We start from the raw sequence: 109,447 nt of genomic DNA, 5'->3' as shown, positions 1-109,447 counted from the left end.
GTAAAAAATACACTAAAAGATATTTAAAAATATTTCTATAAATATCAATATGTTATTAATTAACGATTTCGAAAAGTGGCGGTTTTTGGCAAATATTCAGGATAACGATTACCCAAACCAGAACTAACAAAATTGACCAGATAAAACGCTAGTTTTTCAAGCTTGCAAGGCATCTCTGATTTAGCTTGCTGGTAAAGATGCTGGTAAATTGAATATTATTTTTTATAAATTATTGATTTATTTATATTTTTAATCATTATTCATTAGACGCCGCCTCCACCAAGATATTGTTTCATAAAAACCCAAGACGTACCAAGCCCCGCGAGTTTCAAGACTTCGTGGGGTTTTTTATGTCCCATGCAGTACCAGTAAAACCCACTACAGCGCAGAAAATCTGCAGTAAGAATCGCAGTAACTAGCAAAAATTACTGTTACTGCATTTTAAGTTACTGCAAGTTTGTCCAGCTGTTGTCAGCTCTGTTGGATACCGACTGGAATTTAGGTGGTATGCGTTACCAAACAGACGCTCAGAGTTACTCTGTCCTGACCCAAAGCAGCGCATAACATGTCATCAGGATAGGGCATCGTTCAACCGGACACCAATAGTCGTATCTTCGGGTTCACTCTAAATTCTGGAAGGGCCAATTTAAATGCAGATGTACTATTACCGTTGTGATTGCTCGTCTGGTTCCAAATACAGGCTCTTCAGGATTCTACAATCCTTGGCAGTTCGTGCGCTGCGGCATTGACCCCGCAACGCTCTCAACTGTCTTTCCAGTGATTTAAGTTGCGCGATTCGATCTGCCACATCACGGATGTGCTGATCGAGTAAAGCGTCTACCGCGCTGCAGTCTTCATCCGGCGTGTCTCGGAATTTGAGCAGCAGTCGAATATCTTCGAGTGTCATCTCCATTGATCGGCAATGGCGAATGAAATGAAGCCGCTCGATGTGTTCATGCGTGTATAAACGGTAGTTGCCGTCCGAGCGGGCCGGTTTCTGTAGCAAGCCCTCTCGCTCATAGTAACGGATAGTTACCACCCGACAACCGGTCATGCTGGCCAATTCGCCAATTTTCAATCTGTTGCACATAGGGGTAATCTCACCTCATCCGCATTTCGCATTTCGCATTTGACTCTATAGTAACTAGAGGGTTTTAAATGGGCAAGGATCAGGGCGGATTGCCGCCTTACATGCCAATATGAGGAAGAAAAATGACCAATTGTTGTGAAAATAAGAGTTGTGAGTTAACCGCTATGCGCCAGAGCCACAGTCGAGTACTGTGGATCGTACTGGTCATCAATACCGCGATGTTCTTCATCGAAGGCACGGCGGGGCTGCTGGCCAATTCAACCTCTTTGTTGGCCGATGCGCTGGATATGTTAGGCGATGCCTTGGTGTATGGCTTTAGTCTGTTCGTGCTGGAACGGTCGGCGCGATGGCAGGCCAGCGCCGCTCTTACCAAGGGTGTATTTATGTTGGCATTTGGGCTTGGCGTACTAGCGGAAGCCACCTACAAGGTGTTTGTTCCTATCATGCCCGGCGTCGAAACAATGGGGCTCATCGGTGGTTTGGCACTAGCTGCAAATCTTATATGTTTTATTCTGCTATACAGGCATCGCGCCGACAATCTCAACATGAGTTCGACCTGGCTATGCTCGCGCAACGACTTGATTGCGAATATTGGTGTCTTATTAGCTGCCGGAAGCAGCTATCTGTTGGCGTCGCGCTGGCCTGATATTGGCGTCGGCAGCCTCATCGCCATATTATTCCTGCACTCTGCCTTCAGCATACTGCGGCAGTCGTTACACGCGTTACGCACACCCGCGTAGTCGATTGTCGCAATCAAACGCATTGACAAAGGGGGCGTGACTCTTAGCGTACGATTTTTTCCGTTTTTCATCATTCCCACGCTCCAGCGTGGGAATGCAGAATGTGACGCTCCAGCGTCACGCAACGCTGGAGCGTTCCCGGGTGAATTCCAACGCCGGAGCGTGGGAACTATAAAACTATCAGGCTCCCAAACCCACCTCAGAGCTATTGCGGGAGTTTTGGGCCTTAGAACAGGAAGCCCTCAGCTTGCTGAAAAGTTTGGAGAATTAAGCCAATCGGTATAGGCTGATGGCAAGCCACGTTTTCATATTAAAAAGCGAATACCTTCAGGAAAAAGCCATGATTGATATTAACAATCTGCATTTACAATATTTAACTAACCAACAGGGCGAGCAAACTGCCGTTGTTTTACCCATTCAGGAATTTACTGAATTAATGGAAGATTTAGAAGACCTTATTGCCGTCGCTACCCGAAAAAATGAAATAACAACTTCTCATAAAGATTTTTTAACCGAGCTGGCTAACGATGGTCTTATATGACGTTCACTGGAAAGAGTCCGCCAAGAAAGAGTTAAAAAACCTGGATAAACAGATTATTAAACGCTTGCTAGAAAACATTACACAGCTGGCTGAAAATCCCCGCCCGTTGGCTTGTAAAAAACTACAAGGAGCGGATAACTTATATCGCGTTAGAGTTGGAGATTATCGGGTTGTGTACTCGATAGAGGATAAGGTTTTAATCATTGAGATTATCCGTATCGGACATCGCCGAAAAATTTACCAAAGCAAATTTGATTAACTTTGGAGTAGGGGATGAGTAATCAAGAGCAATCAACAGAAGAAACTGATGATGTAGCCATTCAGCAGTTTCCTGAGTATGACTATACCCAATGGCAAAAAACACTCTGGTCGGATGAAACGGTTGAATCATTATCGACCAAGGCACAACAAGCTTGGGACAATCAATAGCGATGATAGAAACGGATATTAATGCATGAATAGGGAAATGATGCGGGAAGCTGAATGGTTTGGAGAAATTCCAGCCACATGGAAAATTGAACGAATAAAAGACATCGTAGCCACCAAAATCACTGATGGCCCACACGAAGCGCCAACTTTTAGAGCCGTAGGATGTGCTGAACAGCGTGAAGCGCATCGATCGCGATTGATGCGCCTCCTGGCGTCGGCACATCCTACGGTTTGGAAGATTAAAGCATGACCGAAAACGAAGCGATGCGGGATAGCGGGGTTGAGTGGATTGGAGCAATTCCAGCCGCATGGCATATAGAAAGGATTAAGGATGTAATCCCATCAATACTAGGTGGAGCTACACCTAGTAGTTCAAATGGTGACTTCTGGGATGAGGGTGATATTAGCTGGATTACCCCTACTGACTTTCAGAAATACAAAAACATTGATGTCATTGATAATTCGATAAGAAAAATTACTTTTGCTGGTTTACAGTCTTGTTCCAGCACGTTGCTGCCACCTGGTACTGTAATTATGGCCAGCAGAGCAACTATTGGAATAGCTAAAATTTCGGGAATAGAACTTTGTACAAACCAAGGATTTATTTCTTTTGTTTGCAATCGCGGCATAAATAATAAGTTTTTCTTTTATTGCATTAATGCTTACCTTGGGCATTTGTTTGAAGGAATTTCAGTTGGAACAATATTTAAAGAAATAAGCAGAAATACTGTAAAACAACATATCGCATTTCCCTCGCTCAATATACAACAAACTATTGCGAGACAACTTGATGAACGCTGTGGCAGGCTGGATGCGATTATCGCCATCAAACAGCAGCAAATCAAAACCCTTGACTCCAAATATTATTAGCGAGACTGTTACTCGTGGCGTTCAATCATGTGAACTAAAAGAAACAGGTAATGTTTGGATGTCAGAAATCCCTGAACATTGGAAATTAGTAAACCTCAAAAGAGTTTCTAAAATTCAAACAGGCTTTACATTTGTCAAGCAGTACGAAGGGGCATTGATAGAAAGACCTTATCTTCGCGTTGCGAATGTTAAAGATGGTCATTTAAATTTAACTGATTTAACGACTATTGAAGTGCCTGTTTATGTTGCATCGCGCGTCGAGTTACGTGCTGGCGATGTTCTAATGACCGAAGGTGGCGATTTAGATAAGCTTGGGCGAGGAACAGTTTGGAATGAGGAAATACCCAATTGTTTGCATCAGAATCATGTTTTTGCTGTTCGCTGTTTTCAGCACAAACTGTTGCCAGCGTTTCTAGCGTATATGACTACCTCAAGATATGGGCGAGATTACTTTGAAGTAACGGGTAAACGTACCACTAACTTGGCAAGCACCAACTCGACAAAAGTGGGGCAATTCCCAATCCCTTTGCCGCCGTTATATGAGCAAAAAGGGATATGCGATTATTTGGAAAACAAGCTATCCGTCATTGCAAAAACTGCAGCCGGTATTGAAGCACAAATCGCCACCCTGGAAGCCTATAAAAAATCCCTGATTTACGAATGCGTCACTGGCAAAAAGCGTATTGCTCTCAACCAGCAAGCAGATGAAATAGCGCTGGCTTGATGCGGTAAAAAGGTTTACATTAATCACTATTATTATAGTTTTTGTAAACCCAAAAGGCCGGCCATGTTAGGCGAACGTCTACATCGCGCCCGGAAGGCAGCGGGTTTGGGGTTGCGGGCTTTAGCCGCACAAGCGGACTTGAGCCACACCACCATCAGCAAGTTTGAAAACGAACTGCAAACCCCGTCTTCCGCGCAATTGATCAAATTGTCGAAAATTTTGGGCGTGCGCACCGAATATTTCTTTCGCCCGCAAACCCTGACCATTGAAGGCATCGAATACCGCAAGAAAAGCAGTCTGTCGCAAAAAAGCTTGGCTAAAATCGAGGCGGACATCAGCGATCAGGCCGAACGTTGGCATGAATTACTAGGCTTGTATCCGCAATCGCCGATCCAGCCGTTTGCCTTGCCCGCCGGTTTACCGGAACGCATAGCCAATGCCGAACAAATCGAAAGCTTGGCAGAAACTGTGCGCGCAGCCTGGAAGCTGGGCTTAAATTGCATCCCCGACATGATCGACACCCTGGAATCGCAAGGCGTGATGGTGATCGGCAGCAGCGTGGACGAAAGCAAAAAGTTCGATGGTTTGGCGGGCATGATTAACAGCATGCCGCTAGTAGTGGTAGGCGCAAATTGGACCGGCGACCGCCAACGCTTTACCTTGGCGCATGAATTGGGGCATTTGCTGTTAAAAAGCCGCTTGGATGCTGCGTTGCTGGCCGACGAGGAAAAACTTTGTAACCGCTTTGCTGGCGCGTTTTTGCTGCCTAAGCCGACGCTGATCGAGCATTTAGGCGCTAAGCGCCAGCGGCTGGAAGTAAACGAGCTGTTTATGCTGAAACATGAATTCGGTTTAAGTATGCAGGGTGTTTTATTTCGCGCCTTGCAAACCGGCATTATTACGCATGCCGCGTTTCAATCACTGTTTTTGACATTCAGCAGCAAGGGTTGGCGCAGTTGCGAACCCGGTAAGCCTTATCCCGCCGAACAAACCATTCTATTTAAGCAGTTGGTTTACCGGGCACTGGCCGAAGACTATTTCAGCGAATCCAAAGCCGCCGAGCTATTGGGTTTGCCGGTAGCAAAATTTCATCAACAGCGGACGTTAGAAAGCCTTGAGCCGGTTACTCATTAGTGACGCCAATATTCTGATCGATCTGGAAGTGGGCGGTTTGATGCTGGAATTGTTCAAGCTGCCGTATCAGATTCAAGTGCCGGATATGTTGTTCGCCGATGAGCTGGAAGCCGATCATGGTTATTTGCTGGAACATGGCTTGCTGTTGGGTGAGTTAAGTTCGGCGTCCATGGCCGAGGTTGAAACCCTTGTCATCAAATATAAGCAACCCAGCCGCTATGATTGTTTTGCTTTAATGCTCGCCAAGCAAGAGCAATGCCCTCTGTTGACCGGGGATCAAAACATTAGGAATGCGGCTAAACTGAAAAATGTCGACGTTAAAGGCACACTTTGGATTATTGAAGCCATGATAGAGCATCAAATCATTAGTATTCAAACCGCAAGAGCGGCCTACCGAAACATGGAGCAGCAAGGCCGACGTTTGCCTTGGGTGTTAGCGGAAAAGCGGTTGGGCGACATGGAGGCTAAGCAATGAGCGGTGGAGGTCCGGAAGGCAAGTTCCAGCAACATGTGGTCGATTACTTAAACACTCGGCACGGTTACACGTTTTTGCAAGCCGAGGACATTACTGACAAGGAATTCTATATTGCGGAATCGTTGTTGTTGGCGTTTATCAAGAAAACGCAAGCCGAGACTTTTGCGCGCTTGCAGGTCAATTACGGTTCGGACAGTCAGGACGAAATCATCAAGGCATTACAAGCCGCATTGACCAGCCAACCGCTGTGGCTAGTCATCCGCAATGGTTTGAAGGTGCGCGGCGAGCATTTTCAACTGTTCTATCCCAAGCCACGTTCCGGTGAGAGTATTGCCAACCAGCATAGCCTGGAAAATCGGATTCAAATCAAGCCGGAGTTGGTGATTAAGTCAGGCAAACGGCCGGATTTGGTGCTGTTTCTGAATGGTTTGCCGATTGTGGTGATTGAGCTGAAACATGAGCAAAATCAAACCGTGCATGATGCCGTCAGCCAATTTAACAACCGCGATCACGACGATAGAATTTTCAGTCTGCCGTTTTTATATGTGGCGATGGACACAGCCGATATTAAAGTGGCAACCAATCCACGCCTGGAAAAAAACTTTCTTTGGTATAACGCCTGCCTGGTGAACGAGCCGCAAACTGAGGGCGAATACCCAGTTGAGTTCTTTTATCGGGATGTTTTAGCCAAGGAAAATCTGTTAAGAGCGCTAAGCTTTTATCTGGTGCATGTGCCGGAAAAATCCGATAAACCCGCTTACAGTCTATTCCCGCGTTATCATCAATCGCGCTTGGTGGATAAGTTAAGCGCGGATATTCAAGACCACTTTGCCGAGACTGAGCAAATCGGCAAAAAATATTTGGTGAATCATTCGGCAGGCTCCGGCAAGACATTGACTATCAGTTGGTTGGCCGAACGTTTACATAGCTTGTATAAAGCCGATAGCACTATCAAGCTGGTGGATATGGTGTTTGTGCTGACGGATCGCACCAACCTAGATAAGAATATCCGCGACGATTTAGATTGCTTTAGTCATTTGACCGAGCAGATGGAATACGCTGACAGCTCGAACGAGTTGAAGAAACTGATTCAACAGCGTAAGCCGATTATTGTTAGCACTATCCAAAAATTTCAGCGGATTTTCGATACGTTGAAAGCCGATGCCAGTTTAAAAGATGTACGGGTAGCGTTTCTGATCGATGAGGCCCATCGTTCGCAGGAAAACAAGAATGCGCGGGCTATTCGTCATCCTTTCAAAAGCGATTCGCAAGCATTGATCGAAGAGCCTGAAGACAATTTGGATAAAATTGATCGAGTGCTCAAGCTTCAGTCACCCAATCAATTATTCGTCGCCTTTACCGCCACGCCAACGGCGGCAACGGTCAAACTGTTTGGCGATGCGTTTGATACCTACAGCGAAGCCGAAGCCATTGCCGAAGGTTATATTATCGATGTGGCCGCGCAGATCATTTCTTATGAGACTTTATACAATCTACACAGCCCCTTAGTACCCAATAAGACCGAAGAGGAAAACGTTTATCCTAAAGGGATTGTCAGCAAGTTATTAAAGCAGGTGGCGTTTGAAGACGATGGCTTGATCCAATATAAAACCGAGGTAATGTTACGGGCATTTGAAGAACAGGTAAAACCGCTGATCGATGGTAAAGCCAAGGCCATGATTGTGGCTTCATCCAGAATTGCCGGTTTGAAGTATTACCAGTTGTTAAAGGCCAAAATTGCCGAAAAGCACCAAGCCAATCCGGAATAATACAATTACAAGGTGCTGTATGCCTTTTCTGACTTTACTCACCGAGATACTAACGAGGAAATTAGAGAGCATCAACTTAATGGGCTTAATCCTAACGAGCTGATTGAAGACCGCTTTAAGCAGGATGATTACCGGATTATGGTGGTCGCCAGTAAATTTCAGACCGGTTTTAATGAGCCCCTGCTCGCCGGCATGTTTTTAGATAAGCCGGTGATGGATAAGAATGCGGTGCAAACTCTGTCACGCTTGAACCGTTGTTATGAGGGTAAGAGTAAGGTCATTGTAATCGACTTTACCAACAACACGGCCAACATCCTAAAAGCCTTTAACAAGTGCCGGCAAGGCACGCCGTACCAAGCCACCGAGCCGGACCAACAAAAAGTCATTGTCCTGTATCAGGGCATTATCGACCAGGGTTTATTCACCGATAACGACGCTGATAATTTTATCGAGTTGTTAAAGCAAGGGCAGGATGCAGTTATCCAAACAGAGGTTAATCGTTGTCGGCAGCGGTTTTTGTTTAGGTTTGAAAGCTTGGACGAACGCAAGACCTATGTATATGAATTAGCGAAGTTGGTTAAAGCTTTTAATTTCTTGAGCAGTTTTTATAGCTACGACGAAGCGATCGAACAATTTGTATTGTTTGCTGAATTTATTCAGCCGCAATTGATCAAGCAGGGTTCTGAATCGGAGTTGATGAAGGAAATCAGCAAGGTTAAGCTGATAAAAGCCAATGTGAGTTATAAAGGCATTACCGAAAACCAGCCAGGAAATATTAAAGAACCTCGCAAGGGTAACGGCGGCAACCGGACGCCTGCGCCAGTTGTAAAGACCTCAGTACAAACCACTATTGATGAAATTCGAGATAAATATCCGATCAGCGATGAAGAAGCTTTGATCATTCGGCAGGTGTGCGAAGAAATACAAGCTGACGAAACGATCTTGCTGACTATTCAGCGAAACAAAGAGAGAATGCGGTATTTGCAGGATGTCTACAAACAAGAAATCCGTTCGTCTATCGAGCAGTCCTATACCGAGTTAGGCCATGACGAAGAGTTGTATAAGGACGAGTATGTTGATGATGGCGCTATTTTCGACATGATGGCGCATAGTGTGTTGAATTTTGGCTTGGGGCAAATGACTCAATAAGATTCATGTCCGCATCTGGAAACAAATTTACAAATGTTTTAGTGGGGTGAGCAATCAAATTGGGGGCATATTTGGGGGCATGTTAAATTCATATTTTCACTAAAGCCTGTTAAATATGTACTTGTGGCTAATTGTTATGTAGTCGCCGCCCCATGAATAGGTTTTAGAAGATACAAACTAAGCCTGAAACACCTTGATAATACAGAGTTTTCGGGCTTTTTTATGCCTATAGCATCCTATAAGAACCTATCAAATCGGGTCGACTAATCTGATGCGGTGGTGTGCGCTGAAACACAATGTCCTCTGGTCGATTTTCGATCGGTACAGGTGGTCAGTTTTCAATCGGCGCCAACAGGTGGCTTTGTTGGATGAAATCAACAGTATCCAAACTATCAACAGCCAGCATGAAGATAGGGTGGGTCGGGGGTATGAATACTTCCTGGGCAAGTTCGGCTGGCAGACGGTAGGCGAATTCGACATGCCTAAGAGCAACGTCAACTTGATTGCGGAAATGATTGTTACAAAGGCAAAATCTATGACCCTTGTTGCGGCTCGGGCTGAATGTCTAAACTTGAGTCAGAATTGACTGTTCACAGGAATTCGAGTAATTTTCCGAATAACGTAAAAAATCCGTTGCTTTCCCTATTCTCAGAATAATAATTTGTTAAATGATTTTAATTAAAACAATCGATACGCTATCTCATCAAGTCAGAATTAAATTCTTGCAGCTTTTAAATTATATATTTGTGCTATTCGCATTTGTCATGCCATTGCATAGAGATCTTGGAAAATTAACTATCATGCTTATGATGATAGCGTTTTTATTTAGTCTGGATGTAAAAAAATGCTATTCTGTTTTTATTGAAAATAGAGTTATACAGATATTAATGGTATTTATTGTTTACATATCAGTTTCAATATTATGGAGTGAAAATAAGCTCGCTGGGTTGGAGTTGGTTTATTTGATGTATAAGTATTTATTTTCGGTGATATTAATTGCCGTAATATCGCTGGATAAAAAATATATAGAGCATATTATTACTGCATTTTTATTTTCCATGTTTATTAATATGGTGGCTACGTATTACATGTTTTTTTATTCAGTTGAAGGTGTGTTTGGCCTTGAATTTACCGAACCTAATGGTTATTTTGATTACAGTATATTTGCCGCTTTTAGTATTTTTTTATGTTTATATCGTTTTTTTAGAGAAAATAATTCTTCTTTGAGAGTTTTTTATTTTATATTTATAAGTGCGATGATAGTAAATTTATTTATATCGCGCGGCAGAACTGGGCAGCTAGTATTTATGTTGTCGTCCTTTATAATGATATTGTTTTTTTATAAAGACAAAATAAAGCAAATCTTGTATTTATTGGCATTGATTTTTTTTATATTAATTTTGGCGTATGGTTTTAGTGAGCCATTTAATGGTAGAATTAATTTAGGAATAAGCGAGGTAAAGGAAGTTATTGAAAATGCAAACTATAAGTCAAGTATAGGTATGAGGCTGTATGTTTATAAATTATTGCCAGAATTCATAAGGGAAGATAATATATTATTCGGCTCAGGTATAGGAGATCTGAGAGATATTATGAGTCAAAAGTATGTTCAAGCATTTGGAGCATGGGACCAGCTTGGTCATATAAAGGGCCAAATTCATAATACTTTTATTGGTGTCTTTATTTCACTTGGTGTTGTCGGTTTATCTATATTTATATATTTTTTATATTCAATTTTCAAATTAGAATTACTGGATAATAAGCTAAAAATATTAAAATATTCTTTTATTTTCACCATGGTATTTACATGTTTTTCAGATAACTTATTGGATCAGAGATGGTTGTTAATGTTATTTGCATTGTTTTTTAGTATTCTTGTTATTTCGTCTAAGAAAAATGTAACTATTGAGCGAAATAAAGAGCAGGAGAGGTTTTCAGTTCATGAAGTATTGCCATTAAAATAGGCTATTTGATTGTTAATGTGAGTATCCGAAATAATTTATACGTTCAGACGGCTCACTAAAACTATCGGATGCGTTAGTTTTTACAGGAGCGCCAGCATTTTTCGATAAAGCAGGTATGGTGTCCCATCCGAATTTCAGCGCGAAAAACTAGCTGGCCATTATTGCCTTCGACAGCCTCGCTCCAATCTAACAAGGGAATCGGCGCTTCGCTCCACATGACTTGATGGAATGGTACCCACACTTTCTAACCGGCCGTGAACGATAAATTATTAATGGACAAAGAACGGCCTTGGGTTCAATTTTCGCCTCCCAATTTGAAAATTTAGGATAAAGTATTTCTTTTACTTTTAATCAGCCAGCGCGCAAGTATGCATGAATACTGCAAAGTTGCTTTGGTGTTTTTTCGTTTTTTCTAAACATGAATATTTTCGATCACCGACTTGATGATGCAAAACAATTAGCCTCACCCAATTGTGATGTTAGGTCTGATGCGGAAGACATTTCATTACTGGTTATTCACTGCATTAGTCTGCCGCCCGAGCAGTTTGGTGGGGATTATATCGATCAGCTTTTTTGCAACGCTTTAAATCCTGATGCGCATCCCTATTTTAAGGGGATTTATCAGCAAAAGGTCTCGGCACATTTATTGATTTGTCGTAATGGTGAGCTAGTGCAATATGTGCCTTTTGATCAGCGTGCCTGGCATGCGGGTGTTTCAGCGTATCAAGGTCGGCAGCGTTGTAATGATTTTTCGATTGGTATTGAGTTGGAAGGCTCGGTTAATCAGCCATACAGCGAGTTGCAATACCAGCAGTTGGCAGCTGTCACTAAGCTGTTACTAGCAAACTATCCAAAATTAAATCGTCAGCAGATTGTTGGACATAGCGATATCGCACCTGGGCGGAAAGATGATCCTGGTCCTTGGTTTAATTGGCAGAAATTTTACGATTTGCTGGTGTGATGTTGAGTCATTATCAGCTTTTGCGCAAATACTCTGCGGCCAGATAAAGTGCTGCAATCGAGCGGGCTTCACTGCATTCGCCGCTCATCATTAAGTCGTCGATTTTATGGATGCTCCAGGGCACCACTTCCAGCTCTTCGGGTTCGTCGCCAACTAATTTTTCCGGGTAAAGCTCTTCTGCAAGAATGATATCAATCACGTGTTCCAGATAAGCTGGTGCGATAGATAGCGTGTGCAGATGCTGCAGTCGTTGGGCGCCAAAACCGATTTCCTCTTTGAGTTCTCGGTTGGCCGCTGTGAGATTGTCTTCGCCAGGGTCGATTTTGCCTTTAGGCAAGCCGAGTTCATAGCGATGCAGGCCGGCGGCATATTCTCTGACCAGCAATACCGTGTCTTTATCCAGCATGGGTACCACTAATACGGCGCCGGAAGAACTGCCTCGAAGCAGGCGTTCATAATGCCGAAACTGACCATTACTAAATTCCAGTTCCAAAGATTCAATACGAAATTGACGAGTTTCGGCAATCACGGTCTGGCTGTTAATTGTGGGTGTTTTCCGATGCATGGCGCAATGAATGAGGTTGTTGATACCTGCATCGTAACAGAGCTGTGATGGCAAGGCTTCGGCTTTTTCGTTACTATCTTGATAGACGAAGGTATCCGATCAACTTCAAGGAAAACACTCATGCTCGACTGGACACACATCGAAACCGTATTGCTGGATATGGACGGCACCTTGTTGGATTTGAATTTTGACAATCATTTTTGGCAAGAGTTTGTGCCGCAACGATTTGCCGATTTACATCAACTTTCGCTGGCAGAAGCCAAAAGCCAATTACAGCCGCGTTTCAGGCTCATGGAAGGCCGTTTGGAATGGTATTGTCTGGATTACTGGAGCGAAGAGCTAAAGCTGAATATGGTGGGCTTGAAGCAGGAGCTGGCGGGCTTGATTGCTGTGCATCAGCATGTCACTGAGTTTCTGGATGCGCTACGAGGCAGTGGGCGGCGCCTGTTGCTGGTAACTAACGCGCATCGGGACAGTTTGAGCCTGAAAATGGAAAAGACTTGTTTACATCAGTTTTTTGACGACATTATTTCGTCGCACGATTATGGTATGGCCAAGGAGCAGCAGGGTTTTTGGCAAACCCTGCAAGACAAACACATTTTTGAAAAACACAGCACTTTGCTGGTAGATGATAGCTTGTCTGTGCTGCATTCGGCGCGAGTCTTTGGCATTGCCCATCTGGTGTCAATTAGCAAGCCAGACAGTCAGGCACCCGTCAGACAGATTACGGAGTTTCCGGCTGTGGAGGATTTTCGGGCGTTGATGCCGGGCTTGTATCCTGTCTTGGGCCTTTAAATTCCCTGGGTTTGCGATCAGAGCGCTGTGGTGGGCGTTTGGCATGCGGTACCACGCGTTCTCGGGGTTCGCGGCGTTGTGGTTTGATAACGTCCTCAACTAATAATTCGTGACTAATCGATGCTACCGGGATTTTTTCGCCAATATAGTCTTCAATGTCCGGCATCGAGTAGGCATATTCTTCGCAAATAAAGCTGATGGCTTCGCCACTGGCGCCAAAGCGGGCGGTACGGCCTATGCGATGAACATAATCTTCCACGTCTTGCGGCAAATCGTAGTTAAACACATGCGACACATCGGGAATATGCAAGCCTCGTGCAGCAACGTCGGTGGCGATGAGTAGCGTCACTCTGTTTTCCTGGAAATCATTTAGCAGGCGTTGACGCTTGTCTTGTGGCACATCGCCGCTGAGCATGGCGGTTTTGTGACCATTGGCTTGTAAATAGTCATCCAGTTGTTCGGCACAGCGCTTGGTGTTTACGAACACGATACTGCGTTGTGGCTGATGTCGTTTTAACAATCCTAGCAAGAGTGGGATTTTTTGATCGTTGGCCGGACAATAGGCGATCTGGTCGATAGCTTTGGAGGTGACTTCCTCTGATTCAATGCGGATTAGCACCGGGTTATTCATATGCTCATAAGCCAGTTCTGTGACTTTATAAGACAAAGTGGCAGAAAACAGCAGATTCAGGCGCTTTTCCGGTGGCGGCATGCGTCGCAGCAAAAACCGAATGTCTTTAATAAAGCCCAGATCGAACATGCGGTCGGCTTCGTCCATGACGGTGACTTGAATGTTATCCAGTGTGAAAGCACCTTGCCGATAAAAATCGATGATGCGACCTGGTGTGCCGATGATGATGTCGACATTGGTCTTGATTTTGTCTAGCTGTTTTTGATAATCGGTGCCGCCGTAAATCAAGGCTAGCTTTAGATCTAAATATTTGCCTAAAGCTAAGGCATCTTTGTGTATCTGGATGGCTAATTCCCGCGTTGGCGCCAAAATCAACGCACGCGGATTTTTGATTTTTTCGCTCTCGTCGTTGAGCAAACGCTGAAAAGTAGCTAATAAAAAACTAGCGGTCTTGCCAGTACCTGTTTGCGCTTGGCCGGCCACATCTTTATCACGTAATGCCAGCGGTAAGGATTTATCCTGAATTGGGGTGCAGTTAATGAATCCTGCTTCCTTCAGGCTTTTTATGATGGAGTCGGAAAGCTCCAAATTGCTAAAGCGTGTTTCCGTTAAATGTGTTTTTTTCATAGGCAGGTAGCATATCGTAAAAAACGCTTCCGTTGAAATCGATTGACAATTGTAGGCTGACAAATCTATAGTTTTGACTTTGTAAACTTTTGGAGATAGGCGTGAGCGACTTAGTCCTTCATGTATCAGATGCTGATTTTAACGATACCGTGCTAAAAGCTGCTGGTCCGGTTTTAGTCGATTACTGGGCTGAATGGTGCGGCCCTTGCAAAATGATTGCCCCTGTTCTGGATGAAGTTGCAGCTGAATATCAAGGCAAATTGACTATTGCTAAATTAAATATCGATGAAAATCCTAAAACCCCTCAGCATTACGGTGTACGCGGTATACCCACGCTGATGTTGTTTAAGGATGGTGAAGTTGAGGCCACTAAAGTAGGTGCGCTTACCAAATCGCAGTTAACTGCGTTTGTAGATAGCAATATTTAGTCTTATCGCTCCAAATTATCGGACTTGTCTCAAAACATTTTGACAAGTCCGGTTATTGCGCTAGAATTAACCGCGCTTAATTCGTTTTGCACCCTCAATAGCCTAACTTTACTCAATAATTACCTCTTCCATAAACGGTCTCATACCGTTTTGCTTTTCTTCATCCCCCACAACCCATATGAACCTTACCGAGTTAAAACTAAAACAAGTCAGTGAAATTATTTCTATCGCCGAGTCTCTAGGGCTTGAAAATATCGATAGAGCACGAAAGCAGGAATTAATCTTTTCCATTTTGAAAAAACAGGCAAAAAGCGGAGAGGATATATTTGGTGATGGGGTGCTGGAAATTTTGCAAGACGGTTTTGGTTTTTTACGCACCCCTGGGTGTTCATATTTGGCCGGTCCTGATGACATCTACGTATCGCCGAGTCAAATAAGACGTTTTGGTTTACGTACCGGCGATACTGTTAGTGGCAAGATTCGTCCGCCTAAGGAAGGTGAGCGATATTTTGCGATGCTGAAAGTTGAAAGTATCAATTTCGAATCACCGGAACACGCAAAAAATAAAATATCTTTTTCCAATCTCACCCCGCTATTTGCCAATAAACGCTTTGTACTCGAGCAAGGCAACGGCACTAGTGAAGACTTGACTGCCCGCATCATCGATCTGATTGCTCCCATAGGCAAAGGTCAGCGTGGCTTGATCGTTTCGCCGCCGAAAGCCGGTAAAACCATGATCATGCAGGCTATCGCCCATGCTATCGCCGAGAAAAATCCCGACTGTTATCTAATCGTATTGCTGATCGACGAGCGTCCGGAAGAGGTGACAGAAATGGAGCGCTGTGTTCGCGGTGAAGTGGTATCCAGCACTTTCGATGAGCCTGCGTCGCGCCATGTGCAGGTTGCCGATATGGTCATTGAAAAAGCAAGACGCCTGGTTGAGCATAAACACGATGTAATCATTCTGTTAGACTCCATTACCCGTTTGGCGCGTGCTTACAACATGGTGATGCCATCCTCTGGTAAATTACTCTCCGGCGGTGTCGATGCCAATGCGCTGGAAAAACCCAAGCGTTTTTTTGGTGCAGCCCGAAACATCGAAGAAGGCGGTAGCTTGACCATCATTGCTACAGCATTGGTCGAAACCGGCTCCAGGATGGATGAGGTGATTTATGAGGAATTCAAAGGCACAGGTAATATGGAATTGCACCTGGAGCGCAAAATCGCTGAAAAACGTATTTATCCCGCCATCAACATCAATCGTTCCGGTACGCGTCGCGAAGAATATCTGGTCGATCCCGATGAATTGCAAAAAACCTGGATACTACGCAAAATTTTACAACCTATGGATGAACTGGCCGCATCTGAGTTTTTGCTGGGAAAATTGAAAGATTTCAAAACCAATGCCGAGTTCTTTAATTCCATGAAGCGTTAACCGTTTAGTCTTAACGATTCCTCCCAAAGCCATCCGACTTAATTGCTCGGATGGCTTTTTTTTTGATCATATGAAAATTTAGTTTACAAGCAAGACGACCGGTCGTATAGTAATCACATGTCGAATTTAAAACCCAAGCAATTCAAAAAAGATAGATTACTCGATCAAGGGGTCAATCTTTTATTGGAAAAAGGCTATCACGCTACCGGCCTGAAAGAGATTTTGGATGCGGTGCAAATACCTAAGGGTTCGTTTTACGCTTATTTTGAGAGTAAGGAACGTTTTGCTGCTGAAGCCATCTATCACTATATTGAGCCTTTCATTCTACGTTTGACGGGGCATTTACAAAACCCAGAACGGGATGGTTTGGCAGCATTGAAAGCCTACTACAGCGAATTGATAGGCGAAGTAGTCATAAGTGGATTTAAAGGCGGCTGTTTATTGGGTAATCTGATGGGTGAGATTGGAGATACCAGCCCGTTGTGCCGCGATGCATTATTGAATGCGGTTGCACGCTATTGTGAATTGCAAAAAATCGCTTTAGAGCGCGGTCAGCAGCAAGGCACGGTGCGATTAGATCGTTCAGCCAAATCGATGGCGGATTTGATGTTGAATAGTTGGCAGGGTGCTTTGCTTAGAATGAAGGTCGAGCAATCAGTAGAACCACTTAAAGATGTCTGTAATGATTTATTGGACGATTATTTCAAGGCCTAAGGACAGGCTGTACTGAGGGAAATCAATATCAATGCGACTGCCTAATTGGCAGTTTTTTAACCTCGGTCGACTAGACGACCGGTCAATTATTAGGAGATGCTAAATGCCAAAATACATCATAGAACGCGATATTCCAGGAGCCGGAAAACTGACTCCAACCGAACTGCAAGGCATTGCACAAAAATCATGTTGTATTCTGCATGAGATGGGGCCAAGTATTCAGTGGTTGCATAGCTATGTCACTGGCGATAAGGTGTATTGCATCTACATTGCAGACAGCGAACAAGCGATCCGCGATCATGCCGAAAAAGGTGGTTTTCCAGCCAACCGTATCGAGCAAATTACATCCATCATCGACCCGACTACGGGCGATTAACTTGTAAGGGCGAATGAAATCGACCCTACATCACGACAAATCCAATCTCGGGGAGAGAACACATGAACTTTAAACTCAATACCTTCAGCGCCGTGCTACTGCTCGGCACCGCCAGCCTATCTAGCAATGCCGACGAAACCTGCGCATCACCCTATATGGCAAAAATCACCGGGCAGGAAGATTTTGTTTACATCTGGACTTTAGGTTCGGAAGGCGTTGGCGACGAACAGGACAAACTGGTCACCGTCGATGTCAATCCAAAATCAGCCAAATACGGCAAAGTGATCGGTAGTCTATCGGTTGGCGGCCGTAACGAGGCCCACCATGCCGACTTTACCGATGACCGCAAATTTCTCTGGACCGGCGGCCTGGATACCAACAAGATCTTTATCTTCGATGTGGCGACCGACCCGGCTAAACCAAAATTGACTAAAACCATCACTGACTTCGTCGCCAAAAGCGGCGGCGTGGTCGGCCCGCATAGCTTTCATGCCCTGCCGGGACGCATAATTATTACCGCCTTGTCGAACAACAAGGATCACGGTGGCCGTACTGCCATCGTCGAATATAGCAACGCCGGCGATTACATCGCCACCTATTGGCTGCCAACCGACAGCAACCTGCAAGGCGCCATCAAGTCCGGCAAATATGCAGACGGTTACAATTACGACATTCGAGTGTTGCCACGCAAAAACATGATGTTGACCTCCTCGTTTACCGGCTGGTCAAATTACATGATGGACTTCGGCAAAATGTTGAAGGACCCGGAAGCCATGAAGCGTTTCGGCAATACCATGGTGGTGTGGGATTTACATAGTCGTCAGCCGAAAAAGGTATTGGACGTACCGGGCGCACCGTTAGAAATTCGTTGCGCCTGGGGTGAGAATCATGATTATTGCTTTACTAGTACCGCATTGACCTCGAAAATCTGGTTAATCCACGAAGACGATAAAGGCGAATGGCAGGCTAAAGATGTGGCGGATATTGGTGATCCAAGCAAGATCCCACTGCCAGTGGACATTTCCATCTCCAGCGACGACAAATCGCTCTGGGTCAACACCTTCCTGGATGGCATGACTCGCCGCTTTGACATTAGCGATCCCTATCACCCTAAACAAGTATTCGAGCAAAAAATTGCTTCTCAGGTCAACATGGTATCGTCCAGCTGGGATGGCAAACGCTTGTATTACACCTCGTCTTTATTGGCCAACTGGGATAAAAAAGGCGTGGATAACGAACAGTTTTTCAAAGCCTATAACTGGGATGGCAAAAAGCTGACCGAGCAGTTCTCGATTGACTTTACCAAGGAGAAATTGGGTAGAGCGCATCAGATGCGGTTTGGGGCCTATTCTTTGTACGGTAAGGCCGCTAAATCGTAAGTTTTGTTTGAATCCATCGTCTGAAATGGGTTCTTTGACCGTTTAGGCTCCACTGGACAAAGTAGTAACTATGTCCAGTGGAGAGATGCGGCTTAATCAATCGATGTCACGAAAGTGACACCTTACTTTAAGGGTAAGCAGCCATCATGAAAGTCACTTATATACTCGGCCTAATTTGTGTTCTAAGCATATCTGCAATTCAGGCCCAAGAATCCAAACCGCTAGCGCCTGGCTACAGCAATTTACCCTTTCAACCTGCAAAGCCTGGCAGCTACAACTTACCCATCATCGGCCCTGCCGCCGATGGTGAAATCCTTACTAGCGAAAGCAAATCCAAACATCTGCATGAACTGATGGGTGACAAGCTGGTATTACTCAGTTTTATCTACGCTACCTGCAGCGATGTCAACGGCTGTCCGCTGGCGACGCAGGTTTTGCATAAAATCAGTCGGCAGTTACAGAAACAGCCGGAATTGGCCGACAAGTTGCGCCTTTTGACTTTAAGCTTTAATCCGATTCATGACACGCCGGAAATGATGCGTCACTACGGCGAAGGTTTTAAAACAGCCGGCTTCGATTGGCAATTTTTAACCACCCGCGACGAACAGGCTTTGCAACCGATAATGGCTAACTATCAGCAAAATGTGCAAAAAATCTACGATGAGAAAGGCCAATTTACCGGTACTTTTTCACATTTGCTCAGGGTGTATCTGATCGACACCGACAAAAAAATCCGCAATATTTATAGTGTGGATTTTCTCCATGCCGATACGGTAATCAACGACATAAAAACCTTGCTGGCCCCGCCTGTCCCGCAAGCCAGCCCGCAGTCTGTCACTAATGAAATGCTTTTTCAGGCCGGCGATAACAAAAAAAACTATCAGCAAAAAGATTATCAGACACATTCATTGGCGTTGGAGCAACGCAAAGGCAAGCCAGCCAACTTGATCGAATATGCAGTAAAACCACCACTGGGCTTAGCGAAACTACCGTTGCCTGAAGACAATACGCTGACCTCTGCCAAAGTCGCATTAGGCCGTAAACTTTTTTACGACCGCCGGTTATCGCTAAACAATACTTTTTCCTGTGCCATTTGCCATATCCCGGAACAGGGCTTCAGCAGTAATGAAATGCGCACGGCAGTCGGCATAGAAGGTCGTAGTGTACGCCGCAATACGCCATCTATATATAACGTTGGCTACGCGAAATTGTTGTTTCACGATGGACGCGAGAATAGTCTGGAGCAACAGGTTTGGGGGCCATTATTGGCACATAATGAAATGGCTAATCCATCCATCGGTTATGTAGTGGATAAGTTGAAAAACAGTGCGGATTATCGAGGCCTGTTCGAAAATGCTTTTAACAAAGGCCCAACTATGGAAACCATAGGCCAGGCATTGGCAAGCTATCAGCGAACTTTAAACTCCGCCGACTCAGCATTTGATCGCTGGCATTTTGCTAAGCAAAATAACGCAATCTCAGATGAGGCTAAACGGGGTTTTGAACTATTTACCGGTAAGGCTCGCTGTAGCAGTTGTCATAGCATAGGTGAAAAATCAGCGCTGTTTACCGATCAAAAACGCCATAACACGGGCATTGGCTTTAGGGATGCCATGCAAAAAACACCCGATAAGCAGCGTGTGCAATTAGCGCCAGGTGTGTTTGTGGATGTTGATAACGATAATCTGAAAGCTATCGCTGAAACCAAGCCTAACGATTTGGGCTACTACGAAATCAGCCAAAACCCGATCGACCGTTGGGCGTACAAAACCCCGTCCTTACGTAACGTGGCGTTGAGTGAACCGTATATGCATAACGGTTCACTATCGAGTCTAAAGGAGGTTGTGCAGTTTTATAATCAGGGCGGTATCGCCAATGAAAATTTGTCGCCGCTGATTCAGCCGCTGGGTTTGTCGGATGCGGAAGTCACTGATCTGGTGGCATTTTTAAAATCGCTCACTGGCAGCAATGTCGATGTTTTAGTGTCTGATGCGTTTGCTGCCCCGGTTGGCGATAGCCATTAAAATTTAATTCAAAGCAGCGTGTATGTCTACACGCTGTTTTGATATATCACCGACTGACAGCTATTTATCGGTGTTAATAAATTATTTCGCCAGCAGACCAGTTATATGTGGAATAAAACTTTTCTCATTGACGAAAGTGATGTCATACATTTTTGTCAAACCCAATACTTGTTCGTCGCTAATACCCAAAACCATCAATAAAAAATTTTCTTTACTAATATCCAGTCTGCTGCGCATTTTGCTGTACTTTTCGATAAAAGAACGAAATTCGCCGGACTTGCATTCGATAAATACCGGGATTCGGCTATTCAGCAGGAAAAATACATCGACTTCATACTTGTCGTCATTGGCGAATTGGATATTGAAATTTCTCAAACACGAGAATAGGCCTTTGCTTTCATAGCAATGCTTTAATAGCCGCATAAATACATACCATTCCAACCATTCGCCATTAAAGAAGCGCACGATAGCCGGAATAGTCTGTAACGTCAGGTGCACTCTTTTCTCATTTTTATTATAAAAATACTTGGCAACAAATGAGAAGTCATACAAGTTTCTACAAAACCTAGTAATGATTTTGATGTCATTCTGGCTATAGTTACTCAGGTTTAAAACCACAGAGCTATAGTTATTTCTTTGAGTCTTTCTGATTTTATCCAGAATATCTTGCAAAACGTTGATATTGTCACCGAGTTCGACAGCAACTTCATCATAAAACCCTTGAGTATCTATGGCTTCATGATTGACTTCAACCTGAATGTTTTTACGTTCAAACCAACTGATAATCGGTTTATATTGCATGCTGTTACTCATTACAGCCGTATTATGCAAATCCAGGTCTTCGATTTTGGTGAGGCGAGATTCCGCTGGGCCGGTCTCCAAATCAGAGCTACCGGATTGCTCTAAACTACGATACTTACTTAGTAGGACGCTGTATTTGTCTATCAGTTTTTTTGCAAATACAACGGTGTCATGAATAGCTGCTGCTTTTTCACAGACAGGACATTTCACCGTCTTGCCTATATGTTCGTTAGAAACTTCCCTTAAGTATGAGCAATTATTACAGCGAAGAATTGCCATGTAAAACCTTCCTGACTGAGCTTAAAAATTGAGTACGTGCGTAGGCTGGGCACATTACACCTGCTAGCCTCTGTTATTAGCGAATTGGTTCGAGTTTAGAAGCTTGCGTTAAGTGTAGTCATACCTTCAGCGAGTTCAATATTGTAAGCTGACTATTTAAGCCAAGGGTGGGCACGCTTTTTGTGCCCACGCGGATTAAAGCTATTATCTCCAAACGGTGGGCAGAAAAACATTGCCCACCCTACATGAAATATTGAAGCTGTGGGTCGATAACGATTATTCACTATCAATTCTACAAACAGATTAAGTAATATTCCAGCACAGTTGCAAATATGCCTCCCATTCAGATTTTAAGAATCAAAGCCAATCGGTTTTTTTTTCACTAATGGTGGCATCCGACAGCACTAGACGTAATCTCAGTCCGGCTGAACGCTATGCTTCTGTAAATTATTAACGTCTTTGCCATCCGGATGGGGTTTGTACATATTGACCAGATGGAGTTTGACCAATGACTTTTTGCGCGGTTAGCCGGGCAACTTCGTCCACCGGCACGCCATTTTTGGTGGCAATGCGTTGATATTCCGCCTGACGCTGAGCATTGATGCTGTTGACCAAGGCTTTTACATCGCCTGCTGCATTGGGGTTAACCAAGCCTAAATAGCCATTCATTTGTTCGCCCACCAGTCCGGCAGCTTTAACTTGCGCCAAATCGGCCGCGCTAGCCGGCAGAGCGGTTAACCAAAAGCTTATAAATAAAGATACCAAAATCAAGACATTATGTTTACTTTTCATGGGTTACTCCTTTAAAACAGGTCTTTATTACTGGTAATCAATTCGTCCACGTCTTTTTCAACCTTCAAGCGGATTTCGTGTTCGATTTTGACGTTCATGGTGATTTCTATCGGTTTTTCCGGTGCTTCCAGTCGGACAGTTGGTGAGCACCCTAACAGGAAGTAAGCGCTCCACAAGATGCCCGCAGCGTTTGCTACGCTCCATTTCATTGTTGTCTCCGCACCGCATTAGGCGGCATCGATTGATAAGCCCCATTCTGGGGTTTTTATTCAGGGTTTGCCGGCTTTTTTGAACTGCTCCATGATAGGCTGGGTAAAATCACCAGCCAAAATGCCTTTTTGCAAAAGCTCCGGCAGCTGACCGCTTAAGTTTAAATTAAAAGCCACAGGATACCCCGACAACACATTCGGGTTTTTGCCTTCCACCCGTAAACCCAGTTCATAACCGCCTGTACGGTTGTAATTAAAGGTGGCTTGCAACTTATGGTACAACATATTCCTTAAAGCTTTGAATGCGATGTTCTCATCATCCGCGACCGGGCCTTGATAACGCAACACGCCTGGATGCGTACCATTTAGGCTGCCGCCATGTACTTCAATACTATCCATGGATAATCTTAATGGCAGCTTACCGCTGATAGTACCGGTGCCCGATAATTCAGGAAAGTTTAGGCTATCCAATAATTGCGCCAAATCCAGCTTGCGCACGCCCAGCGTCAAATTAAAGGGCGGCTGATTGATGTTCACGCTATCCGGCAGAATCTCCAGTAGGCCACCAAATATGGGGAATGTCGCGCGTTCCAGCGTTAATATTTGATTTTTCTGCTTGGCTTTTACTTGCAGATTGTGGATTGTGGTTTCCTTGCCTAATTGAACTGTGGGAACATCGGCAGCCAAAACTAAGGATAAATTTGCAATATCATGCTTGATATCCAGACGGATATAGCCATCATTTATCCACACAGGTCCGGCTGATACATCTATCTGATACGCTTTTAAATAAGCCTCACTTTTTAACGGTGCAGATGGCTGCCAATTGATTCGATAGGTGCCCATGATATTACCGGCTGTAAATTGCCAGCTATTGACCGCATCAGGTAGCCATGACTTAATTAAACTTATAAATTCCGCAGCGGCCAAATCCAGATGTCCATCCAGTTTGATTTGGGTTTTGCCGCTGTTGAAAGCGATTTCAGTACTGCTTAGATATTCTTGATTACGCGTCAGCAGCAAGCGACCGTTTATATTTTCCAAATTGTCGCTTGATTTAGCGGTTAAATTCAGCTGCATAGCGGCGATATTAAAATTAGCCTGAGCAAAAGACGATGCAGCCAAATCAGTTCGTATCTGTGCTGGCAGTAAGCTGCTGCTGGTCAGCCACTGTAAAAAAGCACTGGCATCGGCATCCAGCGTGGCCTCAGAATGGCTTTGATTCAGTTGCTGAAAATTTAGGACAAAAGTCTTTTTGCCGCCGATTTGGGTTGCTGTCAGTTTGGCCTCATGAAAGTCAGGGCTGAGTTGAAGCTGAATTAATTGCTTGCCATCATCAAGCGTCAGCAGTTGCGGCTTTTCCGGGGCATAATCTGCTGTTAGATGACCGATAAAACTGACTAGCCCCCAAGGCGTGTCAACTGCAAGATCGAGATGGTCGATGCTTAGTTGCCTAAATGGTAATACGGGCACTGTTGAATTGGTTTTGTCGGTTTGAGCAAGTTTATCCGTTGGCAGATAGGCGAGTTTGATATTTGCTTTGTTTATATTGAGGGATTCAAGCTTGGCGGCGTTTAAATCGTAATGGGCTTTAATATCCCCCATATCGACAGATAGCAAGCCAAAAGGAGTCTGCAAATCAAATTGCAGGGTCGACAATTGGGCCTGCTTGAAACCAAGCCAGGCAACCGACAGCGATGGGGTTGATGCCGGCAAAATCTGCTGCAAGCTCCATTGCATAATCGCGGCACGCTGCCACCAAACACCCGCTCCCGTCAACAGCAAAAACAAACCAAAAACTGCAATGAAACGGTATATCTGGCCGCGTGCTTGGGTTTTTTGCTGTTTAGAAGCGGGTTGATTTGCGGACATAAATCGCCAACAGGCTGGCTAAGTAATTATAGCTTCACCACCTGACCAGTTGCTGCCGATTCCAGCGCAGCGACGATTACCTGGCAATTTTCTCGGGCATCGTCCAGGGACAATTGCGGTGCTTTATTATTAAGGATGCAATCGCTAAAGTGCTCGATTTCCAAATTAAAATGATTGGATGCCGGTAAACGTTCTTCTGCCTGCCGACCATCTTCCGTCCACCAGGAAATCACCGGCACATCGCCTGGCAATTGCCACACTACATGGCATTTTAGCCCACCCTGTGTACCAACGATTTCGTATTCGCAGCGGCGAGCCCGTTCAAAACTAAAATCAAATTGGGCGAATTTCCCGTCACCATAATCCAGAATGCCGCTGGTAGAAATATCGGCGCCGCTTTCCACATATTTGGCCATTGCTGTGACGGCTAACGGCGGTTGATCAAAAAACATGCGTAGCGAATGAATTGCATAACAACCAATATCCCACATGGCGCCACCGCCGTGATTAACATCATCGGCCAGACGATACATTCTGGCAGGACGCATCATAAAGGAAAAACTGGCGCGCACAGAACGGATGTCGCCTATCACGCCGGAGTTTAAAAGCTCTCTAACGCGGGTATGTTGCGGATGAAATCGGTACATAAAGCCTTCCATTACCGTGATTTTATGCTGGCGGGCGGCGGTTTCTATGGCATCGATGTCAGCTACCGTCAAAGCCATGGGTTTTTCGCATAACACATGTTTACCATGCGCGATGGCGCGTAATGCCCATTCAGCATGTTCGCCATTGGCCATGGGTAGATAAACAGCTTGCACATCGGGATTGGTCAATAATGCGTCCATATCATCATAGGCATGAATACCTGGATAACAGGGCGCGTATTTAGCCAGGGTTTCTGCTGCAGCCCCAGGGCGGCGACTGGCAATGGCAATCAGTTCTGAATTGGGTGCCTGCAAAATTGCCGGCAACAGACGTTCGTTGACGCGCGCGGCACCCAATATGCCCCAACGTAGTTTGGCTTGATGGTTCATGGCGGTAATCTCCTGGTTGTTTTAATTCTCGATGTTGGAGTTTGCAGGCTAGATTACGCTGAGTCAAACCTAAACAAGTTTAAGATGAGATGTGGAATTGGTTTTACATAGCCTAGCTGAATTTGTGAGGTTAATAATGTCAGTCTTTCTGACTGTCTTGCGGACAGGGTTACGGCTAACCCCAAAAACAATAAGCAAGTAAATGAAATTTGGCTATAATCAGTCATGATAGTTATTTTTAAAGTATCGCCGATGATGTTGATTTATCGCCACATTTTATATTTGCCGATGCTGCTTTTGGCTTTGATACTGTCAGGCTGCGCAACCAGCGAAAAAACGCCGCCTAGTGTGCGCTTACCGATGGGGTTGGGCAATATACGCGCCGTAAAAGATGTTTTGCAGCTGCAAGGGCAGCCATATGTTTGGGGTGGCCAGTCACCGCAAGAGGGTTTTGATTGCAGTGGCTTGGTGGTGTATGTCTATAACCGACAGGGTTTGAGGCTACCACGCACGGCGAGGTCACTGGCCGAGCAACTGCCCGAAGTCAGCATCGACCAACGCCAGCCCGGTGATTTACTGTTTTTTAATACCGACAGACCTTTTTCTCATGTGGGTATTTATGTCGGTAACGACCAATTTGTACATGCTCCCAGCGCTCGCACCGGACATGTATTGATGTCCAGCTTGCAACAGCCTTATTGGCGGGAACGCTTTATTGCCGTGCGTCGCCCATTACGTTCGCAGGCATTGTCACTGGATGCAATTGACAGACATTATTGCAGTCTGGGCTAGTTTATCTAAACCACTGTACAACAGCGGCTTGTTCTTGGCGGGTTTTAGGGCGTGCCGGCGCAGCTTTCCGATAACCAAAAGCCACTAAATAAGCCAGGCCCCAGGCATTTAAATCGATAGCCATTTCTGCGGCTAACACTTTTTGCAACCCTGCTTGTTCAAAGCCTTCAATCGGGCAGCTATCAATACCTATCATCGCGGCAGCAGTCATCATGTTAGCCAGGGCAAGATAGGTTTGTTTGCCACCCCAGTCTGTCATGGCTCGCTCGGATTCCAGTAAGGCAAAATCTTCTGCCTGGAATTTTTTTAAAATCGCCGTGCGAGCTAACGCAGCATCTTCCGGGAATTTTTGCACTTGCCGCATAAAGCTCTGTACATACTCGCTGTCGTAGCGCATAAAGCCTGTCTTACGGATTAGCGTTACGATGACATGGCTGGCGGTGGGTAGCTGTTTCTGTCCACCCCAAACGTGCGGCAACATTTTTTGCCGCAAAGTTGGATTTTGCACCACCAGAAATTTCCAAGGCTCCAGGCCGAACGAGCTGGGTGATAAGCGGGCAGTTTCCAGAATAAACTCAAAATCTGCATCGCTTATGCTGCGTTCGGCGTCAAACTCCTTGCAGGCATGCCGAAACAAAAAAGCATCGATGATAGCTTGTTTGCTGATACTCATGGCTTATAAGCTGTCGCCCACTTCAGTCTGATAAAACGGCCATTTTTTAACGTGCAAATACTTTCTGATGGGGGTTTTAATCACCGATACGCACAAGGCAATCGAGAACAAGCACCAGACGGCGCAATATTCATTAGGGTCGTTCGTGGTGACATCGGAAATCCAAGGCCCAATCAAATAATGGAAGCCCACGAAGCGCCAGGAGCCGTAAATAATAGGCAGATAAAACGCCGCCAAAATATATGAAAACGCATGTAAGCCCCAGTTAAAGCCAAACAACCATTCGACGGGTTGCGACATCAAGCCATTCAACGGCATCTGCCAGGCAATATGCCACTCGCCGGAAACTGAACAGGTTTGCGCACCACAAAAACCTTCCACACCCTGAACGCATTCGCCGGCCCAGGCAAACGGATACATTTTGATTAACATCGCTATCGAACTTATGGAACATAAGGCGTAGACGGTCGTGCGTATCTTTAATTTAACGCTTTCCGGGATGAAATACATTGCCACCATATTGACGAAAAATGGCTGGAAGGCAATGTGTAAATATCCCAGCATGGTCAACACCTGATTATTGGGGTTGTCGCACAAGTTGATATAAACATAAGTGAGAGCTTGTAATAACTCCATCAACGAAAAATACGTTAACGGAATCCACAGTTCTTTAGACTCGCCTTTATAAGCCACATACACGGCCGTTGTTAACCCCACGGCGGCTAATACACCGGACGCTTCTCCACTCCAACACATCGCAATACCCTCTGTAATTATTATGATTATTAATCTGGGTGATAAGCCCACAAAAGCGCGGAATTATCCCATAAAAAGCCGGGACTTTGACTGTGTTTTCCTGGGCTTAATACAAACCATCCGATTAAGCCGGTTTTGTGTCTGCGGATTCCACTTAAAGTGCATCGTTAATGATCATAAAGTTGCACATCGGTCATATGCAGAAGGCAAGTATTTCGGGAAGAGTGTGTTATTTTGGAAAGCTAGGGCGGTATCAAAAAGCTCGGTTTGTCCGGCTGGCGGATGGGTGGATTATTTGCTGGTCGATCAAAACCGTCTGAATTCATTGTTATCGCTGCAGAAACTCATTACCCTTTTAGGAATATCCGATGACCGAACCGAGTCCGAATGAAATTATGGCTGCCTACGCCGCCAATGCGGTTAATTTCGCCCAAAGCAATTTTCGCATATCACTTGATTTTACAGTTGAGAGCATGGAGCAAGTCGAAGCGCTAGCCAATCGGCTGTTTTATACTCGTCCCAAAGGCTTCATAGCAAAACTGTTTCGCAAAGAGCCATCGGAAAACGACGTGCAAGATGTTTGTAAAATGCTCGGCAGCTATATAGGCGAGGTATATCGCCAGAACAAGGGGGGCGAATGGCAAATCAACCATGATCAACAAGCTATCGGCTTACTGGACGGTGAAGCCTGGATTTTCCCGCTTGCCAAAGTACTCAAGCGGCTTACAAATGGAAAAAAGGATGACTTGACGGTGTATTTTTCTGAAATCAGTGAATAGCCCGCGTAGGGTGGATAAGCTTGCGTCATCCGCCGAATAAAATAAACTTATGCCATGCCAAACTATCGACGTAATCGTGTTCCGGGCGGAACCTATTTTTTCACGGTTAACTTGCTCGAACGGAAATCGACATTGCTGATCGGGCATATTGCCGAGTTGTGAGAAGCTGTGCGCATTGTTCGGAAAAAACAGCCGTTTCATATTGATGCCTGGGTGGTTTTACCCGATCACATGCATACGATTTGGACATTACCACCCGACGATGATCGGTATTCTGATCGATGGCGAGCAATTAAAAAGGCGTTTACTAAAGCAATTCCGAAAACCGAATATCGCTCTCAAGTTCGGATAGCCCGACGCGAGCGAGGGATATGGCAAAGGCGGTTTTGGGAGCACACGATTAACGACGAAAAGGATTATGCCGCCCATATGGATTACATTCATTACAATCCGGTCAAGCATGGCTGGGTACAAACGGTTAAAGAATGGCCTTATTCAAGTTTTCATCGCTTGGTCAAAATGGGTATTTATTCATCGAATTGGGTAGTTATGGATTTGGAATCGTTCGAAGCGGGCGAAAGGGAAAATTAATGGCTTTTGATCGGCGGATGGCGCTTCGCTTATCCGCCCTACGGCCCTACACGTGCTAATTCAAGCAATTATATAGGTAACTATATAATTGCTTGTTATCCTCTTCATACAAATTGAATATTTTTAGTTATGGCAGAAAAACTTACAAAATTTCATGATGCAGTTCAGTCATTGAAGCTATATCGTCGTGCGGAACTTCCGGGACAAGATGATGATGCTGAGGTAGTAAAAAAACTATATGTTGATCCTCTGCCAAATGATTACATTTTTGAAACTGTTTTAAGGCCTAATACAACATTTATTATTGGAAGGAAAGGTACTGGCAAATCAACAATTTTCCAAAGATTACAATACGAGATTAATAAGGACAAGAAAAAAACCTCTGCATATATAGATATTAAAACTATCTATGAGTCGTCGCAAGTTGATAATGCTCTATTTGAAAAAGTAGCTAGCCAAGATATATCGCTTCCAAAGAAGGAAATCGAAAGAGTACTTTTACTTAAGACTTTCATCGCCGCTTTAGTAAGCGAAATAAAAAACGAACTCATGAAGAGAACGCAAAGTTCATTCTGGGAAGCTGTTAAAGAAGTATTCTCAGGTAATCTGACTGAGCTTTTTGAAGATTTAGACGAGCTTATTGAAGAAATAAGCCAAGATTCTTTTATAAGTGTACTAGGTGTAAAGAAACTAGATGCAAAGTCGCAAGAGGAATCGTCATATGCCGACGAATTCAAAGCTTCAGGAATGGCAAAATTAGCAAACCCAGATTTAGAGGTAAGGGTTGAGGGAAAGAAATTAGATGCTGGTAAAGCAACATCTGAAATTAATTTTTCCGATATTCTTATCAAGGTGTTTAATGTGAAAGAACTGCTTGCAAAGTTGAAGGCAGTTCTTGCTACCTTAGGAGTGAGAAATCTATACATTTTAATAGATGATTTTTCTGAGTTGCCTGAGGATGCTATGGAGGTGGTTGTTAACTTGCTACTAGCTCCTCTTAACAACTGGTCAGAGGAGTTTATTAAATTCAAAGTCGCCGCTTATCCTGGTCGCATATATTATGGTGAGATTGATAAGACAAAAATAGATGAAGTTTATCTAGATATTTATAAGCTATACGGTACATCTGATGTTTCTAGCATGGAAGATAGCGCAATAGAATTTGTAAAAAGGTTAGTAGCGACTCGTATTAAAGTTTACAAGGCTGGAAAAATTGAAGATTATTTCGATACTGACTCTGGCGAGATTTGGCGGATACTTTTTTACGCTTCGATGGGAAACCCAAGAATAATTGGATATCTATTGCATTATTGTCATGAATCACATCTCTTATACGAAAAAAAGATTGGTGTAAGGGCGATTCAACAGGCATCACGAAAATATTATGAAGAGAAAATAGAAAGCTATTTTTCTATGTCAAAATTCCTTCATGAATCATTTGGTGAGAAGTCTTCAATTTATGGTCTTAAAGAGCTACTTGAAATATTAGTAACTAGGGCAAAAGAATTACGACAACATAGTTCAGCAGTCTTTGATGCAATAGATGGACGGCCTCCAACCAGTCATTTTCATGTGGTTGTATCTTTTGAAACTATTTTAAGAACTCTTGAGTTAAACTTTTTTCTTACAAAATACTATGAAATGAGTGATAGAGATGGAAGAAAAGTAACTGTATATGTATTGAATTACGGTTTGTGTCAAAAATATACAATTAATTTTGGAAGGCCGAGTGGAAAGCGGGAGTTTAGGCTCTACTTTGTAGAGCGTGTTTTTGATTATTCACCGCTTCTGCAAAAATATATGGCTAGTAATCAAGAAATTGTTTGTAATGGCTGTGGATATAAATATGCTCTGGAGGATCTTGAAGCAATAAAATGGAACAAGATGCGTTGTCGAGAATGTGATACAGGGACATGTGAAGTAGTTAATTTATCTAGAAAGTATGAGAAAGAGCTTAGAGATATAGATAAATCGTTACTGTTACCCGGAGCAGAGTTGGGGATTTTGCAAACTCTTCATCTTGAAAAGAATGAAATGTATGCCGTCGAGATTGCAAGTGAGTTGGACTGCTCTTATCAGTTAGTTGGGAAAAGAGGTAGATTCCTACATGATAAAGGGCTAGTAAATCGTGCCAAGAACAGTAATGGTCGCCGAGTTTTTGGGCTAACAAAGTTAGCTGAAGAATCGTATTTTTCGGAGGATGAAAATAGTGATCTAAATGTTCCAGACTAATAAAGAGCGGCGTTTGGTTTTTATAGCTGACTAAACCATAATCTTTGTAAATGGAGCAAGGCCGGTAGGAGCAGATTTTGTATATTCAATGAAGCCCTTAATAGAGATATATTCGATTCTTCCAGCCAGTCGGCATTGAGGGCATTACTGATAGTGTAATGCGCCGAATGATTAACGCCAACTTGTGGCGCAATACATCTGCGCCTATTGACGCCCTACTTTTGCAGCATGCGGCTTTGCGAATAACCCCACTCAACGCCTAATCTTGTAACCTGATTTAAACACCCACCAGACAAAGGTCAGGCAGACGATCAGAAAGCCGCATGTCATGCCTATGCTCATGACCACATCCACATCGGCAACGCCGTAGAAGCTCCAGCGAAAGGCGCTGATCAAATACACTACCGGATTGAATAGTGAGATTTTCTGCCATACCGGCGGCAGCATGTTGATCGAGTAGAAGGCGCCGCCGAGGAAGGTCAGCGGGGTGACGATCAACATCGGTATCACCTGTAGTTTCTGAAAACTATCCGCCCATAGGCCAATGATGAAACCGAACAAGCTAAAGGTTATGGCAGTCAGTAACAGAAAGCCCATCATCCACAGCGGATGCGCTATCTGATAGGGTACGAAAAAGCGCGCGGTGGCCAGAATCAGCAAACCCAACAGCACAGACTTGGTCGCCGCCGCCCCGACATAGCCAATCAGCACTTCAATCCAGGACACCGGGGCCGATAGCAGCTCGTAAATAGTGCCCGCCCATTTGGGCATGTAGATGCCAAACGAGGCGTTGGAGATGCTCTCGTTCAGTAAACTCAGCATCACCAAGCCGGGAATGATGAAAGCGCCATAACCGATACTGTCGATATCGCCCATCCGCGAACCAATGGCTTTGCCAAACACAATAAAATACAGCGAGGTAGTCAATACTGGAGCGGCGACGCTTTCCAATAGGGTGCGAAAGGTGCGGGCCATTTCAAAACGATAAATCGCCCGAATACCGTAAAAGTTCATGCCGCTGTCTCCTTTGGTCGGTGCACCAGGCTGACAAAAATATCTTCCAATGAGCTCTCTCTGGAACGCAAATCTTTGAATTCGATGTCTTGTTCGGCCAGGGCGCGCATTAACTCGGCTATACCGGTTTCTTCTTTCTGGGTATCAAAGCTATACACCAGTGCCTGACCATTGTCGGCCAGTTCCAACGACCAGGCGTTCAGGTTGGCCGGGATGCCGGTCATGGGTTGGCGCAGCGTCAGTGTCAGTTGCTTTTTGCCGAGCTTGCGCATCAACGCCTGTTTACCTTCCACCAGGATCAACTCGCCTTTGCTGATGACACCAATTCGGTCGGCCATTTCTTCAGCTTCTTCGATGTAATGCGTGGTCAGAATGATGGTAGTGCCTTGCGCGCGCAGTTCGCGAACCATGCGCCACATGTCGCGGCGCAACTCCACATCCACGCCGGCACTAGGTTCATCGAGGAATAGTATCGCCGGCTCATGCGCCAGCGCCTTGGCGATCAGTACTCGCCGTTTCATGCCACCTGAGAGTGCCATGATTTTCTGTTTGCGCTTGTCCCACAAGGACAGATCACGCAGCACTTTTTCCAGGTAAGCCGGATTGGGCGGTTTGCCGAATAAGCCGCGGCTGAATGTGACCGTGGCCCACACCGACTCAAAGGCATCGGTATGTAATTCCTGCGGGACCAAGCCAATAGTGGCCCTCGCCTTGCGGTAATCACGGACGATGTCGTGACCATCGGCGATGATGGCGCCGGAACTGGCATTGACAATGCCGCAGATGATGCTGATCAGGGTGGTCTTGCCGGCGCCGTTGGGGCCGAGCAAGGCGAAAATTTCACCTCGTCGGATGTCCAGGTTGATATTTTTCAACGCCTGGAAACCGCCGGCGTAAGTCTTGTTAACCCCACGCACGGACATAATGGGGGCGACATTATCGGCGGACAGGCTTGCCGTGGGCAGTGTGTTCATGGCTGAATATGATACATAGTAGCGTTTGGGTAGACTTTTATTGTCGAATTTGCAGGACAATCGTTACATGACTGCGGGTTTGCAGGCAAGATTATCCTCAGCTTGAATGGCGACGCCAGGGCCGTAGGATGCGGTAAACAACGTGCACCGCATCGTTCGCGATTGGTGCGGTTCGTAAACTCACCACACCCTACGCCTGCTTTGGCCTGGACATTTGCCATTGGCACTTTGGTTTCGTCTGGCTTTTTGGCCATTTTCAGTCGATTGGGTGCTGCGGAAGTGATGGCGCTTAGTTTTTCTAAAGGCCATGTACAGTCACTTTTTAGTAAAAACGGTGGCTGAAAAGTTTACTTCATGTCGCTGTATTTTCGCTTAGTATAAAAATCCCGCTAAGCCGGATAGCTTACGGGATTGTGTGTGTTTCCGGATGTCTTAGATATCTTCTTCGGATGATTTATCGTCATCCGCGGACATGTCGGAAATTTCTTTTAAACGAGCCACGGCTTTGAAGTTGATGCTGTTTTCAGGATATTGACCTTCGGCATTCATGCTGCCGGCTTCATGATTCATCAATAGGCTGAGCGCTTCGTCGACATTTGATACGGAGTAGATAGTGAACAGCCCCTGCTCCACCGCATCGATGACCTGTTGATTCAGCATTAAATTCGGTTTGTTGGAGCTGGGTATGATGACGGCTTGTTGGCCGGTTAAGCCACGCGCTTTACATAAACTAAAAAAGCCTTCAATTTTTTCGTTGACCCCACCTATGGCCTGTACTTCACCATATTGGTTGATAGAGCCTGTCATTGCGAAACCTTGTTTGATGGGTAGCCGGGTCAGTGCTGAAATCAGGCAGCACAACTCGGCCAGCGAGGCGCTGTCACCATCGATATGGCCATAGGATTGTTCCATGGCAATACTGGCGGAAATAGCCAGCGGAAATTGCTGGGCGTAGCAGTGTCCGAGATAGCCGCTCAAAATCATCACGCCTTTGGAATGTATCGGCTGACCCAGCTCCACTTCCCGTTCGATATCGACTATGCCTCGTGAGCCGGGGTGCACAGTGGTCGTGATCCGGGCTGGCGCGCCAAAGCTGCTGCCGCCTATGTCCATAACAGTCAGGCCGTTGACTTTGCCGATAGCCTCGCCGTCGGTGTCGATCAGGATGGTGCCCTCCAGCATTTCTTCTAAAATTGCTTCGGCGATGCGGCCGTTGCGTTGTTCGCGGGCGGACAGGGCTAGCTCGATTTCAGTTTTGTCAATGTTGGTGGCGCCAGTTTGGCTGGCCAGCAAATTGGCTTCTGCAATGATTTCCAGGCAGTTGTTGACGTGTGCCGACAATCGATTCTGGTTTTCAGCCAGCCGGCAGCTGTGTTCAATCAAGCGCAGTAATGCAGCATCGGTGAGTGGCTTGGCGCCAGCGTCACGTGTATGCATGATCATCAGTTGGGTGAATTGAGCGATATGATCCGGGGTACGTTTAATCTGGTCGTCAAAATCGGCCAGTACCCGAAACATCTCGTTAAATTCGCTATCCATTTCTTCCAATAGATAGTAAATATCGCGTGAGCCAACCAGAATCACTTTGACGTTAAGCGGTATGACTTCCGGTTTGAGGGTGATGGTGTTGATGCCCAGTTCGGAGTATGGCGATTCTATTTCGATGCGGCCTGCTTGTAGTGCGCGTTTCAAGCCTTCCCAGACAAAGGGGTAGGTAAGGATTTTTTCGGCGTCCAGTATCAGGTAGCCACCATTGGCGCGGTGCAAGGAGCCGGGGCAGATGCGGCGATAATTGGTAACCAGGGTGCCTTGATCGCTGACATACTCAATGCGGCCGAACAGATTTTGATAAATCGGATGCGGTTCGTAAATTACGGGCGCGCCATTGGCGTCATGCTTGCAGTCGAGCAGAATGTTGGGCAGGTATTGCTCAGTCAACACTAGACGTTTAGCGATACTTTCGCGACTTTCCTGGCTGCGGCTAGGCATCAGAAAATCCGTGATGGTATTGCTGAGGTTTTTCTCGACTTCCGCCAGATAAGTAATCACATCGTCAACGTTTTGGTACTGCTCGTTGAGGTCGGTAAACAAAGGTCCCAGGGCTTGTTTGATGGTGTCATTATCCAGTTGGCGCAATTCTTCCACCAAGGTGCGGCGCCATTGCGGTAATTCCAGCAGTACATTACCTAAATATTCTTCCAGCTCTTCTGTGTGTTTATGAAAGGCCTCTCGCTCAGCCTGCGGCAGCAAGGTGAATTGATCTTCGTCCAGCGCCTTGTCGTTGCGAATCGGCAGAAAAGTTATAGTGTCGCTGTCACGGTAAAGCGCTACGCTCATCTCGCGTGATTTGCCGTCAACCAGATCGATGGCGGCGTTATATTGTTGGTTGAAGCGACGCTCGATTGCCGTTTTTTTCTGCTGATAACTGGGGCTTTCGAATGCGGCTGGAAATGTGGCCAGAATATTGTCAATCAGCTTTTCAATCTCTTTGCTGAAATTGTGCCCTTCACCTGATGGTAGTTCGATAGCCACCGGTTCTCGTGGGTTGTCGAAATTATCGACATAGGCATACGATAATGGCGACTCTTGTTGCTCGGCATAAGTTGCCAGGTAATGGCTAACCATAGTTAAGCGACCGGTGCCGGGTTCGCCCATCACGAAAATGTTATAGCCGGGTGATTTCATGTCCACGCCAAATGCTAAGGCAGATTGGGCGCGCGACTGGCCGACTATGCCTTGATGTCTCGAGGCTTGGGCTGAGGTCAGTTCGCAAAGATCGATAGCAAGCTTTAGGGCTGAAGGCGGCAGTTTTAAATGTTCCAGCATAGGGGTATTTATTTTTTATCCGGCATTTTCAGTAGATGACGCATGCGCTCTACTTTGGTTGTTAAGTAACCGAGGTTGTCGAGATGTATATGCGTTTCGATGGGGATGCGATCGTTAACCTGGATACCCAGTTTGGTCATTTCATCGATTTTTTGCGGATTGTTGGTGATCAAAGCAATCGAATGCACTTGTAAACTATTCAAAATCAAAGCTGCAATATCGTATTCGCGCTCGTCGGCCAGATGGCCCAATTTGATGTTGGCATCGACGGTATCGAGGCCTTGGTCTTGCAGATTGTAAGCTTGCAGTTTTTTTAGCAAACCAATACCGCGGCCTTCCTGGCGCATATAAATCAATACGCCACAACCAGATTGATTGATCAAATCCAGCGCCATGTCCAATTGTTCGCCACAATCGCAGCGGCGTGAACCAAGTACGTCGCCGGTAAAGCATTCGGAATGAATGCGCACCGGTACGTGATCTTTGCCAGCGACTTCGCCTTTCACAAAAGCCACGTGTTCTTTATTGTCCAGGCTGTTGCTATAGTAGTGGAGGGTGAAATCACCGTGTTTGGTGGGGATTCGGGTTTGTACTTTATCTTCTATCGTTGCTTTCACAGAAATTGAAATCCTTAGTGCGCGGCTTAAATTGGAAAAAGCCTACGACTGCATGGATGCAGGAGGTAGGGCAACGCAGGGAGCGGTTGCCGAGAGCCTTTCTCAATCATCACGTCCGAAACGATTGAGAAAGGCTCAAGGCCTGAATGTTTAGCTTTACGTTGATATTTGCGTTTATCGGCAAAAACCAGCGCTTTATTGAAGTGGTGGGCGAATTTTGCCACCGGGTTTTTTAGGGCTAAGTTATCCAGGCCCTTGGCTTTGTTTTGTTTTCTCATGCTTTTTTCTCCATAAGCTATTAAAATAGCAAATTATCCCGAACCGTTTATTTGAACATAGATTGCCTGTGAAATTCCAGAAAGACTTTGATGTGATTGTAGTAGGTGGCGGTCATGCTGGCACTGAGGCGGCCTTAGCCGCGGCGCGAACCGGTGCGCAAACCTTGTTATTGACGCAAAACATCGAAACTTTAGGTCAAATGAGTTGCAATCCAGCTATCGGTGGTATTGGTAAAGGTCATCTGGTTAAAGAGATCGATGCCTTGGGCGGCATCATGGCGAAAGCGATTGATAAAGGCGGCATACAATTTCGCATTTTAAATGCCAGCAAAGGTCCTGCAGTGCGCGCGACGCGTGCTCAGGCGGATCGCATGCTATATAAGCAGGCGGTACGGACTGCCTTGGAAAACCAAGAAAATTTGGCTTTGTTCCAACAAACCGTGTCGGATTTACTGGTTGAAGGTGAGCGGGTTGTTGGGGTTAAAACCCAAATGGGGCTGGAATTTAATGCCAAAGCCGTTGTGTTGACTGCCGGTACTTTTTTGGCTGGCCGCATTCATATTGGTCTGGAAAATTATAGTGGTGGCCGCGCCGGTGACGCTGCATCGGTTGCCTTAGCGGAACGTTTACGGGAGTTACCGTTTCGCATTGACCGCTTGAAAACGGGTACTCCGCCACGTATTGACGGTCGCACTATCGACTATAGCAAATTACAAGAACAGCAAGGTGACACGCCGCTGCCGGTGTTTTCCTTTATGGGTAAGCGCGAGCAGCATCCGCGGCAAATTTGCTGTCATATTACGCGTACCAATAGCGAAACCCACGACATTATTCGGGCTAATTTGGATAGATCGCCGATGTACTCCGGTATCATTGAAGGTGTGGGGCCGCGCTATTGTCCCTCTATCGAAGATAAGGTCGTGCGTTTTGCCGAGCGTGATTCGCATCAAATTTTTGTTGAGCCGGAAGGTTTAACGACAAACGAAGTCTATCCCAATGGCATATCAACCAGTTTGCCATTTGATGTGCAATACCGCTTCATTCGTAGCATGCTTGGTTTTGAAAAGGCTGAAATTATTCGCCCCGGCTATGCCATCGAGTACGATTTTTTCGATCCGCGCGACTTGAAAACATCGCTAGAAACCAAGCATATGCAAGCCTTGTTTTTTGCAGGTCAGATCAATGGTACGACCGGTTACGAGGAAGCAGCCGCGCAAGGTTTGATCGCCGGATTAAACGCCGCACGGTTGGCGCAAGATTTAGAAAGTTGGTGTCCGGGTCGTGACGAAGCCTATATCGGTGTGATGATCGACGATTTAATTACTCAAGGTACCGCCGAACCTTACCGTATGTTCACCAGTCGAGCCGAATACCGTTTGCAATTGCGTGAAGACAATGCTGATTTGCGCTTAACGGAACAAGGTCGGGCGATGGGTCTGGTGGATGACGCGCGTTGGCAGCGTTATGAAGAAAAACGCGAAGCGATCGATAACTTGCAAGGCAAACTAGCCAAAAAATGGATTAGAGCGGAAACCGATGAAGCGGCACTGGCTGAGCAGTTGTGGGGTAAAAAACTGTTGAAGGAAGCCAGTTTGATGGAAATGCTGCGGCGTCCGGAAGTGGATGTCGACAATCTATTGCGTTTTAGCGATGAAACCGAAGTTGATGAGCAGGTGGCTGAACAGGTGGCGATACAGGCCAAATACGCAGGATATATCGACAGGCAGCAAACTGAAATCAATCGCACTCAGCGTTACGAGCATCTCAAGTTGCCAAATAATGTCGATTACAGCTTGGTATCAGGTTTGTCGAATGAAGTCAGCGAAAAACTGAAAAAGCAGCGCCCGGAAACGTTGGGACAGGCTTCACGCATTCCTGGCATCACGCCGGCGGCAATTTCTCTGCTGTTGGTGCATCTTAAAAAGAAAAGTGCTTGATGGATAGTTGTCGCGTTAAACTGCAGCAAGGCCTTGTTGCTTTAAATCTGCCGGTTGATGATGTTCAGCTGGAAATGCTACTAAGTTTTATCAAGCTGATTGAAAAATGGAACAAAGCTTATAATCTGACCGCAGTGCGTGATCCGCTGGAAATGGTCAGTCTGCATTTACTCGATAGTCTAGCCATTTTGCCGCATATCAAGTCACCACGAGTGGCCGATATTGGTACCGGTGCCGGTTTGCCGGGCATACCGCTGGCAATCTGTATGCCGGAATGTCATTTCACTTTAGTCGATTCCAATTCCAAGAAAACCCGCTTTGTACAGCAAGCGGCTTTGGAATTGCGCTTAAAAAACCTGGATGTAGTACATAGCCGAGTGGAGCTATTGAAGCCGCAAACGTTATTTTCGACGGTGATCTGTCGCGCATTTGCCAGTATGGGCGATATTCTTAACTTAACCGGGCATTTATTGGCTGACGATGGTCTGTTGTTGGCAATGAAAGGTCAAATGCCGGCAGAGGAATTGCAAGCATTAAGTTCGGATTACACTGTTGTACCCCTCGTGGTGCCAGGCATTGATGCTGAGCGCTGTTTAATTCGTTTGGAGAAAGCTCAACATGGCTAAGATTATCGCGATAACCAATCAAAAAGGTGGTGTAGGTAAAACCACAACCAGCGTTAATCTTTCGGCGGCTTTTGCAGCCACTAAGCGGAAAGTGTTGTTGGTTGACCTGGATCCACAAGGTAATGCAGCCATGGGTTGTGGTGTCAATAAAGATGAAATTGAATATTCCAGTTGCGAATTGCTACTGGAAGAAGTGCCTATTTCGGAAGTTATTATTAAAAATAAGCTGCTGGGTTTTGACTTGATTCCCGGTAATGCCGATCTCACCGCGGCCGAGGTGCAGTTAATGAGTGTGCAGCACCGGGAGCGGCGTTTGGCGGATGCGTTATTGCCCATCAAGGAGCAGTACGATTACATATTAATCGACTGTCCGCCTTCGTTGAACATGTTGACATTGAATGCGATGGTCGCTGCGAATAGTGTTTTGATTCCTATGCAGTGCGAATATTACGCGCTGGAAGGCTTGTCATCGTTGATGTCCACTTTGCGAAACATCCGCGATACGGTAAATCCGGGTTTGGTTTTAGAGGGTATATTAAGGACCATGGTGGATAATCGCAGTCGCTTGGGTAAGGATGTGTCGGATCAGTTGATCGAATATTTCGGCGATAAAGTGTTCCGTACCACCATTCCACGCAATATTCGCTTGGCCGAGGCACCCAGCCATGGTGTGCCGGTCATGACATATGACAAATCATCACGCGGCGCAGTGGCTTATATTGCTTTGGCCGGTGAAATGATCAGAAAAGCAAAAGCAGCAAAATAATGATACAGAAAAAACGTGGATTAGGCCGTGGGTTAAGTGAGTTGCTGGGAGAGGTTTCTAAGCCTGCGCAGGAAAAAACTCATGAGGTACAAACTTTGCCGATAGAATTTATGCAGCGAGGTAAATACCAGCCTCGCAAAGACATGGACCCGGAAAAGCTGAAAGAGTTATCTGATTCAATTGCTGCCCAAGGCATTATTCAGCCTATTATCGTGCGCAAGATAGCCCCGGATAAATACGAAATCATCGCCGGCGAGCGGCGCTGGCGTGCTGCTCAGTTGGCTGGTTTGATCGAAGTGCCCGTGCTGGTCAAGGATATTGATGATAAAGCGGTAATGGCCGTCGCATTGATCGAAAATATTCAACGGGAAGATTTAAATGCGCTGGAAGAAGCGGAAGCGCTGCATCGATTGCTGGACGAATTTGAATTAACTCATCAACAGATCGCAGAATCAGTTGGCAAATCACGCACTACCATCACTAATCTATTGCGACTGTTGGATTTGGCAAATGAGGTAAAGACCATGATGAGTCGTGGTCAACTGGAAATGGGGCATGCTCGCGCGTTGCTTGGATTGGAAGAGGCCAAGCAAATCGAGATCGCTCATAAAGCCATCAAGCAAAATCTCAGCGTTCGCGCTGTCGAAAAGTTGGTTCGAGAGCAAAACGAAGAAAAATCAGCCGTGATTAAAAAAATTGATCCGGATACCTTGCGGTTGCAGCGTGAATTAAGCGAAAAAACCGGGGCAAAAGTCGAAATCAATCATCAGGGCAACGGTAAAGGCAAGTTGGTGTTTAGTTACACGAGTCTGGAAGAGTTAGAAGGCATTATTAAGAAGATTAATTAGTAGTGGTCTGTGTGTTTTGTCGTTTGATGTCGCTAAATTGTTTGGCTTTGTAATGCTTGCTACAAGTGTTTTAATTAATAAATCAGTAAATACAATAAGATGTAACGGCATGGATTTTGCTGAACATTAAACGCTTTAGCTGTTGGGTGGTGGCAGTGGAACAAAATTGAATGTTCAGTTAGCAACCATATACAGCGAGCAATATAGTCGGTTGAAAGTGCTGTTGCCTTGCTTTAAGTCTGTGGGCTGGATATAATCGCCACGCTTAACTATCAAGGGGTTTAAACATGGCAGTTGAAAATCAGTTTTCTACTGTCGGTAAGATTTTGTCTGTGCAAGTGCTGGTTGCTGTAACGGTGGCACTAGGGTTTTTAGTGGTAGGCGGCCCGAAGAGCGCAACGGATGCGTTGGCTGGAAGTGGGGTCGCATTGGTGCCTAATCTATATTTTGCATACAAGATTTATCTTGCCAGAAACCAATCTGCGCAAGGCGTGTTAAATGCGTTTTATGCCGGTGAGTCGATCAAACTGATACTCACTGCGGCGCTTTTTGCCATGGCCCTGCAGATCCCTTCTGTTGATTTTTTAACATTGCTGACCGGTTTTGTTGCAGTGTTGTCTGTTTTTTGGTTCGCGCTATTTTATTGGCGCGATTAGTTTTTATTGCGAGGAAAAATGGCTAGTGAAGGTGGCGCTACAGGTTATATTGTCCATCACTTGACACCGTTGTCGGTGGGTGAGGGATTTTGGACGTTGCATCTGGATACTCTGTTTTTTTCAGCAGTATTGGGCGGTTTATTTATCTGGTTTTTTAAATCGGTTGCCGATAGAGTTACCTCGGGTGTGCCGGGTTTGGCTCAGAATTTCGTTGAGATGATAGTCGAATTTGTCGATACGCAGGTGAAAGATACGTTTCATGGTCGCAGTGAATTGATTGCACCTTTGGCACTGACTATTTTTTGCTGGGTGTTTTTATGGAATTCCATGGATATGCTGCCAGTCGATTTGCTGCCTATGATTGGTAGCTTGATGGGCATGGAATTTATGCGAGTCGTGCCCAGTACCGATTTAAACGGTACCTTCGCACTGTCCTTGAGCGTGTTCTTCCTGATTTTCTTTTACAGCATTAAAGTTAAGGGCATCTTTGGGTTTATCAAAGAAATGACCTGCACGCCTTTCGGCCCCTGGCTGATGCCGTTCAACCTGATGTTGAAGGTGGTTGAGGAGCTTGCGAAACCAATATCCTTGGCACTGCGGCTTTTCGGTAACCTTTATGCCGGCGAATTGGTGTTCATTCTGATTGCTTTATTGCCGCCAGCTTTACAGCCATTATTGGGCTTTCCGTGGGCAATATTTCACATTTTAGTTATTACATTACAGGCCTTCATATTCATGGTGCTAACCATTGTTTACTTAAGTCTGGCACATGAAGATCACTAAAATATAAGCTATTTTTTTTATTATTTGATTTAAATTTAGGAGACATTATGGAACTCGCATCATTAGTAGCCAACGTTCAAGGCTTCACCGTTATTGCAGTTGGTATTATTTTAGGCCTGGGTGCTATTGGTACCGCTATTGGTTTCGGCTTGTTGGGCGGAAAATTCTTAGAAGGTGCTGCGCGTCAACCTGAGTTGGTTCCAATGTTGCAGGTTAAAATGTTTATCGTTGCCGGTTTGCTTGACGCGGTATCAATGATTGGCGTTGGTATGGCATTATTCTTCACCTTCGCAAACCCATTCCTCTCAGCTGTTCAATCTGCTGCAGGTTGATTAAATAAGTCGATCTGTTCAGATAAGACAAAAGTCTTAAAAGCTACTGGCAACAATAGGCTGCAAGTAGTTAACAGATATAAATGACAACAGCATAACGAGGAAACCATCAATGAGTATCAATGCTACTCTGATCGGGCAAATGATCACGTTCACGCTTCTGGTTTGGTTGACCATGAAGTACATCTGGCCGCCTATCATTGCAGCGCTCGAAGAGCGTAAAGCGAAGATTGCGGATGGACTGGCTGCAGCCGAAAAAGGTCAGGAAGAGATCAAATTGGCTGAAAAGAAAGCCAAAAGCGTTTTAAAAGAAGCCAAAGAACAATCGGCTGAAATTATCAACTTGGCACAAAAACGTGCCAATGAAGTGGTAGAAGAATCCAAACTGCAAGCCAGAAAAGAAGGCGAGCGTTTACTGGATGCGGCAAAAGCTCAAATCGAGCAAGAGATGTTGCAAGCCAGAGAAAATTTACGTAAAGAAGTTTCTGCATTGGCATTGCGTGCGGCTGAACAGATTTTGAAAGAAGAAATCGACAAAGCCAAGCATCAGAGCCTTCTTGATAAAACAGCGGAACAATTAGGGTAAGCAATGACTGAATTAGCGACATTAGCAAGACCTTACGCTGAGGCAGCTTTCAAACGGGCAAAAGAGACCGGTAATACCGGAGCATGGTCTGAGTCGTTGCAATTTTTATCAGCAGTGGTTCAAGATGCGAGTATGACGGTTATCGTCGATAATCCGAGAATCAGTAAAGTAAAAGTTCAGCAATTAATATTGGACATTTGCCATGAAAAGATCGATGAAGAAGTTGGTAACTTACTGAAACTGTTGATCGAAAACGGTAAATTGAAGTTGTTGCCAACACTCTCTGCCTTGTATGAAGAATGCAAAGCTAATGACGAAGGCTATGTGAATGTCGAACTTTTCAGTGCCTATGCCTTAAATAAAACTGAACAGAGCAAATATGTCGCCATGCTGGAAAAGCATTTGCACAAAAAAGTTAATGCTGTGGTATCTGTCGATAAATCGTTGATAGGCGGCATACTTGCCAAAGCAGGCGATATAGTGATTGACGGTTCTGTCAGCGGCCAGCTTCAACAATTAGCCAAAAGGCTCTAAGAGCTAGATCGGGAAAATAAAATGCAATTAAATCCATCTGAAATAAGTGATCTGATTAAAAAGAAGATCGAGAATTTCGACGCCCAAATCGAGGCGCACTCGGAAGGTACTGTGGTCAGTGTGACTGACGGTATTGTTCGTGTACATGGTTTATCGGACGCGATGCAGGGCGAAATGCTGGAATTTCCTGGCGGCTCTTACGGCATGGCCTTAAACCTGGAAAGAGACTCTGTCGGCGTGGTAATGTTGGGTGCCTACCAACATATAAGCGAAGGCGACACCGTTAAATGCACAAGTAGAATATTAGAAGTCCCCGTCGGCGAAGCCTTGTTGGGTCGCGTGGTTGATGCGCTGGGTAATCCCATCGACGGCAAAGGCGCCATCGATACCGATTTATCAGCACCCATCGAAAAAATTGCCCCAGGCGTTATTGCCAGACAGTCCGTTGATCAGCCGGTACAAATCGGTTTGAAATCAATTGACTCCATGATTCCTGTTGGACGTGGTCAACGTGAGCTGATCATCGGTGACAGACAAACGGGTAAAACGGCCATTGCAATTGATGCCATCATCAATCAAAAAGGTACCGGCATTAAATGTATTTATGTCGCTATTGGCCAAAAACGTTCATCCATTGCCAACGTGGTTCGCAAACTGGAAGAACACGGCGCAATGGAACACACGATCATCGTTGTTGCATCAGCCTCTGAAGCGGCAGCTTTGCAATTTATTGCCCCTTACACCGGTTGTTCGATGGGTGAATACTTCCGCGATAAAGGCGAAGATGCGCTGATTATTTACGATGATTTGACCAAACAAGCTTGGGCTTATCGTCAGATTTCATTGTTGTTACGTCGTCCGCCAGGTCGTGAAGCGTATCCAGGGGATGTTTTTTATATCCATTCCCGTTTGTTGGAACGTGCAGCCCGCATTAATGCTGTCGAAGTGGAAAAACTCACCAATGGTAAAGTAAAAGGCAAAACAGGTTCATTGACCGCATTGCCAATTATCGAAACACAAGGTGGTGACGTATCTGCATTTGTACCGACTAACGTAATTTCTATTACTGATGGCCAGATTTTCTTGGAAACCGGTTTGTTCAACTCGGGTATCCGCCCTGCGGTGAATGCTGGTCTGTCTGTGTCACGAGTAGGTGGTGCAGCGCAAACCAAAATTATCAAAAAATTGGGTGGCGGTATTCGTCTGGATTTAGCACAGTATCGCGAATTAGCGGCGTTCGCCCAGTTTGCTTCGGATTTGGACGAAAGTACACGTAAACAGATCGAGCGTGGACAACGTGTTACCGAACTGATGAAACAACATCAATATGCGCCTATGTCAGTTGCAGAAATGGGTGTGTCTCTGTATGCGGCTAACAGTGGTTTTCTGGATGAGTTGGAAGTGAAAAAAGTGCTCGATTTTGAATCAGCGCTGCTATCTTTCATGAAAGCAGAAGAGCAAACACTGATGGCAAAAATCAATCAGACAGGCGACTTCAGCGATGAAATAAAAAATGGCATCCACAGTGCCATCGAACGTTTCATTAAAACAAGTAGCTGGTAAAAGGATAGTCGATGGCTGTTGGCAAAGAAATACGTACCAAGATCGCAAGTATTAAAAATACTCAAAAGATCACCCGCGCCATGGAAATGGTGGCCGCGAGTAAAATGCGTAAAACCAAAGACCGCATGCAGGCTACCCGTCCGTACTCGAAAAAAATTAGTCAGATTATCAAGCATCTGTCACATGCAAATCCCGAGTACAAACATCCGTACATGATAGCGCGTGAAGTTAAACGCGTAGGTATCATTGTTGTCAGTTCGGACAGAGGTTTATGCGGTGGCTTAAATGCTAATCTGTTTAGAACGGTTTTGACTCAGATGCAGCAATGGAATAGCCGTGGCATTGAAGTTGATTTGTGTACAGTCGGCGGCAAAGCTGCCAGCTTTTTTAGCAATATCAATGCTAATGTAATCGGTCAGGTTTCCAAGCTGGGGGATATACCTCATCAAATGGATATAATCGGCGTCATCAAAATCATGCTGGATGCTTATCAGAGCGGCACAGTGGATGAGCTACATGTGGTGAACAATGAGTTTGTCAACACCATGACGCAAAAGCCGATGATGACACAATTGTTACCGATAGTAGCTGGCGAGTTGGAAGAAGATTTACGCGGTCATTGGGATTATCTCTATGAGCCAGGTGCCAAAGAAGTTCTGGATCATTTACTGCAGCGCTACGTCGAATCAATCGTCTATCAAGGGTTGGTTGAAAACAATGCCTGCGAACAGGCAGCCCGTATGGTGGCCATGAAAAGTGCATCCGACAACGCTGGAAACATCATTAAAGAATTGCAACTTGTGTACAACAAAGCAAGACAAGCGGCAATCACGCAGGAAATTTCGGAAATTGTTGCCGGAGCTGCAGCTGTTTAACGCATTTCACAAGTTTAGATAGATTTTTAAAGAGGACGACACAATGAGTTTGGGTAAAATCGTTCAGATTATTGGAGCGGTCGTAGACGTGGAGTTTCCACGCGATAACCTGCCAAAAGTTTACGATGCGCTGAATGTTAAAGGCGGATTAGTGCTGGAAGTTCAACAGCAGTTAGGCGATGGCGTGGTTCGTACCATTGCCATGGGCACGACTGACGGTTTGAGCAGAGGCGTTGAGGTTACCAATACGGGTGATGCAATTAAAGTTCCTGTCGGTCAAGCGACATTGGGCCGCATTATGAACGTGCTGGGTGAAGCGATCGACGAAAAAGGTCCAATCGGCGAAAAAGAAAAATGGACGATACACCGTGATGCACCGTCCTATGCCGAGCAAGCACCCGCTAGCGAATTGTTGGAAACCGGCATCAAAGTGATCGACTTGGTATGCCCGTTTGCCAAAGGCGGTAAAGTCGGTTTGTTCGGTGGTGCCGGTGTTGGTAAAACCGTTAACATGATGGAATTGATCCGTAACATTGCTATCGAACATAGTGGTTTTTCCGTGTTTGCCGGTGTCGGTGAGCGTACTCGTGAAGGGAACGACTTCTACCACGAAATGACCGATTCCAACGTTATCGACAAGGTATCGTTAGTTTACGGCCAAATGAACGAGCCACCGGGCAACCGTTTACGCGTAGCGTTGACCGGTCTGACCATGGCTGAATTCTTCCGTGAAGAAGGCCGTGACGTACTGTTTTTCGTAGATAACATTTATCGATACACACTGGCCGGTACCGAAGTATCCGCGTTGTTGGGTCGTATGCCGTCTGCGGTGGGTTACCAACCTACATTGGCTGAAGAGATGGGGGTTCTGCAAGAGCGTATTACTTCCACTAAAACCGGTTCCATTACTTCTATCCAAGCGGTTTATGTACCGGCTGACGATTTAACCGATCCTTCACCTGCCACAACTTTCGCCCATTTGGACGCGACCGTAGTATTGTCTCGTCAAATCGCCGAGTTGGGTATTTACCCCGCTATTGATCCTTTGGATTCAACCAGTCGTCAGTTAGATCCTTTAGTCATCGGACAGGAACACTACGATACGGCTCGTTCGGTACAAGGTATTTTGCAACGCTACAAAGAACTACGCGATATTATCGCTATTCTGGGTATGGACGAATTGTCTGAAGAAGATAAATTGACCGTATCTCGGGCGCGTAAAATTCAACGTTTCCTGTCTCAGCCATTCTTTGTGGCGGAAGTGTTTACCGGTTCACCTGGAAAATATGTTTCACTGAAAGAAACAATTGCCGGTTTCAACGGCATTATTAACGGCGATTACGATAATTTGCCGGAACAAGCATTTTACATGGTCGGTACTATCGACGAAGCCATTGAAAAAGCCAAGGGCATGTAATTCCTCTAATTAGTGGAGATATAGGATATGGCCATGACTATTCAAGTTTGCATCGTTAGCGCGGAGGAAGAAGTCTACTCAGGTTTAGCTGAGATGCTTTTTGCACCCGCTGAGATGGGTGATGTGGGTATTGCCCCGCGTCACGCACCGTTAATCACCAAATTAAAACCGGGTGAAGTACGGGTAAAAATCAGTGCCAAGGAAAGCCAGGAGTTTTATGTCTCTGGTGGTTTGCTGGAAGTTCAGCCGCATTTGGTCACCATTTTGGCTGATACCGCAATTCGTGCGCATGACATTGATGAAGCCGAGGCATTACAAGCCAAAGCCCGTGCAGAGGAAATGTTAAGTGATAAATCCGGTAAAGTAGATTACGCTATAGCACAGGCTAAGCTTGCAGAAGCTGTGATGCAGCTAAGAACACTGGAAAGATTAAGAAAACGTGGTTCGTAAAATTTAACCCTCGTGTATACATAAGCCCGATAACGCCTGCGTCATCGGGCTTTTTTGTTTGAAGGAATAAGACATGTCGATAAAAACCATCATCCTGGCTGCAGGCCAGGGTACGCGTATGCGTTCATCCCGATCAAAAGTGTTGCATGAAATTGCCAATAAGGCGCTATTGCAGCATGTTTACGAAACGAGTTTATCGCTCGAAGATAATCAGGTATTCATTATCTATGGTCATGGCGGAGAAACTGTCAAACAAACTCTGTGTCAGCTCGATGCGACCTGGATAGAGCAAAGGCAGCAGCTAGGTACGGGCCATGCTGTGCAACAAGCAATTCACCACGTCGAAGATGCCGATACCGTGTTGATATTGTATGGTGACGTGCCCTTATTAAAAGCCCAAACCATTCAAACCCTGCTTAAAAAAGTAAGCGCCACATCATTAGCATTGTTGACAGTGACGCTGGATGATCCGACTGGATACGGACGTATCGTGCGTGATAAAGATCATGCTGTGATCAAAATTGTCGAGCAGAAAGACGCCAATGAAATGGAGTTGCAAATTAATGAAGGTAACACGGGTATTTTGGCTTGCAAAGGCAAGCAGTTGAAAAACTGGTTAGCACGCTTGAGCAATGACAATGCGCAAAATGAATATTATCTAACGGACATAATTGAGATGGCAGTGGATGATGGTTTGACGGTTGAAACGACTCAAGCAAGCAGTCAGGATGAAGTATTGGGTGTGAATAATCGCAGCCAATTAGCGCATCTGGAACGAGTGTATCAGTTTGAGCAAGCGCAGATGCTAATGGAAAAAGGCATCACATTACGTGATCCTAATCGCATCGATGTCAGAGGTGAATTCGCCGAATTGGGGCAGGATATCGACGTGGATATCAACGTGATTTTCGAAGGCATTAACCGCATTGGGTCATTTGTCAAAATCGGTCCGAACTGCTTGATCAAAAATGCCACACTGGCCGATGGCGTAGAAATATTGGCCAACAGCGTGATTGAAGATGCGGTTGTGGGTGCAGATAGTCGTATCGGCCCATTTGCCAGATTGAGACCGCAAACTGAATTGGCCGACCATGTGCATATCGGTAATTTTGTGGAAATCAAAAAAACTACGGTAGCCAGCGGCAGCAAAATTAATCATTTAAGTTACATCGGCGATAGTGAAGTGGGTAGCAAGGTCAATATCGGTGCCGGCACAATCACCTGTAACTACGATGGGGCCAACAAATTTAAGACTATCATTGAAGACGGTGCGTTTATCGGCTCCGACACGCAACTGGTGGCGCCGGTTACGATAGCCAAAAATGCCACAATTGGCGCAGGGTCTACAATCACCAGAGATACGCCTGCCGAGCAATTAACCTTGAGTCGAGTCAAGCAAATCAGTGTTGCTAGTTGGCAGCGCCCAGTTAAGGCAGAAACTGTTCCAGACAGTTCTCTGCACTCCCTACATCCCTGTAAGTCGGAGAAATAATATGTGTGGAATAGTAGCAGGCATCGCACAGCGTAACGTGGTACCCATTCTAATTGAAGGCTTGAAACGGCTGGAATATCGTGGCTATGATTCTGCCGGTTTGGCGGTCGTCAGCCAGGGTCAGATATTTAGAAAACGTGAATTGGGCAAAGTCAAAGGTCTGGAGGCTTTATTAGCCAGCGACCCTATCGCCGGTCAAATCGGTATTGCCCACACCCGATGGGCAACGCATGGTAAACCCAGTACCCAGAATGCCCATCCACATATCAGCAAAGATAAAGTGGCCGTGGTGCATAACGGCATCATCGAAAACCACGATCATTTGCGCGCCACATTAAAGCAAGCCGGCTATGTGTTTACTTCGGAAACCGATACCGAAGTCATCGTGCATAAAATTGCCCAGGAGTTACAGGCAACAGACGATTTATTGGCAGCTGTCAAAAGCACTATTGTTAGCTTACAAGGCGCTTATGCACTAGGTGTTGTGCATGCCGATCAACCTGACCTACTGATAGCTTGTCGCAAAGGTAGCCCGCTGGTGATTGGCATAGGCATTGGTGAGTATTTCATTGCTTCGGATATTGCCGCCCTGCTGCCGGTGACCCAGCGTTTCATCTTTCTTGAAGATGGTGACATTGCCGAATTGACCATTAACGGCGTCAGTATTCAGGATGAAAACGGCAAACGGGTAGTGCGTCCGGTTATCGAGAGTCAGTTAAAAGCCGATTCGGTCGACAAAGGTAAATATCGCCACTTCATGCTGAAAGAAATATACGAACAAGCCTGGGCGGTGTCTGAAACGCTGGAAGGCCGCTTCGTTAACAATCGATTACAGGACAATGCTTTCGGTCATAACGCTGCCGAAGTCTTCGACCAAATTAAATCCGTATTGATTTTAGCCTGTGGCACCAGCTATCACTCAGGTTTAGTTGCACGTTACTGGTTGGAAAAATACGCCCGGGTACCGTGCAGCATTGAAGTAGCCAGCGAATTCAGATATCGCAATCCGGTGATTTCGCCCGATACGCTGGTTGTCACCATTTCCCAGTCCGGTGAAACCGCAGATACCTTGGCCGCCTTGCAGGAAGCCAAGAAGCTCGGCGTGAAACATTCGCTCGTCATTTGTAATGTACCGGAAAGCTCTTTGGTACGTGAGTCAGACTTAGTCATGATGACCCGCGCCGGCCCGGAAATTGGCGTTGCCTCAACCAAAGCCTTCACCACGCAGTTGGTCGCCCTGCAAATGTTGTTGATTGCGGTTGGGCGTCGGTTTGAGTTGAGCCAGGAAATGGAAGACAAAATCGTCTCTGAATTATTTAGCTTGCCTGGCAACATCGAAAAGGTATTGAAGCTGGACGAAACTATTGAAGTGCTATCACAGCGCTTTGCCGATAAACATAATGCGTTGTTTTTAGGTCGTGGCACCCACTATCCTATCGCGATGGAAGGTGCGCTAAAGCTGAAGGAAATTTCCTATATTCACGCAGAAGCCTATCCAGCCGGTGAATTGAAACATGGTCCTTTGGCCTTGATTGATGCCGAAATGCCGGTTGTCACCGTGGCGCCCAATAACAATTTACTGGAAAAACTGAAATCCAATATTCAGGAAGTCAGTGCCCGTGGTGGTCAGTTGATTGTATTTATGGATGAAAGTTTGGCAGAATCCAGTGATGAAAACGTACAGATCATCAAAGTGCCCAGCGTCGCCAACATCATTTCGCCGATCATTTATACGATTCCGCTGCAGTTGTTGTCTTATCACGTGGCGGTATTGAAAGGCACCGATGTGGACCAGCCGCGCAACCTGGCAAAATCGGTGACGGTGGAATAAATTTGGCAATGAATATCTCGTTTGAAATCGTACCCAGAAGCCTGGAGGCTTTTGACCAGCAATATGCGTTTGTACAAAAGCTGGATGACGGCATTCACTTTATCAATGTACCGGATATCCAGCGCTTCGATACTCGCAGCTGGGAACTGGCCACCCGCATCGATCGCAGAAAATACCGTTTCATCCCGCATTTTCGCGCTATCGATTTCAAAATCGATAGCGGCGAGTTGTTTCGTATCATTGAAGACTATCAGTTAGATAGCGTGCTGTTAGTCACCGGTGATCCGCCGGAAGGCTTGAAGCGGGCTTTTTATAATACCGATGTGGTGGATTTGATTCGGGTGGTACGTCTACGTTTTCCCGCTTTAAATATCTATGCCGGCTTCGACCCGCATCGGCAAGGTTTACAGGATGAATGCGACTATATCCAACGTAAAGCCGATGCCGGTGCGCGGGGCTATTTCTCGCAGCCGTTTTACGACAAGCGTTTGATCGACATTTACGCCGAACACATGCAAGGCCTGGAAACGTTTATCGGCATCAGCCCGATTACCACCCAGGCCTCGATGAATTACTGGGAAGTTAAAAACAAGGTTAAGTTTCCGCTGAATTTTAGACCGGATTACGACTGGAATGTTAGCTTTGCCAATGACGTGATGGCTTCGGCAGCGGCCAATGGTTTGAATGTGTATTTTATGCCGATCCGGATTGATTTGGAGCGGTATTTTGGGGGGATTAGGTTGGGTGTGGCGTAGAATTTGATTGTCTTGTGGCGTTATGGGTTGGCGGTTTGTTTGGTGTGAATCTTGATATACTTTCAAGTGCGATATAGCGGAGAGCAAAAATGTCTACGATGATTACAGAAGTTTATGAAGCACTGAAAGAAGCTGGTGTCAGCGAGTCAAAAGCAATTAAAGCGGCTGAAGCTATTCAGCAACTTAGCAAGGAAGATCATCTGCATTTTTTTCAAGAGCAAATGCTCAAATATCAACTTTATGCGGAAGGGGAGTTCAAGCTTCTGAAATGGATGATTGGTTTTAACCTGGCGTTTACCATGGCGATGCTTTGGAAAGTGTTTGCTTGAATTTATGGTTATTGTGACGCTGGAGCGTCTGGGAATGCGAAGACAGGTAGGGTGGGCACGCGTTTTTGTGCCCACGCGGAATCTGTAAGGTTTTTTGTTTTTTGGAATGGATTGAAACATTTAGGCCGGGAATATAACCCCCGGCCTGCTTAGGAATTGCAGGGCAGCAAAGCCACCTTAGGAGTTGACAGCTTAGATTTTTCTTTTTCGAGCGAAACCTAAAACACCTAATCCTGAAGTAAATAGCCAAAAAGCAGTAGGTAGCGGAACCGGCGCAATTGCCCCAACATTGAATGAAGACAGGATTGCATATCCACTTTCACTTCTATAAGAGAGTTGGGTTTGATTGCTACAGCCCCATTCTTGAAGGTCTAAGCAAGCACTAATGTTTGATGATTTATAAAAATTAAATTGATTTCCGATCAAACTGAACAAAAAAGACGCCAACTGTTGTTCATCGTACACTACGAATTCAGGATCGGTGCCAAGAGACGCAGACCAGTCAAAATTTGCATAACTATTTTCTCTGGTGTGTTGATTTGAGAGGGTAGGTATTAATTCTGGCGGTAAATTACCCGTGTACACCTGGTTTGTTGAAGTGTAGCTAGTGGAAGAATCGGTAAATTGAACGCCATTTCTCATTTCACGATTTACAGCCTGTACTGTTTGTAACTGGGTAAAACTTTGATTGATGGTTCCATTGGAGACAAGGGTATCGGTACCCCAGGCATATAGATTCTGACCACCATTATTCAAAGCGGTTGTTACGGTTTCTGTATAGTTTGGCGTATTGTTGTAAGCCGTCGTGCTTGCGAAGTTTTGTAAAGTTGTTGAATCCAGGCTAATGCTATAGCTTGATTGAAGCGGGTTATTCCAAAAGTCACTGTACCCCGAACTACCACCTATTGATGTTGTGTAAGTAGTAAAGTTTAAGGAAATCATGTTGGCGTTTACATTGGGTGCTGCTAGTGTCATGCCGCATATAATTAATATTGGCAATATTTGAAGCTTTCTTTCCATGGGATTTCCTTAAAAATTGGGGTTTTATTGAATGAGCGCGGATTCTAACATTTACCATGAGTTATGCAATCATTTGTATGGTCATTCAACGTCGACTTACAAACAATAGATCATTCCCACGTTTCGCGTGGGAATGCAGCCTTAGACGCTCTGCGTCGACGTACAAACAATGATTCGCTATCGCGAGGCCTGATTTAATGCCGGTTCCCGCACCGGCGGGCGGGATACTTTCTTTTGTTTCGCCAAAAGAAAGTATCCAAAGAAAAGGCGACCCGGATGCCGCGTTGATCCTGCGCGCCGAAGGTTTTGAACGGGGTTTTCCGAAGGGGCTTCCCTGCCCCTACGAAAAACGTGATGCATCCCTGCATCACCCCTAGCGGGCTGATCCGTTCAAAACCTTCGGTGCTCGGCGCGGCATAACGGGATTAACCCCAGCATAGTTTGACATCGTTCCCACGTTTCGCGTGGGAATGCAGTCTTAGATGCTCTGCGTCGACATACAAATGATTTACTGTTGCGAGGCCTGATTAATACTGGTTTCCGCTCCGGTACTTTGCGCGGTTAAATGGCGTTAATCCGCTAGTTTTTGTTGTTCTCAAGTCACAAATAAATTAATCATTCTTAATAAAACAGGTTTATGGAAATTCAGCGGTTAAATAGTGATTTTGGAATTGCAGGCCAACTGGATATTTTTCCGGGCCAAGGTGGATTTCCGATGATTAAAATCAGCAATGGCAGTGCCAAGGCTTTAATTTCGGTATATGGCGGGCAAGTGTTGTCGTTTCAGCCGCATGATCAAGTTGAGGATGTGTTATTTCTTAGTCAGCAATCCGAGTATGTGGCTGGCAAGGCTATTCGCGGCGGGATTCCGGTGTGTTGGCCCTGGTTTGGGCCGGATCCTAAAGGCTTGCAGCGCCCCAATCATGGCTTCGTGCGAAATCAGTTTTGGCAGATCGCTAATACCGAAGCGATTAATGGTGCTGAGACTAAAGTCAGTTTAATGTTTAACGAAACTTTTAAACAGGAAAATACCTGGCGGCAGCCGTTTATGCTGATGCTGGATATTACCATCGGCACTAGCCTGCAATTAAAGCTGACGACGTTTAATACCGGCGATAAACCCTTCTCGATTACCCAGGCTTTTCATTGTTATTTTCGGGTCGGCGATATTAAGCGGGTGAAAGTGTTTGGGCTGGAGGATTGCGATTACTTTGATAAATTGGATCAAGGCAGTCAAAAGACCCAGCATGGCGCGGTTACCGTATCGAGAGAAGTGGACCAGATTTATATCGATGCAGTGAAAAAACTGCAGATTGTGGATCCGGTGCTTAAACGCCGCATTCATATCAGTTCCCCCAACACCAGCACCGCTGTGGTATGGAATCCCTGGTCGAAAACATCTATGAAAATGCCGGATTTAGCCAATCTGGATTATCAAAAATTTATTTGTGTTGAAGCCGGCAATATCGCCTTTGACCTGATTAAGATTCAACCGGGTAGCCAATTCAGCCTGGAAGCTAATTACAGTTTGTTGGCTGATTAGCCATGGATTCCGTAAGAATAACTTCCGGTTAGCCAAAAATATTAGATGAAATGATTTTTTTCCAGGATTATGCGGTTTAAGCGTCAGCCAACAAACTTGGAGTGCAAACCTAGGTTTGTACTCCATTTACTGACAGTGCTTAGCTAACGGCGGAATTCGCTGGAGAGGTTTCCGCCGGGTCACTTGGCCGCATCATTTAAAAAACAGTTCCCGCATTTTTTGGCCTGGTGATTCTGCGCGCATAAAGGCCTCGCCAACCAGGAAGCTAAAGATGCCGTTATCTTGCATTAATTGCACATCGGCCGGGGTATGGATGCCGCTTTCGGTAATGATGAGTTTGTCGGCCGGCAGGGTGTTTTTTAACGCCAGCGTGGTTTGCAAAGATACTTCAAAGGTACGCAGATTACGGTTGTTGATGCCTATCATCGGCGTGTCTAATTTCAATGCTCGCTCCAGTTCGGCAGCATCGTGCACTTCTACTAAAACATCCATGCCTAATCCGCTGGCGGTGTCCGCCAGTTCTTTCAGCATGGCGTCATCCAGCGCGGCAACGATCAGCAAGATACAATCGGCACCCAGCGCTCGTGATTCATGAATTTGATACGGAGCTATCATGAAGTCTTTGCGAATCACGGGTAAAGGACATTTTTCCCGCACCATTTGCAAATTGGCTTCCGAACCTTGGAAATAATTTTTATCGGTTAACACCGACAAGCATGTCGCACCATTCATCGCATAATCGACGGCGATTTCTACCGGTCTAAAATCTTCCCGAATCACGCCCTGGCTGGGCGAGGCTTTTTTGATTTCAGCAATAATAGCCGGTTTTTTTGCATCGGCTTTGCTGCGTAAAGCCTGATAAAAACCGCGCGGTCCTTGTACGCCTGTGGCAATTTCCTGCAATAAGTTGATGGGCATATTGGCCTGGCGGCGGGCCACTTCTTCGGCTTTTGTAGCCAGGATGGTTTTTAGAATGTCGGGAGTGTCGGTCATGATGATTAAAAAATATAGAAACAATGTAGGTTGGGTTAGCGTAGCGTAACCCAACATTAGGCATTTTTTACTTCAATGGGCGTTGAATTTTATTAAGGATATTTTCAATCTCTTCTAAAGATAATTGCCCCTATTTATTGTATATCTCAATAGTGTTGATTGATGCATTGGAATCCTGGTTAATTCCAGCGACAGATTTATAGTTGCAGGCTTTTGCGCTGATACTGCCTACAGCTAGATTAATATTTTTAGAGAGAAACATTTCTTTGCAGCATTTCAATGATTTTTTGAATACGCAATCAATGCTTCAAACTTAGCCAATGCACTGCCATTAGCCAGTACTTGTTGAGCAATCAGAATACCTGCTTCCAAGGTATCAGCCAAATCGGCAGCATAAATCGCTGCGCCGGCATTCAATGTCACAATGTCACGCGCCGGGCCGGGTTGATTATTCAATACTTGGCGGATAATTTCCAGGCTGGCTTGGGCATCTTTTACAGCCAGGGTTTCCAAATTCGCCCGCTGCATGCCGAATTGTTCCGGGCTGACGCTATAACTGCTGATCTGGTTGTTTTTTAATTCGGCCACATCTGTGGCGGCAGCGATGCTGATTTCATCTAGGCCGTCTTGGGCATGCACCACCAATACATGTTTGCTGCCGAGTTTTTTCAAGACTTCGGCTACAGGTATCAACCATTGCTTATCGAACACGCCAATTAACTGATGCGGCGCATTGGCCGGATTGGACATCGGGCCGATCAGGTTAAACAGGGTTCTGACGCCCATTTCTTTCCGTGGACCGACCGTGTGACGCACTGCGCTGTGGTGCTTGGCGGCAAACAGAAAGCCGACGCCAAGTTGATTCACGCAGTCCGCCACCTGTTCGGCAGGCATATCCAGATTGATGCCGGCGGCTTCCAATACATCTGCGCTGCCGCAGCTGCTGGAGACTGAACGGTTGCCGTGCTTGGCGACCTTGCCCCCCGCCGCCGCGACGACGAATGCAGCCGTGGTGGAAATGTTGAAAGTGTTGGCGCCATCGCCGCCGGTACCACATGTATCGATGACATGATTGCCGTTTACCGGTACTTGCCGCACCAATTCACGCAAAACAGCGACTGCCGCGGCAATTTCCTCTGTGGTTTCCCCTTTACAGCGCAGAGCAATAAGAAAACCAGCGATTTGGGCATCAGTTAATTCACCGCTCATCATGGCCCGCATCACCGTTTGCATTTCATCGCCGGTGAGGTTTTGTTTGTCGAGTAGTTTCTGCAGTGTGGGTTGGATATGCATAAAATTTAGCGGACTAAGCAAGAATAATTGTCAGGCCAAGATGGCTTTATTGGTTGGCTTTATGTTCTGAAAATACTTCAACGTTGCCGTCTTTATCGAACGACACCACTGCATAATCATCCTGTCTGCCACCCATTTCCATGCCTGGGCTGCCCATAGGCATACCGGGAGCGGAAATGCCGACTACTTTGGGTTTGGTTTGCAATAGTTTTTCGATATCGTCGGCGGGAACGTGGCCTTCGATGACATAGCCATCAACAATGGCAGTGTGGCAGGAAGCCAGTTTTTCAGGCACGCCCAGTTTTTGTTTGATGGCCTGCATGTCGTCGCTAACAATATCTTTAATGACAAAATGGTTTTGTTTGGCATGTTCTATCCATTTGCCACAGCAGCTACAGGTTGGACTGCGATAGACCGTCATTTCTTTCTCGGTCATCGCATTCTCTGCAGCGCTGGTGGTCATACTAGCCGCCATGAGTGCTGCGCTAAGCATCAATTTGAAACGTTTCATAAAATACCCCCGTATTGATTTTCAAAATAGTCGGATATTGTACGCTGCCGGCACAGGTTATGCACAAAGCCCTATTCGCCGTGTAGAGTTAACAACAGCGAGCGACTGCCGCCGTGGTTACGATGCTCGCATAAATAAATGCCCTGCCAGATACCCATATTCAAGCGGCCATTGGAAACCGGAATGGTCAAGCTGCAACCCAGCATACTGCTTTTTAAATGCGCCGGCATATCGTCATCGCCTTCATCTGTATGCCGGTAATACGCTTGATTTTCCGGTACGGCGCGATTGAAATAACTTTCGAAATCTTGTCGTACGGTTGGGTCGGCGTTTTCATTGATGGTGAGTGAGGCTGAGGTGTGTTTGATAAACACCTGCAGCAGGCCGATTTTGATATCGCGCAGTTCCGGAATTTGGCTAATGATTTCATCGGTTACCAAATGAAAGCCGCGATTTCTAGGTTTGAGTCGTATTTCTTTTTGTATCCACATCGGGTTGATAATAAAAGTTAAATCAAAAAGGTTTAAGCATGCCTAACTGCTGGCTACAGGTTGGCTGTTGTCGATCAGGATTTTCGCCGCTGCCTGGGCGTTTTGCATGGCACCGGTATGTCTATGCATTTGTTCGTCGACGATGGCGCCGGCAATCAGGAGCACCAATTGTCCTGCAAGTTGTTCGGCATTGGCGATACCGGCTAGTACGGCTAGGTCGGCCAATAGCTTACGAAATTCGGCATAAAACTCGGCGGCGGCTTGCTGCACAGGGTTATTTTCTACTGCAAATTCGGCAGCAGCATTGATAAAAGGGCAGCCGCGAAAATCAGGCGATTTTACTAGCTTTGCGAACATATCGAATATTGCCAACAATTTTTGCTTCGGCGTATCAGCCTGAGCTTCGATTTCGATTTGTAACTGAGCCAGCATGGCCGCCCGGCTTTTAGACAAATGCGCCAGAACCAGATCGTCTTTCGATGGAAAGTATTTATACAGACTCATCTTGGTGGTGCCGGCCGCTTTAACAATCGCATCAACACCGGTTGACTTGATGCCTTGGCTGTAAAAAAGCTCGGAGGCTGTCTGCAATATGTGCTCTTTAAGATTACGGGTCATAAACATAGTGAAATAAATTTGCAACTATACCGACCGGTATGTATTATTGCAATGGACTATACCGGTCGGTATAGTCTGTTTCGCCTCCCTTAACTTTTGGATAAGTCACTATGATTAAGCTATATGGAGTTGCCATCAGCAACTATTACAATAAAGTTAAACTGTCTCTTTTGGAAAAAAATATCGCTTTCGAGGAAGAAACTTTGGCTCCCAGTCAAACTGAGGCAGTGTTAAAACGCTCACCCCTCGGTAAAGTACCGTTCATTAAAACGGCCGAGGGTTATTTGTCGGAATCACAAGCAATTCTGGAATATCTGGAAGAGACTTTCCCCGACCAGTCACTTTATCCTGCCACTGCTTACGAACGTGGCAAATGCCGAGAATTTATTCAGCATATCGAATTGAATGTGGAACTGATTGCCCGTCGTATTTATGCGGAAGCAATTTTCGGCGGCACGGTTACCCAGGAAACCAAAGATGAGGTACGTACTAGAGTCGAAGCGGGGTTACGCGGCTTGGCTAGATTGATGACCTTATCCCCGTATGCCTTGGGTGATCATTTTAGTGCTGCCGATGTGGTGGCTTGGCCGCATCTACAACTGGTATCGTTTGCCACCGCAAAAATTTATGGCACAGACTTAGTCGTCGAGAATATTCCGGGTATTGAAGCCTATATGCAGCTAATCGAAAGCCGTCCTTGTGTGCAACTGGTTGCTAAGGATAGAACAGCTGCCTTGGAAGCGTTTTTTAAGAGTAGATAAACTTTGAATGGCCTAGCGGATGGGTTTTATAAATCTGTCCGCTAGCTTATTCAACCCCATATGACTGTGGTTTTGATCGTTAATGTCGGGTTGTAAAAAGCATTTGGGCCAATTTACGCTGCCATTTCGGTTATCACAATTTTCTACCGCTGCTAATATAATGTCGATTTGTGCCGCAAATGAACAAGCAAACCCGCCTGACCATTTTTGACCGTCTCGCCATAGCTATTCCGGAGCCGACTACCGAGCTGAATTACAATTCGTCGTTTGAGTTGTTAATTGCGGTGGTTTTGTCTGCGCAAGCTACTGATAAAGGTGTTAATAAGGCTACCGCTAAGCTGTTTCCGGTTGCCAATACGCCACAAGCGATATTGGCATTGGGTGAAGAAGGTCTGAAGGAATACATTAAAACCATAGGGCTATTCAACAGCAAAGCCGCCAATATCATCAAGTTATGCGAGTCGCTGTTAAGCCAACATCACGGTGAGGTGCCGCAAACTCGTGAAGCACTTGAAGCTTTGGCAGGCGTGGGGCGCAAAACAGCCAATGTCATTTTAAATACGGCCTTTGGTCAGCCAACCATCGCTGTGGATACGCATATTTTTCGAGTCGCCAATCGCACAGGCTTGGCAATAGGCAAGAATGTGTTGGAAGTAGAAAAAAAGTTAGATAAAACCATAGCTGCAAAGCACAAAATAGATGCACATCACCTACTGATACTGCATGGTCGTTACGTATGTACTGCCCGAAAACCCCGTTGTTCAGACTGCTGTATCGCCGATTTATGCGAGTTTAAGGAAAAAACTCTCTAGTTGAGGATACAATAAGGCTGACTGAACTTAAGGATTAAGCGTTGGTCTCACGGGCTCGGTCTACAGCTGACGCCAATAATAAAAATCTTAAGAGAGGATAAACCATGAAAAAATTCAATAAAACTCCATTGACACTGGCTATGGGTACTGCAGTGATTTCAAGCTTTGCTATTAATGTTCAAGCGGAATCCAATCCTTTTGCCATGAGCGAGCTTGCCAACGGTTACATGGTAGCCGAAGCTTCCAATAAGACCAGCCATGGTGCCTGCGGCGGAAATGCTACAGATGTCAATGGTAATAAAATTACCAAAGCCGAAAAAGGTGCTAAAGCGGCAAAAGCCGGTAACGGTCCTAAAACCAAAAAAGCCGAAGGTTCCTGTGGCGAAGGTATGTGCGGTGGCATGATGCAAGACGGCAAAATGAAAAAAGGCATGGAAATGAGCTGCGGTGAAATGATGAAAGGCAAAGAAGGTAGCTGTGGCATGATGGGCGGCATGGGCGACATGAAAGGTATGGGCGACATGAAGGGTATGGATCATGGCGACATGAAAGGCATGGGCGGCATGAAAGGTATGGATCATGGCGACAAGCCAGCTGCCAAGTCGGAAGAAGGTAGCTGTGGCAGCATGATGAAAGGCGATGAAGCTAAAAAAGGCGAAGAAGGCTCTTGCGGCGCAATGATGAAAGGCGGCGAAGGTAGCTGCGGTTCTAAAGTAGACGCAGAGGAAGCTGCCGACGAGTAAATCAACCCGCTTGTCTAACGCGTATCCATTATGGATAAACAACAACGTTTAGTTAACGCTGCTGGTTTAGGATTACGGCGATCTTTTTTGACAGAGATCGTCGATAATCCGCCTGCCAATGTGGACTTTTATGAAGTGGCGCCGGAAAACTGGATGACCCTGGGTGGCAAATTGGGCAAACAGTTTCGGGCTATGACCGAGCGATTTCAGTTTATCTGTCATGGTTTGTCATTGTCGATTGGCAGTAGCGATGCGCTTGATGAAGTCTTTGTGCGTGACCTGAAAAAATTCATGCTCGCACATGGCATTCAGTTTTACAGTGAACATTTAAGTTATTGCAGTCATGATGGGCATTTATACGATCTTATGCCGATCCCTTTTACAGCCGAAGCAGTAAAACATGTTGCCGCCCGCATCCGGCGAGTACAGGATATTCTGGAACACAAAATTGCCATCGAAAACGTCTCCTACTATGCCGCACCCGGCCAGGAGATGTCTGAAATCGAATTTTTCAATGCTGTGGTCGAAGAAGCGGATTGCAATGTATTGATCGATATCAATAATATCTACGTCAACAGCGTTAATCACGCTTACGATGCTGAAGCATTTTTAAAAGCCATGCCAGGCGAACGCATAGCCTACGCACATATTGCTGGTCATTATGTGGAAGCCGAGGATTTTCTGGTCGACACTCATGGCGCACCGGTGATCGATCCGGTTTGGCAGTTGTTGGACAAGGCTTATAGCTTATTTGGTGTGTTTCCTACTCTTTTAGAGCGCGACTTTAATCTGCCACCGCTGGCCGAACTTTTACAAGAAGTTGACACTATTCGCGCTATCCAAGCCAATGCGATACAGCATAAATAGGTTGTTTTAATGGGTGTTGATTTTAGAATCAAGCAGGCAGAGTTTGCCGCTTATATCCGTGATCCAGAAAACCAGCGACTGCCTGTCGATGTTAAACCGCAACGCATGGCCATGTATCGCGAGCTGTTTTTTAACAACATCAACGGTTTTTTAAGCAGTAATTTCCCCGTGTTGCGGAAGATTCTCAACGATGATGAATGGCAGGCTTTAGCACAGGACTTTTTTTCCCGTCACCGTTGCCAAACGCCACATTTTTCTGAAATTGCGGAAGAATTTTTAGGCTATTTACAAAACGAGCGCCAATTTGCGGATGACTTGCCATTTTTATTGGAATTGGCGCATTACGAATGGGTGGAAATGGCATTGTCTATTGCGCAGATCGAGCCTGCCTATGGCGATGCAATGTTTGCCGACGATATACTCAAGCAGTCTATTTCATTGTCTCCATTGGCTTGGCCGTTAGTCTATCAATTCCCAGTTGAGCGTATAGGACCGGATTTTTTACCGCAAACTGCAGCGGAACATGCCAGTTATCTGATTGTTTATCGAGACCGCGAATACGACGTACATTTTATGAAAACCACCCCCCTGACTTACCGCCTGCTGCAATTAATTGAGCAGCAGGACGGCAGTAGTGGGCAAGATTGCTTAAATGTTTTGGCAGCCGAACTACAGCAGCAGATCGATCCGCAAATGCTGCAGGAATTTGGTTTACAAACCCTGCAGGAATTGGCTGGAAAAGATATCCTTATTCCGGCTGTTGCCGTTTGAAGTGGTGTACCCACACCAGTCCATCATCGCTCCATTCCATATTGGCATGCATGCTTAAAATAATTTGACGATACATCGCCAGATTCGGATAGCCTTCGGCTTGAGCATCGGCGTCTGTCATATCGCCAATACGTTGTCGATCTACGCTGGTGACCAAAAAATCTACGCCTTCCAAAACAAAAGTCTCGCCGGGGTATGCATATAAACCATCGCGACGTTGCTGGGTTTTTTGCCCGCTAAGTGCTGCCGCCACCAGTTTCGGGTGTCGTACCAATCGATCTATAGCGCAAGTTTTCTCTGGGTATTCGTTCATTGTTTTATCCTGTTGGGTTAGCCAAGCGGCTTATTATCCACCATAATGCCAGTTTTTTAGGTTGGAGGCCTTAAATGCGTTATCTGCATACCATGGTTCGAGTTAACAATTTAGAAGAGTCGCTGGATTTTTATTGCCACAAGCTGGGTTTAGTGGAAGTGCGGCGGATGGACAGTGAAGCTGGCCGTTTTACGCTGGTATATTTAGCCGCGCCGAAGGATCAAAAACCAGCCGAAGAAAAGGATGCGCCATTACTGGAGCTGACCTATAACTGGGATACAGAAGAATATAGCGGTGGTCGTAATTTTGGTCATTTGGCGTTTGAAGTGGATGATATTTATAAAACCTGCCAGCAACTGATGAATCAAGGTGTCACTATCAATCGTCCGCCACGCGATGGCTGGATGGCGTTTATGCGATCTCCGGATCAGATATCCATCGAATTATTGCAAAAAGGTTCAGCGTTGCCGGTACAAGAACCCTGGGCATCCATGTCCAATGTCGGCGTTTGGTAAAGGAAAGTCGTTTGCCGCCGCTGAGCCTGTATATCCATTTTCCCTGGTGCATACAAAAATGTCCGTATTGCGATTTTAATTCGCATGCCGTGAAAACCGGCATTCCTGAAATGCAGTATGTGGATGCTTTGCTGGCCGATTTACAAGCGGATTTAGCCTTGTTAACTGTCCCGCGCAGCATCGGCAGTATTTTTATGGGTGGTGGTACGCCCAGCTTGTTTTCTGCTGCAGCTTTGCAGTGTTTATTGGATGGCATCAAACAGCAGGTCAACTTGCAATCCGATTGTGAAATTACTTTGGAAGCCAATCCAGGCACCTTTGAAAGCGCTAAGTTCCAGGCTTTTCGCGAGTTGGGTATTAATCGATTATCCATAGGTATTCAAAGCTTCAATGACAGGCATCTAAAAAAACTGGGTAGAGTGCATAACGCAAGTGAAGCTATAAAGGCAGTAAACATTGCCACTCAAGCCGGTTTTACCAATGTGAATCTGGATTTAATGTTTGGTTTACCTGCGCAAACTTTGAATGAAGCTTTACTAGACGTCAATACAGCGCTGTCTTTACAGCCAACACACGTTTCGTTTTATCAGCTGACGCTGGAACCCAATACTTACTTCTACAAATTTCCGCCCAAACTACCTGAAGACGATGCGATTTATGCCTTACAAAAAGCCAGTCAGCAGTTGTTGGACGAGCACGGCTATCAGCAATACGAAATTTCGGCTTATGCCAAGCCGGGTTTTCAATGTCGACACAATCGTAATTATTGGGAGTTTGGCGATTATTTGGGTATAGGTGCTGGCGCTCATGGCAAAATCAGTCGCATATTACCTGACGATATAATCCGCACGGCCAAACCAAAAAGTCCGGAACAGTATTTAAAAAATTATACTGCAATTGTTTCAGAACCCATTAGTCAGGCGCAATTGCCACTGGAGTTTGTGATGAATCATTTGCGATTGAAAACTGGCTTTAGCTTGAACGATTACCAAAATATGACCGGCCTGGAGCCCTCTAGTTTGGAGCCTGCTTTAAGTCAGTGCATTGATGCTAGTTTATTGATTAATGATGGACAAAGGTTTTTTTGTTCGGAGCAGGGTTGGGATTTTTTGGATGAAATATTGGAAAAGTTCATGCCATAAAAGTCAGCAGGTTATAATTTGCTGTCCAACTGCACGGAAAACTGATTTATGCTTGATTATCAAAAAGAATTCATCCGCTATGCGCTCGACTGTGGCGTGCTTAAATTTGGCGAGTTCCAACTAAAATCCGGACGCATGAGTCCTTATTTCTTCAATACCGGTTTATTCAATACGGGTGCTCAGCTGGACAAGCTTGGCCAGTTTTATGCGCAGGCGATGATTAATGCCGACGTAAACGTGGATGTGCTCTATGGCCCGGCTTATAAAGGTATTCCATTGGTTAGCGCGGCTTCGATAGCCTATTCGCGCCTGCAGGGAGATATTCCTTTTGCTTTTAATCGAAAAGAAGCCAAGGACCATGGTGAAGGCGGCTTGCTCGTGGGTGCGCCGTTGCAGGGTAATGTGTGGATATTGGATGATGTTATTACGGCCGGCACATCGGTGCGAGAGTCAGTGGACATCATACGTGCCGCAGGTGCAACTGTGGCCGGCGTGGTGATCGCTCTGGACAGGCAGGAAAAAGGCTTAAACGAATTATCGGCTGTACAAGAGGTGACTAAGCAATTCGGTATCCCCGTGATTGCTATTATTTCTTTGGCTGAAATTATCGAATTCATCGCGCAAGATAGTGGTTTTACAGAAAAATTGGCAACTATCAGCAGTTATCGTCAGCAATATGGTATTTAGATTAATCATAAGCCCTTATCTGTCGCTTATTTGTATTTAGTCTACAATTAGCGCTTATTATTCGCCCTCTAAATATTGAGTACAGTCAGCAAAAAGGCTTGCCATGAGAAATCTGGAATTTAAAGATCAATTACACGAGTATTCGACTTGGCGTGAACAACTGATACAGGCAATCGAGATGTATCGGGAATGGCGTAATCGGTATAAATTCAATGACCCCCAAAGCACAGATACCTTGCTGAACATCCTGCAAGGATTAAATATGGATCGAGTAACACTAGCTTTTGTCGCCGAATTTTCTCGCGGCAAAACCGAATTAATCAATGCGCTATTTTTTGCCGAAACCGGTGTGCGACTGCTGCCTTCTTCGCCTGGGCGCACCACTATGTCGCCTACCGAGCTGTTTTGGGATGAAGCAGGTGGTAGTTATATCCGCTTGCTGAATATCGAAAGCCGTCTGGAAGATATCTCATTAATGGATTACAAACGTAATCCGGACCGTTGGACCCAAATCAGTCTGAATATCGATTCCCCTACCCAAATGCAGCAAGCCTTCAGGGAATTGGTTGCCACCAAGCGGGTAACCCGAGAAACGGCAGATAAACTAGGTTTATGGAACGAACGCGAAGCCGCCGAGCAAGGCATTATCAATCCTGAATTTGTGGAAGTACCCTGCTGGCGGCACGCCCTGATCAGCTTTCCGCATGCTTTATTAAAAGAAGGTCTATGCATTCTGGATACTCCGGGTTTGAATGCATTAGGTACCGAGCCTGAACTGACATTGAGCATGTTGCCCAGCGCCCAGGCGATAGTTTTTGTATTGGCAGCCGATACTGGCGTTACCAAAAGCGACCTGGAAATGTGGAAAAGCCATGTTTGCAGCGCCAGAGGACAACGTCGCCAAGGTTTGGCCGTTGTGATGAACAAGATTGACTCCATGTGGGACGATCTGGCTGGTGAAACCGGCTACGAAGCGTCTATTCAAAAACAAATCGAAACATCGGCGACTATTTTAAACCTGAGCCAAAATGTGATTTTCCCGGTTTCAGCCAAACAGGCGTTGTTGGCTAAAGTCAAAGGCGACGATGCGCTACTGGAAAAAAGTCGCTTAAATAAACTGGAACATTACCTGTCAGAAGATATTCTCAATCAACGGCGGGAAATTTTGAAAGGGGTTGTCGATAAGGACATTGGCTTTTTGGTGAGTGAATCGACCAAGCTCATGGATACCAAAGTACAGAATGCGACCAAACAATTGGAAGAGTTCAAGCTGATTGATTTTGAAAATCAGGAAATGACCGGCAAATTGATGGCTGAAACCAGAGATAGGCAAAATGCCTACATGACCAATATTGAAAACTTCCAGGCCAGTCGTAAAGTGTTTGCTGTACAGGCTAAAATGCTGATTGATTCGTTCTCTAAGGATAAGGTGGATGAAATTATCCAGCGCACCAAGCATGAAATGACTAAAAGTCTCACGACTTATGGCATGAAGCAAAACATGCGCAAACTGTTTGACGAATTGCGAGACTTATTACAAGACTCTGTTGATATTACTGAGGAAACGCGCAGGTTGATCAAAGCCATCCATAAAAAGTTTCAAGACGAATATGGCTTCAAGGAAATCGAACCACAGCTGTTTTCCATTAAACAATACCAGTTCGAGTTGGAACAAATATTCGATGAAGGTGAGGCATTCCGTAATAGCGCCAGAACCACTATGACCGAACAAAGCATCGTCGTGAACAAGCTGTATAGTACGTTGATTGCAAAGGCTCGCAACATTCTGCAGCAAGCGCACAAGGACGCGGCAACCTGGAGCAATAGTGTTTTGACACCCTTGATGCATCAGATCAAGGATCATAAAAAACAAATTGAAAGCCGCTTGATTATGTTACGAAAAATCAACGAATCAAAAGGCACGGTCGGCGAGAGCATCGGCCAGCTAGAAGCTGAGTTGACACCATTAAAGCAGCAACGTCAAGAATTACAGGCCATTATCAAATCCATGCATTTTAAAATGCCTGAAAGTGAGTTTTCTTAAAGACTTAAGTTTAACAGTTTGATGAGGTGTTTCGGGTTTTAGCGGCTCATGCTAAAACCCGAGTGTATGACTAGCTGAGGTTTCTACCGTAGAAAATCTCGGACATTTCCTCATGTAATTGGTCTTGGATTACCTGTTTTTCGTCCTCGTTAAAATTACTTTCTTTTTCAAACAGATAGTTTTCCAGCTCGGTTTCTTTCAGCATCATTTTGGTGTGAAAGATATTTTCTTGATACACATTCACATCAATCATTTGGTACAGCTCTTTGGTGCTTTCAGCAATATAATTCTGAATTGAGTTGATTTTGTGATCGATATAATGTTTTTCACCGGATATGTCGCGGGTAAAGCCACGCACCCGGTAATCCATGATGACAATGTCCGACTCGAAGCTGTGGATTAGATAATTCAACGCTTTTAAGGGCGAAATTTGTCCGCAGGTAGAGACATCAATATCGGCACGGAAAGTACAGATATCCGTAACCGGATGACTTTCAGGATAGGTGTGGACTGTAATATGGCTTTTATCCAGATGCGCCAGAATGGTGTCGGGTAATGGTCCTGGAGACTCGGAATTCATGCCGGCAGGAATTACATCACCTTCGGAAATCAACATGGTTACGCTGGCGCCTTGTGGTTCATAATCCTGATGCGCGATATTCAAAATCTGGGCGCCGATGATGTTGGCAACATCTTTCAGGATTTGAGTCAGGCGTTTGGCGTTATAGGCTTCATCGATATATTCGATATAAGCTTTTTCCTGTTCTTTGGGTGCGTAACAAACGTCGTAGATATTAAAACTCAACGATTTGGTTAGGTTATTGAACCCGTGTAATTGTAATTTGCTCAACCGATCAACCCTCTATAACTTCAAAATCATGACTAATTTCTACTCCTGCTTTTCCCAACATAATGGATGCTGAACAATATTTTTCTGCCGATAGCTTTACCGCGCGTTCTACTGCTGCAGCCGGTAAATTTTTGCCGGTTACTTTGAAATGCAAATGAATCTTGCTAAATACAGCGGGTATCGCATCAACTCGTTCGGCAGTCAGTTCGGCAGTGCAATCAATAATATCGTGTCTGCCTTTTTGCAGGATATCAATCACATCAAATGATGAGCAGCCGCCGACGCCCATTAAAATCATTTCCATAGGTCTTAGGCCCAAGTTACGACCACCATGATCAGCTGGCCCATCCATGACTACCGCGTGGCCACTGCCGGATTCTCCAACAAATAATCTGCCATCGACCCATTTGACTGTTGCTTGCATACTCAATTCCGCAAATTAAAAAATGTTGCCGATTTTACAACGATACAGTCAGATGTATGGTTTTTTTTGCAAAAACACTTTCTTTTGGGTAGGGTAGCAGGTCATCACGGACAAAATTATTACAATCATGAATTTGGCTAACAAAAATAAGATTTCACAACCGGCATTGGATGCTTTTTTACATCTTTGCCACGTGCGGAGTTATCCCGCTAAGTTAACTGTCGTTAGACCTGGTGATGTCGGCGATAAGTTGTTGTTTGTTGTCGATGGATCGGTCAGCGTCAGTGTGGAAGATGACGATGGCCATGAGTTGATTCTGGCCTATTTAAACAAACACGATTTTGTTGGTGAAATCGGCGTGTTCAAAAATGCCGAAATGCGTAGCGCCTTCGTTAAAACCCGTGCTCCATGCAAAATGGCAGAAATCGGATACGATAGGTTCAAGGTATTATTAAACAGCGATTTACGTGAATTTGCCGTGGAAATACTCACTGTGCTTGGCGAGCAACTGTCCACCCGCTTACTGATTACCAGTCGCAAATACCAGGATCTGGCTTTTATGGATGTTGAAGGCCGTATTGCACGTACTTTGTTAGATTTAACCAAAGAACCTGATGCGATTACCCATCCTGACGGCATGCAATTGCATATCACCAGACAGGAAATCGGTCGTATCGTGGGATGTTCGCGAGAAATGGCTGGCAGGGTGTTAAAAGAGTTGGAGGATAAAGGACTCATTACCGCGCACGGCAAAACGATAGTGGTATTTGGAACGCGTTAGTTTGTCTGGACTAAAAAATATAAGGCTAAAGACCAAAAGGCTTTAGGGCTTTTTCTCCGGCTATCTGTGCGCTCAAAACCTCACTTAATCTGGAAAAAGATCCCTAAAAGCGTTTGGGCCTTAGGTTTTGTCAGTTTATTGATGGATATTTCCTCGGAGATGATTCACAGCCTGCTGCCATTGTTTTTGGTCAGTGAATTGGCTGCCAGCGCTATGGCCATTGGCCTGATTGAAGGTGCAGCGGAAGCCACAGCACTGATAGTCAAAGTTTTTTCAGGTGTCCTCAGCGATTATTTGGGCAAGCGCAAAGGCCTGGCTCTGCTGGGCTATGCATTAGGTGCCTTGAGCAAACCCTTGTTTGCTATCGCCGCCAGCAGCGGCATGGTGTTAACGGCCCGGCTAATAGATCGTGTCGGCAAAGGCATACGCGGCGCGCCACGTGATGCACTCATCGCTGACATTACGCCGGTTGAGATCCGGGGTGCTGCTTTTGGTTTACGCCAATCACTGGATACTGTAGGGGCATTTCTCGGTCCGTTAGTGGCGGTTGCGTTGATGTTGTTATGGGCTAATGATTTTCGTGCGGTATTCTGGGTGGCAGTCATTCCTGGCTTACTGTCCGTGCTGGTATTGTTGCTGGGCGTAAAAGAGCCCGCTACTCTGAGCCAGCAGCGTGTCTTTCCGATCGGCAAGCAAGCTCTGCAGCGTCTGAGCGCAGCTTATTGGTATGTGGTCGTCATCGGTGCTGTGTTTACCTTGGCCCGCTTTAGCGAAGCTTTTTTGGTGTTGCGCTCCCAGCAAAGTGGCATTCCTATTGCCTGGGTGCCATTGGTGATGGTGGTGATGAATATCGTTTATGCCGCCAGCGCTTATCCGTTCGGCAAGCTATCGGATAACGTCAAACCGGCAAAATTATTGGGCTGGGGTTTGTTGGTGCTGGTGGCTGCAGATTTGCTGCTGGCTAGTAGTTCGCATTGGCTTATGGTTTTGACTGGCGTAGCTTTATGGGGTGTTCATATGGGGATGACGCAAGGATTGTTGGCAAAAATGGTAGCCGACACCACACCTAACGATTTGCGTGGTACAGCCTACGGTTTTTTTAATTTGGCCAGTGGCATTGCCATGTTGATTGCCAGTGTGTTGGCCGGCCTGTTATGGGACATATTTGGCGCGCCGGCTACTTTTTATGCTGGCGCAATATTTTGTATGCTGACGCTGATGGCGTTATTGATACGAGGTTTCAGGGTTTCGGGTTAATGCCTTCAAGCCAGCTACCTGGTTGCGGTTCAAAGGCATGTTGGTTGGCGTCTAAAAATTCAAACGGTACAGATGTTAATGCCATGCCTTGGTTTATCTGAACTGCAAAATGCAAATGTGGGCCACTGCTAAAACCCGTATTGCCAGAGTAGCCAATCAATTCACCCGCCTGCACCCTTAACCCAGGGGTTACCAAGGCTTTTTCCAAGGCCAGATGAGCATAAATTGCCATCGATCCATCGTCATGCAGAATTCGGATACTATTTGCTTTGTTGGCATATGCCTGTTGCGTACCGCTGGAGAAAAAATCATTTTCTACTTCCAGTACCACGCCATCACGTGCAGCATAGATCGGCGTACCAATGGGCATCATAATGTCAACGGCATAGCGATTTTGAGGGTCAGTATGGCTAAATTCACCGTTAAAGGCCTGGGTCACTCGAAAATGGCTGCCGGGGGCCAGTGGTGGCCAATAGGCTGTTTGACGGCTGTAATGAGGTAATGGGCGACCGACTACATACTGATACTGTAGAGTAAAGGTTTGGGATGAAGTTGTCTGGCCTATGGCGCTGATACTGAATAGGGTATCGGACTTGCCCGGCTCGATTACAAAACGCTTGGGTAATTCCGGGATGGAGACTAAATTGGTCGGCTGTTCCCAATCGATAGCGACCTCAATAGGTCCAGGATATTGATTGATGAGATAAAAGGCAAGATTGCTGGGGCTGCCGGTTTTCTCTAGTCGAACTCGTTGCTTGGGTGCCGGTTTTAATAGACGGGTTTCAACTTTATGCTGGGTAACAGGTGGTTTATCTGTAAAGTACCAGCGTCCCTGGTCATCTTTGTATTTATAAAGCGTCTTCGCGGTTGCGGTCGTGCTGACCAGTAGCAGTAAAAATAGATTCTGCCACCTTAACAACACGACTATTCCATCATTACTTGCGAGTAGAGCTAAACGTGTAAGACCTTACTATGCCCTGCGGATCAAAACGAATTAGCAAGTCTTGGGTGTCGTCTGCGCCAAACAGTGAATATTTGTATATGCCATATGTCCAGGTAGTGCGACCATCTTCCATACCTGTACGCCAAGGTGTACCAAATATATCGGAAACTTCCTGTTTAGTTGTTTTTCCGATTTTAATTTCCGGTACTCGTGAGCCAGCAAATTCCTGGCCGACAGAGAAGCAACCCGTCAATTGAGTGGATGCCAGGCCGCTAACCAGTAGCAGCGAGCAGAGTTTGACCGCTCGAGCGTTACGTTTAGGAAACAGTATTTTCATGAAATGATCCTCATTTGATTGGACGATTGATATAGAGTGCCGAATAGCTCTATCTTAGCCTCTACTCGCCTCTATCCGAAACAGATTTAACCAAAACCATGTCTACTCAATCCAATATCAGCCTTCTTGACACTTTAAATTTCGATAATCGCTTTGTTCGTGAATTAGCCGGCGACCCGGAGCCGGAAAATTATCGTCGCCAAGTTTACCAGGCTTGTTTTTCACGGGTACTGCCGAAAATCGTCAAAGCACCTCAATTAGTGGCTTATTCCAAGGAAATGGCAGCGCAGCTGGGTTTATCCGAGGAAATTTGCGAATCCGAGGATTTTTGCCAAGTGTTCGTCGGTAATCGCCTGGTCGAGGGCATGGATCCTTATGCCAGCTGTTACGGCGGGCATCAGTTTGGACATTGGGCCGGCCAGTTGGGTGATGGGCGCGCCATCAATCTTGGCGAAGTGATTAATAAACAAGGTCAACGCTGGGCATTGCAATTAAAAGGTGCCGGTCCCACGCCTTATTCCCGAAGTGCAGATGGGCTTGCCGTTTTGCGTTCCTCGCTACGCGAATTTTTATGTAGTGAAGCTATGTACCATTTGGGTGTGCCCACCACGCGCGCATTAAGTCTTATTCTGACGGGCGAATACGTGGTGCGAGACATGTTTTACGACGGCAATCCGCAACGAGAACTCGGTGCTGTAGTTTGCCGGGTGGCGCCTTCGTTTACCCGTTTTGGCAACTTTCAACTTTTTACCTCGCGCGACGATGTTGACACGCTAAAAAAACTGGTCGATTACACCATACGGACGGATTTTCCGCATTTGGGTGAACCCTCCAAAGCGGTGTACTTGCAATGGTTTGCAGATATTTGCCGTAGCACGGCGAAAATGATCGTTCATTGGCAACGCGTCGGTTTTGTGCACGGGGTTATGAACACCGACAACATGTCGATATTGGGTTTGACTATCGATTACGGTCCTTATGGCTGGCTGGAAAATTACGATCCGGATTGGACTCCAAACACCACCGATGCTCAAGGGCGCCGCTATCGTTTTGGCAATCAACCCAAGATTGCCTACTGGAATCTGGTGCAACTAGCCAATGCAATTTATCCGTTGATCCAAAAAGCCGATCCTCTCCAGCAGGCATTAAATGTGTTTACATCGACTTTTGAAGCCGACTGGCAGCGCATGATGGCCGACAAACTGGGCTTGATGGCCTTCGATATTGCCAGCGATGAAACCCTGGTTGCAGATTTGACCACACTGTTACAGCTAGCAGAAACCGATATGACACTTTTTTATCGGGGTTTGGCCAATTTAAACGTTGATGATGAAGTGTTGGTTTTTTATGCGTTGTTAGAAAACGTCAGTTATGTCCCCTTAAATGCAGAAAATCAAGCGCTGGCCGGTTTGTGGTTCAATAGCTATCAAGCCCGTCTGAAACTTGACAATCGATCGCATGGCGAACGACAACAGATAATGAATCAGGTCAATCCGCTTTACGTATTACGCAATTATCTGGCTCAGCAAGCCATTGATTTGGCAGAGCAAGACGACTTCAGCATGGCAAGGGAATTACTTGAGGTGCTACGTCGGCCATACGACTTTCAAGCTGGAAAGGAACGCTTTGCCGAAAAGCGTCCGGATTGGGCTAAGCATAGAGCAGGTTGCTCAATGCTGTCTTGCAGTTCTTAATTTACAAAAAAAAATGCTCAAAACGACGGTTTCAGGTATCCTTTTTGAGCTAATCCAACGATTTTTCTAGGTTCCTAAATGAACAACAATACCGATATTGCCGCAAAACACGATATTGATCCTGCTGAAACCCAGGAATGGATGGAGGCCCTGGAATCAGTGATTGACAAGGAAGGCAGCGATCGAGCCAGTTTTTTGATTGATGCCTTGCTCTACACCGCCCGACAAGCCGGTCTCGACATTCCGTTTTCAGCCAACACACCTTACATCAATACCATTTCGGTTGATAAGCAGCCCAAGTACCCCGGCAACACCGACATCGAGCGCACCATACGCTCTTATGTACGCTGGAATGCGATGATGATGGTATTGCGTGCCAACAAGTACACCAATGTCGGCGGCCATATCGCCAGTTTTGCGTCTGCCATAACCCTATACGATGTCGGTCAAAATCATTTCTGGAACGCACCTAGCGATAAGCACGGTGGCGATCTGATTTTCTCCCAAGGTCACTCCGCACCCGGTACCTATGCTCACTCGTTTTTGCTGGGTCGATTGACAGAAGAACAAATGGACAACTTCCGGCAGGAAGTGGGCGGCAACGGCTTGTCTTCTTATCCGCACCCCTGGTTGATGCCGGAGTTTTGGCAATTCCCTACCGTATCCATGGGTCTTGGACCCATCATGGCGATTTATCAAGCCCGCTTCATGCGCTACATGCAGGATCGTGGTTTTGCCAATACCGATGGTCGTAAAGTCTGGGCCTTTTTGGGCGATGGCGAATCCGACGAACCGGAAACCTTGGGCGCCATCGGCATGGCCGGTCGTGAGAAACTGGACAACCTGATTTTTGTGGTCAACTGCAACCTGCAGCGTCTGGATGGCCCGGTACGCGGCAATGGCAAAATCATCCAGGAACTGGAAGGTAATTTCCGCGGCGCCAACTGGAATGTTATAAAAGTCATCTGGGGCAGACGTTGGGACTCTATTCTGGCCCGCGACAAAGATGGTTTAGTAATGAAGCGCATGATGGAATGTGTTGATGGTGACTACCAAACCTTTAAATCCAAAGATGGCGCGTACGTTAGGGAAAAATTCTTCAACACGCCTGAACTGCAGGAATTGGTCAAAGACTACACCGATCGCGATATCTGGGAACTGAATCGCGGTGGCCACGATCCGATTAAAGTTTTTGCCGCTTACCAAGCCGCCGCCAACCATACCGGTCAGCCGACCGTGATCCTGGCCAAAACCATTAAGGGTTACGGCATGGGCGATTCCGGCCAGGCGCAAAATACCAGCCATCAGCAAAAGAAGATGAGCATGGAGTCTATCAAGGCTATCAGCGACCGCTACCAATTGCCGATCAGCGACGAAGAACTGCTCAACCTGCCGTATATTCGTTTTGCCGAAGATTCCGCCGAATTGAATTACCTGCGCCAGCGTCGTGTCGATCTGGGTGGCTATCTGCCCGCTCGCCGTACCAAAGCCTATCCGCTGGAAATTCCTGCACTAACCACCTTTAAAGCCTTGCTGGATGGCAGCGGCGAGGGCCATGAAATCTCTACTACCATGGCTTTCGTGCGGATTTTGAATATTCTGGTCAAAGACAAACAAATCGGTAAACGCATAGTACCTATCGTGCCGGATGAATCCCGTACCTTCGGTATGGAAGGCATGTTCCGTCAGTTGGGAATCTGGTCGCAAGTTGGTCAGTTGTATACCCCGCAAGATGCTGAACAATTGATGTTCTATAAAGAAGACAAGCACGGCCAGGTATTGCAGGAAGGCATCAATGAAGCCGGCGGTTTGTGCGACTGGATCGCTGCTGGCACATCGTACTCCACTCATGGCGTACCGATGATTCCGTTTTTCATCTATTACTCGATGTTTGGTTTTCAACGCGTCGGCGATTTGATCTGGGCAGCGGCCGATCAACGTACTCGCGGCTTCCTGCTGGGCGGTACCGCCGGCAGAACTACCTTAAATGGCGAAGGCTTGCAGCATGAAGACGGCCATAGTCATCTGATGTCTGCGACTGTGCCAAACTGCTACTCCTACGACCCAACTTTTGGTTGCGAGCTGGCAGTGATCATCCAAGATGGTTTGCGTCGCATGTACGCGGATCAGGAAGATATTTTCTATTACATCACCCTGATGAATGAAAACTATGAGCAGCCTGCCATGCCGGATGGGGCTGAAGACGATATTTTGAAAGGCATGTATTTGTTCAAAAAAGGTCCGAACAGCAAAAAACCCCGCGTACAACTACTGGGTTCCGGCACCATCTTTATCGAAGTCATCGCCGCTGCTCAACTGTTGCACGATGATTGGGGTGTGGATGCTGACTTGTGGAGCTGCCCAAGTTTTACCGAGCTGGGCCGTGACGGTCAAACTTGCGATCGCTGGAACCGCTTGCACCCGACCGAAAAATCACGTATCACGCATATCGAGCGCTGCCTGGGCGATACGAAAGGTCCTGTGATTGCTGCAACTGACTACATGCGGGTATTTGCCGAGCAAATCCGACCTTGGCTGAAAAAGTCCTACACCGTGCTGGGCACTGACGGCTTCGGTCGCTCCGATACTCGCGCTAATCTGCGCAGCTTCTTTGAAGTGGATAGATATCACGTCACGGTAGCGGCTTTATATAGCTTGGTGGAAAGCGGCGAATTTGAAGCCAGCAAAGTCGAAGTGGCGATTGCCAAATACAACATCAACCCGGACGTCTCTGCGCCTTGGTTGATTTAACGGCTGATCAAACGGAAATCATATGAGTTCTATAATCGAAATAAAAGTCCCCGATGTCGGCAACGTACCCGAAATCGACATCGTCGAGGTGTTAATTCAACCCGGCGATGTGGTGGCCGTGGAACAGACCCTGGCGGTCATGGAAACCGATAAAGCCACTATGGACCTGCCCTCCAGTGCTGCGGGTATCATCAAGACCATACACATCAAACCCGGTGATAAAGTCTCCGAAGGCACCTTGATTGCCACAGTGGAAGTCAGTGATGCTGCGGCTACACCGGAACCCGCTGCTGTCGTTGCTCCTGCAGCCGCTGAACCAGCACCGGCACCGGCGCCAGTGGTGGAAGCAGCGGCACCGGAACCTGCCAAACCCGCTGTTGCACCAGCTGCGCCCGTCGCAACCACGAGTAGCGAAGGTTTTAAAGCCCACGCTACTCCCAGTGTAAGACTATTTGCCCGCGAACTTGGCGTCGATCTGGGCAAGATTCAAAATGGCACGGGCCGTAAAGGTCGGATTCTGAAAGCCGATGTGCAAAACTTCGTCAAGCAAGTGATGGCATCCGGTGCTACTGCTACAGGCGGCGCTGGCATCCCGGCGATTCCGGCAGTGGATTTCACGCAATTCGGCGAGATTGAAGAACAGCCCTTAAGTAAAATCAAGCGTCTAACCGGTCAGAATTTAACCCGGGTCTGGCTGAATCTGCCGATGGTGACCTATCACGACGAAGTCGCCATCGATGAAATGGAAGAATTCCGTAAATCGACTAACGCCAGCCAAGGCAAAGACGGTGTCAAGCTAACCGGACTGGTTTTTATCATGAAGGCGCTGGTCGCGGCCATGCAGAAATACCCGTCGTTCAACAGCTCTCTGTCACCGGCAGGCGATAAGCTGATTTATAAAAAATACTTTCACCTTGGTATTGCTGTCGATACCCCGAATGGCCTGGTGGTACCGGTAATCCGGGATGTGGATAAAAAAGGCATCTTCCAGCTGACCACTGAATTAGGTGAAAAAAGTGAACTGGCCCGTAAGGGTAAGCTGATGCCAGCCGACATGCAGGGCGGCTGCATGACCATTTCCAGTCTGGGCGGCATCGGCGGCAGTGCATTTACCCCAATTGTGAATGCGCCGGAAGTGGCGATTTTGGGTGTCACCCGCGCCAAGGTCCAACCGGTCTGGAATGGTTCTGCCTTCGAACCCAAACTGATGTTACCGTTGGATATTACCTATGATCACCGTGTTATCGACGGTGCTGAAGGTGCACGCTTCATGGAAGCATTAAAAGCAAATTTGGCGGATATTCGCCGCTTGTTACTTTAGGAGTAGTGATATATGAGTAATTCCGTTACACACGCCGAAGTACTGGTTTTAGGCGGCGGCCCCGGTGGTTATACGGCTGCCTTTCGCGCCGCGGACCTGGGCAAACAAGTTGTTTTAGTTGAGCGCTATCCTGTTTTGGGTGGCGTTTGTTTGAATGTGGGCTGCATTCCATCAAAGGCCCTGTTACATGCTGCGCAAATCATACACGAAGCCGAGGCTATGGCCGAGCACGGTGTCAGTTTCGGTAAACCGACTGTCGATCTGGATAAAATTCGCGGTTGGAAAGAAAGCGTCAGCCAATCCCTGAATCAAGGCTTAGGCAAGCTGGCCAAACAGCGCAAGGTGACGGTCATACACGGCGTCGGCAAATTTGCTAGCGCGAACAGTCTGGTTGTAGAGAACGATGATGGTCCGCAGACCGTGACCTTCGACAACGCCATAATCGCAGCCGGTTCGCAGCCGACCAAAATCCCCGGTTTTCCGCATGACGATGCTCGGGTATGGGATTCTACCGACGCGCTGGAGCTGAAATCTGTGCCGGAAAAGCTATTGATAGTCGGCGGTGGCATCATTGGTCTGGAAATGGCCACCGTCTACCATGCGCTGGGTTCGAAAATCAGTGTGGTGGAATTGATGGATCAAATTATTCCCGGCTGCGACAAGGATTTGATTACCCCGCTGCAACGCAAAATCAAAAAGCAATACGACAACTTGTGGCTGAAAACCAGCGTCAAAGCCATCGAACCTACCGATGCCGGCATGAAAGTCAGCATGGAAGGCAAAGAGGCGCCGGAAGCAGAAATATTCGATGCCGTGTTGGTCGCCGTTGGGCGTCGTCCTAATGGTAAATTAATCGACGCTGATAAAGCCGGTGTCACGGTAGACGATAGAGGTTTTATCCCGGTCGACAAACAAGGTCGCACTAATATCAGCCACATTTTTGCCATCGGCGATATCGTCGGCAATCCGATGCTGGCGCACAAGGCTACCCACGAAGGCAAAATTGCCGCCGAAGTCATTGCTGGTCACAAAGCGGGGTTCGATGCGCTGACGATTCCATCCGTAGCTTATACCGATCCGGAAGTGGCCTGGATGGGTTTGACCGAAAATCAGGCCAAGGAACAAGGTGTGGAGTACGACAAAGCCGCATTCCCATGGGCGGCCAGCGGACGTTCGCTAGCTTTGGGTCGTAACGAGGGTATCACCAAAATTCTCACCGATAAAACCAGTGGCCGTATTCTTGGGGCTGGTATGACAGGTCCGGGCGCCGGCGAATTGATAGCGGAGGCAGTATTGGCGCTGGAAATGGGCGCAGACGCTACCGATATCAGTCTCACTATTCACCCACATCCAACCTTATCTGAAACCTTTGCTTTTGCAGCGGAGATGATAGAGGGCACAATTACAGATTTGTATGTAAAAAAATAAAGACAGATACAGTTCATAAGGCTTCTTGATAGCGAGAGGCCTTTGGGTTGCTATTGCGAGGGATGGAAAAATATTTTTGTCGGTAGTAAACCCCTGTAGTTGCAAAGCTTTGCTTCGCAGAGGCTAAAAGGTTGTAATCGCTTTTCGGCCAAAAAATCAAATGCTAATGCATAGGCTAGAATAATTACACCGATCTATAGTGAATGGTCTCTAAAACGCTGAATAAACACTATAAAGCTAGCTGGTAGGGGTTCTTTTTAATGCGTAAGGCTTTGTATGCGCAGGAGTGCTTCGCTGAGAGGTTTGGTGTTTTTTAGAAAACTTCAGGGAAGAGTGACTGTTATATGTCAGTCTCTGAGTAAGTGTGACTTAGTGAGCGATTTTTTTATTTTTTTGCTTGGCAAGTTGCTCAAGGAAGTAAGCGTCATAGTGCCAGCCTGTTAGAGGTGCTGGTGGAGTGTGTGGTTTGACTGTAATTGTTTTCATTGTTTTGTACTCAAATTAATTTAGAGGGATGCAATATCGCTAACACAAGATATGTGTTTAGCGGTGAAGTGCAATCGGGTAACTGTTTTGTTAGTACTGGCTGGTTATTTAAAGCTTATTAATAAGTAAGTTTGAAAATTTACTTGGTAGAGGAATTTGGATTTACAGAAAAAGCTCTAGCTATTTAAATAGGTTGCCAGCATTGGTTTATTCCGTAGTCATTTGATTATGGCTACGGAATAAATGCCTAATCGTTAGACCAGGGTTACTTCTTCAGCTTGCGGGCCTTTAGGGCCGCGGCCAAGTTTGAATTGAACTTGTTGTCCTTCATCAAGTGTTTTGTAGCTATTGCTGGTGCTAAGGATGTTTTTAAAGTGAACAAAAACATCTGGACCTTGTTTTTGTTCAATAAAACCAAAGCCTTTGTCCGCGTTAAACCATTTAACAACGCCGGTTGTCATTGTAGTTGTAGTCATAATAAGTCCTATAAATTTTAATATTGAGCCTTGTAAAGGCGGGTATAGCTGGTAAATGTGGAAATTACTAAATGAAAAACAGGACGAAGAACTACAGAAGAGGCAACGAAACGGTAAACAAAGGGTAAATCTTATTTTCTAGCTGGGATTCATTCTAGGCTGATAAGTAGGAATGTCAATGTAATACTTAATTAAATCATCAAAATAGCAATAAATCGTACTCGGTTTATTGCAAGCGACTGATTGTAAAGGTAATTTATCTGAGTTAAAAAGTATCATCTCGGCATGGATTGCCTTAACTTTTTGATACTCAGGCAATAAACAGGTCTGTATTGATGCAAAATTAACAGACATCCTACTCGCCATTGAAATTATTCGCCATCAAGCCATGGTAACGCAAGCATCCCATTAATAGCCGCCTGTAAACTACAAATCAACCCTAATAGCTGGGTAACTTTTACCTGGTCAACTGTTGATGATTTTGTCCTAAGGGTAACCACATTTGGTACAAGCTCAACAGAATCTGAAAATTTAGTGACAAGCCCATCAATGCGCCACTAACGACTAGTAGATAAGCAAATTCCGGTGTTTCCCTGGTCAGATACCAGGCAAAAATATCGGTTAGCATACTCATAAATGGAATACCGATGGTTAATCGCTTTAACCATATCGGCATATCGCAAAGAACAAACAGTTTGCCGACAAAAAACAGAATAAAGGCAATGCCAAACAAATGTATGTGCGAAACCCTGACTAGTGATGGAATTGATGCGCCACGGTCGGATTCGGTTAATTTTACAACCTGTTCGTAACGAGTCAGATCTGGCACTAGCATACCACTGGCTGGCGAGTGGCAGCCCAAACAATCACGTTGCAAGATAGGCGCAACTTGGGTTTCATACAGTGCTTGTCCGGCACCGGATTTAATCCATCCCAATATGATTTTTTTGTCATCCGCTGATTTTAAATTGCCTGCCATAGGCCCATTGATGGCAGCGGCCAAGCGGGTTTGAGCAGGACTGCCGTGATAAGCAATGCTAATGTCTGCTATGGATAAGCCAGGTTGCCCGTCTCGACCCTGATGACTAAAAAATATTTGACCTATAGAAAACAAATAACCAATCGCGATACTCAACAAAAACAGGCTATTGAGTATCCGCTCCGAAACAGACGTATCCCTGAAACGTTGACAACTTGCCATAAATCACCTTGCGTTTACTAGTACACAAAGTCAGTGCAGCAAGATGTATGCCTTAAGCTTAACTCAATAAATTCAATGTCTTAAGGTTTCGTCTGGCAGCAATAGCTTGTCTTGATGGTGCAATTTGCACCATTGTGGCGCAACTGCAACTTGAGTAGCAATAAAACAACATTAACGCAGAAAAGGTAATAAAACCCCAAATAACAGGATCAACAATGATCCCAGTAATGCATTTTGACCCGGTACTTGTTCAAAAAAGGCAACCCCCCAGGCAAGACTTAAAACCGGTGCGAGATAGCCTACTGCGCTAACCAGTGCGGCAGGTGCCGCCTGATAAGCGCGTGTCATGCAAAATTGCGCGGCGCTGCCAAGCAAGCCAGTTAGTAATAACAACGCCCAGGTCGTTGGTCGTTGTGGCAACTGATAACCATATCGGCCAAAGTAAGCCAGATGTAAAACTAAGGCGACCAGGCAAAAATAAAAAATAACCGATTGCGGCGAATTGCTGCGTCCGGCGCGAGCCACCATTAAATAGGCCATGGCCGACAAAAAACCCGCTGATAGGGCCATCGCACGACCAAGCACATCAACAGTTTGACCGTTGGGGGTAAATAATAATGCAATACCTGCAAATGAACCAAAAATGGCCAGCCAAACCCACCATGAATTTTTCTGACCCAGCACCCAAGGCCCCAATAAAGCAACAAACACCCCGCTGCTAGCTGTTAGAAATGCACTTTCACCGGGACCGATACGGGTAATTGCTGCAAAAGACAACATCAAGGCGATGGTGCCAAACAAGCCTCGCAGCCATAATGAAGGTCGCCCATCGCCAAACAGAGTCACCAACTGGCTTCTAAACAATGCCGGGATGATTAAAATCAGTAAATTGCTTAAAATTCTGACAAAACTGATCACAGTAACCGGCGTGTCGCTATCAAACCACTTGATGGCATAAACGCAAACGTTCATCAGCGAAAACAACAAGCAGGCCAGCAGCATTTCCAATAAGCCGCGACGATGGTCAGACAAATTCTGGATTTTAAATCCGTTGCGACGTAAGTGGGCTAGATTCACAGTGATGGGCACAAAATTTAAATCGAAAGTTTACCTGCTTTGACTGTCAGCTTGCTGTTTATCAAGTTAAACTGCCTGAATGCTGATGAGCGACATTCTGTTTCAGGCTGGCAAGGCCATAAAAATGCAACCCTTACGGGCAGCGCTGATTGTGTTGGCCATGAGCATAGGCGTGGCATCGGTCAACATATTGACTGCGCTGGGTGATAGCGCCCGCAATTATGTGGTTAATGAATTTGAATCGCTGGGAACACATTTAATTATTATCTTGCCAGGTCGCTCGGAAACGACAGGCGGGCATCCGCCTATTTTTGGTGAAACACCGCGTGATTTGACCTTGGATGATGCGACGGCATTATTTAGGAGTCGTCATATTGCCGCTATTGCACCTATTGTTGTTGGTTCTGCACCGGTTTCGACAGCGGGTCTGGAGCGAGAAACCAATATTTTGGGTTCAACGCAGGCTTTACTCCGGGTAAGGCATTTGACGCTTGAGCAAGGCCGGTTTTTACCGGAATCCGATGTCGAACAGGAAATTCCGGTCTGTGTGATTGGACAAACCATTCGCGAACAGTTGTTTCCACAGCAACAGGCAGTCGGCCAGTGGTTGCGTATCAATGATAGGCGTTTCCGGGTCATCGGCGTGCTGGCAAAAGAGGGGCAATCGATAGGTGTGGCCTTTGACGAAATTGTGATTGTTCCTGTCGCGTCTGCTATGGCTTTATTTGATAGTCATTCGTTGTTTCGTATCCTGATCGAAGCACATTCTCAACCAGCCATGTATAAAGCCGTAGATGAAGTTCGCGCTATTATCAAGCTGCGGCATGAAGGTGAAGACGACATTACTGTGATTACGCAGGATAGCGTGGTTAATACCTTTGACAAAATTCTTAACGCCTTGACATTGACGGTAGTCAGTATTGCTGCAGTCAGCTTGTCGGTGGCAGGGGTGTTGGTGATGAATGTCATGTTGGTCAGTGTCAGTCAGCGTACTGCAGAGATTGGTTTGCTCAAGGCCTTAGGCGCCACCCAGAGTCAATTGCGCCGGCTTTTTTTGTCAGAAGCTGCCCTGTTATGTTTGGCTGGGGCGCTATTTGGTAGTTTGATTGGGCAACTTGGGCTCTGGTTTTTGCAATGGATGTATCCCGAATTTCCACTCAGCTTGCCTACTTGGGCCTGGCTGGCTGGCTTGACAGTATCTTTAGTTACAGGTCTGATTTTTGGTGTGTTACCAGCGCATAAAGCCGCTAAGCTGGATCCTGTCGCGGCACTATCCAGAAGATGATGCTATGAACGATTTTGATCTGGCTAAACTGGCGCTAAGTAGCATCATCAGTCATAAACAACGTTCTTTACTAACCTCGCTTGGGTTGATTATTGGTATCGCCGCTGTTGTGATACTGACCTCTATCGGCCGAGGGATTCACCATTTTGTTTTAGCCGAATTTACTCAGTTTGGTACGCATTTAATTGCAATTTATCCTGGCAAAACAACCACGTTTGGATTGTCCGGCGCCACCATTAGCACTGTGCGCCCACTTTCCATAAATGATGTGATTAGTTTGCAAAGCCTGGAACAGGTAGAGGCGGTTATGCCGCTCATACAAGGTAATGCCCGAATAGAAGCCGAAAAAAAACAACGCCGTGCCAATGTTTTTGGCGTTAGCACGGCAATGCCCTCGATTTGGCAGATTAAAGTACGTGCCGGTCGCTTCTTACCTGATGATAGTTTGGAAAATCCGCGTGCTTTTGCCGTTTTGGGTAGCAAGATGCAAAGCGAATTATTTGGCGCCAGTAGTTCATTAGGTCAACGTATTCGTATTGGAACGGATCGTTTTCGTGTCATTGGTGTTATGGAATCAAAAGGTGAGTTACTGGGTTTTGATCTGGATGACAGCGTCTACATACCAACCGGCAAAGCCATGGAGTTATTCGATCGCCAGGGTTTGATGGAAGTTGATGTGCTGTATAACAGTGAAGCTAATAGCGAGCTGATTCAGGAAAGTATTAAGCGCCGTTTAATAGCGCGACACGGCAGCGAAGATTTTACTATCATCACCCAAAACCAGATGGTTGAAAAAATGAATTCAGTATTGAGTGTATTGACCATGGCGGTTGGCGCGTTGGGTGGTATTTCGTTGTTGGTTGGTTCGGTCGGTATCTTAACCATCATGACGATTGCGGTTTCCGAAAGAGTGGCCGAAATCGGCTTATTGCGAGCTATAGGCGCCGAACGTGCGGTGATTTTCAAACTATTTCTGGGTGAAGCATTATTACTCAGTTTAGCCGGTGGTTTGGGCGGTGTCGTATTAGGGGTGATACTAGTTAAACTGGCGGCCGCGTTTATCCCTAGTCTGCCGGTACAGCTGGCTTGGAGTTATATTGGCAGTGCCTTTTTAATTGCTTTGTTGATTGGCATTGCGGCAGGAGTTTTGCCCGCTATCAAGGCCGCAAGATTAAATCCTTTGGAAGCCCTAAGAGCAGAATAAAGTTCAAGTCAATAACCTACGAATTCTGTCCACTCATCCAGCAGTGAGCTATCGTTATATCCATAACGGAATCAATCCAAATTTCTTCTGCGGGCATTTGAGGTTTAACAGTCCGCAGTATTTCACATGACGCCTTTGTGTCGTTGGTTCTAGTGTTTCATGTCTGTATCAGGTGAATCAAATGGGTTCACATGTTTCATGATGAAACATTCGGTTTTGGTTTGTCATTTATATAATTCTTGTAAAATCAATGAGTTAGTGGTGTTGCAGTTGTGGAATAAGTTGGCACAAGAATTGATATAAGATTATTAATTATTTCTCATGTTATTAGTCTATTGAGGGCCTCGTTATGATTTTCAGACAACTTTTTGAAGCAGAAACCTCCACTTATAGCTATCTGTTAGGCTGTGAACGCACTCGGCGTGCCTTATTAATTGATCCTGTGGCATCTGAAATAGCTGAATATCTTGAGTTATTGAACAGCCACCATTTAAAACTAATCTATACCCTGGAAACGCATGTGCACGCCGACCATATAACAGGAGCCGGTTTGTTGCGTGAGCAGATAGGTAGTAAAAGTGTGGTGCATAGGGATGCCGGTGCCATGTGTGCCGATTTGTTGGTGACCGACGGCGTCAGCTTGCAGGTGGGTGATCTGGATTTACAGGTGCGTCATACCCCTGGTCATACCAGTGGTTGTGTGAGTTATGTGATGGCCGACAGGGTGTTTACAGGTGATGCACTATTGATTGACGGTAGTGGTCGCACTGATTTTCAGCAGGGCGATGCCGGTCAGTTATTCGACAGTATTACCTACAAGTTATTTACCTTACCAGCTGATACGTTGGTTTACCCTGGTCATGATTATCAGGGCAATACCGTGTCGACTATCAAACAGGAAATCGCTAAAAACGCCCGCATGGGCAAAGGTCGCACGCGTGATGAATTTATTGCCATCATGCAGGATTTGAAGTTGGCCTACCCTAAATTTATTGATAAAGCTTTGCCAGCCAACCAATCCTGCGGACTGGTCACGGCAGAAAAGTAGGAGAGCCATGATGTTGCTAACCCTGACACTGTCGGCCGTCATCGGATTATTGCTGGGATTACTAGGGGGTGGTGGTTCTATTCTGACCGTGCCCATGCTGGTATATCTGTTACATGTCGAACCAAAAACGGCCATTGTCACCTCTTTCGTCGTGGTAGGCGTTTCCAGTTTGATGGCATTGATTCCGCATGCCCGTCGTAGTTCGGTTTGTTGGAAAAGTGGCATGTTCTTTGGTTTGTCAGGTATGGCCGGCGCCTTTGCCGGTGGCCGATTGGCCGCGTATTTTTCGGCAGATTTATTAATGAGTTTGTTTGGCTTGATTAGTTTGTCTACCGGCTTGCTGATGTTATTTAAGGCTAAACCCGCAGTCAAATCCAGCTCGACCACAACAGCGGTGTCGATTTGTCCGCTGAAAGTTCCGTATTTGCGAGTTCTCTTTGATGGGTTTTTTGTAGGTGGCTTGACTGGTATGGTGGGCGTGGGCGGCGGATTTCTAATTGTGCCGGCACTGACCATGTTGGTGGGTTTGCCCATGCAAGGGGCTGTCGGTACTTCATTGTTGATCATTGTCATGAATGCCTTGGCGGGTTTGGCGGGTTACAGCCAGCACGCCGAGCTGAATTTTTCGTTGACGCTGATTGTAACCGTAGGGGCTTTATTAGGAAGTGGCCTGGGAGCCGTTATTTCCGGCTATATCAAGCCAGCCTGGTTACGTCGCGGGTTTGGCTTGATGGTGGTTGCTGTTGGTGGCTATGTATTAACTCAAGCCCTTACGCCAGAGTTGTTAACCAGCAGCCAGGATTGGCTGAGTAATGTTCACAGGGTTGGTTTAGTTTTATTAGGCTTGCTGTTGATATTAGTTTTACTACGTATTGGTCGTTGGGTGCATAAATCTGATACTGTGGTTTTTACCCCGCCTCTCAATGGACGATAACAGCATGAATCCACAACAATTTAACGAATTACACGCCAGTATGAAATCCTGGCTGGACGAGTTAGGCAATCTCTTAATTGAAGCGTTTCACTACTTTGCCCTGTTTGTGATCGGTGCTAGTGTGGTCTGGTCGGCTGTAGTGGCCTATGCTGGTATGGTCACGCAAGGTCACGCCACTATTGGTGACATTTTGCTGCTGTTCATTTATTTGGAATTGGGTGCCATGGTGGGTATTTATTTTAAAACCAACGTCATGCCGGTACGTTGTTTGATTTATGTAGCCATTACTGCCTTGGCGCGATTGGTGATTGCTGATGTACAAGCACATCATGAAGCGGGTATAAATATGTTGTGGGTGTCGGCTGCGATATTAATGCTGGCGATATCGACACGTGTGATTTTGAAGCCGCCGTCCGATAAGGGCTAAAATATAGAGCAATAGGGATGTTACCAACAGAAAAATAATTAAAAATAATCGATTACGATCGAGGAGTTGCTATGAAACATCCAATTAATTCATCTCGCCGTCGCTTTTTTGCCCAAACGGGTGCCGGAATGTTAGCTTGGGCAGGATTGCCTAGCTGGTTACAAGCCATGGAAGGGATGGGCGATATGCCAAGAATGGCACCAAATAAAGCGTCGCCTAATTTTCATCCGGATGTGGAAATCGATTTGATTTGCAAGCCATCTGCAATTTCTATTTTGCCAGGGCAGCAGACTCGTGTGCAGCAATATTTTGCCAAACTAGTAAAGGGACCGGCTAATACGCTGACTGAATTGCCTGGCTCCTATCTTGGTCCGGTACTGCGGTTTCAAACAGGTCAAAAAATTCGCATCACGTTGCATAACCAACTGGATGAATTGTCAATCACCCATTGGCACGGTTTACATGTGCCGGCCAAAATGGACGGCCATCCACTGTATTCGCTGGATAAGGGTCAAACTTTTGTGTATGAGTTTGAAATGCTCAATCGCGCCAGCATGAATATCTATCACCCGCATCCGCATGATATCACTGGCAAACAGGTGTATCACGGTTTGGCTGGGGCGATTTTAGTCAATGATGAAGAAGAGCGTAAACTGGAACTCCCTAGTGGAGAATACGAAATTCCCATCGTGATTCAAGATAGACGCTTTAACGATCAAAACCAGCTGATCTACGCCCATGGTATGCATGATCGTATGATGGGTTTTTATGGCAATCGGATATTAGTTAACGGCTTACCCAATTTTCATCTTGATGTTGCCAGTCGTGCCTACCGATTGCGCGTCCTGAATGCGTCTACCGCGCGCATATACAAACTGGCCTGGGACGATAATTCGCCTATTACTGTCATCGGTACCGATGGCGGTTTGTTGGAAGCTCCGATCAAAAAATCTTATGTGATGCTGGCCCCTGGCGAGCGTCTGGATGTGTGGGCGGATTTCAGCGGGCGAAAAGTCGGCTCTCAGCTTGTATTGCGTAGCCGTCCTTTTTCCGGTGCACTGCCGGGTATGGCTAGTCGTATGGGCGGCATGCATGGTAATGCGTTGCCGATGGGGAGTGACTATCCGATTTTCAGCGTTAAAGTCACAAAGCAGGCTGGCGATAGCCCGACGTTACCCAAAGCATTATCTAAAATCCATCACTATACTTTGGCCGATACCGCCAATCCGCAAAAGCCTATCCCAATAGGCATTACCGAAGGGCGGATGAAAATGGTGTTGAATGGCAGACCCTATGCCTACAACGATATTTTGCCCAATGAGCGGATCCCGTTTGATACCGTGCAGTTGATGGAAATTTTCCATGATCATGGTGGCGGACACGGTGGTCACAAAATGGGCGGCATGGGTATGGGGATGCGCCGTGGTGGCGGTGACTCTGACAGTGGTCACAAAATGGGCGGTATGGGCGGAGGCGGCATGGGTATGATGATGGCCATGGCGCATCCTATCCATTTGCACGGTCAGTATTTCCAGATTCTCAGTCGCAGCGGTGGTGAAGGTCAAGGTTATGCTAGCGTCAAGGACGGGTTCATCGAAGGTGGCTGGAAAGATACCGTACTGGTGATGCCGGGCGAAACGGTGAGAATCATTAAACCGTTCCAGGATTTCAAAGGTCTGTTCATGATGCATTGTCATAATCTAGAGCATGAGGATATGGGCATGATGCGCGATCTTTCCATCGAATGAGGGTTCGCGTTAAATAATCAATATCAAGGAGCAAGATATGAAGATCAGTAGTAGTCATTTAAAAATCAATGGTATGCATTGCACCGGCTGTGAGGACATCATCAGCGAGGCGGTGAGTGCCTTGCCAGGTGTGCGTGGCGTCAAAGCCAGCTATAACAAAGCAACTGTGGATGTTGAGTATGACGGGTCGTTGATTGATGACATTCGTATTCGCCAGTGCATAGAAGGCAAGGGCTATGCAGTGGAGACCGTTGCCACGCCAATGACTGTCCACATCAAGCGTGCGCTGATTTTTTTGCTGTTACTGGTGATCGTCGGTGGTGTGGCATTCTGGGGTAAAAGTCAGATGCCGGCCGTGATGCAGCAAATCAAGCCGCAAATGGATATGGCCGTATTACTGGGTATCGGTTTTTTGACGGGCTTTCACTGCATAGGTATGTGTGGCAGCTTTGTGGTCGCTTATACAGACCCTAGTAAATCTAAGGCACGACAGTTGCTGGCGCATCTGAGTTATGCATTTGGCAAGACCTTGTCGTATACCACGTTTGGCGCAGGATTTGGCTTGCTGGGTGCCAGCATAGCCATCACACCGCAAATTCGTGGCGGAGTAGCGCTGGCAGCGAGTGTTTTTTTACTGATTTATGGTTTGAAAATGCTCAATCTGTTTGCATTTTTACGCCGTTTTACCTTACGTATGCCCAAATCAGTCAACCGTGCGGTTGCCGATGAATTACGCAAGCCGCCTCGCAGCGCTTTACGCACCGGTTTGCTAACCGGGCTATTGCTGGGTTGCGGTCCCTTGCAGGCCATGTATGTGATGGCGGCCGGCAGCGGCGATCCCTATCAGGGCGGCCTGATTCTAATGCTGTTCGGTTTGGGTACCTTGATACCTTTATTGGGATTCGGCATGTTTGCCACTTTGCTATCACATGCTGCCATGCGGCAAATGGTGCGCGTATCCGGCGTGTTGGTGATTCTGATGGGCGTGATGATGTTTCAGCGCGGCATGATGATGCTCAAGGGTGGTCAGATGCCAGCCATGGCACCGCAGACCATGCAGATGATGCATTAGTGATCGTGCTTTCAGCTAACAGAAAGGCACGCTTGCCGGCACCAGCGACTAAAAATCATTATGTTTCATTGGTTGTTTCAAAGTTGCTTCAAATGTATCAATTTGAAATTTTAGTTTCAGTGTGAAACGCGAAAAGAATGACTGTCAGTTAAGAAATATGTTAGAAATCAAAGATATGATTGCTTTTTAGCGCAATAAAAAAATGGCATGGTAATTGATATGCATATCATGACTTTCTAATTTGCCGGGCTTGCTGCTGGAAATGCAAAGTTTGTTCGCCACACTCATTAGTGACAGATAGAGAGATAACCATGAATACAACACCATTAGATCCAACGTTACCCAAACCCAGCCTGTTACGCTGGGAAATCGGCATTGCCTTGCTGATCAAAATCCTGCTGTTGATCGGTCTATGGTTTCTGATTTTTCGCTGGATGGATAAACCCGTCAGCAAACCCGATGTCGCCGCGCATTTTGCTCTACCGGCCACTCAAGCGGTCGCGCCGACTGATATTTCTTCTCAACCTTTAACCCAGGATACTCCCCATGTTCGGTGATGATATAGTCATGCTATCCCGAATGCAGTTCGGTCTAACCGCGCTGTATCACTTTTTATTCGTGCCGCTAACACTTGGTATGACCTTTATTCTCGGCATCATGGAGTCTGTCTATGTGATGACCGGTAAAGAGGTCTACAAGGACATGACCAAGTTTTGGGGCAAATTATTCGGCATCAACTTTGCCATGGGTGTAACCACCGGCTTAACGCTGGAATTCCAATTTGGCACCAACTGGGCGTATTACTCGCATTATGTCGGCGACATCTTCGGGCCGTTACTAGCGGCAGAAGGCTGGATGGCTTTTTTCCTGGAATCAACCTTTGTCGGCCTATTCTTCTTTGGCTGGGACAAACTTAGCAAAGTGCAGCATCTCGGCGTGACTTGGTTGCTGGCAGTAGGCACCAGTCTCTCGGCTTTGTGGATTTTGATTGCCAACGGCTGGATGCAGTACCCAGTCGGCGCGGAGTTTAATTACGAAACCCTACGCATGGAAATGACCAGCTTTGCTGATGTGTTTTTTAATCCGGTAGCGCAGGTCAAGTTTGTACATACCGTCGCCGCGGGTTATGTAACCGGCTCGATGTTTGTGTTGGGTATCAGCTCCTGGTATTTGCTGAACAAACGCGATATTGGTTTTGCTCGACGTTCATTTTCCATTGCGTCGGCATTTGGCTTAGCCTCAATTTTGTCGGTGATCATTCTGGGTGATGAGAGCGGATACACCGAAGGCGAAACGCAAAAACTCAAATTGGCTGCTATCGAAGCGGAATGGGAAACCGAAGCTGCGCCGGCTGGTTTTACCTTATTCGGGTTTCCAGATCAGGTCAATGAGCGCACGAATTATGCGATCAAAATCCCTTATGTATTAGGTCTGATTGCTACTCGCTCTATCGATGAAGAAGTCAAAGGTTTGAAGGAGCTGCGTATCGAAAGCAAGCAACGGGTTAAAAATGGCATGTTGGCCTACGCGGAGTTGCAAAAACTGCGCGCAGGTGATCTTAGTGATGTGACCAAGCAGGCGTTTGAAGAACACAAAGAAGATCTAGGCTATGGCTTATTGCTGAAAAAATACACCGAGAACGTAGTGGATGCCGATGCAGCGATGATCAACAAAGCCGCTAACGACACGGTGCCGAAAGTAGCGCCGCTGTTCTGGACTTTCCGGGTGATGGTGGCTTGCGGCTTTACCATGTTGTTCATCTTTGCAATGACGTTTTACTACTGCGCTACCCGTGTGGCCGACCAGAAACGCTGGTTACTGCGGTTAGCAGTTTGGGGTATTCCCTTGCCGTGGATTGCGGCTGAAACAGGTTGGTTCGTAGCTGAATTCGGTCGTCAACCCTGGACTATTTCCGGCATATTGCCAACCCATATGAGCGTATCAAGCCTAAGTGCTGAGCAGCTCTGGTTCAGTATCGGTGGTTTTATCTTGTTTTACACGGTACTGCTAATTATAGAGTTGTATCTGATGCTCAAGTACGTCAGGCTAGGACCTAGCAGTTTGCACACCGGACGTTATTGTTTTGAACAGAATGCCACGGCTCATTAACGCTAAGGGTTGATCATGAAAATAACACTATTGATGTTTGTCATGCTGTTGTCGGCAACAACGGCTTATGCCGAGCCGTCCGGCAACACGCAACGACAGGAAGAAGTCGCAGTACGTGGGCGACATGTCATGCCGTTTGATTTAGAAAAGACCCTGCATATTTTCGAAAAAACCCCTCAGGGTGGCTTGCAACAAGTGATTGCCAAAGATGCGGGCGATAGCGAGCAGATTAACCTGATTCGCCGGCATTTAGCACAACTAGCCAAGCGCTTTACGGCGGGTGATTTTGCCGGTCCACGCCGCATTCATGGCGATACTATGCCGGGCGTGCAAGCCCTCGCCAATGCGGGTGGGAAGGTGCGTTTTGTTTATCAAGAATTGGCCAACGGCGCGGAAATTGAATATGTCGCCGAAGATTCGGCGTTGATCGATGCCATCCACCAATATTTCGATGCACAACTGAATGATCATGCGCGACATGCTGTGGACAGTAAAACTAAACAGTGTCTGCACGATACCCATCAACCACAGTCGTCAATGCCCTCACAGCAGGGTCAACATGACGCTGAATCGACTGACAGTCAGGAGTAAACCATGTTTGATTATGAAACCATTCGTGTAATCTGGTGGATATTTATTGGAGTGGTCGCTATCGCTTTTGCGTTGACCGAAGGCTTTGATTTTGGCGTTAGCACTTTGCTGCCTTTTATCGGTAAAACCGATATCGAGCGACGGGTCATTATCAACACCGTTGGTGCAACCTGGGAAGGTAATCAGACCTGGTTGGTATTATTAGGTGGTGCAATATTTGCCGTCTGGCCACCGGTGTATGCCACCTTATTCTCCGGTTTATATGTGGCTATGCTGCTGGTGTTGTTTGCGCTGTTTTTCCGCCCGGCGGGTTTTGATTACCGCAGCAAACTGGACAACCCAACTTGGCGTAATGCCTGGGATTGGGCCTTATTTTTAGGCGGCACATTGCCACCGATTTTGCTGGGGGTGTTGGTAGGTAACTTAATTTTAGGTCTGCCGTTTCATCTGGATAGTGATTTGCGGAGTTTTTATGACGGCTCATTCTTTGCGCTTTTGAGTCCTTTTGCGTTGTTGTGTGGGGTGACCGGTTTGTTATTGACGACTTTTCATGGTGCCTTGTTTTTGAAATGGCGCAGCGAAGATGTGATTTATGATCGTGCCGTATCGGTGTTGGGAGTGCTTGGCCCTATGTTGATAGTGGCGCTGGCTGCAGTGATGCTATGGGTATTCAATGGCATTGATCGCCCTGAAATCACGGTCATGGCAAGCACCTCTGCACCCTCCAATCCTTTGCATAAAACCGTAATCGGTAATGGCGCCGGTTGGCTACAACATTTCATGCAATATCCCTGGATGTGGCTGGCGCCGATTGTCGCTTTAGGCGGCTTTACCATGGCTTGGTTGTTGGGCAAAGGCCAGTCCAGAATGGTGGCGTTTATGTTTAGTTGCTTAGGTGTGGTCGGCACGGCTTTAAGCGTTGGTTTTGCTTTGTTCCCCTTCCTGCTGATTTCTTCGACTAATCCGGGTTCCAGCTTAACCCTGTGGGATGCCAGCTCCAGTCATTCCACTTTGCTTTTGTCTTTCTGGATTACGGTGATTTTTCTACCCATCGTGCTGCTGTATACCCGTTTTGTTTACAGAATAATCTGGGGCAGTATCACCGAAGCGACTGTCTTGAAAGACAGTCACACACTTTACTAAAGGAGACAGATTATGTGGTATTTCGCTTGGATACTTGGCGTCGGTTTTGCGGCGGCCTTCGCTATCATCAACGCCATGTGGCTGGAATCGGTTTGCGACATTGATACTCATGGCATCGATCAATCCTGTGAGAGCTTGTCACAGCGCAGTCAAGGGAGGTTGTCATGACAGTAGAGCGGATTGTTCGAATAGTGGCTGGCGCTTTTATTCTGTTGTCGCTGAGTTTGGGGGTTGAGGGCAGCCCAATATTTCAGTCCAGCAACTGGCTTTGGTTTACCGTGTTTGTCGGTGCCAATTTGTTTCAAAGCGGTTTTACCCAATTCTGCCCGCTGGAAATTATTCTAAAAAAATTGGGCATAAAACAAACTTGTCATTAACACCGGCAAAAATAATATTTATCTATCAATCAGGAGTAGTCACATGGCTAAAATAGTAATCGTAGGTGCGGGCATCGGCGGTATTCCGATGGCACTGGAAATGAAAGAAAACGCTAGAAAGGAAGATGAGGTCGTTGTAATTGCCGATACACCCACTTTTCATTTTGTACCTTCCAACCCTTGGGTAGCGGTTAACTGGCGCAAACCTGATGACATCAAGGTTGAATTGGCACCAATGTTCAAGAAAAAGAAAATTGGTTTTATCCAGCAAAAAGTTAGTCGTTTTCATCCTGAAAACAACCAAGTCGAACTGGTCGATGGCACACAAGTCGATTACGATTATCTGATCATTGCTACCGGTCCCAAGTTGGCATTCGATGAAGTGCCTGGCTTAGGTCCAGATGGTCACACTCAATCGGTTTGCCACGTCGATCATGCCGGTGAATCCGGTGAATTCTGGAACACGTTTGTCGAAGACCCAGGTCCAATTATCGTTGGTGCAGTCCAAGGTGCTTCCTGCTTCGGCCCGGCTTACGAGTACTTGTTTATCGCCGAAACCGATCTACGCCAACGCAAAATTCGTGACAAAGTCAAAATGACTTATGTCACCTCCGAACCTTATATCGGTCATTTGGGCTTAGGTGGCGTGGGTGATACCAAAGGCATGCTGGAAAGCGAATTACGCGACAAAAGTATCAACTGGATTTGCAATGCCAAAGTTGACAAGATCGAAGCCGGTATGATGTATGTCACCGAAGTCGACGAAAACGGCCAGGAAAAAAAGAAACACGAGCTACCCTTTAAACACAGCATGATGCTGCCACCTTTTAAAGGTATTGATGCTTTAATCGGAATTGATAAATTAGTCAATCCGCGTGGCTTTGTGATTGTCGATGAGCATCAGCGGAACCCAACCTTTAAAAACATTTATTCAATAGGGGTTTGCATTGCTATTCCGCCGGTGGAACAAACACCGGTTCCCACCGGTACACCTAAAACCGGTTACATGATTGAGTCTATGGTAACGGCAACCGCACATAATATTCGTGCCGAACTCGATGGCAAACAGCCTAAAGAAAAAGGCACATGGAATGCGCTTTGTCTGGCGGATTTTGGTGATTCGGGAGTTGCCTTCTTAGCTATGCCACAAATCCCACCCCGCAACGTGCAGTGGGCGTCTAGCGGTAAATGGGTGCATTTAGCCAAAATTGGCTACGAAAAATACTTTATGCGTAAAGTGCGCAAAGGTATTAGCGAACCTTATTATGAGAAATTGACCTTGAAAATGCTCGGCATTATGCGTCTGAAGGGTTAAAAACAGGTATAAACAGCGGTGTTGATTAATAGCGTATGCGCCGCTGTTTGCTTTGTTACATCATGAGTCTAATCTCTGATAAAGGCTTAATACCCCCTCAACCGTCCACACTAAATGCGGATTTTTAAATGAGACATAGACATTTTTGGCTGATATCTTCGGCATTGATGCTGGTATTTAACCCAGTATTCGCCGATACGGAGCAGTCCCATTACACCCTAGAGCAAGCCATTGATACGGCATTAACTAGTAATCCGGAGCTCAGTATTATGCAAGCTCGTATCGAGCAGGCAAATGCCCAGCTAGGTGAAGCTTTAGCTAGCTTTTACCCACAGATTAAAGCCAGCTTGTCTTATCAGCACAGTGATAATCCTGCGCAAGCGTTTGCGATGATCATCGCCCAGCGACGTCTCAGCTTTACTGGCACCGATTTTAACCATCCTGGTGGTGTCGATAATTACCGTCCACAAGTGACGGCCAGCTATTCTCTGTTTCGTGGTGGCCAGGACTATTACCGCAGCCAGGCTGCAAAATTGGGGGTGGAAACGTCCGAATTCGAAAAGTATGCGACGCGTAATCAGCTGATCAATAACGTCACCACGGCTTTTTACGGCGAGTTGGCGGCGATGCAGGCGCATGATATTAGCCTGCGATCCATAGAAGCCGTACAAAGCGAATTGAATCAATCAAAAATTCGCTTTGATGCCGGCACGATGTTGAAGTCGGATGTGTTGTCGTTGGAAGTACAACTTGCCGAAGCCAGGGATGCAGAAATTCAAGCGGCTAATGCCATAGAGTTGGCCCAAAGCATGCTGAAAACTTTGTTGGGCCTATCCGCCAACGAAGCCTTTACCATCAATTCCACACAGGTAACTGCTTTGCCCGATGCGCCAGCGGCTTTCGACGAGTTACTCAATCAAGCACTAAGTCGACACCCCGAGTTAATGGCTGCCGAAAAGCGGGTAGCCATAGCCGAACAACAAGTTAAGGTTAGCCAAGGGGCTCATCTACCTAGAGCAGATGCCTTTGTCAGTTACGGTTCCGATAGCAAGGATTTGGCCTACAGCACCAGTCGTGACAATGTTACTGCTGGCGTAATGGTCGAAGTGGACATTTTTTCTGGATTTGCCACCCAGGAGAATATCAAAAAAGCTGAGCACGAACTGACTGCAGCTCAGGAAGCAGCCAGACAAACGCGGTTACGCATTGAAAATCAGCTGAAATCAGCGCAGATCCATTTACAAGACGCCCTAAGCCGCGCCGAGGTAAGTGTCGCGGCTGTCAAGGCTGCGGAAGAAGCCTTGCGTTTAGTCAATGAACAGCGACAGGCTGGTGTTGTGACTGTGACGCGCTATATCGAAGCCGAAGTCGCCCGCGATAGAGCGTATTCCCGGCAGATAAACGCCCGTTTCGATGCCTTGCGGGCCGAAGCAGAACTTAACCTAGCCACTGGTTTCTGGCAATAAAGGAGTCAAGATGACCGAATATACTTCAGAATCAAACAGGCCTAAATGGCTAATTCCAGCGGCAGCAATAACAGTCTTACTATTAGTGATTTTATTTGCCCTAGGCATAGTGGGTGGCGATAGCAAAACCGAACCGGGTAACACCGCTTTAACCGGCGATAGCTTGCCCAGTGGTGCGCAAACCCTAATTGTGGGTAAACAGGCAGCAGACAATGGGTTGTCCTGGCAAGGCGTGGTCAGATCGCGCTTAGCCGCGAAAATAGCCCCGAAACTGAATGCTCGCATTACTGAAATAGCCGTAAATCCCGGCGACAAAGTGAAAAAAGGTGATGTGATCGCCCGCCTGGATGATCGGGATTTACGTGCAGCATACAATGCAGCCTTGTCCGCACATACGGCAGCCCAAGCCCAAGCCGCCCAAGCCAGTGCAGATGAAAGACGCATGGTTGATATGTACGAAAAAGAAGCCGCGACTAAACAAAATTACGATGCAGCGCTGGCGCAAGCTAAAGCTGCGCGCGCCATTGCCAGTCAAGCTGCCAGTGCTGCCCAACAAAGCAAAGTGATGTTGGGTGAAAATGTGCTGATCGCACCTTTTGATGCGGTAGTCGGCGAACGCCTACAAGAGCCGGGCGACATGGGGTTACCCAATCAGCCCATCGTCACCCTGTACAAACCTAACGATTTACGCTTGGAAGCCTCTATTGCCAGTCACTGTGCAGTGCCGATCAAATTAGGCATGATGGTTAATGTTCGGCTGGATTCGCTGCATCAAACCGTGAAGGCTGCCGTTGACGAAATTGTCCCGGAAATCGATCCGCAAACACGTACTCAAGATATCAAAGTTAAATTACCGAAAATAGAAGGTTTGCAACAGGGTCAATTCGGCTGGCTGGAATTGGCTTGTGACGCTGAACAACAGGCATTAATGATTCCTGCTACAGCCGTCGTGCATTATGGCCAGTTGCAAGCCGTTAAAGTCGTTGAAGGTCAGCGACTCATGACCCGGCACATCCGCACCGGTAAAAAATATGCTGAACAAGTAGAAGTGTTGTCCGGCCTGCATGAAGGCGAAACTATATTGAGTAATGCCGGATTGCTGCAATGAAAGATGTGATGAAGCCTATTGAAAGCAAAAAAGACAGTCTGACGGTCGCCATTGTCCGACTGTTTACTACCTCGCATTTATCACTGTTATTCCTGCTGATTTCTATATTGGCAGGTGCGGCAGCGCTGATATTGACGCCTCGGGAGGAAGATCCGCAAATTATCGTGCCGGTGATGGATGTGTTCGTACATTATCCCGGAGCTACCAGCGAAGAAGTCGAAAAGCGCGTTACCACACCACTTGAAGTGTTGCTGAAGCAAATTCAAGGCGTTGAATATGTGTATTCTGCCTCTAGTCCCGGTGAAGCGCTGGTCACTGTACGTTATGAAGTTGGCCAGAGCATTGAAGACAGTCTGATCAAAACCCGCGACAAACTTGACGCCAATCTCGACATCATTCCACCCGGCGTTAGCGATTGGGTGATCAAGCCGGTAGAAATAGACGACGTGCCGATTTTGTTGTTGAGTTTGTCCATGCCGAAAGGCAGTGAAGACATCATGGCCATTCGTCGCATCGCAGAAGAACTGATTGAGCGTTTACGGGCTATCGATAATGTCGGCAAGAGCTGGGTATTGGGTGCGGCGCCGCGTCAGATATCGGTGTATCCGAATTCTGCCAAGTTGCAAGCCAGCGGCGTTAGCTTGCTGGAAGTACAACAAGCCCTGGCGCAGAGTAATGTTAATCTGCAAACGGGTCATCTTAATCAGGACAATCGCGAAATTTTGTTGGAGGCCGGACCAAATTACCAATCTGTTGAGCAGGTAGGCGCAACAGTATTAAAAAGTGTTGCCGGTCGCTTAGTGTATTTACGTGATGTGGCAGAAATTATCGACGGCCCCAAGGATACCGATTACTACACGCGCATCGGCTTCGGCCCGGCGGTTGAGCAGATGGTCGGTGTCGGCAATAAGGACGCTGAGTTGCCTGCAGTCGGCGAGGAACGCCAGATGGCGACCATTGCCATCGCCAAGCGGCGGGGAAGTAATGCGGTCAGTGTAGCCGAACAGGTTCTGGAGTTGACCGAGCAACTGCATGGCACGCTGATTCCTGATGACGTGCTAATCACAGTGACACGCAATTACGGTGAAACTGCCGATCACAAGGTCAATGAACTGGTGATGCATTTGAGTATTGCGATTTTGACCATCATAGTGCTGCTGGCGCTTTCCCTGGGTTTCAAGGAATCGTTGATCGTCTCGCTAGCGGTGCCAATGACATTTGCAGTTACATTGATGCTGGATTTACTTTTTGGATACACCATCAACCGAGTCACCTTGTTTGCGCTGATTTTGTCGCTGGGCCTGCTGGTTGATGACCCGATTGTCGATGTGGAAAACATCCATCGACATTACAAAATGCGCAAAGAACCGCCTTTGCAAGCCTTATTGACCGCCGTTGACGAAATTCGTCCGCCTACCATATTGGCTACCTTTGCGGTGATCATGTCTTTTATACCGATGTTTTTCATCACCGGTATGATGGGGCCATACATGGAGCCTATGGCTTTCAATGTGCCGATTGCGATGTTAATGTCGTTGTTGATCGCCTTTTCAGTGACGCCCTGGGCCAGCTACCGCTTGTTAAAGGGTGACTATGGTAAGGATCACGGCCCTGAGTTTGTATTGCAGCAGACGCGTGGCTTCAAGGTTTATCAAGCCATCATGGCGCCGCTATTAAATAACAAAGCCAAAGCTTTATGGTTTTTGCTGGCCGTGTTTGTGGCGTTTGTGTTGTCGACTCTGATGGCGGTGACGCGGGTGGTACCTTTGAAGCTGTTGCCATTTGACAATAAAAACGAACTGCAACTGGTGATCGACATGCCGCGTGGCTCGTCGCTAGAAGCCACCAATGAAGTGGCTGCCGCCTTGGGACAGTATCTGTCTACCGTTAACGAAGTCAGTAGTTATCAGGCTTATGTTGGCTTGTCTTCGCCGATGGATTTTAACGGCTTGGTGCGACATTACTATCTGCGCCACGGCGCGTATGTCGGCGACATCCGTATCGTGCTGATTGATAAAAAGCGTCGCGAGCAACAATCGCATGGGATAGCACTGAGGATGAGGCCCGATATTGAAAAGATAGGCAAACAATACGGCGCCAACATCAAAATCGTCGAAATGCCGCCAGGGCCACCGGTGTTATCTTCTGTCGTGGCAGAAATATATGGTCCACCGGAAGCCGGTTATGACGACATCATTAAAGTCTCCAATCGGGTGCGTTCCGACCTTGAGCAAACCGAAGGCGTGGTTGATGTCGACGACTATGTCGAAGCTCCGCAAGATAAGTTGCATTTTATCCTCGACCAGGACAAAGCGGCATTGCTGGGTATTAACAATCAGCAAGTCGCCGGTAGCTTAAAACTTGCGATTGAAGGCGGCGTGGCGGGCACCTTGCACATCGCCAGCGAACGCCAGCCATTGATGATTGAGCTGCAATTGCCACGTGCTTCGCGATCATCGGAAGCCGATCTATTGAACTTGTCAGTGAAATCGGCTAGAGGCGACTTGGTGCGGCTGAGCGAGCTCGGTCACTTCGAGCATCAGCAAGGCGATCAGACGATTTACCACAAAAATCTGCAACGGGTATCCTACGTGCTGGGCGAAATGGCTGGTCGCAGTCCTGTGGAAGCGGTATGGGATATGGGTGATAAATTCGAAGCTCAGCCTTTACCCGCAGGTTACCGTGCTGAAATGGCTGGCGAAGGCGAGTGGAAAATTACAGTCGATGTGTTTCGTGATCTAGGTCTGGCTTTTGCGGCCGCAATGGTGATGATCTATATACTGTTGGTTGGCCAAACCGGCTCGTTAGGTGTGCCGCTTATCATGATGATCGCCATTCCGCTGACGGTGATCGGTATCATGCCGGGTTTCTGGTTCATCAACCTGTTTGCCCAAGATGTTGGTGCTTATGCAGATCCGGTGTATTTTACCGCCACGGCGATGATAGGCATGATCGCTCTGGCAGGCATCGTGGTGCGTAACTCGATCATTTTAATCGATTTTATCGAGAAAATTTTTCGTAATAACCCCGATATCAGCTTAGCTGAAGCCATCATTGAAGCAGGTGCAACCCGTTTGAATCCTATATTTTTGACAGCAGCATCTGCAGTACTGGGCTCGGTAATGATCGTGCTCGATCCGATATTCTCCGGTTTGGCTTGGAGTTTTATCTTCGGCATTATCGCTTCGACCTTATTCTCGTTGGTAGTGATTCCGATGGTTTATTTTTTGATCAATCGGGACATGCCCAAGGAATTGATTGAAGATGAGTAGAGCCGAAGGTTTGACCGGCAATGAAAATACATTGAGCAGCTAATCCCCTCAAATCCGATAAATCTTTGCGTGGATAGTCCGAAACATACCATTCATGGCACTGAATGCCCGCTTCCCGGCGGGCACGGCAGACTTTTTCGAGATGGCTGAAGAATTTACAGCTATTTGCATTCTGATGTTGGAAACCTGAATTTACCTCAAGAGTTAAATTCGCCCGATTTGTGCAAAATATTGTTGGTTTGTTGGGCACAGAATCCGTGTGTTCTGTGCAAAACCTGCTTGAAATTGAATAGTCACAATCGGCCACTATGGAAATTCAAATTCTTTAACATATGGCAACTACAAATCAGAAAGCTGTCGTTCAACGTCAATAGGGTGTGGTGAGTTTACGAACCACATCAATCGCGAAAACGGTGCGGTGCACGTTGTTTAATGCATCTACAGGCTTGGCGCGCCCGTATTCTTCGATCTCCACCCAGTTGTCGGCACCGCAAATTACCCCGCACAACGCAACGACAAAACAATATCCTGAAGTCGATGTTTTTTCTGGAGATCGACTCGAGGAACTGTAACGGCAGCAAAATGATGGAGAATGGATGTGCTTGGTGAATTCATCTTTGATGGGTAAAAAATATAACCCCTTACACCAGCTGAAATATCCTTTTGCATGATTGCCCTGCAAGACCGGCTCCTTAAGCTTGACTTTATGCTCGTTATTTTTAAGTATGAAAACAACAACACAGAAAAAGGTAAGAACATGAACATCAGATCAAAAAAATACTTGCTTGTCAGTTTTTTAGTGCTGTTTTTTGGCGCTGCGAACCCTGTTGCAGCGGTTACAGAAACTCAAATTGCGTTGACGACGGAAGCGACTAATGATGCCATTGTTAACCTTGAAGCGGCATTGAAAGCAGTGACTGAGAATAAACTGGATGAGGCACAAAATTATATTAATGCCACGCGGAGCTCTGCCAGCGACATCTTGGGAAGGTGTTCGGTTGAAGCAAAAAAAGAACGCGGTTCCAACGCACTTAAAAATGCGCGTCGTCAAATTAAGAACAGTGATTCAGTAGCTGCTGAGGCTTCTTTAAAAGAAGCGATTAAAATTTTTAAATCTTTACTAATGTCCGTTAATAATACCGAGCAACCCAGTTTGTTTAAGTGATTCAAACCACATCATATCGAGGTGCCAATGATAGGCAGGAGCCAGCCAAAACCGGACCGCCGGTATCGCTATCCAATTTCAACAGAAATTGCTACCTTTGACCTAATTGACTGTCAGGTATTTGGCGAGCAAAATCACCTCAGAACTGAGTCACTACGGACTATATCCTCTCAACATTTTAGATTGAGTCATCATCATTCAGATATATCGTCCGCGATTAGCACCCTCTGGCCTAATGAAGTTAAAATAATCTCAATTTAGAACTGGATAGTCACATCATGAACGAGCAAATCGAGAGCCGAATCACCCATAATCCCCTGCAGTGCGGTGGCAAACCTTGTATTCGCGGCATGAGAATACGGGTCAGTGACATCTTGCAAATGCTGGCAGATGGTGTCAGTAGTGAGGTAATTCTGCTTGATTACCCGGACCTAGAACTCGCTGACATCCAGGCCTGCCTCCTCTACGCAGCCCGACGAGCCAACCTTGAACGACTGGTCGCATGATTTTTTGGGTTGACGCTCAACTACCGCCGAATCTGGCCGATTGGTTGCGCCGGACATTCAAAGTTGAAGCGTACGCCCTACGAGAACTGGGATTGCATGATGCCGACGATCTAGAAATTTTCAAACGCGCTCAGCAAGAGGGTATCGTTTTAATCAGCAAGGACAGTGATTTTGTCGAACTACTGCTGCGTCAGCAACCACCACCACAATTACTTTGGGTCACTTGCGGTAATACCACCAACCAGCGATTAGAAGAATTGTTCGACGAAGTTTTTACGCAAGCTCTGCAATTATTGGTTGAAGGTCATGTGGTTGTGGAATTAGCTGATAAGTCGTGACGTCTCGTTAAGTTGTTTTATCACTGCTTGTTGTCGGCCAATTGAACTCAGTGACGAACGGCCGCATTCAGGTATCGGAATTCAATGACAGCTTTCCGGCGATGAATCTGAAGAGCAGACTGTCGCCAGGCGACCCCTTGCTGCCGTTCGTCGATGTCTGTGAGCTATGTCTGCAGAGATTCATTTAGCCGACATACACGTTATCCATAACTCAGGGACGCTTCGCTTTATTCGATGCAACTCGTCGCAGACGTTGCGGGGGTTTAAGGAATTGTGATATTTTCTCCTGGGAGACAACCATACCGAGTAGTGCTAAGAATGCTGCTAGAATCGTTGCTACACCATTAATTACTGGGTCATTGGCAAAACGACTCATGGAGTAGATCAAAGCCAATACAGCAATGCCGATTCCAGTAATTCTGATTAACCACTTGTACCTTGCTTTGGAATAGTTTCGCTCGACCCAATTAAAAGAGGGTAATGCTCGGCCATGGGTCAATTGACGAAGAGTTGTAAAAGCCGATACGCGGACCTGATGCGAGCTGGATCTCATGCCGGCAGCAAGGATGTCAAGATACTGGTCGTAAATTGACAAATATTGCGCTTTTGGATCTAAAGCCAGAATAGGTAATGCGGCTTTGCGTATTCCCTGCTCTCCCCGTGTGGCGAACCCTACCACATCCGGTATAAATGCAAGTGCGGGTTCGTGGCCTCTTGCGATTAAGGTGTGCACGCATTTTACTACAGCGATGCAACTCTTCCCCTTGCGTAGAAGATTAAATAAAGCATCGATTGCTTCTGACATCCCAGGATCGGAAAGATCGACTCGTTGAACGGCTACAATGAGCGCTTCTTCCGCCTTTGTATTATTCGAACGGGAAGGTTGAAACAATGGCCATAAAGAAAAATGCCCCAACTCATTGCAGATTATCCTGATGAGTCTGGGAGTAGGATGGCGTACTCGCTTTAAAGCGCGAGCCGCCATAAATGGTATATCCCGATCCCCGTCTTGAAGGAGATCTGAAAGTACATCGCTGTAAGGATCTACCAATAAAGGATCGGACTTTCCTTCCTCAGCGAGCGCGTGGAGTAAATTATAACGTTGCCTGTTTTTGCCGTGTCGTAATCGTTTTTCGATGCGTTGGGACACTAGAGAAACATATTTCGACATCTCCACCAGACCCCATGAACTGCTTTCGTTATCCCAAAGACCTTCATCTTCCGTCAATATCGAGGCTATTTCGTCTGTTGTTAACCCATCCGGTAGCGCGAAGAGTTTTTTTATGACGGAAAAACGCGTTTTCGGGTCATGATCGGTTAACATCCGTTTCAGGGCAGCAACACCTTCCTCATGGTATTGAGGAAACCTAATAAGACCCTTGATGGCCTCTAAGCGCACGCCATTGTCGGGATCATCTACCGCAGAACGAAGATCATGAAAAGCCGCATCGTCAAGTTGTGCCAACTCTGCAACACGCTCCACACCGCTACGTCGCAAAGCGGGTGATGGATCATGTAACGCTTCCCGAAACACCGAGAGACATTTGTCTGCATATACGGAATTCGATCTCAAATGTTCAGCAACACTAAAACGAAACGCAAAACTTTGATCAGCTAGTCCATCACGGAGGACATCAAGAGCGCCTGGCATGACCGCAGCCAATTCAGAAAAAGCCGGTATAATTTCTAAGCGTTTATTCGATTCACCATCCTTAAAAGCGTCCATAAGTGCGGTCATAGCATTAGGCTCTATAGGCGCGCGCGCAGAAAGTGCGAACGCAGCCCAGAATCGAACACTATGGTTCTCATCTTCGAGAGCCTTACGCAGTGCGTCTATGACTCCGGGCACACAAATTTTTGAACGAGAGAGGCCCATTGCTGCGGCCTGACGGATCTGCAAATCCAAATCGGGGAGCGATGTAGTCAGAGCCTCAACCACATCGGTGCATTGTATTTCACGACGCCCTAACCAATCCATATATATGCGCAGCAAATTATCACGATGCGTCGAGCGAGGGTCTCCTAGGCCTTTAAAATATGCTATGTCTTCGAGTATCTCATTTGCATGAGTTGCAGTTTCGACAAACATTCCCATTACATCGTCTTCGAAACGAGGGTTGCTGCCTAAGTAATTCCGCACAATTTTTCGCTTGTGTGCGTGATCTAGTTCGGGATAATTGTCGGTAATAATTGGCCACAAGTGAGTGATAACGCTAGAGGCGACGTCAGGGTCATCGCTTAGGCTCGCTTTCAACAACTCATCTCGTGCGGTAGGCTCAATGCTTACGCGACGAGCCAATACCGAAGCCGTGACGTACCGGATGCTTTGATCTTGGGATTGAAGGGCAGCAACTAGCATGTTACCCGCAGGTTCAGATAACGACATAATGTTGGCCAGTGCGTTTGCTGCCAATTCACGTCGCTCCATCAAACCATGCGCGAAGGCTACGCAAAGCCTGTTTTCCAGCGGTAAGAGGACATCGGACCTGAGCGGTTGATCAATATGACCCTGTGATTCAAAAAATGCTTCTGCAAGCATGAGATCAATACGCAACAGTTGTGATTCGAGCCAGGCGTCCCGCCAGACGCGTAACCTTGCAAACACCCAGTTTGGGAGTCGCGGCGGCGGAGGCATTGCTCGATCCATCGCACGGAGAAGTGTGTTAAGCCTTTCTTGACCATCCTTTAGTTCCGGAAATCGCGCGACCGTGAGTAAAATTACGCTACTCCAGTCACCATCAAACACGTGAGGCATTATTTCGTCGACAACATCCTCTGCGGACATGACCGCCAGATGACGAGCAGTCAAATAATCCAGGAAAGGCCGTAATAAGAACTGCAGGCTACCATCATCACGACTCTCGATGATTCCTGCCCGATTTTCGATTGTCTGCAACAAGCTTTCTGCAGATCGACCAGCTTCGTCGGGAGTGCAACCCAACTGGTTTTGTAGGAATATAGTAACTAGTTCCCGAGCGACCATTTTTTGGAGGATTAAGGAAGGGGCGGTCTTAAACGTTTCATAGGCCAGTGCCGCACATAAGGCGAGCTTGGTTTCTTTACTACATTCCGATGGCCAACTCACCCCTTTGCCCTCATCCCACACGTTAAGTAGGAGATCTGTGCATCGTTCGTAGATCTCGGTCCGGCGTATCGGTAGTGGCCGGAGGCCACTCCGATAGAGGACGGCAAGCAAGGTACATAATAGAGGATTAACGGCAAGCTCCCGGAGATGCGGGTTTGCCTTGATCTGGATTACAAGCTGTTGTGCCTCCATGGTGTATGTCTGCCCATAGGCTGTTGGATACCAGTGATCAACCAAGTAACTATATAGATCCGATAGGTCAAACAGTTCGATATCCGTATAGGCGAACGCCGGGCCTAACGTACCCAATGGGCATGCGTATGGTCTGCTAGTAACCACGACCCGGCTTCCCTTAGCACTATCACCAACAGCCAATTTACGGATCATATTTATCACCGCATTGCGACATGCTTGTTCGAAAATCTCATCGAGACCGTCAAAGAGGACGATCGCCTCGCCACTCTGGAATGCGTTAAGCAGAATAGGAGCGGCTTCTATGCCGGTCCCCGGTGCTTCTGGTCTTGTTACATAGGCGACGATAATTTGCTCGATAGTCCGATCCTGTAGCCCGGCGTCGGGTTTCGTAATCCATGCCCCAAAGCCTTTGAGATCCACCCAGATCGGCAATAAACGACTGGTAAATTCTGGGCCAAGATTGCCTGTCTTCGCTTGGCTATTCTGGGAACAAACGAGGGTCAGCCAACGAGTCAGCGTAGTCTTACCTGTTCCGCCGCCCCCCGTTATTACTACATACTTTGACTTATTAAGAATCTCAGAAAAATCGACAACCGGTGGATCACGCAGTTCGGAAAGCCAACGCTTGACCAAAGCAGCGACCTCCGGCCGAATGTCACCAAGATCACTAAACGATGCAAGCCCCGCAGCAAGATCGGGCAATAAAGCCAGTTGGTCCGATGTGAGGTTCACATGGAGTTCTGATGGAGGATCTGGTATTTGGGCGGTCGGAAGTGGGCGAAGCTTTAGGCGAACGAATAGATGAGCGAGGTCGAGTTTACTGAGATCGATCTTGCCCCCAAAAACGTTCGGAAGTGGTAGCCACTTAAACCATCCAATAAGCGCATTTCGGTAGCAACGCTCAGTGTTGGTCAAGTCGGCTATGCTGGTTACGTCACGTATCCAGTCACCATTCATACATAACCTCAATAATTACATTCTAGTGTGTGACACGACGTTTCACCGCCGTAGAGGGCTTAAGTAAACCAGCTGCTTCAGTTAGTAAAGCAACTTCTAACCTTTTATTCGCTTTGCCTCGCCACATAGCAGTTGACCACCATTATAAGTCGAAAGCTTAAATCTTGTGATCGAAGACACCCTGGTGCTTCCTACCGTTGCGCCATTCCTGTTCCGGGATGTAAATTTAAGTCCAGCTGCACATGCGAACCGTTTATGCAGCTAAGTCAGCTTCGTACCCCAAATCCGCCGCTCGTGGCCATTATTTTTCAGCTGCTTGAATGTCGCAAATTGGCCGATTGTGTGAGGTCACCAACGGCTGCTTTGTAGCCCTCCAGTTCGCAGAATCTGGATCTGGCTGACTGGCCGGTTTGGAGAAGCGTGACAGTCAAGAATGGGACGGCAGGAGCTGTTCAGGTTTCCAACCTACTCCGTACTTTGGCCGAAACACCATTTCGAACTATCTAGGTGGAAATTGCCGGGTTGGTTCAATACATTAAATCAACCTTATTTTTGCAAATAACCGGGTTACTAATTTGCCCGGAGGTCGCTGATCTCAATTTTAGATAGCTATACCCGGGCAAAATGACTCGGGAATCAGTTTCTTTCTACACAATCTCAAAAAAAATCTGCTTCTGCAGGAAGAGCATGTCTCAAAAGGAACCTGCTGCTAATCTATTTCCCAAAATAGGTTCGTTGTACGATCGAATAACCGGGAAAGGTCAAGATTTAATTGGTTTCATCGATGCTTAGGAATGCGCATGAAACAAGTTCGTCAGCTGTAGGTGCGA

Annotated in this window: 110 protein-coding genes and 1 pseudogene; 80 read left to right on the top strand and 31 right to left on the bottom strand. The window is 46.4% G+C overall.

Translation table 11 applies throughout. The annotated features are described in order from the left end of the window. Positions 1-664 precede the first annotated feature (664 nt). Positions 665-1,090: a Cd(II)/Pb(II)-responsive transcriptional regulator gene (gene cadR / locus A1359_RS15865; protein ID WP_066985260.1), complete on the bottom strand. Its 426-nt coding sequence runs from the start codon at positions 1,088-1,090 to the stop codon at positions 665-667. Positions 1,091-1,212: 122 nt separating this feature from the next. On the opposite strand from cadR, the gene A1359_RS15860 reads away from it, so the two are divergent. From A1359_RS15860 to ampD, 14 genes are all read left to right on the top strand, one after another. Beyond that, complete coding sequence (locus A1359_RS15860) at positions 1,213-1,830, top strand: cation diffusion facilitator family transporter (RefSeq protein ID WP_066985257.1); 618 nt, start codon at positions 1,213-1,215, stop codon at positions 1,828-1,830. 340 nt (positions 1,831-2,170) lie between these two features. Continuing rightward, on the top strand, positions 2,171-2,371 hold the full coding sequence (locus tag A1359_RS15855; RefSeq protein ID WP_066985284.1) for a hypothetical protein: 201 nt from the start codon (positions 2,171-2,173) through the stop codon (positions 2,369-2,371). Continuing rightward, positions 2,358-2,630, top strand: coding sequence for a type II toxin-antitoxin system RelE family toxin (locus tag A1359_RS15850; RefSeq protein WP_066985254.1), 273 nt, complete (start codon positions 2,358-2,360; stop codon positions 2,628-2,630). Before A1359_RS15855 ends, A1359_RS15850 begins: the two co-directional genes overlap by 14 nt. Positions 2,631-2,644: 14 nt before the next feature. Then, entirely contained in the window at positions 2,645-2,800 is a 156-nt protein-coding gene (locus tag A1359_RS22535) for a hypothetical protein (protein ID WP_157200573.1), read from the top strand. A 25-nt stretch (positions 2,801-2,825) separates the two neighbouring features. Then, entirely contained in the window at positions 2,826-3,050 is a 225-nt protein-coding gene (locus A1359_RS15845; protein WP_066985251.1) for a hypothetical protein, read from the top strand. Then, positions 3,047-3,670: a restriction endonuclease subunit S gene (locus tag A1359_RS15840; protein WP_066985248.1), complete on the top strand. Its 624-nt coding sequence runs from the start codon at positions 3,047-3,049 to the stop codon at positions 3,668-3,670. Before A1359_RS15845 ends, A1359_RS15840 begins: the two co-directional genes overlap by 4 nt. Next, on the top strand, positions 3,591-4,394 hold the full coding sequence (locus tag A1359_RS15835; protein ID WP_083960679.1) for a restriction endonuclease subunit S: 804 nt from the start codon (positions 3,591-3,593) through the stop codon (positions 4,392-4,394). Before A1359_RS15840 ends, A1359_RS15835 begins: the two co-directional genes overlap by 80 nt. 63 nt (positions 4,395-4,457) lie before the next feature. Continuing rightward, entirely contained in the window at positions 4,458-5,528 is a 1,071-nt protein-coding gene (locus tag A1359_RS15830; RefSeq protein WP_066985243.1) for a helix-turn-helix domain-containing protein, read from the top strand. Next, on the top strand, positions 5,509-6,003 hold the full coding sequence (locus A1359_RS15825) for a PIN domain-containing protein (RefSeq protein WP_066985240.1): 495 nt from the start codon (positions 5,509-5,511) through the stop codon (positions 6,001-6,003). Before A1359_RS15830 ends, A1359_RS15825 begins: the two co-directional genes overlap by 20 nt. Beyond that, entirely contained in the window at positions 6,000-7,772 is a 1,773-nt protein-coding gene (locus A1359_RS22875) for a DEAD/DEAH box helicase family protein (protein WP_198159379.1), read from the top strand. The genes A1359_RS15825 and A1359_RS22875 overlap by 4 nt, the downstream gene beginning before the upstream one ends. A gap of 12 nt (positions 7,773-7,784) precedes the next feature. Further along, positions 7,785-8,921, top strand: a complete 1,137-nt coding sequence (locus tag A1359_RS22870; protein WP_198159378.1) for a type I restriction enzyme subunit R domain-containing protein — start codon at positions 7,785-7,787, stop codon at positions 8,919-8,921. Positions 8,922-9,285: 364 nt separating this feature from the next. Further along, on the top strand, positions 9,286-9,507 hold the full coding sequence (locus A1359_RS22530; protein ID WP_232322279.1) for an SAM-dependent methyltransferase: 222 nt from the start codon (positions 9,286-9,288) through the stop codon (positions 9,505-9,507). Between the two features lie 82 nt (positions 9,508-9,589). Then, entirely contained in the window at positions 9,590-10,885 is a 1,296-nt protein-coding gene (locus tag A1359_RS15810) for an O-antigen ligase family protein (protein ID WP_066985232.1), read from the top strand. Between the two features lie 418 nt (positions 10,886-11,303). Next, positions 11,304-11,846 carry a 1,6-anhydro-N-acetylmuramyl-L-alanine amidase AmpD gene (gene ampD / locus A1359_RS15805; protein ID WP_066985229.1) on the top strand — a complete coding sequence of 181 codons (543 nt, stop codon included), beginning with the start codon at positions 11,304-11,306 and terminating at the stop codon, positions 11,844-11,846. A 13-nt stretch (positions 11,847-11,859) separates the two neighbouring features. On the opposite strand, the gene nudE is transcribed toward ampD, so the two are convergent. Beyond that, entirely contained in the window at positions 11,860-12,411 is a 552-nt protein-coding gene (gene nudE, locus A1359_RS15800; protein ID WP_066985227.1) for an ADP compounds hydrolase NudE, read from the bottom strand. 120 nt (positions 12,412-12,531) lie between these two features. Here nudE and yrfG point away from each other — a divergent pair, with 120 nt between their 5' ends. Further along, positions 12,532-13,206, top strand: coding sequence for a GMP/IMP nucleotidase (gene yrfG / locus A1359_RS15795; RefSeq protein ID WP_066985224.1), 675 nt, complete (start codon positions 12,532-12,534; stop codon positions 13,204-13,206). On the opposite strand, the gene rhlB is transcribed toward yrfG, so the two are convergent. Next, on the bottom strand, positions 13,136-14,464 hold the full coding sequence (rhlB, locus tag A1359_RS15790) for an ATP-dependent RNA helicase RhlB (protein ID WP_066985221.1): 1,329 nt from the start codon (positions 14,462-14,464) through the stop codon (positions 13,136-13,138). The genes yrfG and rhlB overlap by 71 nt on opposite strands. Before the next feature lie 101 nt (positions 14,465-14,565). Here rhlB and trxA point away from each other — a divergent pair, with 101 nt between their 5' ends. The 6 genes from trxA (at position 14,566) to A1359_RS15760 (ending at position 20,820) form a co-directional block, all read left to right on the top strand. Continuing rightward, a complete protein-coding gene (gene trxA / locus A1359_RS15785) occupies positions 14,566-14,892 on the top strand; it encodes a thioredoxin TrxA (protein WP_066985218.1) in 327 nt (108 codons plus the stop codon). 178 nt (positions 14,893-15,070) lie between these two features. Beyond that, positions 15,071-16,327 (top strand): transcription termination factor Rho, encoded by a 1,257-nt coding sequence (rho, locus tag A1359_RS15780; RefSeq protein WP_066985215.1) that lies wholly within the window; start codon positions 15,071-15,073, stop codon positions 16,325-16,327. A 117-nt stretch (positions 16,328-16,444) separates the two neighbouring features. Continuing rightward, entirely contained in the window at positions 16,445-17,041 is a 597-nt protein-coding gene (locus A1359_RS15775) for a TetR/AcrR family transcriptional regulator (RefSeq protein WP_066985212.1), read from the top strand. Positions 17,042-17,144: 103 nt separating this feature from the next. Continuing rightward, a complete protein-coding gene (locus A1359_RS15770; protein WP_066985209.1) occupies positions 17,145-17,417 on the top strand; it encodes a DUF4242 domain-containing protein in 273 nt (90 codons plus the stop codon). A 62-nt stretch (positions 17,418-17,479) separates the two neighbouring features. Next, positions 17,480-18,796 carry a methanethiol oxidase gene (mtoX, locus tag A1359_RS15765; RefSeq protein ID WP_066985206.1) on the top strand — a complete coding sequence of 439 codons (1,317 nt, stop codon included), beginning with the start codon at positions 17,480-17,482 and terminating at the stop codon, positions 18,794-18,796. 146 nt (positions 18,797-18,942) lie between these two features. Next, positions 18,943-20,820, top strand: a complete 1,878-nt coding sequence (locus tag A1359_RS15760) for a cytochrome c peroxidase (protein WP_066985203.1) — start codon at positions 18,943-18,945, stop codon at positions 20,818-20,820. 81 nt (positions 20,821-20,901) lie between these two features. On the opposite strand, the gene A1359_RS15755 is transcribed toward A1359_RS15760, so the two are convergent. The 5 genes from A1359_RS15755 to A1359_RS15735 form a co-directional block, all read right to left on the bottom strand. After that, entirely contained in the window at positions 20,902-21,900 is a 999-nt protein-coding gene (locus A1359_RS15755) for a hypothetical protein (protein ID WP_066985200.1), read from the bottom strand. Positions 21,901-22,350: 450 nt separating this feature from the next. Next, positions 22,351-22,692: a YdbL family protein gene (locus A1359_RS15750; RefSeq protein WP_066985197.1), complete on the bottom strand. Its 342-nt coding sequence runs from the start codon at positions 22,690-22,692 to the stop codon at positions 22,351-22,353. A gap of 11 nt (positions 22,693-22,703) precedes the next feature. Continuing rightward, positions 22,704-22,901, bottom strand: coding sequence for a YnbE family lipoprotein (locus tag A1359_RS15745; protein WP_066985194.1), 198 nt, complete (start codon positions 22,899-22,901; stop codon positions 22,704-22,706). Between the two features lie 60 nt (positions 22,902-22,961). Next, complete coding sequence (locus A1359_RS15740) at positions 22,962-24,773, bottom strand: intermembrane phospholipid transport protein YdbH family protein (protein ID WP_066985191.1); 1,812 nt, start codon at positions 24,771-24,773, stop codon at positions 22,962-22,964. Between the two features lie 26 nt (positions 24,774-24,799). Beyond that, entirely contained in the window at positions 24,800-25,810 is a 1,011-nt protein-coding gene (locus A1359_RS15735; protein ID WP_066985188.1) for a Gfo/Idh/MocA family protein, read from the bottom strand. A 225-nt stretch (positions 25,811-26,035) separates the two neighbouring features. Between A1359_RS15735 and A1359_RS15730 the strand changes: the two genes are divergently transcribed. Then, positions 26,036-26,602: a C40 family peptidase gene (locus A1359_RS15730; RefSeq protein WP_066985184.1), complete on the top strand. Its 567-nt coding sequence runs from the start codon at positions 26,036-26,038 to the stop codon at positions 26,600-26,602. A 1-nt stretch (position 26,603) separates the two neighbouring features. Here A1359_RS15730 and A1359_RS15725 read toward each other — a convergent pair whose 3' ends face one another. Both A1359_RS15725 and A1359_RS15720 read right to left on the bottom strand, forming a co-directional pair. Continuing rightward, a complete protein-coding gene (locus A1359_RS15725; protein WP_066985181.1) occupies positions 26,604-27,275 on the bottom strand; it encodes an NAD(P)H-dependent oxidoreductase in 672 nt (223 codons plus the stop codon). A 3-nt stretch (positions 27,276-27,278) separates the two neighbouring features. Beyond that, positions 27,279-28,031 (bottom strand): DUF5765 domain-containing protein, encoded by a 753-nt coding sequence (locus tag A1359_RS15720; protein WP_066985176.1) that lies wholly within the window; start codon positions 28,029-28,031, stop codon positions 27,279-27,281. A gap of 368 nt (positions 28,032-28,399) precedes the next feature. Here A1359_RS15720 and A1359_RS15715 point away from each other — a divergent pair, with 368 nt between their 5' ends. From A1359_RS15715 to A1359_RS15705, 3 genes and pseudogenes are all read left to right on the top strand, one after another. Next, positions 28,400-28,810 carry a hypothetical protein gene (locus tag A1359_RS15715; RefSeq protein WP_066985173.1) on the top strand — a complete coding sequence of 137 codons (411 nt, stop codon included), beginning with the start codon at positions 28,400-28,402 and terminating at the stop codon, positions 28,808-28,810. 54 nt (positions 28,811-28,864) lie between these two features. Continuing rightward, positions 28,865-29,401 (top strand): annotated as a pseudogene (locus A1359_RS15710) (REP-associated tyrosine transposase). A gap of 129 nt (positions 29,402-29,530) precedes the next feature. Next, positions 29,531-31,633 (top strand): ORC-CDC6 family AAA ATPase, encoded by a 2,103-nt coding sequence (locus A1359_RS15705; protein WP_066985170.1) that lies wholly within the window; start codon positions 29,531-29,533, stop codon positions 31,631-31,633. Positions 31,634-31,885: 252 nt separating this feature from the next. Here A1359_RS15705 and A1359_RS15700 read toward each other — a convergent pair whose 3' ends face one another. Together A1359_RS15700 and A1359_RS15695 are read right to left on the bottom strand one after the other, a co-directional pair. After that, positions 31,886-32,647 carry an ABC transporter permease gene (locus tag A1359_RS15700; RefSeq protein WP_066985167.1) on the bottom strand — a complete coding sequence of 254 codons (762 nt, stop codon included), beginning with the start codon at positions 32,645-32,647 and terminating at the stop codon, positions 31,886-31,888. Then, positions 32,644-33,621, bottom strand: a complete 978-nt coding sequence (locus A1359_RS15695; RefSeq protein WP_066985163.1) for an ABC transporter ATP-binding protein — start codon at positions 33,619-33,621, stop codon at positions 32,644-32,646. Before A1359_RS15695 ends, A1359_RS15700 begins: the two co-directional genes overlap by 4 nt. 201 nt (positions 33,622-33,822) lie before the next feature. Between A1359_RS15695 and A1359_RS23255 the strand changes: the two genes are divergently transcribed. Then, entirely contained in the window at positions 33,823-33,963 is a 141-nt protein-coding gene (locus A1359_RS23255; protein ID WP_157200572.1) for a hypothetical protein, read from the top strand. 90 nt (positions 33,964-34,053) lie between these two features. Here the strand turns inward: A1359_RS23255 and A1359_RS15685 are convergent, their stop codons facing one another. From A1359_RS15685 to A1359_RS15675, 3 genes are read right to left on the bottom strand one after another with little or no spacing between them, the layout of a single operon-like run. Continuing rightward, complete coding sequence (locus A1359_RS15685) at positions 34,054-36,447, bottom strand: Lon protease family protein (protein WP_066985157.1); 2,394 nt, start codon at positions 36,445-36,447, stop codon at positions 34,054-34,056. An 8-nt stretch (positions 36,448-36,455) separates the two neighbouring features. Beyond that, positions 36,456-37,064: a GTP cyclohydrolase II gene (gene ribA, locus A1359_RS15680; RefSeq protein ID WP_066985154.1), complete on the bottom strand. Its 609-nt coding sequence runs from the start codon at positions 37,062-37,064 to the stop codon at positions 36,456-36,458. Positions 37,065-37,090: 26 nt separating this feature from the next. Beyond that, the gene (locus tag A1359_RS15675) at positions 37,091-37,342 is read right to left on the bottom strand and encodes a DUF7230 family protein (RefSeq protein WP_232322277.1); all 252 of its coding nucleotides are present in this window, start codon (positions 37,340-37,342) and stop codon (positions 37,091-37,093) included. 68 nt (positions 37,343-37,410) lie between these two features. Here A1359_RS15675 and mnmG point away from each other — a divergent pair, with 68 nt between their 5' ends. The 17 genes from mnmG to A1359_RS15590 all read left to right on the top strand — a co-directional run bounded on the left by mnmG (position 37,411) and on the right by A1359_RS15590 (position 53,122). Beyond that, complete coding sequence (gene mnmG, locus A1359_RS15670) at positions 37,411-39,279, top strand: tRNA uridine-5-carboxymethylaminomethyl(34) synthesis enzyme MnmG (RefSeq protein WP_066985282.1); 1,869 nt, start codon at positions 37,411-37,413, stop codon at positions 39,277-39,279. Further along, the gene (gene rsmG, locus A1359_RS15665) at positions 39,279-39,905 is read left to right on the top strand and encodes a 16S rRNA (guanine(527)-N(7))-methyltransferase RsmG (RefSeq protein ID WP_066985151.1); all 627 of its coding nucleotides are present in this window, start codon (positions 39,279-39,281) and stop codon (positions 39,903-39,905) included. Before mnmG ends, rsmG begins: the two co-directional genes overlap by 1 nt. Next, complete coding sequence (locus A1359_RS15660; protein ID WP_066985147.1) at positions 39,898-40,671, top strand: ParA family protein; 774 nt, start codon at positions 39,898-39,900, stop codon at positions 40,669-40,671. Before rsmG ends, A1359_RS15660 begins: the two co-directional genes overlap by 8 nt. Then, complete coding sequence (locus A1359_RS15655) at positions 40,671-41,519, top strand: ParB/RepB/Spo0J family partition protein (protein ID WP_066985144.1); 849 nt, start codon at positions 40,671-40,673, stop codon at positions 41,517-41,519. Before A1359_RS15660 ends, A1359_RS15655 begins: the two co-directional genes overlap by 1 nt. A gap of 287 nt (positions 41,520-41,806) precedes the next feature. After that, on the top strand, positions 41,807-42,175 hold the full coding sequence (locus A1359_RS15650; protein WP_066985141.1) for an ATP synthase subunit I: 369 nt from the start codon (positions 41,807-41,809) through the stop codon (positions 42,173-42,175). An 18-nt stretch (positions 42,176-42,193) separates the two neighbouring features. Then, on the top strand, positions 42,194-42,958 hold the full coding sequence (atpB, locus tag A1359_RS15645) for a F0F1 ATP synthase subunit A (RefSeq protein WP_066985138.1): 765 nt from the start codon (positions 42,194-42,196) through the stop codon (positions 42,956-42,958). A 47-nt stretch (positions 42,959-43,005) separates the two neighbouring features. Beyond that, positions 43,006-43,290, top strand: coding sequence for a F0F1 ATP synthase subunit C (gene atpE / locus A1359_RS15640; RefSeq protein WP_013821063.1), 285 nt, complete (start codon positions 43,006-43,008; stop codon positions 43,288-43,290). Positions 43,291-43,402: 112 nt separating this feature from the next. Then, the gene (locus A1359_RS15635; protein ID WP_066985135.1) at positions 43,403-43,876 is read left to right on the top strand and encodes a F0F1 ATP synthase subunit B; all 474 of its coding nucleotides are present in this window, start codon (positions 43,403-43,405) and stop codon (positions 43,874-43,876) included. A 3-nt stretch (positions 43,877-43,879) separates the two neighbouring features. Beyond that, the gene (locus A1359_RS15630; protein ID WP_066985132.1) at positions 43,880-44,410 is read left to right on the top strand and encodes a F0F1 ATP synthase subunit delta; all 531 of its coding nucleotides are present in this window, start codon (positions 43,880-43,882) and stop codon (positions 44,408-44,410) included. 21 nt (positions 44,411-44,431) lie between these two features. Further along, entirely contained in the window at positions 44,432-45,973 is a 1,542-nt protein-coding gene (gene atpA / locus A1359_RS15625) for a F0F1 ATP synthase subunit alpha (RefSeq protein WP_066985129.1), read from the top strand. An 11-nt stretch (positions 45,974-45,984) separates the two neighbouring features. Next, complete coding sequence (atpG, locus tag A1359_RS15620) at positions 45,985-46,848, top strand: F0F1 ATP synthase subunit gamma (RefSeq protein WP_066985126.1); 864 nt, start codon at positions 45,985-45,987, stop codon at positions 46,846-46,848. Between the two features lie 43 nt (positions 46,849-46,891). Further along, positions 46,892-48,265 carry a F0F1 ATP synthase subunit beta gene (gene atpD, locus A1359_RS15615; RefSeq protein WP_066985123.1) on the top strand — a complete coding sequence of 458 codons (1,374 nt, stop codon included), beginning with the start codon at positions 46,892-46,894 and terminating at the stop codon, positions 48,263-48,265. 27 nt (positions 48,266-48,292) lie between these two features. After that, positions 48,293-48,715, top strand: coding sequence for a F0F1 ATP synthase subunit epsilon (locus A1359_RS15610; protein WP_066985120.1), 423 nt, complete (start codon positions 48,293-48,295; stop codon positions 48,713-48,715). Positions 48,716-48,788: 73 nt separating this feature from the next. After that, positions 48,789-50,207 (top strand): bifunctional UDP-N-acetylglucosamine diphosphorylase/glucosamine-1-phosphate N-acetyltransferase GlmU, encoded by a 1,419-nt coding sequence (gene glmU, locus A1359_RS15605; protein ID WP_066985116.1) that lies wholly within the window; start codon positions 48,789-48,791, stop codon positions 50,205-50,207. 1 nt (position 50,208) lies between these two features. Beyond that, entirely contained in the window at positions 50,209-52,038 is a 1,830-nt protein-coding gene (gene glmS, locus A1359_RS15600; protein ID WP_066985112.1) for a glutamine--fructose-6-phosphate transaminase (isomerizing), read from the top strand. Positions 52,039-52,046: 8 nt separating this feature from the next. After that, complete coding sequence (locus A1359_RS15595; RefSeq protein WP_066985109.1) at positions 52,047-52,793, top strand: methylenetetrahydrofolate reductase; 747 nt, start codon at positions 52,047-52,049, stop codon at positions 52,791-52,793. A gap of 89 nt (positions 52,794-52,882) precedes the next feature. Then, a complete protein-coding gene (locus A1359_RS15590) occupies positions 52,883-53,122 on the top strand; it encodes a hypothetical protein (protein ID WP_066985107.1) in 240 nt (79 codons plus the stop codon). A 192-nt stretch (positions 53,123-53,314) separates the two neighbouring features. On the opposite strand, the gene A1359_RS15585 is transcribed toward A1359_RS15590, so the two are convergent. Continuing rightward, positions 53,315-54,142: a VPLPA-CTERM sorting domain-containing protein gene (locus A1359_RS15585; protein ID WP_066985105.1), complete on the bottom strand. Its 828-nt coding sequence runs from the start codon at positions 54,140-54,142 to the stop codon at positions 53,315-53,317. Positions 54,143-54,339: 197 nt separating this feature from the next. Between A1359_RS15585 and A1359_RS22520 the strand changes: the two genes are divergently transcribed. Next, on the top strand, positions 54,340-54,519 hold the full coding sequence (locus A1359_RS22520) for a hypothetical protein (RefSeq protein ID WP_066985102.1): 180 nt from the start codon (positions 54,340-54,342) through the stop codon (positions 54,517-54,519). A 260-nt stretch (positions 54,520-54,779) separates the two neighbouring features. Continuing rightward, complete coding sequence (locus tag A1359_RS15575; protein WP_066985099.1) at positions 54,780-55,685, top strand: D-hexose-6-phosphate mutarotase; 906 nt, start codon at positions 54,780-54,782, stop codon at positions 55,683-55,685. Positions 55,686-55,877: 192 nt separating this feature from the next. On the opposite strand, the gene trpC is transcribed toward A1359_RS15575, so the two are convergent. The 5 genes from trpC to A1359_RS15550 all read right to left on the bottom strand — a co-directional run bounded on the left by trpC (position 55,878) and on the right by A1359_RS15550 (position 59,591). Next, positions 55,878-56,678, bottom strand: coding sequence for an indole-3-glycerol phosphate synthase TrpC (gene trpC, locus A1359_RS15570; protein ID WP_066985279.1), 801 nt, complete (start codon positions 56,676-56,678; stop codon positions 55,878-55,880). A gap of 276 nt (positions 56,679-56,954) precedes the next feature. After that, entirely contained in the window at positions 56,955-57,971 is a 1,017-nt protein-coding gene (trpD, locus tag A1359_RS15565) for an anthranilate phosphoribosyltransferase (protein ID WP_066985096.1), read from the bottom strand. A gap of 46 nt (positions 57,972-58,017) precedes the next feature. Beyond that, positions 58,018-58,482, bottom strand: a complete 465-nt coding sequence (locus tag A1359_RS15560) for a DUF411 domain-containing protein (protein ID WP_066985093.1) — start codon at positions 58,480-58,482, stop codon at positions 58,018-58,020. A gap of 71 nt (positions 58,483-58,553) precedes the next feature. Beyond that, positions 58,554-58,973: a secondary thiamine-phosphate synthase enzyme YjbQ gene (locus tag A1359_RS15555; protein ID WP_066985090.1), complete on the bottom strand. Its 420-nt coding sequence runs from the start codon at positions 58,971-58,973 to the stop codon at positions 58,554-58,556. Positions 58,974-59,015: 42 nt separating this feature from the next. After that, complete coding sequence (locus A1359_RS15550; protein ID WP_066985275.1) at positions 59,016-59,591, bottom strand: TetR/AcrR family transcriptional regulator; 576 nt, start codon at positions 59,589-59,591, stop codon at positions 59,016-59,018. 110 nt (positions 59,592-59,701) lie between these two features. Between A1359_RS15550 and A1359_RS15545 the strand changes: the two genes are divergently transcribed. The 5 genes from A1359_RS15545 to A1359_RS15525 all read left to right on the top strand — a co-directional run bounded on the left by A1359_RS15545 (position 59,702) and on the right by A1359_RS15525 (position 63,545). After that, complete coding sequence (locus A1359_RS15545; RefSeq protein WP_066985087.1) at positions 59,702-60,352, top strand: glutathione S-transferase family protein; 651 nt, start codon at positions 59,702-59,704, stop codon at positions 60,350-60,352. Between the two features lie 179 nt (positions 60,353-60,531). Then, positions 60,532-61,164, top strand: a complete 633-nt coding sequence (nth, locus tag A1359_RS15540; protein WP_066985085.1) for an endonuclease III — start codon at positions 60,532-60,534, stop codon at positions 61,162-61,164. Positions 61,165-61,268: 104 nt separating this feature from the next. Further along, positions 61,269-61,907, top strand: coding sequence for a hypothetical protein (locus tag A1359_RS15535; RefSeq protein ID WP_066985082.1), 639 nt, complete (start codon positions 61,269-61,271; stop codon positions 61,905-61,907). Between the two features lie 30 nt (positions 61,908-61,937). Beyond that, on the top strand, positions 61,938-62,774 hold the full coding sequence (locus tag A1359_RS15530) for an HvfB family MNIO-type RiPP peptide maturase (RefSeq protein ID WP_066985079.1): 837 nt from the start codon (positions 61,938-61,940) through the stop codon (positions 62,772-62,774). A gap of 9 nt (positions 62,775-62,783) precedes the next feature. Continuing rightward, positions 62,784-63,545, top strand: coding sequence for an HvfC family RiPP maturation protein (locus A1359_RS15525; protein WP_066985076.1), 762 nt, complete (start codon positions 62,784-62,786; stop codon positions 63,543-63,545). Here A1359_RS15525 and A1359_RS15520 read toward each other — a convergent pair. Beyond that, complete coding sequence (locus A1359_RS15520) at positions 63,523-63,858, bottom strand: ASCH domain-containing protein (protein WP_066985073.1); 336 nt, start codon at positions 63,856-63,858, stop codon at positions 63,523-63,525. The genes A1359_RS15525 and A1359_RS15520 overlap by 23 nt on opposite strands. A 74-nt stretch (positions 63,859-63,932) precedes the next feature. Between A1359_RS15520 and A1359_RS15515 the strand changes: the two genes are divergently transcribed. The 4 genes from A1359_RS15515 to A1359_RS15500 all read left to right on the top strand — a co-directional run bounded on the left by A1359_RS15515 (position 63,933) and on the right by A1359_RS15500 (position 68,246). Then, positions 63,933-64,373 carry a VOC family protein gene (locus tag A1359_RS15515; protein ID WP_066985069.1) on the top strand — a complete coding sequence of 147 codons (441 nt, stop codon included), beginning with the start codon at positions 63,933-63,935 and terminating at the stop codon, positions 64,371-64,373. 11 nt (positions 64,374-64,384) lie between these two features. After that, the gene (hemW, locus tag A1359_RS15510) at positions 64,385-65,515 is read left to right on the top strand and encodes a radical SAM family heme chaperone HemW (protein WP_083960678.1); all 1,131 of its coding nucleotides are present in this window, start codon (positions 64,385-64,387) and stop codon (positions 65,513-65,515) included. 48 nt (positions 65,516-65,563) lie between these two features. Beyond that, entirely contained in the window at positions 65,564-66,202 is a 639-nt protein-coding gene (gene pyrE / locus A1359_RS15505) for an orotate phosphoribosyltransferase (protein WP_066985063.1), read from the top strand. Between the two features lie 103 nt (positions 66,203-66,305). Further along, entirely contained in the window at positions 66,306-68,246 is a 1,941-nt protein-coding gene (locus A1359_RS15500) for a dynamin family protein (RefSeq protein ID WP_066985060.1), read from the top strand. Positions 68,247-68,316: 70 nt separating this feature from the next. Here the strand turns inward: A1359_RS15500 and speD are convergent, their stop codons facing one another. After that, positions 68,317-69,096, bottom strand: a complete 780-nt coding sequence (speD, locus tag A1359_RS15495) for an adenosylmethionine decarboxylase (RefSeq protein ID WP_066985058.1) — start codon at positions 69,094-69,096, stop codon at positions 68,317-68,319. 4 nt (positions 69,097-69,100) lie between these two features. After that, positions 69,101-69,520, bottom strand: a complete 420-nt coding sequence (locus tag A1359_RS15490; RefSeq protein WP_066985054.1) for an OsmC family protein — start codon at positions 69,518-69,520, stop codon at positions 69,101-69,103. A 127-nt stretch (positions 69,521-69,647) separates the two neighbouring features. Here A1359_RS15490 and crp point away from each other — a divergent pair, with 127 nt between their 5' ends. Beyond that, positions 69,648-70,301: a cAMP-activated global transcriptional regulator CRP gene (gene crp, locus A1359_RS15485; protein WP_066985052.1), complete on the top strand. Its 654-nt coding sequence runs from the start codon at positions 69,648-69,650 to the stop codon at positions 70,299-70,301. Positions 70,302-70,367: 66 nt separating this feature from the next. Next, the gene (locus A1359_RS15480) at positions 70,368-71,558 is read left to right on the top strand and encodes an MFS transporter (protein ID WP_066985050.1); all 1,191 of its coding nucleotides are present in this window, start codon (positions 70,368-70,370) and stop codon (positions 71,556-71,558) included. Here A1359_RS15480 and A1359_RS15475 read toward each other — a convergent pair. Together A1359_RS15475 and bamE are read right to left on the bottom strand one after the other, a co-directional pair. Then, positions 71,542-72,480: a peptidoglycan DD-metalloendopeptidase family protein gene (locus A1359_RS15475; RefSeq protein ID WP_232322275.1), complete on the bottom strand. Its 939-nt coding sequence runs from the start codon at positions 72,478-72,480 to the stop codon at positions 71,542-71,544. The two genes, A1359_RS15480 and A1359_RS15475, sit on opposite strands and share 17 nt — an antisense overlap. 13 nt (positions 72,481-72,493) lie before the next feature. Further along, a complete protein-coding gene (bamE, locus tag A1359_RS15470; RefSeq protein ID WP_083960677.1) occupies positions 72,494-72,838 on the bottom strand; it encodes an outer membrane protein assembly factor BamE domain-containing protein in 345 nt (114 codons plus the stop codon). 98 nt (positions 72,839-72,936) lie between these two features. Here bamE and A1359_RS15465 point away from each other — a divergent pair, with 98 nt between their 5' ends. From A1359_RS15465 to lpdA, 4 genes are all read left to right on the top strand, one after another. Further along, complete coding sequence (locus tag A1359_RS15465; RefSeq protein WP_066985047.1) at positions 72,937-74,532, top strand: protein adenylyltransferase SelO; 1,596 nt, start codon at positions 72,937-72,939, stop codon at positions 74,530-74,532. Positions 74,533-74,610: 78 nt separating this feature from the next. Beyond that, positions 74,611-77,283 carry a pyruvate dehydrogenase (acetyl-transferring), homodimeric type gene (gene aceE, locus A1359_RS15460; protein ID WP_066985044.1) on the top strand — a complete coding sequence of 891 codons (2,673 nt, stop codon included), beginning with the start codon at positions 74,611-74,613 and terminating at the stop codon, positions 77,281-77,283. 22 nt (positions 77,284-77,305) lie between these two features. After that, positions 77,306-78,604, top strand: coding sequence for a 2-oxo acid dehydrogenase subunit E2 (locus A1359_RS15455; RefSeq protein ID WP_066985041.1), 1,299 nt, complete (start codon positions 77,306-77,308; stop codon positions 78,602-78,604). Between the two features lie 12 nt (positions 78,605-78,616). Then, a complete protein-coding gene (lpdA, locus tag A1359_RS15450; protein WP_066985038.1) occupies positions 78,617-80,032 on the top strand; it encodes a dihydrolipoyl dehydrogenase in 1,416 nt (471 codons plus the stop codon). A 740-nt stretch (positions 80,033-80,772) separates the two neighbouring features. On the opposite strand, the gene A1359_RS15445 is transcribed toward lpdA, so the two are convergent. From A1359_RS15445 to A1359_RS15430, 3 genes are all read right to left on the bottom strand, one after another. Further along, a complete protein-coding gene (locus A1359_RS15445; RefSeq protein ID WP_066985036.1) occupies positions 80,773-80,979 on the bottom strand; it encodes a cold-shock protein in 207 nt (68 codons plus the stop codon). 472 nt (positions 80,980-81,451) lie between these two features. Further along, positions 81,452-82,195 (bottom strand): hypothetical protein, encoded by a 744-nt coding sequence (locus A1359_RS15435; protein WP_066985031.1) that lies wholly within the window; start codon positions 82,193-82,195, stop codon positions 81,452-81,454. Between the two features lie 171 nt (positions 82,196-82,366). Further along, positions 82,367-83,272 carry a DMT family transporter gene (locus A1359_RS15430; RefSeq protein ID WP_066985028.1) on the bottom strand — a complete coding sequence of 302 codons (906 nt, stop codon included), beginning with the start codon at positions 83,270-83,272 and terminating at the stop codon, positions 82,367-82,369. A 79-nt stretch (positions 83,273-83,351) separates the two neighbouring features. On the opposite strand from A1359_RS15430, the gene A1359_RS15425 reads away from it, so the two are divergent. From A1359_RS15425 to A1359_RS15345, 17 genes are all read left to right on the top strand, one after another. Continuing rightward, on the top strand, positions 83,352-84,557 hold the full coding sequence (locus tag A1359_RS15425; RefSeq protein WP_066985027.1) for an ABC transporter permease: 1,206 nt from the start codon (positions 83,352-83,354) through the stop codon (positions 84,555-84,557). 4 nt (positions 84,558-84,561) lie between these two features. After that, the gene (locus tag A1359_RS15420; protein WP_066985026.1) at positions 84,562-85,761 is read left to right on the top strand and encodes an ABC transporter permease; all 1,200 of its coding nucleotides are present in this window, start codon (positions 84,562-84,564) and stop codon (positions 85,759-85,761) included. 349 nt (positions 85,762-86,110) lie between these two features. Then, positions 86,111-86,809 carry an MBL fold metallo-hydrolase gene (locus tag A1359_RS15415; RefSeq protein WP_066985025.1) on the top strand — a complete coding sequence of 233 codons (699 nt, stop codon included), beginning with the start codon at positions 86,111-86,113 and terminating at the stop codon, positions 86,807-86,809. 10 nt (positions 86,810-86,819) lie between these two features. Further along, on the top strand, positions 86,820-87,743 hold the full coding sequence (locus A1359_RS15410; protein WP_066985024.1) for a sulfite exporter TauE/SafE family protein: 924 nt from the start codon (positions 86,820-86,822) through the stop codon (positions 87,741-87,743). Positions 87,744-87,747: 4 nt separating this feature from the next. Next, positions 87,748-88,170: a phosphate-starvation-inducible protein PsiE gene (locus A1359_RS15405; RefSeq protein ID WP_157200571.1), complete on the top strand. Its 423-nt coding sequence runs from the start codon at positions 87,748-87,750 to the stop codon at positions 88,168-88,170. A gap of 71 nt (positions 88,171-88,241) precedes the next feature. Then, positions 88,242-89,918: a multicopper oxidase family protein gene (locus tag A1359_RS15400; protein ID WP_066985020.1), complete on the top strand. Its 1,677-nt coding sequence runs from the start codon at positions 88,242-88,244 to the stop codon at positions 89,916-89,918. A 37-nt stretch (positions 89,919-89,955) separates the two neighbouring features. After that, positions 89,956-90,990, top strand: coding sequence for an urease accessory protein UreH domain-containing protein (locus tag A1359_RS15395; protein WP_066985018.1), 1,035 nt, complete (start codon positions 89,956-89,958; stop codon positions 90,988-90,990). A 311-nt stretch (positions 90,991-91,301) separates the two neighbouring features. After that, the gene (locus A1359_RS15390) at positions 91,302-91,547 is read left to right on the top strand and encodes a hypothetical protein (RefSeq protein WP_066985016.1); all 246 of its coding nucleotides are present in this window, start codon (positions 91,302-91,304) and stop codon (positions 91,545-91,547) included. Continuing rightward, positions 91,537-93,099, top strand: coding sequence for a cytochrome ubiquinol oxidase subunit I (locus A1359_RS15385; protein WP_066985014.1), 1,563 nt, complete (start codon positions 91,537-91,539; stop codon positions 93,097-93,099). The genes A1359_RS15390 and A1359_RS15385 overlap by 11 nt, the downstream gene beginning before the upstream one ends. Positions 93,100-93,114: 15 nt before the next feature. Then, positions 93,115-93,690 carry an aspartate carbamoyltransferase gene (locus A1359_RS15380; protein ID WP_083960676.1) on the top strand — a complete coding sequence of 192 codons (576 nt, stop codon included), beginning with the start codon at positions 93,115-93,117 and terminating at the stop codon, positions 93,688-93,690. Positions 93,691-93,693: 3 nt separating this feature from the next. Continuing rightward, on the top strand, positions 93,694-94,833 hold the full coding sequence (cydB, locus tag A1359_RS15375; RefSeq protein WP_066985012.1) for a cytochrome d ubiquinol oxidase subunit II: 1,140 nt from the start codon (positions 93,694-93,696) through the stop codon (positions 94,831-94,833). Between the two features lie 12 nt (positions 94,834-94,845). Beyond that, entirely contained in the window at positions 94,846-95,001 is a 156-nt protein-coding gene (cydX, locus tag A1359_RS23565) for a cytochrome bd-I oxidase subunit CydX (protein WP_066985009.1), read from the top strand. After that, positions 94,998-95,210: a YgaP family membrane protein gene (locus tag A1359_RS15365; protein ID WP_066984999.1), complete on the top strand. Its 213-nt coding sequence runs from the start codon at positions 94,998-95,000 to the stop codon at positions 95,208-95,210. Before cydX ends, A1359_RS15365 begins: the two co-directional genes overlap by 4 nt. A 43-nt stretch (positions 95,211-95,253) precedes the next feature. Beyond that, positions 95,254-96,525: an NAD(P)/FAD-dependent oxidoreductase gene (locus tag A1359_RS15360; RefSeq protein ID WP_066984983.1), complete on the top strand. Its 1,272-nt coding sequence runs from the start codon at positions 95,254-95,256 to the stop codon at positions 96,523-96,525. Positions 96,526-96,653: 128 nt separating this feature from the next. Then, entirely contained in the window at positions 96,654-97,991 is a 1,338-nt protein-coding gene (locus A1359_RS15355) for a TolC family protein (protein ID WP_066984981.1), read from the top strand. A 10-nt stretch (positions 97,992-98,001) separates the two neighbouring features. Continuing rightward, complete coding sequence (locus A1359_RS15350; protein ID WP_066984978.1) at positions 98,002-99,099, top strand: efflux RND transporter periplasmic adaptor subunit; 1,098 nt, start codon at positions 98,002-98,004, stop codon at positions 99,097-99,099. Beyond that, positions 99,096-102,371 (top strand): efflux RND transporter permease subunit, encoded by a 3,276-nt coding sequence (locus A1359_RS15345; RefSeq protein WP_083960675.1) that lies wholly within the window; start codon positions 99,096-99,098, stop codon positions 102,369-102,371. Before A1359_RS15350 ends, A1359_RS15345 begins: the two co-directional genes overlap by 4 nt. A gap of 367 nt (positions 102,372-102,738) precedes the next feature. Here the strand turns inward: A1359_RS15345 and A1359_RS22865 are convergent, their stop codons facing one another. Then, positions 102,739-103,053, bottom strand: a complete 315-nt coding sequence (locus tag A1359_RS22865; protein WP_198159376.1) for a transposase family protein — start codon at positions 103,051-103,053, stop codon at positions 102,739-102,741. Here A1359_RS22865 and A1359_RS15340 point away from each other — a divergent pair. The 3 genes from A1359_RS15340 to A1359_RS15330 all read left to right on the top strand — a co-directional run bounded on the left by A1359_RS15340 (position 103,039) and on the right by A1359_RS15330 (position 104,380). Next, positions 103,039-103,536 (top strand): hypothetical protein, encoded by a 498-nt coding sequence (locus A1359_RS15340; RefSeq protein WP_066984975.1) that lies wholly within the window; start codon positions 103,039-103,041, stop codon positions 103,534-103,536. The genes A1359_RS22865 and A1359_RS15340 overlap by 15 nt on opposite strands. A 278-nt stretch (positions 103,537-103,814) precedes the next feature. Further along, positions 103,815-104,042 (top strand): DUF433 domain-containing protein, encoded by a 228-nt coding sequence (locus tag A1359_RS15335; RefSeq protein ID WP_066984972.1) that lies wholly within the window; start codon positions 103,815-103,817, stop codon positions 104,040-104,042. Next, entirely contained in the window at positions 104,039-104,380 is a 342-nt protein-coding gene (locus A1359_RS15330; protein ID WP_066984969.1) for a DUF5615 family PIN-like protein, read from the top strand. Before A1359_RS15335 ends, A1359_RS15330 begins: the two co-directional genes overlap by 4 nt. A gap of 211 nt (positions 104,381-104,591) precedes the next feature. Here A1359_RS15330 and A1359_RS15325 read toward each other — a convergent pair whose 3' ends face one another. Then, positions 104,592-108,617, bottom strand: coding sequence for a HEAT repeat domain-containing protein (locus A1359_RS15325; RefSeq protein ID WP_066984964.1), 4,026 nt, complete (start codon positions 108,615-108,617; stop codon positions 104,592-104,594). Positions 108,618-109,447: the final 830 nt, after the last annotated feature.

The organism is Methylomonas lenta (assembly GCF_001644015.1).
GTDB classification, from domain to species: Bacteria; Pseudomonadota; Gammaproteobacteria; order Methylococcales; family Methylomonadaceae; genus Methylomonas; species Methylomonas lenta.
Note: the sequence above shows the minus strand (reverse complement) of the source record. Positions and strands in the feature narration are given on the sequence as shown.

Coding starts and splice junctions, on each gene's coding strand:
- cadR (WP_066985260.1), bottom strand. CDS start 1,090: ATGTGCAACAGATTGAAAATTGGCGAATTGGCCAGCATGACCGGTTGT.
- A1359_RS15860 (WP_066985257.1), top strand. CDS start 1,213: ATGACCAATTGTTGTGAAAATAAGAGTTGTGAGTTAACCGCTATGCGC.
- A1359_RS15855 (WP_066985284.1), top strand. CDS start 2,171: ATGATTGATATTAACAATCTGCATTTACAATATTTAACTAACCAACAG.
- A1359_RS15850 (WP_066985254.1), top strand. CDS start 2,358: ATGGTCTTATATGACGTTCACTGGAAAGAGTCCGCCAAGAAAGAGTTA.
- A1359_RS22535 (WP_157200573.1), top strand. CDS start 2,645: ATGAGTAATCAAGAGCAATCAACAGAAGAAACTGATGATGTAGCCATT.
- A1359_RS15845 (WP_066985251.1), top strand. CDS start 2,826: ATGAATAGGGAAATGATGCGGGAAGCTGAATGGTTTGGAGAAATTCCA.
- A1359_RS15840 (WP_066985248.1), top strand. CDS start 3,047: ATGACCGAAAACGAAGCGATGCGGGATAGCGGGGTTGAGTGGATTGGA.
- A1359_RS15835 (WP_083960679.1), top strand. CDS start 3,591: ATGAACGCTGTGGCAGGCTGGATGCGATTATCGCCATCAAACAGCAGC.
- A1359_RS15830 (WP_066985243.1), top strand. CDS start 4,458: ATGTTAGGCGAACGTCTACATCGCGCCCGGAAGGCAGCGGGTTTGGGG.
- A1359_RS22875 (WP_198159379.1), top strand. CDS start 6,000: ATGAGCGGTGGAGGTCCGGAAGGCAAGTTCCAGCAACATGTGGTCGAT.
- A1359_RS15810 (WP_066985232.1), top strand. CDS start 9,590: ATGATTTTAATTAAAACAATCGATACGCTATCTCATCAAGTCAGAATT.
- ampD (WP_066985229.1), top strand. CDS start 11,304: ATGAATATTTTCGATCACCGACTTGATGATGCAAAACAATTAGCCTCA.
- nudE (WP_066985227.1), bottom strand. CDS start 12,411: ATGCATCGGAAAACACCCACAATTAACAGCCAGACCGTGATTGCCGAA.
- yrfG (WP_066985224.1), top strand. CDS start 12,532: ATGCTCGACTGGACACACATCGAAACCGTATTGCTGGATATGGACGGC.
- rhlB (WP_066985221.1), bottom strand. CDS start 14,464: ATGAAAAAAACACATTTAACGGAAACACGCTTTAGCAATTTGGAGCTT.
- rho (WP_066985215.1), top strand. CDS start 15,071: ATGAACCTTACCGAGTTAAAACTAAAACAAGTCAGTGAAATTATTTCT.
- A1359_RS15775 (WP_066985212.1), top strand. CDS start 16,445: ATGTCGAATTTAAAACCCAAGCAATTCAAAAAAGATAGATTACTCGAT.
- A1359_RS15770 (WP_066985209.1), top strand. CDS start 17,145: ATGCCAAAATACATCATAGAACGCGATATTCCAGGAGCCGGAAAACTG.
- mtoX (WP_066985206.1), top strand. CDS start 17,480: ATGAACTTTAAACTCAATACCTTCAGCGCCGTGCTACTGCTCGGCACC.
- A1359_RS15760 (WP_066985203.1), top strand. CDS start 18,943: ATGAAAGTCACTTATATACTCGGCCTAATTTGTGTTCTAAGCATATCT.
- A1359_RS15755 (WP_066985200.1), bottom strand. CDS start 21,900: ATGGCAATTCTTCGCTGTAATAATTGCTCATACTTAAGGGAAGTTTCT.
- A1359_RS15750 (WP_066985197.1), bottom strand. CDS start 22,692: ATGAAAAGTAAACATAATGTCTTGATTTTGGTATCTTTATTTATAAGC.
- A1359_RS15745 (WP_066985194.1), bottom strand. CDS start 22,901: ATGAAATGGAGCGTAGCAAACGCTGCGGGCATCTTGTGGAGCGCTTAC.
- A1359_RS15740 (WP_066985191.1), bottom strand. CDS start 24,773: ATGTCCGCAAATCAACCCGCTTCTAAACAGCAAAAAACCCAAGCACGC.
- A1359_RS15735 (WP_066985188.1), bottom strand. CDS start 25,810: ATGAACCATCAAGCCAAACTACGTTGGGGCATATTGGGTGCCGCGCGC.
- A1359_RS15730 (WP_066985184.1), top strand. CDS start 26,036: ATGATAGTTATTTTTAAAGTATCGCCGATGATGTTGATTTATCGCCAC.
- A1359_RS15725 (WP_066985181.1), bottom strand. CDS start 27,275: ATGAGTATCAGCAAACAAGCTATCATCGATGCTTTTTTGTTTCGGCAT.
- A1359_RS15720 (WP_066985176.1), bottom strand. CDS start 28,031: ATGTGTTGGAGTGGAGAAGCGTCCGGTGTATTAGCCGCCGTGGGGTTA.
- A1359_RS15715 (WP_066985173.1), top strand. CDS start 28,400: ATGACCGAACCGAGTCCGAATGAAATTATGGCTGCCTACGCCGCCAAT.
- A1359_RS15705 (WP_066985170.1), top strand. CDS start 29,531: ATGGCAGAAAAACTTACAAAATTTCATGATGCAGTTCAGTCATTGAAG.
- A1359_RS15700 (WP_066985167.1), bottom strand. CDS start 32,647: ATGAACTTTTACGGTATTCGGGCGATTTATCGTTTTGAAATGGCCCGC.
- A1359_RS15695 (WP_066985163.1), bottom strand. CDS start 33,621: ATGAACACACTGCCCACGGCAAGCCTGTCCGCCGATAATGTCGCCCCC.
- A1359_RS15685 (WP_066985157.1), bottom strand. CDS start 36,447: ATGCTGGAACATTTAAAACTGCCGCCTTCAGCCCTAAAGCTTGCTATC.
- A1359_RS15675 (WP_232322277.1), bottom strand. CDS start 37,342: ATGAGAAAACAAAACAAAGCCAAGGGCCTGGATAACTTAGCCCTAAAA.
- rsmG (WP_066985151.1), top strand. CDS start 39,279: ATGGATAGTTGTCGCGTTAAACTGCAGCAAGGCCTTGTTGCTTTAAAT.
- A1359_RS15660 (WP_066985147.1), top strand. CDS start 39,898: ATGGCTAAGATTATCGCGATAACCAATCAAAAAGGTGGTGTAGGTAAA.
- A1359_RS15655 (WP_066985144.1), top strand. CDS start 40,671: ATGATACAGAAAAAACGTGGATTAGGCCGTGGGTTAAGTGAGTTGCTG.
- A1359_RS15650 (WP_066985141.1), top strand. CDS start 41,807: ATGGCAGTTGAAAATCAGTTTTCTACTGTCGGTAAGATTTTGTCTGTG.
- atpB (WP_066985138.1), top strand. CDS start 42,194: ATGGCTAGTGAAGGTGGCGCTACAGGTTATATTGTCCATCACTTGACA.
- atpE (WP_013821063.1), top strand. CDS start 43,006: ATGGAACTCGCATCATTAGTAGCCAACGTTCAAGGCTTCACCGTTATT.
- A1359_RS15635 (WP_066985135.1), top strand. CDS start 43,403: ATGAGTATCAATGCTACTCTGATCGGGCAAATGATCACGTTCACGCTT.
- A1359_RS15630 (WP_066985132.1), top strand. CDS start 43,880: ATGACTGAATTAGCGACATTAGCAAGACCTTACGCTGAGGCAGCTTTC.
- atpA (WP_066985129.1), top strand. CDS start 44,432: ATGCAATTAAATCCATCTGAAATAAGTGATCTGATTAAAAAGAAGATC.
- atpG (WP_066985126.1), top strand. CDS start 45,985: ATGGCTGTTGGCAAAGAAATACGTACCAAGATCGCAAGTATTAAAAAT.
- atpD (WP_066985123.1), top strand. CDS start 46,892: ATGAGTTTGGGTAAAATCGTTCAGATTATTGGAGCGGTCGTAGACGTG.
- A1359_RS15610 (WP_066985120.1), top strand. CDS start 48,293: ATGGCCATGACTATTCAAGTTTGCATCGTTAGCGCGGAGGAAGAAGTC.
- glmU (WP_066985116.1), top strand. CDS start 48,789: ATGTCGATAAAAACCATCATCCTGGCTGCAGGCCAGGGTACGCGTATG.
- glmS (WP_066985112.1), top strand. CDS start 50,209: ATGTGTGGAATAGTAGCAGGCATCGCACAGCGTAACGTGGTACCCATT.
- A1359_RS15595 (WP_066985109.1), top strand. CDS start 52,047: ATGAATATCTCGTTTGAAATCGTACCCAGAAGCCTGGAGGCTTTTGAC.
- A1359_RS15590 (WP_066985107.1), top strand. CDS start 52,883: ATGTCTACGATGATTACAGAAGTTTATGAAGCACTGAAAGAAGCTGGT.
- A1359_RS15585 (WP_066985105.1), bottom strand. CDS start 54,142: ATGGAAAGAAAGCTTCAAATATTGCCAATATTAATTATATGCGGCATG.
- A1359_RS22520 (WP_066985102.1), top strand. CDS start 54,340: ATGCCGGTTCCCGCACCGGCGGGCGGGATACTTTCTTTTGTTTCGCCA.
- A1359_RS15575 (WP_066985099.1), top strand. CDS start 54,780: ATGGAAATTCAGCGGTTAAATAGTGATTTTGGAATTGCAGGCCAACTG.
- trpC (WP_066985279.1), bottom strand. CDS start 56,678: ATGACCGACACTCCCGACATTCTAAAAACCATCCTGGCTACAAAAGCC.
- trpD (WP_066985096.1), bottom strand. CDS start 57,971: ATGCATATCCAACCCACACTGCAGAAACTACTCGACAAACAAAACCTC.
- A1359_RS15560 (WP_066985093.1), bottom strand. CDS start 58,482: ATGAAACGTTTCAAATTGATGCTTAGCGCAGCACTCATGGCGGCTAGT.
- A1359_RS15555 (WP_066985090.1), bottom strand. CDS start 58,973: ATGTGGATACAAAAAGAAATACGACTCAAACCTAGAAATCGCGGCTTT.
- A1359_RS15550 (WP_066985275.1), bottom strand. CDS start 59,591: ATGACCCGTAATCTTAAAGAGCACATATTGCAGACAGCCTCCGAGCTT.
- A1359_RS15545 (WP_066985087.1), top strand. CDS start 59,702: ATGATTAAGCTATATGGAGTTGCCATCAGCAACTATTACAATAAAGTT.
- nth (WP_066985085.1), top strand. CDS start 60,532: ATGAACAAGCAAACCCGCCTGACCATTTTTGACCGTCTCGCCATAGCT.
- A1359_RS15535 (WP_066985082.1), top strand. CDS start 61,269: ATGAAAAAATTCAATAAAACTCCATTGACACTGGCTATGGGTACTGCA.
- A1359_RS15530 (WP_066985079.1), top strand. CDS start 61,938: ATGGATAAACAACAACGTTTAGTTAACGCTGCTGGTTTAGGATTACGG.
- A1359_RS15525 (WP_066985076.1), top strand. CDS start 62,784: ATGGGTGTTGATTTTAGAATCAAGCAGGCAGAGTTTGCCGCTTATATC.
- A1359_RS15520 (WP_066985073.1), bottom strand. CDS start 63,858: ATGAACGAATACCCAGAGAAAACTTGCGCTATAGATCGATTGGTACGA.
- A1359_RS15515 (WP_066985069.1), top strand. CDS start 63,933: ATGCGTTATCTGCATACCATGGTTCGAGTTAACAATTTAGAAGAGTCG.
- pyrE (WP_066985063.1), top strand. CDS start 65,564: ATGCTTGATTATCAAAAAGAATTCATCCGCTATGCGCTCGACTGTGGC.
- A1359_RS15500 (WP_066985060.1), top strand. CDS start 66,306: ATGAGAAATCTGGAATTTAAAGATCAATTACACGAGTATTCGACTTGG.
- A1359_RS15490 (WP_066985054.1), bottom strand. CDS start 69,520: ATGCAAGCAACAGTCAAATGGGTCGATGGCAGATTATTTGTTGGAGAA.
- crp (WP_066985052.1), top strand. CDS start 69,648: ATGAATTTGGCTAACAAAAATAAGATTTCACAACCGGCATTGGATGCT.
- bamE (WP_083960677.1), bottom strand. CDS start 72,838: ATGAAAATACTGTTTCCTAAACGTAACGCTCGAGCGGTCAAACTCTGC.
- A1359_RS15465 (WP_066985047.1), top strand. CDS start 72,937: ATGTCTACTCAATCCAATATCAGCCTTCTTGACACTTTAAATTTCGAT.
- aceE (WP_066985044.1), top strand. CDS start 74,611: ATGAACAACAATACCGATATTGCCGCAAAACACGATATTGATCCTGCT.
- A1359_RS15455 (WP_066985041.1), top strand. CDS start 77,306: ATGAGTTCTATAATCGAAATAAAAGTCCCCGATGTCGGCAACGTACCC.
- lpdA (WP_066985038.1), top strand. CDS start 78,617: ATGAGTAATTCCGTTACACACGCCGAAGTACTGGTTTTAGGCGGCGGC.
- A1359_RS15445 (WP_066985036.1), bottom strand. CDS start 80,979: ATGACAACCGGCGTTGTTAAATGGTTTAACGCGGACAAAGGCTTTGGT.
- A1359_RS15435 (WP_066985031.1), bottom strand. CDS start 82,195: ATGGCAAGTTGTCAACGTTTCAGGGATACGTCTGTTTCGGAGCGGATA.
- A1359_RS15425 (WP_066985027.1), top strand. CDS start 83,352: ATGCTGATGAGCGACATTCTGTTTCAGGCTGGCAAGGCCATAAAAATG.
- A1359_RS15420 (WP_066985026.1), top strand. CDS start 84,562: ATGAACGATTTTGATCTGGCTAAACTGGCGCTAAGTAGCATCATCAGT.
- A1359_RS15415 (WP_066985025.1), top strand. CDS start 86,111: ATGATTTTCAGACAACTTTTTGAAGCAGAAACCTCCACTTATAGCTAT.
- A1359_RS15410 (WP_066985024.1), top strand. CDS start 86,820: ATGTTGCTAACCCTGACACTGTCGGCCGTCATCGGATTATTGCTGGGA.
- A1359_RS15405 (WP_157200571.1), top strand. CDS start 87,748: ATGAATCCACAACAATTTAACGAATTACACGCCAGTATGAAATCCTGG.
- A1359_RS15400 (WP_066985020.1), top strand. CDS start 88,242: ATGAAACATCCAATTAATTCATCTCGCCGTCGCTTTTTTGCCCAAACG.
- A1359_RS15395 (WP_066985018.1), top strand. CDS start 89,956: ATGAAGATCAGTAGTAGTCATTTAAAAATCAATGGTATGCATTGCACC.
- A1359_RS15390 (WP_066985016.1), top strand. CDS start 91,302: ATGAATACAACACCATTAGATCCAACGTTACCCAAACCCAGCCTGTTA.
- A1359_RS15385 (WP_066985014.1), top strand. CDS start 91,537: ATGTTCGGTGATGATATAGTCATGCTATCCCGAATGCAGTTCGGTCTA.
- A1359_RS15380 (WP_083960676.1), top strand. CDS start 93,115: ATGAAAATAACACTATTGATGTTTGTCATGCTGTTGTCGGCAACAACG.
- cydB (WP_066985012.1), top strand. CDS start 93,694: ATGTTTGATTATGAAACCATTCGTGTAATCTGGTGGATATTTATTGGA.
- cydX (WP_066985009.1), top strand. CDS start 94,846: ATGTGGTATTTCGCTTGGATACTTGGCGTCGGTTTTGCGGCGGCCTTC.
- A1359_RS15365 (WP_066984999.1), top strand. CDS start 94,998: ATGACAGTAGAGCGGATTGTTCGAATAGTGGCTGGCGCTTTTATTCTG.
- A1359_RS15360 (WP_066984983.1), top strand. CDS start 95,254: ATGGCTAAAATAGTAATCGTAGGTGCGGGCATCGGCGGTATTCCGATG.
- A1359_RS15355 (WP_066984981.1), top strand. CDS start 96,654: ATGAGACATAGACATTTTTGGCTGATATCTTCGGCATTGATGCTGGTA.
- A1359_RS15350 (WP_066984978.1), top strand. CDS start 98,002: ATGACCGAATATACTTCAGAATCAAACAGGCCTAAATGGCTAATTCCA.
- A1359_RS15345 (WP_083960675.1), top strand. CDS start 99,096: ATGAAAGATGTGATGAAGCCTATTGAAAGCAAAAAAGACAGTCTGACG.
- A1359_RS15340 (WP_066984975.1), top strand. CDS start 103,039: ATGATTGCCCTGCAAGACCGGCTCCTTAAGCTTGACTTTATGCTCGTT.
- A1359_RS15335 (WP_066984972.1), top strand. CDS start 103,815: ATGAACGAGCAAATCGAGAGCCGAATCACCCATAATCCCCTGCAGTGC.
- A1359_RS15330 (WP_066984969.1), top strand. CDS start 104,039: ATGATTTTTTGGGTTGACGCTCAACTACCGCCGAATCTGGCCGATTGG.
- A1359_RS15325 (WP_066984964.1), bottom strand. CDS start 108,617: ATGAATGGTGACTGGATACGTGACGTAACCAGCATAGCCGACTTGACC.